Below are 106,633 nucleotides of genomic sequence, written 5' to 3'. Positions count from 1 at the left end.
CCAGCAGCAGGTAGACCCGCTTGTGGCGAGGGATGGGCACATTACGCACCTGCAGGGTCTGACCATCGGCCATCAGGGCATTGAGTGCCAGCTGTTGGAAGAAGGCATCGTTATGGCGGTCGTTGACCGGGAAATTGATGCGCAGGGGGGCGGCCAGCAGTGATGAGGGCAGCAGCAAGAGCATTATCCAGCGCAGCATGTTGGCCCCTCCGCTCGATGAGATGGTTATCCGAGTATAGATCATAGGGCAGGAGCGTGGGTCTGCCAGGTGATGGTTGGTCGAACCACCACTGGCCCTGCCGCGTGATTTATGGCATGGTTTAAGGCTTTCCACCCCCTGGAGTTGCTGATCATGCTGGACCGAATTGCTGAAGCGTATGCCCGACTTGTGCTGTCTACCGGCCTGCACGATGACAGCTATGTGGACGCCTGGGTCGGCCCGGCTGAATGGCGAACCCAGCCGGAAGCGCTAGACTTGACTGAATTGCAGCAACGCTCGGCCACCTTGCTGGCGGAGCTCGAAGTACGCCCCTTGAGTGGGCTACCGGAAGCGGAGCAGCAGCGGCAAGCCTACCTGCACAAGCACTTGATCGCCCTGCATGCCCACATTCGCCGCCTGCAAGGGGAGCGCTTCCGTTTCGATGAAGAGTCCCGCCTGCTGTACGACGCGGTATGCCCGCCCCTGAGCGCGGCCGATTTTGATCCGGTGCTGACTGAGCTGGCGCAATTGCTGCCGGGTGATGGCCCCCTGCATGTCCGTGCCCGCGAATGGCTGAGTGGCTTTGATATCCCGCGTGAGAAGCTGGACGCGGTATTCACAGCCGCCATGGATGCCGCACGTGAACGTACCCGACCCTATATCGCCCTGCCGGAAGGGGAATCCTGCAAGCTCGGCTACGTGCAGGACAAGGTATGGGGGGGCTATAACTGGTATCTGGGGCAGGGGCACAGCCTGGTAGAGGTCAATACCGATTTCCCGATGCCGCTGGCACGTGCCATTGACCTTGCCTGTCATGAAGCCTACCCGGGGCATCATGTGCAGAGCAGTTTGATCGAGCTGGAGCTGGTGCAGCAGCGTGGCTGGATGGAATATGCCGCCTTCCCGCTGTATAGCCCGCTCTCCTGCCTGGCGGAGGGGGCGGCCAATTACGGCATTCTGCTGGCTTTTCCCGGCGACAGCCGCATCCAGTTCGAGCGTGAGGTGTTGTGCCCGCTAGCGGGGCTCCCGGCGGATGACTTGCCGCGCTATCACCGGGTGCTGACCTTGCTGGACCGCCTCAGCTATGTGGACAACTGGGTGGCGCGCGACTGGCAGGATGGTCTGCTGGATGTTGATGGTGCCCGCGCCCGCTTGCAGCAATACCGGGTGAGTGACGAAGCCCGAGCGGCACAGCGTTTCCGCTTTATCGAGAAGAATGGCTCTTACGTCATCAACTACAACCTTGGTCTGGATCTGGTAGCTGCCTGGGTGGAGCGGCAGGCCGGAGCCGACCTCTCTCTGCGCTGGCAAGCCCTCTCCCGCATGCTGCACCGCCCGCTGACCGCGTCGATGATGGTTTGACGCTAGGGGGTGGCAGCGGGTGTATTGTCTAGCAGCAGGCGTTGGTAAATGGCCAGGTCCTGCGCGGAAAAACAGCAGAAGGTGATGTCCATCGCTTGAGTGGCGGTGGACAAAAAGGCCTGTGACACCGCAATGGCAATCTCAGCCGCTGCCGATACCGGATAGCCGTAGATACCGGTGCTGATGCCTGGGAACGCCAGCGTGCGAACGCCGTGTGCGGCGGCCAGCTGCAGGCTGTTGCGGTAACAACTGGCCAGTAATGCGGGCTCCCCCTGCTCGCCGCCACGCCAGACCGGACCCACGGTATGGATAATGTAGCGGGCGGGTAAACGGTAGCCTTGGGTCAGCTTGGCCTGCCCGGTTTTGCAGCCGCCCAGCAGGCGGCACTCATGCAGCAGGTCCGGCCCTGCGGCCCGGTGGATGGCACCATCCACACCACCGCCACCCAGCAAGGACGAGTTGGCCGCGTTCACAATCGCCTCCACCGGCAAGGTGGTGATGTCTGCACGCAGGGCAAACAGGGTCATTGTTGGGCCCATCCTGGTGGGCAGGTGGCGGGGGCTTGCGTGCGCTCACCCAACAGCGGGCATTGCTGCACGATTTCATGCGCCAATTGCTGACGTAAGGTTTGCAGGGCAAGGATGCGCTGGTCCAGCTCTTGCAGCTTGAGTTGCAAGACCTCCATCACCTTCTGAGCCGGGTCGGGTGCATCCCAGATGTCCGGCAGGCGTGCACTGATCTCGGTCAGGGTGAAGCCGAGTCGTTGCGCATTACGAATGTACTGTACCAGCAACACGCTGGCCTGCGGGTAGTCCCGGTAACCGTTACCCAGCCGGCTGGCGCGCAGCAGGCCACGCTGTTCATAAAAACGCAGGGTTTCGCGGCTGACGCCGGTGGCTTGCGCCAACATGCCGATTTTCATTGGGGCCGATCATGCTATTAAAAGCTTGACCTTGAAGTTTACTTCAAGGTTTACGCTGCGCACACTTTTTCGTGAGGAGTGTCGCCATGGTCAGTCAATCCCGTTATCTCACCTTGATGCGTGCCAGTGCCTGGTATGACCTGGGCGTGATCCTGCTATTTGTAACGCCCTGGAGTTTCCGCTGGGTGCATGGCCTGCTGGGGCAGCTCCATGTCCAGCTCGGGCTGAGTGGCGTCTGGCTGCCACTGGACATCCAGCACGTCTTGTTCGCCACCTTGCTGGGGTCCGTCGTGCTGGTGTGGTCTCTGGCGCGTTTGCTGGCCTCATCCGTACTGCTGGGGCGGCTGGATGGTGTCTCACGCGTGCTGTTCAGCTGCTGGCAGCTGTATGCGGTGTATCAGGGTGCCAGCACCCTGCTGCTGGGCTTTACAGTGTTTGAGGTCGTGTTTGGCATCGTGCAGTTCCTGCCGGTACGTACGGAACGGACTCAACCCGCTTCCGTAGCACTGGCCTGAGAGGGCAGGCGGGTGCGGCGCTGTCGCCAGCATACCCACCCGCTCAAGCCATGAAGCAGCAGCAAAGCCGTCAGCACCAAGCAGGTGAGCTGGCTTGTCGGCAGTGCACGAAGCTGCATGCCCAAGGCGACGGCATGCAGCAAGACCAGTACAGCCGCAGACGGCCAATGGCGCCCGGAGACCGCATAACCCAGCAGAATCAAGGCTAGCCCGCCCAAGGCCACCAGTGCCCAGTGCAGGCCCAGGCTGGCAGGAAATAGCATCAATGTCAGCAAACCACCGCCACCGGCGCAGGCTACGACGGCACTGAGCAAGGGAAGGTACGTGTACCAAGAGGCCTGCTCTAGGCGAGCCAGCGCGCTTTGCGGGGCCTGCCAGGGATCGCGCTCGGTCATGCTGTTGTCTCTGGTTAATGGGCGTTACTGCTGCTGTCTGGCATTTATGCTGCTAGCCGTTGTTTGAGCGTGTAGCACGCCCAAGCGCTGCGGCTATAGGCAATCAAGATCAGGACGCCAATGAAAGCCGAGCCAGGTACGGTACCATTGTTGATCACAGCATAACCAAGACTAGCCGCCTGGAGAATGGCGAGCAGTGCGGCACAGATGACATTGCGGTGAAATACGCCATAGGCCAGCCCTAATAGAGCGCCTATCATGCCGATGAGATAGACAGTAACCTCAGTATCCAACCCGCCTGCCAAGGACGGTATTAAGACCCCAAAAATACCCACCAGGGCCGCATGCGCAATTGCAACCTGCCAGCCCTCACGCATGTGCTTGAGGAGCTTGTCTTCGCTGCTTGCTTGGGTTTCTAGCGCGGTCTTGGGAGCTTGGTAGGGATTGTTATCGCTCATGACGACCCGGTCAGAAAAGGCAAAGGCCCCAATCCTGCCGTTCGAATGGAGGGCCGTCAAGCCGGTTGTGATGAGCGTTGACGGCTTACCGGGCAGGGGGCGGCGCGCCATGGCCATGCTGTGCCAGATAACGCTGGTAATGATGGCAACCCCACCAGCTGCGTCCAGCAATGGCGATGAAAGCCAGGGAGAATAGCCAAAGCAGCCCGCCACCTGGCTCCAGAACGCGCCAGCTGATGCCGCACATCAAAAAGGTTAATAGTGCGGCACAGATTCGGCTGTAATGCTCCAGGCCATATGCCAGACCCAACATGACACCCATAGCCAACAGTGAGGGATATGCCAGCTGTGAGGAATAGACCCATGCCATGATGAGTGGCAGCACACCAAGCACAGTCAGCCCATAGCAAAGCATGCGTCCACCGGTGACCGAGCTTCGCCATACGGCAATTTCTGGTGCAATGGGTGCGTCATGGGACAGGGGGCTATTAGGGGGTGCGTAGGGGTTATGCATTGCATCTGGACGGCAGGGAAGGGTACTCATCCTGCCGTCCAGATGGGGCGTCGTCAAGCTCACAGCAGCCGTTGTGCGGTTTGCAGGTAGAGCGGGATGCCGAGCAGGATGTTGAACGGGAAGGTGAGCCCGAGCGAGAGGCCAAAGTAGAGCGCGGGCCGGGCTTCGGGGATGGCTTCGCGCAGCACGGCGGGGACGGCGATGTAGGAGGCGCTGGCCGCCAGCACCATCAGCAGGCCGCCGTCACCGGCAGACAGTCCCAGCAGCTTGGCGAGTAACAGTGCGAGCGTGGCATGGCACAGCGGGGCGCCGATGGCGTAAGCCATCAGCCACGGTGAAATGCCACGCAACTGAGGCAGGTTGCGGGCGGCCAGCAGGCCCATGTCGAGCAGGAAGAAGGACAGCATGCCTTTGAACAGGTCACCGGAGAAGGGCTGCATGGCGGCTTGTCCAGCCGCACCCGTCAGCAGGCCCACCAGCATGGCGCCGATCAGCAGCATCTGGGCGCCATCAGTGAACGATTCATGCAGCAAGGCGCGCAGGCTGTGACCTGCCTGGGCACCTCCCTGCTCTCGCCGCAAGCGGTTGGCCAATAGCACAGCGAGCAGGATGGCCGGAGATTCCATCAGCGCCATGGCGGCGGCCATGTGACCCCCATAACTGAGCTGGTGCTGGTCCAGGTATTGGGTCGCGGTGATGAAAGTCACCGCGCTGACGGAGCCATAGGTCGCCGCCAGTGCTGCTGCATCCCAGCCAGGTACCAGCCGCCGCAGCAAGGGGTAGGCCAGTAGCGGGATGAGGAGGGCGAGCAGTACCGCAGCCCCCAGACTGCTGGCAATTTCCAGTGTCAGGCCACTTTTAGCCAGCGCGAAGCCCCCTTTCAGGCCGAGCGCCATCAGCAGATACAGCGACAAGAAGCGGCTGATCGGCTGCGGAATGTCGAGGTTGGATTTCAGCAGGCCGGCACTGATGCCGAATACAAAAAACAGGATGGCGGGGTCGAGCAGGCTGGTCATCGCGCGGCTTTCACATGAGGTGTCGCGGATGGTAGGCATGTGGTTGCATGCTGTAAAATCAATTATTCATTGAATATGCATAGATAAATGCTGATGAATGTGACATTCCGGCAATTGCAGGTTTTCCTGGCCGTGGTGGACACGGGCAGCGTGAGTGCCGCGGCGCGACGTTGTCATGTCACCCAGCCCACCGTTTCCATGCAGCTGAAAGAGCTGACGGAGGCGGTCGGCATGCCGCTGTATGAGGTGGTCAGCAAGCGCTTGTCTTTGACCGCCGCGGGTGAGGAGCTGGCACGTACGGCACGCGCGATGAGTGAAGAGTGGGCTGCGCTGGGGCAGCGCATCGACGGTCTGCGCGGACTGACCCGTGGGCGACTGCGGGTGGCGGTGGTCAGTACGGCCAAGTATTTCATGCCGCGCTTGCTGGGGGGCTTCTGCGCCCGCTACCCGGAGGTGGATATCGCGCTGGAAGTGCTGAATCGGGACGGGGTGGTGCAGCGCCTGCGCGAAAACCGTGACGACCTGTGCATCATGTCTTTACCCCCGCAAGACTTGGCCATTGAACAGCAGTCCTTTCTGCCCAACCCCTTGTTGCTGGTGGCAGCCCGCAATCACCCGCTGGCCTCGGCCTCAAGCTTGCCGTTGAGCGCACTGGTCGAGGAGCGCTTCATCTTGCGTGAGCCGGGGTCGGGTACTCGTCTGGCGGGGGATGCCCACTTTGCCGCACATGGTTTCCGTCCCCGGGTGCGGATGGAGCTGGGCAGCAATGAGGCCATCAAGCAGGCGGTCGCAGGCGGTTTGGGGCTGGCCGTGCTTTCCCGCCATGCCTTGGGCGAGCATGTCGCCGATGATGGCCTGGTGGTCTTGCCGGTAGAGCACTTTCCCATTCATGCCAACTGGTTCATTGTCAGCTTGCAGGGGAAACGACGTTCGCCGCTGGCCGAGGCGTTTTTGCAGTATCTGGCCGATCAGCGGGAGGCGGGTTTGCGGGCAGGTTTGGTAGAGGGTGACGTGGCACGCGGAAAGTAGCTGAGGTGCTTGCCAAACCACTTGTGGGTGATGCGCTCGTAAGTGCCATCTTCCACCATGCCTTTGAAAATGGCGTTAACCCGGGCTTCTTCCGGATTGTTTGGGGCACGTTGTGACCAGGAAACGGAAAGGGTGGTCACACGGAAAAGGAAACGCCCACCAAAGGATTTGCGAACATTCAGCTTGTCGATAATGGCATCAATGGTGCCGACGGAGCCCGCAACGCCTACACTGCCGTGGCCAGCCACGACCTTTTTCACACAGGTGGTGTAGTCGACGCTGAGGTCCTTCTGCATGGTGGCATCGACATCGTAGCGGGGGTCCACTTTCAGGCCCCGTGGCGTACACAAGGGCAGGCGGTAAAGGTCCTCATAGCTCTGTGCAGTGGTGCCCCTGGCAAAGACGACCCCGAAATCCAGCGGGCCGAAGTCAGTACCCCGATTGGCGTAGCGGGCACGCGCTTGCCCCCAGGCCATGATGGAAAAGTCGATTAGCCCCCCTTCCAGTTCGGCTTCGACACGGGCATAAGGGGTGATGCGCCGGTTGACCTTGTAGCCACTGCGGCGCTCGAATTCATCCAACAGATCTGGCAGGGCGCCGATCAGTTTTTCCTGCCCTTGGGCATTGGTGGTGCTGATGGTCCAGGGTTCCAGTTGAATCAAGTCAGATTGCAGGGTCAGCGCATGCGAGGGGGCACCAACCAGCAGGCAGGGCAGGCTGGTCAGCGCAATCAGCAAAGGGAACGTCAAGCGCGGGAGCATGCCATCAGTATTGACGGAGATGCCGGGCAAGGCAAGGGCGCCACGACGTTTGCATGATTATCGTACCGGCTGAACCGCCGGAACTGGTGTACGCCGAGCAGAGAGCAGGCCGCACAGCACGCTCAGCACAGCTACCGCAATGAAAGCGTGGTGGTAATGCTGCAAGTGTGTGTACTCAGACAACTGGCCTGAACTGCGCAGCAAGGTTGCCGCCAGTGCAACGCCCAGCGCGCCACCCAATTGCCGGGCACTGTTGGCTACGCCAGACACCAGCCCGGCATCCTGCTGTGAAATACCCGCCGTCAGGTTCTGCATGGCGGTCAGTACCACCATGCCCAAGCCAAAGCCCAACAGCAAAGTGGGGGGCAGCAGGTGCAACCAGAAGTCTGGACGGGTCGGCAGGGTGGCCAGCCACAGCAAGGCGACACTGGCCAGCAGACTGCCATACAGCGGGAAGCGGTGGGCCTGGCCGCTAACGGCGCGCTGGTTGAACAGCAAACGAGCGACAGCCAGCATCACGCCGAAAGGCAGCAAGGCCAGCCCGGCCGCTTCTGCTGAGTAATGCCCCAGCTGTTGCAGCTGGGTGGAGAGCAAGAAGACGGTCGCCGCCAGTGTGCCACCCAGACTCATCATGACCAGATTGCCCCGGGCCTGATTGGGCATCTTGAACAGGGACAAGCGCAGCAGAGGGGCCGGGCTGCGGCGCTCGATCTGTACAAAGCCGATCAGCAAGGCGGCACCCGCGAGCAAGCTCCCCCATACTTCCAGGCTGGCCCAACCCAGCAGAGCGGCTTGTGACAGCCCATAAATCAGGCTGCTGCTGCCCAAGGTGGCGGTGAGTGCACCCGCCCAGTCCAGCGGACTGCGCTGCACGGGTGTGGCTTGCAGGCAGGTCAGGCTTGCCAGAATCAGCAGTGCGCCGATGGGCACGTTAACGAACATCACCGCTTGCCAACCATAGCGTGCAGTCAGAATACCGCCCAGTACGGCACTGAGGGCAAAGCCGGCTGAGTTGAATGCCGCCCACAATGAAAGCGCTTTGGCGCGGGCTTGCTTGTCGTGCTGGGTGGCAGCAACGATCAGGGTCATTGAGGAGGTGGCCAGTACCGATGCTCCGACTCCCTGCAAGGCACGGGCGATCAGCAATGTGACGCCGCTCTCTGCCAGCCCCCCGGCCAGACTGGCGAGGGTGAACAGTGCCAGCCCGGCCAGCAGGGTACGGCGGCTGCCATAGAGGTCGCCAACTCGGGCTGCCAGCAGCATGAAGCCACCCAGGGTCAGCAGATAGGCATCCACAATCCACTGCTGCGCCAGCGCGCTGAGGTGCAGGGCCTGCTGCATGGCTGGCAGGGCAACATTCACAATGGCGCCATCCATCACCACCATGCAGGAGGCAAGGCAGGCGATAGCAATCAGGAGCCAGGCGGGCAGGCCCGGCCGGATCAGAGATGGGGTTGCGGTAGTCATGAGAACGGTCTCCGGTGGTGGGATCAGGCCTCCAGTCTAGGTGTTCGCTTTGATTTCGTGATAACGTGATTGTGATCAGAAATACGGAATTATGGACATGATGCACATGGGTGATGGCCCCAGCCCCAACCGCTGGCTACAGGAGGCCAGTGAGCGCCGCGACGGCCCGGCCATTCTGGCCGTCTGGGGCGACGATACCGCCAGCAGCGATTTCCAGCTGGGCAGCCGGGAAACCGGCTGGCACCAGCATGCGCGCGGGCAGTTATTCTGTGTGGAAGACGGGCTGGTGCAGGTGGAAACACCACAGGGTGCTTGGGTGATGCCACCACACCGGGCGGGCTGGATACCGCCGGATGTACCCCACCGGGCCCGGCTCAGCGGGGCGCACCGGGGCTGGAATGTGCTGATTACACCGGAGCTGGCTACCGAGTTGCCACTGACCCCATGTGTGCTGGCAGTCAACCCGCTGCTGCGAGAGCTGGTCAACCGTGCCACCCGCTGGCTGTATCAAGCGGAGCTGGATGTGGTGCAACTGCGCCTGCAGGCGGTGCTGCTCGATGAACTGCAGCAGGCACCGCAGGAGGCGCTACACCTGCCGATGCCGCAGGATCGCCGCCTGTTGAAGATCGTCAACGCCTTGTTATTGAGGCTGGAGGATACCCGTACGCTGGAAGCATGGGCTCAGTGGGCCGGGCTGTCCGCGCGCACCATCACGCGCTTGTTTCAGCAGGAAACCGGGCTCAGTTTTGCCCAGTGGCGGCAGCAGGCCCGGCTGGTGCAGGCGCTGGAACGCTTGTCGAATGGAGAAAGGGTGGCGCAGGTGGCGGACGCACTGGGCTATGCCACTCCCAGTGCGTTCATCAGCATGTTTCAGCGCGCGTTCGGCGTGACCCCCGCGCGCTGGTTTGCTACTCGCTGAACACTCAGCTCGGCGTCAGCACTCTGGATTTGGCGGTGACACTCAGATAGTGAAGCTTGTCGGTCAGCATGCCCATGCCGGGAGGGTTGGCGCCAATGGGCTTCATGTTTTGAAAAAACATGCCAGGAATCGGTACGGCTGTCCCGACTTGCTGCACCAGATTGGCGGGATAACCCATTTGTGTCATCACCTGCTGCAACTCGGCATGTTGTGGCTGAGGGTTGAAATAGTAGGTAATGCTTTCCAGTGGGCTGACCCAGACATCTGGCCGGGGTGTTTCTGCCGGGCCATTGGTGTAGGCGACATCAAAGTCCCCGATCGTCAGCAATTGCCCGGGCTTGATGTAGAAACTGGCCAGATTGCCTTTGCCGCTCTTGTCGTAGGGGATGACGCCACGGAAGTCGATGAAAATGGCGTCGCCCTGCACTTCGCGTGTTGCATCCGCATAGTAGCCGGGGTCATACCAATGGGTGATCATATTGCCGTTGACCGTGGCACCGGCATAAGAAGGTGGTACCCACTCTTTATAGCGCTCCAGATGGGGCAGAGTGGTTCGGGAAAACTGCACAAACCCTAGCGTGGATTGCAAGGAAGTGCGTGCACGCAGCAGATTCCGGACGGTATCCTTGTTGCGAGTCTTGCGGGCAAAGCCGACCAGGTCATAAAAGCCGGGTTCCAGAATGTAGTAATCCGCGTTTCCAACGAAGCGCTTGCCATGACCTTCGCTGGAGGTCCAGGCGCCCAGTATCAGCGGTTTCTTGCTGTCCCGATGCAGCCAGTACGTCAGCGCCGGGCGCGCATCCCCCGGCAGGGTCAGCATTTCATGCGAAGCTGTATAGAAATCCAGCGTGGTCTTGCGGGCGACCAGTACGCCTTTGCCCTGCTTCAGTGCGGCCTGTACGGCATCGGTATTGCTGGATACGGGGACTTGATTGGCGCCACAACCTGCCAGGCTGATCGCCAGAATGCCCAGCATGGCTGCGCTTAGCAGCTGACGCCGGGTTTGCTGCAACAAGGACATGATGTCTCCTGCCCATGTGACTCGCCATGTGTGGCGAGCTCCCAGACTGATCACACCCGTACCCCGCCATCAGCCTTCTGCGAGGCTATGGACAGTCAGGGCCGGAAATTCAGACTGAAGGCAGGTTGCCCCGCCTTCAGGCGGATGTCACTGCCGTGGCAGTGCTTCGTCCATTCCGCGCCGGGAACTGTATCACGTCGGTGCCGTGAAGCAAGGGGCATTCATACAATTGTCATCACGTCTGTCTGACTGGCACAACGTTTGCCGTCAGTCATCCGTGCTGAGGACTTCCCAGCTGCCATAGCAGCGCATGCCGGCTGCACGCGCGACGGCCGCAGAGCTGACATGATCCAGCTGACAGCGGTATTGCGGCTCAAACCCTTGCAGGCAGGCATGGCGGCTGATGGCGCGGATCACGTCGCGGGCAAACCCTTGGCCACGGTGCGCCGGAAGGGTCAGTACGCCCGTATCGGCCAGTGGGCTATCCGGCCACACATACATGCTGGCCGCACACACCAGCTGTGGCCCGACAAAAGCGCCCCAGACTGACCAGTGATCCAGCTCTACCCAGGCCGCATCCAGATCGGCTTCAGAGGCCTGGGACTGGAATTGGCTGAAAGCTGCCTGATCGGCCTGGCTCAAGGGGCGGATATGTGCGGGCGTTGTTTCCTGCAGCAGTTGGGCCTGGTCGGCTTCGGTAAAGTAGTGCAGCCAGTCGGCCCCATGCAGATGGACACCGTGTGCGGCCAAGTGCTGACGAAATGTGGTTTCATCGTGAATCGGGTGCGGGGCAAGTGCCAGTCGGGCTGCCCATTCCGGCGTCACAACGGCCCGGGTGTGTGTATCACGCTTCAGCAGCATGATCTCCTGCCCCTCGGGCAGATGTGGGTTGATGGACAGAAAATCTTGCTGCGAGTGCGCTGCTGTCTGGGCCAGACAACGCTGCCAATAGTGGTCAACGGCGTGGGAGAACTGGGACATGAACAACCTAAGGGATAACGAGGACAATTGATCTGCCTGAGTATGGGGCAGTCCGGGAGTCGTATTTTCCCGAGGCAGGTCACACGACGCAAGCTGCCCGGGCGGGCAGCTTGCGTCCATTCGGTGTGCGGCGGCTCAGGCTGCGGCGCGTCGCGGCAAGCGTTGCCACAGCGCATCCAGCGCCAGGACCAGCAGGAAACTGGCGCCCACCAGCGGGAACGCTACACCGAGTAGCAGCATGAGGATCAGGGCTGTCTTCCACAGTGGCGTGTCTGCAGGGGAGGCCGGCACGCCCAGCTTGCCATCCGGCTTGCGCTTGATCCACATGATGATGCCGCTGATGCCGCTGAAGATGATCAGCAAGCAAATGGTGAGCATCAGCAGCTGGTTGGCCAGTCCAAAGAATTTACCCTCGTGCAGGGCAACACCGAATTCGACCGCTTTGGGTACTGCGGCATAGTCCTTGAAGCGGATGTCCGCCAGCACCTTGCCACTGTACTGGTCTACATGCAGGGTGGCTTCATGGCGTGGGTCATTCGGAAACACCGAGATGGTGTAAACCCCTTCCGGGCCATCGGGCAGGCTGATGGCGTAGCCGGGAACCACCTGGCGTGCTTTGGCCAGGTCCACGACCTGCTGCAGGCGGATGGACGCAGGGCTGGCCGCGGAGCCCGCATCCTGACTGTTGTGTTCTGCATGGTTACCCGTGGAGCGGGGCAAGGGGGTTTGCTCTACCGCCCACGGTACTACTTTGTCTTCCGTGCTGTTCAGCGTGAGCGCCTTGCGGTCCGATTTGGGCACATCGTCCCACATCTGCGCCGGGAACTGGCTCCATACGGCAGCAAACTTCTCACCCCAGAAGCCGGTCCAGGTCAGGCCGGAGAACAGCATGAACAGTACAAACAGGACACCCCAGAAGCCGGTGACTGCATGCAGGTCGCGCCACAGGGTGCGGCCTCCCGCCGAGAGGCGGGGCCAGAATACGGCCAGCTTGCCACGGCCACGCGGCCACCACAGGTACAGCCCCGACACCAGCAGGACCACACCCCAACTGGCAGCCAGTTCGACCAGCAAGTCCCCCGACTTGCCCATCAGCAGTTCGCCATGCAGTTTCAGTACCACGGCTTGCAGCGTGCTGTTTTCGTCCAGACTGCCGAGCAGGGTTGCCCGGTATGGATCGACATATACGCCCAGCTTTTGCCCCTGATGACGGATTACCAGCTTGCTGCTGCTGGTTGAGGTGGCAGGCGGCTGATACTTCAGCAATGCTGCCCCCGGATAGCGCTGCTGTACCACGCCTGCCAGATGATCTGCCGGATGCATGGGCTGGCTGCTGGCAGGAACGTTCAGCAGCTCGCCATACATCCACTGATCCAGCTGAGGCTTGAACAGATAAATGATGCCGGTACAGGCCAGCATCAGCATGAAGGGCACCACAAACAGCCCGGCAAAGAAATGCCAGCGCCAGGCAACGGTATAGAAGGTCGGGGTTTTACGGGGACTGCTCATCTGTCTCGCTCTCGTTGTCATATGGACAGGGGAAGGGAGCGGTCAGGGTAAGAGAGGGCTCACAAGGCGACAAGCCCTTGCGACACTATGCCGCAAGGGGTAGGGTGTGCCCGGAATGGCCAATGAAAAGTGTTTAACACATTGATTATTAAGTACTGTTTATACTTGATTGTGATGGGGCCAAGCGGGTGTGACAGATTGCCACAACCCTTACAGCACCAGATCGTCCCACTGGGTGCTGTCGTGCAGATGCCGCCCCAGCCGTTCGGAGAGCCCACGGGTGATCGTCACCATATTGGCTTCCTCGCGTTGCAGGCCATAGACCGTCAGTGGGAAGTTGAGCGGACCTTGCTGCGCCCAGATGGCCTCGTGTTCGTGCGGGGGCAGGATGCGCGCAGGCTGGCCGACTGCCACCCAGCCGATCGGCACCGTGCTGCCAGGGGGCAAAGTGCTTTTCAGGTGAACCACACCATGGATGCGCACTTCACTGCCGCGCCCGATGTGAGCGCCGTGGAAGATGGCAGAGCCGGTGGCAATGAAGACCTCATCCTCAAGGGTGCAGCCGACCACATGCGCTTGCGGCCCGATCAGGCAATGATTGCCGATGGTCAGCGGATGATGGTCATTGCTGCGCAACACCGCATTCTCCATGACAATGACTTGCTCTCCCAGACTGATGCGTCCCCCCTCGGCAATGATCTGCGCACCGAACAAAATGCGGCAGCCCGGCCCGACATGCACATCACCACACAGTACGGCATTGGGTGCCACCCAGGCATCCGGGTGGACAGTCGGGGTATGGCCGAGATGGGTAATCAGCATACGTCTGGCTCCATGCAGGAAGGCTTGCTGCTCTTGTGGAGCAGGCTGGATTGAACATGGCTGCCAGTGTACACAATCCGGGGGAGAAGTGTTTATTCAAAGGTTTGCGTGCGTCGGCTTTCGCAGTTTTGCAAACCAGGCTTCACTCAGGCATCCCTGCCATGCCCCATGCCATAATTGGTGAAACGGTCATTTAAGGTTTGCTTAACGTTGGGGTGATATGATCATGCTGGCTCAATTGTTGGGCGAATTTCTGAACCATATCATTGCCTTTGTCGCCAGGATTCCCATGCGCATTCTCAGTCAACGTCACGTCGCAACCCTGCTGGCGGGGCTGTCCCTCACCACGGCAGTGTGGGCCAGCAAGCCGGAAGTCCTTGCTCCGGTGACGGTTGGCCAGCCGCCACTGCAGACTGGCATTGCAAGCGCAACAGGGGAATGCCCTGTGCTGCAGACCGTATCCACCAATCCTCTCCATCTCCCGTTATCCATACTGCCACCCACGGCACCCACCACGCTGCAAGCCGGTGGGCATGAGCAGTACGCGATGGGCATGTTCTACAAGCGCGGCCTGGGCTTGCCGCGTCCCAAGGGCAAGTAAGCCGCGTCGAGACGCGTTCCAGACGCCCTCTTCGGGCCTTTATTGACCGGTTTCCTGAGCTGTCCGTGGTGTGGCAGGGATGCGCCAGGCCAGCAGCAAGGCCAGCAGGGTCAAGCCTGAAGCAGCTGCGAAGCTGGTCTGCATGCCCAGTGCAACCTGCACCGCACTGGCATGGTTGATATCCAGGCTACCGCTGCCTGCCGCAAATACCGTGCCCAGTAGTGCGGTGCCGGTCGTGAGCCCCAGATTGCGTGAAAGATTGAGCATGCCGGAGGTTACCCCGCGCTGGCTTGGCACAGAGGTTGCCATGACGCCCGTGTTATTGGCTGTCTGGAACAAGGCATAGCTGGCGGTCAGCAGGACTGTAGACAGCATATAGCCGGGTAACCAAGGGTGAGGCGCGATCAAGCCGAGCAGTATGCCGCCTGTTAGCATGCCGGTCAGCCCCAGCCGGGTCATGCGCAGATTACCGAAGCGGTCTACCAGTCTGCCAGCCAGATTACTGCTGAGTGCCGAAGCAATCGGGCCACAAGACATCACCAGCCCCGCCAGGCCATCCGGCAGGCTCAGCGCGTGTTTCAGATAGAACGGACCCACCACCAGGGTCGACATGATGACCGTAGAGACCAGTCCACTCATCATCAGCCCGCTGGACAGCTGGGTATTGCGCAGCATGCGCAAAGGCACCAGCGGGCTGCTGCTGCGCCGTTCAATCTGCAGGAACAAGTACAGTGCCAGGGTCGCTACCGCCAGCAAGACCAGATTCAGGCGGCCCATATGGCCGCGTCCCAGCGTCATGGCCAGTGCGTAGCTGCTGAGTGCGATCATCAGCACGGCGGTGCCAGCTAAATCCAGCTGCAATGGTGTCTTACGCTGTTCAACAGGCTTCGGCAGGTAATGACGGGCCAGCAACCAGGTCAGCACGCTGATCGGGACCAGTACCAGAAACAGCCCTCGCCAGCCGACGTAGCTGATCAAACTGCCGCCCAGCGTCGGGCCCAGCGCGGTGCCGACGGCGGAGAGCGTTCCCATCAGCCCCATGGCACGGCCACTGCGTTCTTTGGGCAGGGTTTCACTAACCAGCGCCAGCGTGTGGGCCAGCAGAATGGCGGCGCCCGCACCCTGCAAACCGCGTGCGGCAATCAGCCAGGGCAGGCTGGGGGCCAGTCCACACAGCAGTGATGCCAGCGCGAACCAGAGGAGCCCGATCAGCAGCAGGCGACGACGGCCCAGCAAGTCGCCCAGTCGGCCGGCCAGTATGACCAGGCTGGTCAGGCTGAGCAGGTAGGCCAGCACCACCCACTGCACTTGCGGGAAGGGGGCAGAGAACACTTTCCCCAGCGTGGGCAGGCCGATATTGGCAATGCTGGTACCCAGAGAGGAAAGCAGCATGGCCAGCGACAGGCTGAGCAGAATGCCCCGGATAGGCGGCGCGGTGGACGTTTCGTTCATGATGATTCCTGCTTAATGAAAAGGTTTGACTGCAGTGTAGAGGCTGGCAATAGGTGGCGGAAGACGCATGGTTTGCACATAATAAGTGCATTGAACGCCATATCATTGAGGTCGCATGAACGCACCGGATTACAACCTGCTGCATACGCTGGATGTCTTGCTGCGGGAGGGCAGTGTGGCAGGGGCGGCGCGCGCCTTGCAGCTCAGCCCGTCGGCCATGAGCAGGGCGTTGGCACGGTTGCGAGAAACAACCGGTGACCCGCTGCTGGTGCGAGCGGGGCGGGGTCTGGTGCCGACCCCGCGCGCCTTGGCATTACGGGAATCGGTGGCACTGCTGGTGCAGCAGGTGGAGATGGCGCTGCGTCCCGAACGTCCGCTGGTGCTGGCGCAATTGCAGCGCAGTTTTACCCTGCGGTGTCGCGAGGGCTTTGTGGAAGCGGTCGGGCCCGCTTTGCTGGCGTATTTGACCTCCCGAGCACCCGGTGTTCGCCTGAACTTCATGCTCAAGGTAGACAGGAACAGTGCGGCGTTGCGGGACGGTAGCGTGGACCTGGATACGGGTGTGGTGGGGGAGGACATGGCGCCCGAGCTTCGGGCGCAGTCCCTGTTCCGGGATCGGTTTGTGGTGGCCGTCCGCGCCGGACATCCGTTGCTGGCACAACCGCTGACAGCGGAGCGCTATGCCGCGGCTTCACACGTGGTGGTCACCCGGGGACAGCAATTGCATGGACAGGTGGATAGCGCATTGGCGCAGCATGGCCTGCAGCGCCAGCATCACACCGTGGTCAGCAGCTTTGCCACTGCGCTGGCGCTGGCTCGGCGCACCGATCTGGTGGCCACTGTGCCGGAGCGACACAGCCTGTCCTTGAGCGAAGGGATGCAGATGCTGCCTTTACCATTTGAGCTGCCGGCCTTTACCGTTTCCCTGCTCTGGCACCCACGTTTCGAGGCAGACCCCGCGCACCGCTGGTTGCGGCATGCCGTGCGGGAGGTCTGCCTGACCGCATTTCCTCAGGACAGCGCGCTGAGTGCCTCAGTGATAAAAGCGACCTAGCGTCAGGCGTACGAAACTGGCCACCAGACTGTCTCCTGCTGGCGGTACGGATGGATTCTGATCGCAGACATCATCGTACGGAAAGCCGTAGGCCAGGCCATTGGCGCTGTAGCTATGGAAGGCTTCTGCCCAGGGGTTGTAGCAGGTGCCGTCTGCATAGAACTGGTTGGCCTCACTGGCGCAGGTGCTGTCATCCAGGCTGGTGGTAACCGTACCTGCCGCATTGATGATCATGCCACGGTTAAATGCGGCCGCCAGCATTTTTCCCACATTCAGCTGGGCGGTGCCACCACTCGCCAGTGAATTGGCACATTGCCAGATGTCCGCGCTGCTGGTGGGCAGGCCATTACCCGCCGAGATGTAGAACGCCGGTGCCAGGGACGGGGTCGCTTGCAGCGCGGTGACCAGCTCGGCCATGGTGTAACTGCCCGCGTAGAAGGCCAGTGCGCCGGCTGGATAGCCGGTGGGGGCCGTGGGGGCATTGGGATATTGCAAGGGATATACCACGCCGGTATAGCTACCTGTGCTCAAGTCTGTCGTGACCAGCGGTGTGGTTTGCCAGGCGACAGCCGCTTGCTGGATGACCGTGTCAAAGTAAGCGTTCAGTGTTGCCGGTGGCTGGCTGCTGCCGCTCAGGGTATCGGGCGAGAGGCCGCGCAGGTAGGTGATGCTGGAGGGGTAGGCCTCGCTGGCTGCCGCAGGCGGGGCAAGCAGTGCCGCCGTGCCACCGCACGGTGAGGACATGTTGGCAATGTCTTGCAGGATATGGGATCGGCTGCTGTTGTACTGCCCCTGGGTGGGGTAGGGGGACTCGCCAACCGGTGTGGCTTGCAGCCAGATCGGGAAGCCAAACTGGTTGACCTGGGTCGGGTTGCCGTTGAAATTGCCTTCACTATCATAAGAGAACTCAATCCAGTCATACAGGCAAAGCGAGCCCCCCACGCCGGTGCCGTTGCCGAACACCGGTGCGGTATAGCCCGTCACGGTGTTGCCACTGCCCTGCACCGTAAAAGGCAGCCTGGGAACGCCAACCGAGAAATACACCCGGCCGCTGAATGCCTGGGTGCCTGTACCCAAGGTGGGAATGGTGGTGGTGTTGATATTGCCCAGTGGCAGGATCAGATTGCTGCCTACGCTCACGGCCATGCTCCAGTCTGCCCAGTCCAGCGGGTAGTTGATGGACAAGGCATCCTGGGCTGCCGGGCTCAATTCGCTCATGTCAGGAAACGTGCCTGCAGTCTGCGTGTTGTCTTTGAGCGACATCAGCTGTGGTGCACCATTGGCGTCCATGTAGTAGTAGAGACTGCCGACCAGCCCTACCACATAAACATAGACCGGGGTATCCACGGGCAAATCGGTCTGAGTCAGGTCAATGATCAGTTGAGACGGAATGGCGGTGTTCGGCATGGGGGGCTCCGGATGTCAAAAGGGCGACCAGTGTGCCTTGTCATGCTAGCAATTGCGGCATGGGATGCCATGGCCATTCGGTCAGGGGGCAGGCAACTTGAGCGGTTGCTTGGTCTGGCGGGCCGTCTATCCGTAGATGGACGGATGCATGCATTTGTAATTTTTTTAGGATAATGTACTAATATGCATGCAGGGCAAGACGTATGAATATTGCATTGCCATACCCAGTCAAGCGAGAACGGCCATGAGCATGATGCTGTCAGCGTTTACCGAGCCACCCCGCTCCGAGCGGCATCCCCATTCGCCTGGGGTGCGGCCCTGTGCGGAGTCGTCGGCACGGTCGCAGCTGGGCTTGCCGGAAGAAGCCCTGTTTTTGGGCTACGTGGTGCAATATGCTGAGAGCGGCGAGTTTGTCAGTCGCTGGGATGAGCGCCTGTACCGGTCACAGGCCATCGCGGTGGCCGGGATCGAGCAGGCATTGCGCTATGGCAGCCAGTTGCTGGCGGCGATTGATGCCGCCCAGATCGAACAGACCACCTGTATCGGCATGCTGTTTTCCCATGCCGGGCAGTACTACTTGTCCCGGACGGACAGGGCTCAGCACGGCTAGCCGTGTGTCAGGCCAGCGCCAGTTGGCTTTGTTGCTCCAGGTGGCGCTGACGTAGCCACAGGAACAGGGGCAGGGCCAGCGAGACACCGACTATCAGCCCCAATGCCGCCCGCCAAGGCTGCCGCATGCCAATGCGCCGACCTTCCACGACCATGAAACTGACACAGCTGACCGCTGAGCAGACCACATCGGCAGCGAAAAAACGGCTGATGTCATTGACCCACAGCTGCTGCAGGAAGTGCGGGATATCGAGACCGTGCGCTTGCACAAAAGGGAAGAAATGGGTCAAAGGCCACACGGTTCCGGCAATGCACAGCATAAGGTAGACATGGCGCATGAACATACTCTGGAGGACTGACGGAACGACAGTTTAACAGAGGGCGGGATGCACCTATAAGCTGTTCAATGTGTCAGCGCGTGCATCGGTATCTGAACGGTAAAGCAGGTACCACGCCCTTCCGGGCCATCTCCGAGCTGGATGCTTCCCCCCAGTCGCTGGCAGGCGGCTTTGACAATGGCCAGTCCAAGCCCTGTGCCAGGCTGGGTGTTGTCGGCCACCCGATAGAAGCGCTCAAAGATGCGTACCCGGTCAGCCAGCGGGATGCCGGGGCCATTATCGCTGACCTGCAATTGCCAATATGCGCCTTCCAGGTTGAGCGAGACGGCGATGGAGCCGCCTTCCTGCACATAGCGGATGGCATTGCCGATCAGGTTGTCGATGATGGATTGCAAGGCATCCCGGTCCACCGTCACCCACAGCTGGTCCGGGGCCTGCAGGGAGAGTTCCTGAGCCTTGCGCTCTGCCAGTGGGAAGAGCTGGGCGAGCGAGAGGCGCAAGAGCTGCGCCACATCCAGCTGCTGCGCAGGACGAGGGGCATGGTCGGTCTCCAGCTGGGCCAGCTGCAACAACTGACCAATCAGATGGGAGGCCCGATGGGCCGCATGCTCCAGATGCAGTTTTGCTTGCTGGCGAGTGTCATCATCCGTCGCACTCGCCAGCACGTGGGCCTGAGTGGAGATGACGGCCATTGGGGTACGCAGCTCATGCGCCGCGTTTTGCACAAAAGCCCGTTCCTGGTCCATTTTGCCGCGCAGCTGACAGAGCAGGGTGTTGAGCGCATTCGACATCGGCTCCAGCTCGCTATAGCGTGCGGCTTCTTCCAGAGGCCGCAGGTCGTCGGGCTTGCGCTCGGCGATACGCTGGCTCCATTGCCGCAGTGGCCGGATGCCGCCACTCACGGCGATGAACATCGGGATCAGCTGCACCAGAAAGGCGACCATCAGGTAAATCCAGATGTCCTTGCCCAGCATCCACAGCAGGCGCAGGTCCGTGACCGAGGTCAGCCCCAGGCGGATTCGCCATGGGCCTTTGGTGACCTGCAGAACATCAAAGCTGGCATCGCCAATCTGCAAGCGATGGTTGCCATCGATCAAGTCCGTATCCGGCAGGCGGTAGCTTCTGCCAAGGTTGAGCAGCATGCCGGCTGTTTCGTGTTTGACCTGCCAGAGCAGGACCGCATCATCTGCCGTATTGGGGGTCAGCGCTTCCAGCAGTTTCTGCTGGGCCAGAATGCGGCTACAGATCACCTCGATCGGCGCTTTATCGTCGATCTGGGCCACCACGCTTTGCATGGCCATACTGACCTGTTTCAAGGGGGGGGCTTCGTTTTGTATCTCCAGATAGCCCACTAGAATCAGGATGGGCCAGAGCAGGAAAACAGACAGCAGCAGCCCCACCAGCACCCGTCGGCGCAGGCTGGGCAGGCGCCATTGACGCACACTGGTCCTGAGACGGGACCAGAGGCTGGCACGGCGCTCCGGATGGTGGGCGACGGGGATCAGAGGACAGTCCTCGGGCGGGGAAAGTGTTATTTTACCAGCATGTAGCCAATGCCACGCAGGGTGCGGATCCGCTCTGCACCGATCTTGCGGCGCAGGTTGGAGAGGTGGACCTCCAGCGTGGCAAAGTCCACTGGATCACCCAGCGGCTCCAGCCGCTGTGAGAGCGCGCCCTTGGCCACCACACTGCCCGCATCCCGTGCCAGCTCTTGCAGCAGCTGGAATTCCCGACGCGACAATTCCACCGGTTCACCCGATAACTGGACCAGGTGACGGCGCGGATGAATTTCCAGCTCGCCAATGCGCCACACTTCGCTGCTTTGCTGGGCATAGCGCCGTTGCACGGCCCGGATGCGTGAAATCAGTTCAGCCACCGCAAAGGGTTTGACCACGAAGTCATCGGCACCGCCATCCAGCCCGTCCAGCCGATCCTGCAGGCCATCCCGTGCGGTCATCACAATGATGGGCACGGTCAATTCCTGTTTGCGCCAGCGGCGCAGCAAGTCAAAGCCGCTGCCATCCGGCAAGGTCAGGTCCAGCAGCACGCAGGCGTAGTCCGCCATGTTGATTGCATTGCTGACATCAGCAATGCGGCGTAGCCATTCGCTGGTAAAACCCTCGGACTTCAGCGCCTGTTGCAGCGCCATGCCAAGGTCAAAGTCGTCTTCAATAATGAGTAAATGCATGACGTGCAGTGTAGGCGGGTTTGCCTAATGGTAACCAAAGACCATCCGGTCAACGGTTGTCAGTGTAGGGCGCGCATTCGCCGGTGAACAGCGGGGCCGACGTACGGTTACTGCGCTTGATAACCACCCAGCATGCGATCATAACTGCCATCCTTGATCAATTGGCCATAGGCCTTGCGCAGCCGGTCAAGGACATCAGGGGCGGTACCCTGGCTGGCCGCCAGGTAGAGTTCGGCACGAAACGGCAGGTCCAGAATGGGCAGCAGCTGGTCACAGCGCTGGCCGGTTTGCTGGCAAAAGCCCACCAGACCCAGGGTGGAACTGGGGATCAAGTCGACCCGGCCGGCCTGCAGTTTGCGCAGATTATCAAAAGGGGTGGGGGCCTCCTCCAGACCAGGCCCTGTGCCACTGGCGTAAGCAAAACCCTGATCACGCAGCCAGTTGGCCCGTACATCGCCCTTGACCACGCCGATCCGCCAGACCTTGGCATCCTCCAGCCGCTCAAGCTGGATGTCTCCCCGGCTACCCAGGCGGAATAGTGAATACTGGATTGTGAGCAAACGCCCGATCCATTGATATTGGCTTTCCCGTATGGGGGTTCTGGCGATTGAAAAAATCAGGACATTCGGCTGGGTTGTGGCCATCAGCTCGGCCCGAGCCCACGGCACCATGCTCAGCCGGTATGAATAGCCTGCCCGGTGCAGCAGACGTTCTACAAACTCGGCACCCGCCCCCCGAATCTGGCCTTGCTCCAGATATTGCAAGGGCGGGCCTTCCTCGGTGACGACCTCCAGCAGGGTGGCGTGCGCGGGCAGCGTCCACCATAGCAGGCACATGCAGAACACCATGCGCAGCATCTGCCCTCCTGTTTGACCTGGGGTGGTCATGAAACGATTAATGGTGTGGTGGCTTTTGTTTCTTCAGTTGCAGGCCGCGTATCAGCAGCATCAACAGCAAAAGCAGGGTCATGCTGCCTTGCAAGATGTCCGCGACACCATTGCGCCATGCCTGGCTGCTCTGTATGGCCAGCCACAGTGGGCGACCAACCAATGCATTGAGCAGTGTCAGAATGAAGAGTAGCAGAAACGGCATATCTGTGAATGCGGAGCGTGATGGGGTAGACATGGCGTACCTCAGGCAGGGATGGCCCGATTATGCCAATGGGTTGTCGATTTGCCTATCCCTGCCGCGCAATGGGGCAGGGCAACGCTGTGCAGTTTTGCAAAATGATCAAGGTGCTTTGTAAAACTTGCATATAGCAATGAAAATTATTATCATTCGTGACATGGATCAAGTACGTCAGCCCCAAGTCAATACCCAGGCCCCCGCGACACGGCCCGCGCTACCCATACTGGATAGTAAGGTGCTGTTTGCTGCATCACGGGAGGTGCTGATTGAGCATCGGGGGGAACGCTACCTGCTGCGTTGGACGCGCAATGACAAATTGATCCTGACCAAGGTGCCCTGAGCACCCTTACACAACGCCTAGCCAGCCCGCTGTAGTACCAGCCAGCCCGCCACGCGATATGCAATATGACGGCACGACCGTCATCGGGGGGAATATGGCTGTAAAGGATAGCTGGCCGCTGGCCGGATTGGTGCTGGTTGCTGCGGTGCCAGCGGTTGCAGATGAGGCACCGGTAGTCGCATCGCCGGGCAGTGTGAGTGTGGTGGCTAACCGCGTGGCCACCGATGCAGAAGACACGGCGACCAACGTCAGTCTGGTGCCTCGCAGTGAGCTGGACCGCCGCCAGGTGGTCAACACCAAGGATGTCTTCAAGCTTGAACCTAATGTCAGCCTGCCGACGGAGCTGATCCGGCGCGGCAATGGCAGTGTCACCATCCGTGGTATTGAAGGCAACCGGGTATTGATGCTGGTGGATGGGGTCCGGCTGCCGGATGAGTATCGGGGTGGTGGCTCGGCCATTTCCGGACGTGACCTGCTGGACCCGGACAGTCTGGCCGGGGTGGAGCTGGTCAAGGGCCCGTTCTCGGGTGCTTATGGCAGTGATGCCATGGGCGGTGTGGTGGCTTTGCGCACCTTGCGGCCCGAAGATGTCGCCACCGAACCCGGCAAAGTGGCATTCCGTGCCAAGGCCAGCTTTGATGGCCAAGACCAGCGCAAGGGGCTGAGTGCGACGCTAGCTTGGCGCAACCAGGACTGGGCGACGCTGCTGCAACTGGTTCGCCGTGAAGGCGAAGCGCGGCAAAATCAGGGCAGCAACGATGCCAGCGACCTGACGGCCAAGAGCAAGCGCACGACACCCAACCCGCAAGACTGGAACAGTACGGGCATTCTGGCCACGCTGGAGCGCAATCTGGGGCAGGGGCATCGCCTCTCCCTGACGCTGGATCACTTCCGTCGTAACAGCCAAACCAATTTGCTGTCAGAACGTGGGGTGGCAGCAGGTGGCGGCCCGGTCATCAATATTCTGGACAGTCAGGGCGAGGACCACAGTGAACGCAGCCGCTTGGGCTTGGGCTATGAATACGATGGCAATACCGCATTGTTCGACCACCTCAAGCTCAATACCTATATCCAGCAGCTGCGCTTTCATGAAACTGCCAGCGAACGGCGCAGCAATAACCGTCTGCGACTGACCGACAGCCGCTTCGAACAGGACATGCTGGGCATGGATGTGCAGTTCCAGAAGGGCCTGCAGTGGGGCTCGGTCAGCCATGATCTGGTTTATGGTCTGGATGTCAGCCGCACTGAAACTCGCCGTCCGCGCGACCGCTCGGAAATCAACCTGGTTACTGGCACGGTCAACAAGACCGTGGCAGGCGAAACCTATCCGAGCAAGATTTTCCCGGATGCCCAGGTGGATCGCATCGGTGTCTTCATGCAGGACGCCATCGCCCTGAGCGATCGTTTCTCGCTGCAACCGGCACTACGCTACGACCGCTATCGCCTGAAACTGTCGCCCGATGCCGATTTTGCGCGCGCCAATACCTCGGGGCAGAAGGTACAGGACTACAGCGACAGTGCCTGGACCCCCAAACTGGCAATGCAGTGGAAGCTGGACCCACACCTGACCCTGTTTGGGCAACTGGCAGCAGGCTTCCGCAACCCGCCGTATGACGCCACCGCGACGGCTTTTGTCAATGCGGCCGGACAGTACGAGATTTTCCCCAATGCGGCGCTGAAGGCTGAGCGCAGCAAAGGCATGGAGCTGGGCTTGCGCGGACAGTGGGACAGTGTGTCCTTCTCCGCGACGGCTTTTCAGACCCGCTACCGCGATTTCATTGAAGCGGTGCCGCTGAACAAAGGGGATACCAACGGCAACGGTATTTCCACGGAATACCGCAACGAGAATATCGGCCGGGTGCGCACCCGAGGGCTGGAGCTGCGGGCGGACTGGGCCTTCATGCGCAACTGGACGTTACGCACGGCCTATGGTTACACCCGTGGCCAGTCGGAAGACAATGGCGCGCCGCTGAATTCGGTTGATCCCGCCAAGTTCACGCTGGGCTTGGCGTATGCCAATGCCGACTGGGGACTGGGTCTGGACTGGGTACATGTTGATGCCCAACGTCGGGTCGCCGATGCGACCGGCTCGCAGCCGGTGGTGTATTACCGCACACCATCCTTCAACACGCTGGACCTGGGTGGTCACGTCAATCTTGGCAAGCAGACCACCCTGCGTTTTGGCATCTACAACCTGACCAACCGCAAGTACTGGCTGTGGTCGGACGTGCGTGGTGTGGCGGCCAATAGCACGGTGCTGGATCGCTATACCCAGCCGGGCCGCACCTTTGCCGTATCGCTTGAAGCCCGCTTCTGATTGAACCTGAACTGGCTGCTTCGGTGGCCCGGCTACCCCGTCCGTCAACGGGGGATCGCTTTTGGAGGGGAACAACATGACACAGACCCTGAACGGTGCAGCCCTGCTGCAAGCCTGGCAAGACCTGCTGGCCAGCGGTGCCAAGCTGCGCCAGCGTGATGCCGCCGAGAAACTGGGCGTGAGTGAAGCCGAGCTGGTAGCGGTGATGCCGGGCAGCTGTCGGCTGAAGTCGGACTGGACTGGTTTGCTGGGGCGCTTTCACCAGCTGGGCGAAGTGATGGCACTCACCCGCAATGATGCGGCGGTGCATGAGAAAGTGGGCCAGTACGGCGAGCTGAAAGGCAGCGCAGAGGTCGGGCTGACCCTGGGGGTAATCGACCTGCGCATTTTCTTCAGCCACTGGTACTGCGCGTTTGCGCTGAGCGAGCCCAAGGGCGAAGGCGAGCAACATAGTCTGCAGTTCTTCGATCGCCACGGTGAAGCGGTGCACAAGGTGTTCCAGCGTGCGGGTAGCGATGCTAAGGCCTGGCAGGCGCTGGTGGATGAATTCACCGAATTTGATGGCGAAGCGCTGCAGTTCGAGCCCGTCGTCGCCAAAGCAGGCGAAACCCCGGACGAGTCGATCGACGTGGCCGGTTTCCAGCAAGGCTGGAAAGACCTGACCGATACCCACCAGTTCTTTGGACTGACCCGACGTTTCGAGGTGTCCCGCCGTCAGGCGCTGCGCTTTGCGCCAGAGGGTTTTACCTGGCGGGTGGGCGCGGATGCGCTGGATCGGGTGTTGCGTACCGCCGCTGAGCGCAGCCTCCCCATCATGGTGTTTGTCGGCAATCGCGGCATGATCCAGATTCACAGCGGACCGGTGCAGCGCATCGAACCAATGGGGCCGTGGATCAATGTGCTGGACCCCGGCTTTAACCTGCACCTGCGGCAGGACGCCATCGCCGAGGCCTGGGTGGTACGCAAGCCGACCGATGATGGCATCGTCAGCTCGCTGGAGTTGCTGGACGGCGAGGGCGGCATCATCGCTACCCTGTTTGGCGAGCGCAAGCCCGGCCAGCCGGAGCTGGAAGGCTGGCGCACCGTGCTGGATGAACTGCCACAGGAACTGAGCCATGCTGCGTAAACTGCTGCTGACCGGAGCCCTGCTGGGCAGCCTGCCCGCCATGGCGGCGGAGCGCATCGTTGCGCTGACGCCTGACATGGCTGAGCTGGTGTGTGCGCTGGGCCGTTGCAACGAGCTGGTCGGGCGTGATCGTAATGCCCTCAAACCCGCAACGCTGCGCAAGGTGCCGGTGATCGGGTTTTCCCGGGCGTTGACGGTGGAGCCGATTATCAAGGCCAAGCCTACACTGGTACTCGGCAGCGAGCTGGCGCAGCCCCCTGCCATCTGGCAGCAGCTGCGTGACATGGGCGTCAACGCGCATCTGCTGGGAACAAAGCCGGATGGCAGCGATTTCCCGGCGCTGATCCGGCAGACCGGGCTGTTGCTTGGGCGCGGTGAGGCTGCGGAGCAGCTGGCTCAGCGCTGGCAGCAGGGCATGACACCGGCACAAGCCAAAGGTCGGCGTTTCCTGATCAGCTACGACGGGACCATGATTGCCGGACGCGATACGGCGGCAGACCTGCTGATTCGTGCTGCGGGTGGCGTCAATGTGGCAGGCCAGTGGAGCGGCATGACTCGCCTCAACCGGGAGGTGTGGCAGGCATTGCAGCCCGATGTGGTGATTGTGGCGCGCCACAACCGGCCTGTGTACGGCTCGCTGGAGGCGCTGGCGGCACGGCCAGAGCTGGCAGACACGCCTGCCGTCAAACAGCACAAGCTGTTCGAGATGGATGTGCTGGATGTGTTTGCCGTTGGGCTGAATAGCCCAGCCGTGGTTCGTCGTCTGCAGGCACTGTGATGACGACCCTCGCTTGGGCTGTGGTGCAGAAGGTCCGATTGCCAGGCATGCCGCAGCTACTGGCCCTGCTCGGCAGCGTGCTGCTCCTGCTATGGGTTGCAGGGCAGGGCGGCGAGGGCTGGGTCTGGCCGGACTGGCAAGACCCACTGCTGCGGCACATTCGGCTTCCGCGCATGGCCTCAGCCTTGCTGGTCGGTGCTGCACTGGCTGCCAGCGCGGCTGCCTTGCAAGCCATTTTCCGCAATCCGATGGCGGACCCTGGCCTGCTGGGCACCAGTGGCGGGGCTGCGTTGGGCGTGGTGCTGTTGCTGGTGACGGCAGGCACCGGCAGCATGGTGGCGCTGTCGTTGCCGCTGGTGGCGTTTGGTGGCGGCGTGCTCACCACCTTGTTCATCCTGCTGCTGCATCGCTGGGTGGGTGGGGGTACCGGAGGTTTGCTGCTGATCGGCCTGATGGTGGGGGCGGCCTGTGGCGCGGGTATTAGCCTGCTGCTGTTTCTGTCCGATGATTTGGCACTGCGCGGCGCCATGGCCTGGCTCTCAGGTAATTTGTCCGCCGCTCGTTTCAGCGATTACCTGCCCGCGCTGGCATGCGTGGTGCTGGGTTTGCTGCTGCTGTGCTGGCAAGCGCGTAATCTGGATGTACTGCTGCTGGGGGATGATTCAGCCCAATTGCTGGGGGTGGAAGTCAGCCGGGTGCGCGCGTTGACCATTGTGGGGACGGCGCTGTGCATCGGCGCAGCGGTCGCCTTGGCCGGCATTATCGGCTTTATTGGCATTCTGGTGCCCAACGGGGTGGCGATGTTTAGCGGGGGCAGTCGGCGTCGGCTTATTCTCTTGTCCGCATGGGGTGGCGCGCTGTTGCTGCTGGTGCTGGATACCCTGGCGCGTACGGTGGCATACCCGCTGGACCTGCCGGTGGGTATTCTGGTGTGCTTTATCGGGCCACCGTGCTTTGTACTATTACTGTGGCGGCAGCAACGTCGCAAGGAGGCCGCATGATACCCGTCACCCTCGGCTGGCAACTGGACACGGTTACCGTGGCGCGTGGTGGCAAACCGGTGCTGCAAGGGGTCAGTTGCCAGATTCAACCGGGACGGCTGACGACGCTGCTGGGCTGCAACGGTGCAGGCAAAACCAGCCTGCTGCGGGTATTGGCAGGCTTGTTGCCAGTGGCGGCCGGTCGGGTGGACTATCAGGGGCAGCCCCTGTCCCGCCTTGATGCGGTGCAGCGGGCACGGGAGATGGCTTGGGTGGCACAGCATCCGGACTACTCGCTACCCTTTACGGTGCTGGAGTACGCAGCACTGGGGCGCCACCCGCACCGCGACAGCTGGACACCTTTGCCGCCTGCGGACCGGCAGCTGCTGGAGCACGCCTTGCAGCAGGTGGAGCTGCTGCCCTTGATGCACAAGCCTTTGTCGCGCCTGTCTGGTGGCGAGCGCCAGCGCGCGGCACTGGCAAGGGCGCTGGCGCAGCAGACGCCGTGTCTGTTGCTCGATGAGCCGACCAATCATTTGGACCTGAAACATCAACATGCCTTGCAGCGCTTGTTGCAAAAGCTGGCCCGGACAGGGCGCACGGTTGTACAGGTACTGCATGATCTTGAACTGGCCGCCCGTTATTCTGATGAGGTTGCTTTGCTGGCAAGCGGGCAGCTGCTGGGCTGGGGGCGACCCGAGGCTGTCTTGCTGCCCGAGCCGCTGCAGCGTGCCTATGGGGTGGCGCTGACGTCGGAGATCGGTAGCGGGCACAGCATGCGGTTCACTGTGGGCGCACTGGCCTGACTGGGCTGTCCACTCGTCCAGTTGATCTTGCTTTTTCTGCAGCAGCTTACCATACCAAAGCATGCAGGCCGGTTTAGCCTGTGGATCCGCAAGGAGCCATGCTTTGGAACACAATCAAGTCGGGACGGTATGTTCCCCTGCATTGCAGTGGGTTACCGATCAGCTGACCCAAGGGGTGTTGGTGCTGGATGAGGCACAAGTGTGCTATCTGAACGCCCCGTTGCGTGAATGGCTGGCATCCTTGGGCATCCCGATAGGCCCCGGCCATTCGCGGGCTGACTTCATCAGTGCGCTGAGTGAGCCGGATAGTCAGGGCAATGTGCAGCTCAGCCTGGCCGGGGCACCAAATTTGTGCCTCACCGCCCGGATGGGAGAGCAGGCGGGCCAGCAGGTTTTGCTGATGGCCTTGCCGCAAGCTGCGGCCCGGCAAGGCTGGGCCGACCCTATGCTGGCGGCTGCTCCGGTGGGCTTGCTGCTGGTGGATGACGGTGGTCATATCCTGCAAGCCAACCCGGCGATCGAGACCATGTTTGGTTACGAAGCCGGCAGCCTGACCGGGCAGTTGATTGAAGTGTTGCTGCCTGAACGCTATCGCAATGGACACGCAGGCATGCGCACCATGTACTCCGTCCAGCCTGAGGCACGCCGCATGGGGGTGGGGCGCGAGCTGTTTGGGCGCCGTGCCGATGGCAGCGAGTTTCCGCTGGAAATTGGTCTGGCCCCCGTGCAGACCCCTTCTGGACAAGGGGTGCTGGCCTCGGTGGTAGATATCAGTGAGCGGCGCAAGATTGAACACTCCTTCCGTGATCTGGTGCAGGCTGCACCCTATGGCGTGCTGGTGGTCAGTCAGGAGGGCCGCATCCGCTTCCTGAACCATCTGGTGGCACAGGCTTTCGGTTACCGTGCCGATGAACTGGTGGGTCAGCCTGTCGAAGTGCTGATCCCGGAGCGGCATGCTGCGGGCCACCCCCCTTTGCGCACTGCATACAGCCGTGCCCCACGCCACCACCGCATGGGCATGGGGCGGGACCTGATGGGGCGACACCGCGATGGCAGCGAGTTTCCGGTGGAGATTGGTCTGGCACCCTTGGTGTGGGATGGCCAGCAGATGGTGATGGCGGTGGTTACCGATATTTCAGCCCGCAAGCGGGTGGAAAATTCGCTGCGGCAGGCCAATGCCCACCTTGAGCAATTTACCTATGTGGCATCGCATGACCTGCGTTCCCCGCTGCACGGTATCGGGGATCTGGCGGAATGGATGCATGAGGATTTGCAGTCCGCCGCGTATGACAAGCTGGGCAATAATCTGGAGCGCATTCGCACTCGGGTGGCGCGCATGGAGCGGGTGATTGATGACCTGCTGGCCTATGCCCGGGCTGGCAAGGCCAGTACCGAGCTTGAGCTTGTCGATGTGCAAGCCCTGCTGGACAGCATTCTGGAGATGAGCCCCTTGCCGGAAGGGTTTGCACTGGAGCGGGATATCCGGGTGGGACCATTCCCTGCTGCGCGCACCCCCTTGGAAACGGTGCTGCGTAATCTGATCAGCAATGCGGTCAAGCATCACGATCGGGCGCAGGGGCAGTTGCGCTTGCGGGTAACCGAAGAAGATGCTTTTTGCCGTTTTAGCCTGTCAGATGATGGTCCCGGTATTCCTGAGGCCAGCCTGGAACGCATCTTCATGCTGTTCCAGACCGCTTCCGCGTCCTCTCGCCAAGGGGCCGGGATCGGGCTGGCCATTACCCGTCGGCTGGTAGAGAGCCATGGCGGAAGGATTGAGGTACATACCGGGGGAGCCGGGGAAGGGCGTGGCGCCGAGTTTCGCTTCTGGTGGCCCCGCTTTCAGCAACGGATGCAAACAGGGGGAGCGCTGTGAACCTCAATATCCTGTTGGTTGACGATGATGATGTAGCGGCTGAAGCCGTACTCCGGGGCTTGCGGAAATACAGTCTGGATTGTCCGGTGGTCATGGCGGAGGATGGTCAGGTGGCGCTGGATATCTTGCGCGGGCAGCATCCGGATCGCAAAATCAAGCGCCCCATGCTGGTCTTGCTGGACCTCAACATGCCGCGCATGAACGGTTTTGAGTTTCTGGAAGTGGTACGTAATGACCCTGATCTGGGCAGTCTGATCATTTTCATTCTGACTACGTCCGACGCCGATACTGACAAAAGCCGTGCCTATCATCACCATGTGGCGGGTTATATGGTGAAATCAGCCGTAGGCCCCCAGTTCAGCCGGCTGGCGCGTTTGCTGGAAGAGTATCACGGTAGTGTGAGCCTGCCATGAATCCGTCGAGCGAACTGCCGCGCCTGCGCATCCTCATCGTCGACGACGATGATGTGGATCGTGAGCGGCTGGCGCGCCTGCTGAACCGCTCGCAACGTGATGCCGATGTGACGGAAGCCAGCTCCGGTGAAGAAGCACTCACCCGGCTGGTGAGCGGGGTGTTTGATTGCGTGGTACTGGATTATCAGCTGGGTGATGTGAACGGCATGGATTTGCTGCCCAGCCTGCAGGGCAAGCTGGGACCGGATTTTCCGGTCATCATGGTCACCGGGCTGGGTGATGACAATATTGCGGCCGAGGCCATGCGGCGGGGCGTGTTTGACTACCTGACCAAGCACCAGATCAGTGCAGAAAAGTTGCTGACAGCCATCGACAATGGCCTGCATCATCAAAAGCTGATGCAGGAAGTGGCTGAAGCCGAGCAGAAACTGCGGCGGATGAGCTTGTACGACCCATTGACCAACCTGCCGAACCGCAACCTTTTCTTTGATCATCTCGAGAACCTGTTTTTTGCTGCATCACGCAGCACCTCGCGCAACAGCTTTGCCCTGTTCCTGCTGAACCTGAATATGTTCAAGGAGGTCAATGACCGCCTGGGGCATGAGGCTGGAGATCAGTTGCTGGTCGAGGTGGCGAGACGATTGCAGTCTGTCGCCCGCCCGAGCGACTTGTTTGCCCGTCTGGGCGGAGATGAGTTCGCCGCAACGCTGGTGGAAATGGAAACACCGGAAGATGCGGTGCTGCTGGCAGAGAAAATCTGCAGCGCCATCCGCCAGCCAATTGCGGTGGGTGGGGAGGTGGTCAGCATCGACATCTCCATCGGCATCGTGTTTTACCCGCTCAATGGGAATAACCGGCGCGACCTGCTGACCCATGCAGACGATGCCATGGCTGCCGCCAAGCAAGGTAGCCGGGGTTACATGCTGTACAGTGACCTGCAGCCCAGCAGCGGACCCCAGCCCAGCCCGGTGCTGCTGGCGCACCGCCTGTCCGAAGCGCTGGAGCGCCAAGAGCTTTCCCTGCACTACCAGCCGAAGATCAGCCTGCAAAATGGGCAGCTGGTGGGGGTGGAGGCCCTGGTACGGTGGCGAACCCGGGAGGGCGTGAACATCTCGCCCGCGGAGTTCATTCCGGTAGCAGAACGGGCATCCATCATTCATCCGCTCAATGACATGATTTTCGAGCTGGCCATGCAGCAAGCCGTGCAATGGCGGGCACAGGGCTGGCAGTTTCCAGTCTCGGTCAACCTCTCGGCCCGCCTGATCGACGACGCCCAGTTTCTGACCCGCCTGACCAGCCGGCTATATGAACTGGGCTTGCCACCCGAGGCCTTGATGATCGAGCTGACTGAAACGGCCCTGATCGCTAATCCGAACCAGGCCATGACGGTACTGGAAGCGTTCCGCAGCAATCAGCTGGCCATCTCGGTGGATGACTTCGGGGCGGGTTATACCTCCCTCGGCTACCTGCGCGAGATGGACATTGCCGAAATCAAGATCGACCAGATGTTTGTGCGGCAGCTGCAGGCGGGCAGCCGGGATGCTTCCATCGTCCGCTCGGTCGCCGCGCTCGGCAAGGGGTTCGGTGTACATGTGACTGCAGAAGGGGTGGAGGACCCGTCACAATGGGCTTTGCTGCGGGCCTTGGGTTGTGATCATGGTCAGGGTTACAGCATTGCCAGACCCATGCCTGCTGACGCCTTCCCTCAGTGGTGGAGCAAGTGGCAACAGGAGTATCAGCACCAGCCTCCCTTTATCGAGCCTTGAATGGGCTGTGCTGATACAGCTCTTCCTCACTCAGCGGTTCAAACCGCAGGGTAATCCGGCTGGGCAGCCGGACCTGCAGCCGGGTGATCTGGCTGAAGTGGTGAACGTAAAGCCACTCCCGGCTGTGCAAGGTCAGCGTATCTCCCCGGACGCTCCGGTCAAACAGCAGGTCTCGCGGCTGCATCTGCCCGGGAACGCTTTGCTCACCGTGGTAACCCTGGCTACCCTGCTGGCCTGACATGTCCAGTACCAGACCGCTGGCCTGATCGTCACGTATGATGTCTTGCTCCGCGCAATGACAGCGGATCACGATGCTGCGGATGCCACCCAGTGATTCGATCTGCCGGGCTTCTGCCGTCAGAAGGAAGTCATCGGTCACCCTATGTTGCGGGACCGGCAGCACAACATCAGCCGTACTGGCGGGTGGCGTGGGGTTTGTGCCCTGATCCTGGCAGGCCGCCAGCAGCAGGCACAGTAAGGGAATAATTCGGTTCATTCATGCATTTTGCATGAAAGTCTCTGCGGCAGCCAGCTGAGCTGCGCTCCACTGATAACCCACACAGGGGATGCGGTTGCCGTCTGGTGCTTCCCACACGGATTCGCCCTCACAGCGTGCGCCGATGGCTTGATAAAACTGCTGGGCGGCATGATTCTGTGTGGTGGTCCACAGGTACAAGCCCTGGCTGGGATCATCCTGCTGGCACATCGCAGCAATAGCCTGCATCAGCTGCCTGCCGATACCACGGCCTTGCCAGTGACGCAGCACATGCAGGTTATCCAGATAGTGCCCCCGCGCCGGGTCATGTTGCAGATAAAGGCAGGCAAAGCCAATGGCGAGCCCATCCGCTTCTACCAGGCATACCCGCTGACTTGGGTCGATCTGTGCCATGCGCTGCTGCCAGCATTGCAAGCGGTCAGCGTGAACGTGATGGGTCAGCCACGCTGCCGACAGTTGCCCGGCATAGGCATGCTGCCAGTTATCGGCATGCAGGCGGGCAATCACCGGATACTCGGCGGGCAGAGCCGGTCGTATCTGCAACGAAGATTCAGGCATGAAGGTTCCGGTACTGGCCCCCGCAGGGGCCGGTACTAAGCGAGAGGATTACAGGCGGAACTGCTTGACGGAGAGCTGCATGCGCTCCAGTACCCGGTTGAGTTTGGCAAATTCGTCACGGGTGGCTTCCACTGCATGCAGGGTGGAGTCGGTCAGTGATACCACTTGCGAGACATCTTGCGAGATGCTGCCCATGGCCTGGCTTTCTTCATGCGCCGCGTTGGCGATGCCATTGACCTCGGTCACGGTCAGCTGCATATGGGTGTTGATGGTCTGTAGCGACTGGCGGGCTTCCTCCACCTTCTGCACGCTGTCTTCCACCTGTTGCGCACCGCTCTGCATGCTGCTGACCGCTTGCTCGGCATCCTGCCGGATCTTGCCGATCAACTCATCAATCTGCCCGGTGGCTGAGGTGGTGCGTTCTGCCAGCTTGCGCACTTCATCGGCCACCACGGCAAAGCCTCGGCCTTGCTCCCCGGCGCGCGCGGCTTCAATGGCGGCATTCAGGGCCAGCAGATTGGTTTGCCCGGCGATTTCCTTGATCAGGCTGGCAATATTGCCGATCTCGGTGGAGCTGTGCCCCAGCGCTTCTACGGTGCGGGATGAGGCTTTGACCGTGTCGGCCAGCCGCAAGATACCCGCCGCTGCCTGATTGGCGGTGTCTGCACTGTGCTGGGCTTGTTGCCCGACTTCGCGGGTTGACGCACCGGCTTTACCGGCCATCTCGGCCACATGCAGCACCGAGGCGGACATTTCTTCCAGCGCGGCAGCGGTAGAGCCAGTGGCACGGTTCTGCTCGTGCGCGGATTGTTCTACCTGGGTGACCTGCTCCCCCATATCGCTACTGGCTCGGGCTACCTGGACGGTGGCATCTTGCACGCATAGCAAGGCGGCACGCAGTGAGGAGACCAGCCCATAAGCCTGCCGGGCCACCCGGCCCAGCTGGTCGCGCCGGTTAAGCTTCATTTCACCGGAGAGATCTCCAGTTTGTGAGGCCTTTTCAAAGTAATCGTCGATGGTGTGGACATCTCGGTTCAGCTTGGGGATGAAGAAGAGCACGATGTACAGAAAAATCGGGATCGACAGCATGTCCAGTCCGTCACCCATCCACGCCGGTGTATGGATTTGCAGGAGGTCGAACAGACCAAACAAGGCATGCAGGCCGAATACAAAAGCGAGGATGGCCATGTGCCCGGAGAGGCTCATCAGCCAGTCCAGCCACGCTGGCAGTTTGCGCACCACACGGCCTTGCTCGATGCTGAGGCTTTTGTCGCCCGCACGGATGCGGCGGTAAATGGCTTCGGCTTCGGCAATCTGCTCACGGCTGGGTTTGGTCCGCACCGACTGGTAGCCGATCACCTGACCGTTTTCACGCACCGGTGAGGCATTGGCTACCACCCAGTAGAAGCCACCATCACTGCGCCGGTTCTTGACCAGGCCACGCCAGGGACGGCCGGCTTTCAGCGTCTGCCACAGGTCGGTAAAGGCCTCTTTGGGCATGTCCGGGTGCCGTACCACATTGTGCGGCTTGCCAATCAGCTCCTCCGGGACATAGCCACTGATCTCGGCAAAGGCATGATTGGCCTCGACGATGATGCCGCGCAAGTCGGTGCGGGAATAGATGAAGGTATTGTCGGGAAGAATGGTTTCACAATCAGTAACCACAACAGCACTGGACATGGCAACTCCGTTCTGGGCGGGTTTGGGCAATCAGCAGGTAAACGGGCGACAGGATGGTGTCGAGTCGTGCATCCATGGCTCATCATAGACGCAGCAAGGGGGCATGCCAAGGCCGTATTGCCCGGCATCTTCAGGCCGGGACTGGCCAGCCGTTCAGTTGGCACAGTTGTCTGCATAGTTTAGCATGCAAAATATTTATGACAAAGTGATGACGCATGTTTCGCTGGCTGGGGTATTTTCTGCTGGTTCTACCGGGGCTGCTCTGTGCACACACCCTTGCCTTGACCTTTGATGATGGCTTTAGTCCTGAGGAGGCCGAAGAGGCAGCGGTCTGGAATCAGAAGCTGCTGGACGGGCTGGCCGCCATGCAGGTGCAGAGCTTGATCCTGCCTGCGGGCAAACGTGTGGAGAGTGAGGCGGGCATGGCCTTGCTGCGGCAGTGGTCAGTGGCAGGCCACCAGATCGGTAACCACACCCATTGCCACAAGAGTCTGTCTGGCAAGGACATGACCCTGACACGCTACACGACCGATATTCTGCGCGCTGAGCGGCTGCTGAGCGTATTGCCGGGCTGGACGCCCCGTTTCCGTTACCCCTATCTGAAAGAGGGTGATACCCTGGAGAAGAGGGATGGTGTGCGTCGCTGGCTGAGCGAGCATGGCTATCAAGCTGCTGCAGTCAGTATTGATACCAGTGACTGGTACTACAACGAGCGTTTCCTGCAGCTGCTGAAAGAAGGCAAGACCGACCGCCTGCCCACCTTGCAGGCCGCCTACCTGCAACACCTGTGGGACCGCGCGCAGTACTATGATCAACTGGCACAGAGCGTACTGCACCGCAGCCCCTCGCATGTGATGCTGCTGCACACCAACGCCATCAATGCGGCCTATATCCGCAGCATCATTACGTTGTTCCGCAGCCGGGGCTGGGAGGTGGTGAGCCCCCGCCAAGCCTATGCAGACCCCCTCTATGCGATGACGCCGGATACCTTGCCTGCGGGTGAAAGCCTGCTCTGGTCCCTGGCCAAGGCGCAGGGGATGAAGGGCCTGCGCTACCCGGCTGAAGATGGACAGTATGAGGCCGCAGGGCTGGACGCGGCCCTGCGTTGATTTCTGGCGCCATAGGGCTGCCGGTATGGCCTCAGGCCGGTGGCTTGCTGGTCATGCCCTGAAAAAACCAGGACCAGAAGCGGGCGTCGCCAAACAAGGCGCCCAGCAAGGCCGTGAGCAGCAGGGCGAGCAGCCCGAATGTCAGCAAGCGCAGGGCATAGCGGTGCTTTAACCGATCCTGCAGGCTGTAGAACAGGGCCAGTGGCGGCAACAGCAACATCAGCAGGCCAGCCAGCGGTTTGCGTTGTCCAAAGGCACTCAGCATCGCAATCAGGCTGCCCACATAGCTCAAGGTGAGCCCGATGCTGAGCAGCAGCGTCAGGATCACCAGCAAACTTGAACTCATGCCTGCGACCGCCCGAAGCCCAGTTGTACCGACCAGTCATACAGGGCGGCCAGTTGTTGCAAAATCAGTTGCTGCACCTTTTCGTCGACCAGTTGGCCGGTGGCATCAAAGCTGTTGCTGAACGCATTGCTGAACACTTCCGGCTTGTTCAGCGGATGCAGGTTGAGGAAGACGCACACTTGCCGCAGGTGGTACTGCGCGCGTGAGCTGCCCATGCCGCCCGCGGCCCCCATGATGGCAACCGGCTTGTTGTTGAGCAGGCGGTTTTCGGGGGCGCGGGAGGCCCAGTCGAGTGCGTTCTTCAAGGCGGGCGCCAGCGAGTAGTTGTATTCCGGGCACGCCAGCAGCAGTGCATCGGCGGCCTCAAACTGCTGTAGCAAGGTTGCCGCTGCGGCGGGCGGTGTACTCAGGTCTGCGTTGTAAAAAGGTACCTCGCTCAGGTCGGCTATGGTCAGGTCAATCTGGGTGGGGGCATGCGCCTGGGCATACTTGAGCAAGCCCATATTGGTGGAATGCTTGCGCAAGCTGCCGCAAAGCCCGAGTACCTTGAGTTGGGACATGGCCGTACTCCTGTCGTAGTGAGAGGCATCAGCTTACGCTGCAAGCGGCCCACTGTCATGTGGGCCAGTCTGGCAAGCCAGCGCAGAAGGCGCTACAGTTGGAATCAGACGTATGCATTGCGGGGGTGAGCATGCCATTGAGCAATACCGAGTTGCGCCACCATGCCTTTCTGGCCGAACTGTATCGCGACCCGTACTACCCGCCCCATGTGCTGGACCTGGGGCGGGGCATTCTGCAGCAACTGTGCGAGGCCATCGAGGAGAATCAGCCTCAGGATCTCGAGGAACTGTATGCGCTAACGCACGCCGCAACCGAAGCCTTCAACCGCTTGCAGCAAGCTTTCTGGGATGCCGGGAGTGACCTGGAGACGGTGGCACGGGATGATATTGCAGGCGAATTCATGTTGATTGCGCGCTGCTATGGCTTCCCACAGGCGGATGCAGAAGACCTGGTGGCCCCTCGTGACTGGTAAACCCCCACCGTGCCGGATTGATCATCTGACGGTGACGGCTGCCTCACTGGAGGCAGGCGTTGCCTGGGTCAGCGCGCAGCTGGGTGTCCCTTTACAGCCTGGCGGTGAGCATGTGCTGATGGGCACCCATAACCGCCTGCTGCGATTGGGCCCGCGCTGCTATCTGGAAGTGATTGCACCTGCGCCGCATCTGGCCGCGCCTGAGCGCCCGCGCTGGTTTGCGCTGGATGATCCCGCGATGGCGACACCCGCACTGCGTGGCTGGGTGGCCCGATGTGTGGACATAGAAGCCGCCGCTGCCCGTTTGCAGGGAGAGGTGGGTACGGTATGCGCCATGAGCCGAGGTGACATGCTATGGCAAATCAGCATTCCTGAGGATGGACGCTTGCCCTGGGGCGGGGTACTCCCCATGCTGATCGAATGGCCTGAGGGCATACACCCGGCGGAGCGCTTGCCTGATCAGGGTGTCAGACTGCTGGGTTTGTACTGGTCACACCCGCAGGCGTCAGCTGTGCAGGCCTTGCTGGACATCCTGCCTCTGCAGGATGCCTGTCTGCAGATGGCTGCTCCGGAGGCCATGCCGCGCTTGCGAGCCCGCGTGTTGACCCCCGCGGGGGAGCGCTGGCTATAGTGGGTCAGTGCGCCAGGACCAGCACAACCGCGATCAGTCCAAACAGCACGGCGCAAATCTGGTTGAAGCGGTGACCCAGTCGCTGCAACCAGGGACGAATGCGTTGCGCCAGCACAGCCAGCAGCAGCTCAATGCCAAATTCGATGACGGCGAAGGTGAGGGCCATCACCACAAACTGCGGCAGCAGTGGTGCGGATGGGGCGATGAATGGGGTCAGGAAGGCACCAAAAAACAGCAACACCTTGGGGTTGGACAAAGCAGACAGCAAGCCCTGCAGGAACAATGAACCGTGCGCGCGCGGATCGGCGCTCATATTCTCCAGCGACAAGGGCGGACTGCGCCACAGCTGAACCCCAAGCCATAGTAGCCAGGCTGCCCCCAGCCAGGTGAGCCAGGCCAGCGCGGCACTGGATGTTTTCAGGATGGCACTGATGCCGGACATTGCCAAACCCAGCAGCAGCACAAAGCCCAGCACCCCGCCACTGATGGTTAGCAGCGTACGCCGCACGCCGTAGAGGGCCCCATGTGACAGGGCCAGCATGCCATTCGGCCCTGGCGTCAGTGACAGCCCCAGGGTGGCAAAGGCAAACAGTATCCAGGTTTGTAACGTCATGCATTTCCCCTACAATGCGAGGCCAGCACATGCAGAGAGGGTAAGCCTCATCTGCTGGGTGCTGCAGGTAGCCGCATCAGTGAACGTGATTTGCAGAAAGGCTGTCAAGATGACAGAAAAGGACATTGCCTGATTTGACCATGCCGTTGATGACCTTGCCGCGGGGCATGCAGGGGCGGCTCGAAGTACAACCGCGTTGGCCTGCACGGCAAGTGGTGCTGGCGCCAGAGGCCTGGTTGCGCTTGCAGCAGGCAGCGGCCTGTCTGCCGGACTCGATAGGCCTGATCCTGACCCGCGGTTATGAAGCCCCAAGCGCCCGTCTGGGCCTGGCTCGGCGGATTTTTCGTTATGCCGGGATGGGTGTGTTCCGTGCAGTGTACCCCGCGCGGCGTGCCGAAGTGGCCGATATCTTCGGTGCCAATGGTCATGATGTGGATGGTCATCATGTCGATGTTTCCATCCGTTGGCAGGGCCGTCGCTTACGCCTGCTGCCGCTGGGTGTGTTTACTTCATCGAGCTGGCAGGCGCGGCGGGTGAGCCGGTTCCAGCCCGTGGTGCAACAGGTGCAACAGGCCTTGCAGCAGCAGGGGTTCCTGCTGCACCGTAATGCGACTGAGGCTCTGCAGATTCATTGTGATCTGCTGCTGACAGCAACATGACGACAGCGCACAACCCAGTTGCGGTGCCGATAAAGAGGACCACCATGCCACATGTATTGCTGATCGGTGGGATGACCGAAGTGCTTGCTGCGGCAGCGCGACTGGACATTCGTTTGACGGTGGTGGATAGGCCGGAGCGAGGCATGCCGGACGAAGGGCGTGCGGTGGCCCGCTGGCTGGGACTGGACTTTCTGACAGACCCCGGCCTGTTGCCTGTGCTCAAGGCCATTCATCAGGACGACCCGTTTGATCAGGTGCTCTCGTTTGGGGAAAACGCCTTGCAGCTGGCTGCTCAGCTGAATCTAGCGCTAGGACTGACACCGAAAGTGCCTGCTGAGGTGGTAGCTTGCACTCGTGACAAGGTGAAGATGCGGGCCGCCATGGCGGACAGCCCCTACTCGGTCCCGGCACTGCATGTCAGCACCGTGGCAGATTTTCAGGCCTTCGTGCAGGCGCAGGGTTACCCGGTGATCCTGAAGCCAGAGCGGGGCATGGGCAGCTATGGTGTGATCCGGCTGGATCTGTTTGACGAGGCGCTGCTTCGCACGGTGTTTCCTGCCGATGGTGTGGGTGAAGACTACATGGTCGAGCGCTTTGTAGAGGGGCCGGAGTTCTCTGTCGAAGCATTCAGCTTTCACGGGCGTCATGTCGTGCTGAACATCCACCAGAAAGCCAAGTTGGGTGAGGGCTGGGCTAACCCCTATATCGAGGTGGGCCATGTCGGCCCGGCCATGTTGTCTTCGACGGAGCAGGAGCAACTGCGACAAGCGGTGTTCGACTGTCTGGATCGGGTGGGGTTGCAGGAGGGCCCTTCACATACCGAGCTGATACTGGGTAGCTCGGGGCCGCGCATTGTCGAAACCCATACGCGGGTTGGCGGTGATCGTATTGCCCAGTTGCTGCAGCTGGCGACTGGGGTGGATGTCTTTGAGCTGACCCTGCGCTGGGTCGCTTTACAGCAAGGCGAGCTGCACCAGCCCGCCTGCCAGCAGGCGGTTGCCATCCAGTTTGTGGTCAGCCCTCCTGGCCGGTTGGTGGCGATCCACGGTGTCGATGAGGCGCGAAGCCTGCCCGGTGTGATTGAGCTGGTCCTGAACTGCACCGTAGGGGACGAAGTTGGAGAGATGATCGATTCTTATGATCGCCTGGGGCATGTGATCTGTACCGCAGCAACTTCTGAAGCGGCTGAGGCCATGTGTCGGAAAGTCGTCGACGAGATCATCCAGCTGGAGCGGGCTCCCGTTTGAGCGCCCGTTTTGTGACCCTGATCATGACCTGTTTTGATTTAACCCACCGATGAGCACACCTTCACATGAACAGATGATCGCTGACAGTCGGCGCCGTTTCACACGTTGGCCGGGCTGGCTGCGGCTACTGCGTTTTGCTTCAGCCCCGCAACCTGGCTGGATGGAGAGTCGTGATCCGCTGTTCAAGGTGTGGGAAGAGCAGCGCCTGTTGGTCCAGCGTGGGCGTGTGGTGTGGGGTGCACTGGTGCAGGCAAACTCCCAGTTGTTCCAATGGGGAGACATGGATTGCCCGGCGCAGCTGGTATACAGCCCGGAGCCCAGCTTCGACGCAGCACCACAGCGGCTGCGGGCGGTGGGGCAGGCCATTTTTGACTTGAAGCACACCCGGCCGGACAGCCCGGAGCTGCAAGTATTGGCCGACAGCGTGACTCAGGAGCTGGAACGTAGCTTCGGCCTGCTTCTGCCCGCGAGCCTGGGCGCGACCGAGGACATGGCAACCTCTTCGTTCATGGTCTACCGCCAGCACTTGCCGGATGGTTTTCTACGGGGTGGCGTTTTCCCCATTCTCACCGCACCGGGTACCCGCAGCGTGATGATCCTGCCCTATGCCTACTGGGGCCCGGACATGCTGCAGCTGTGGATGCAGCGTTCACTAGGCCGAGCGTGAAATAGCCCCGCGCCACCATGGCATGCGGGGCCGTATCCGGGCTTATTGTTGCGAATGCAGTCCGATCATATTGCCTTCGGTATCGGTAACCAGCGCAATAAAACCGTACTGACCGATGGACATTTTTTCGCGGAACACCTTGCCCCCAGCCTGTGCGGCACGAGCCGCTTCCACTGCACAGTCTTCACTGCTGAAGTACACCAGCGTACCCCCTCCGCCACTGGGGCAGCCTTCCATCTTCACCAGCGCCCCGCCCGAGCCATACTGCGCCATGTCCATCGGGAAAGACCACATCTCCATGTCACCCGCCTCCAGCGCGTCCAGCTTGACGGCAAACACAGCCTCATAAAAGGCTCTGGCGCGAGGCATGTCCTGTACATAGATCTCAAACCAGCCAACCGGGTTGTTGCCCATCGTTGTACCTCCTGTCTGAAACATTATGGTCACGCACCAGAGCGGGATGTACCCCAGCACGCAGTCATGAAACAGCTCCTGCCTGAACACAGGTCGCAGCATGGGCATGCTGACAGCTTGCTCTGGAGATGACAATGCCCGCTCTACCCGTACCGACCAATGGTTCAGGGTGTCTCTGCATGGCATGCCTCCTGGCGAGGTGGCGGGGCCAAGGCAGGTTTGTTGGCTGAGTCCGTGCGTTATAGCCGGTCGGCTGCCACCGCACGTGCCAGTAGCCAGCGGAAGCCGGGGCGGTGGAAGGGGAGGATGGCGCGGAGGTAGGCGCGGCCTGCGGTGTTGTGGGGGGCGCAGAGGGTGGCGAACAGGGCGTCGGTGCCGGTGGGGCGGGCTTGTTTGCGGATGATGACGCGAAAATCCAGGTGCGGATTGTCGCGGCCAATCACCAGCTCGTGTTCGCTGAGGTGGTAGAGGGTCCAGCCGAGCAGGGTATCGCCCACCTTGCAGTGGGCGGGGTCGGGCTGGGCGTCGAGTTGCTGGCGGCTGCTGGCGGCAAGGCCAAAGGGGCGGACCAGCAGGTTGCGCAGCTGGAACAGGCCTTTCAGCCAGCCGGGCCGGTGGCCGAACACGGCGAGGAACAGCGCTGGCGGGCTGAGCGCGGGCTGTTGCAGCGGGATACGCCAGGCATCGGTATAGCGGGCCTGCTGCAGCAGGCGTGCTGGCAGCGTGGCCTCGGTGGGGAAACGCTCCGGGTAGAGTCGGTCCATGCGGGCTGGGCAGCGTTAAGCGTGGTCCAGCAGCGGCTGAGCCTGATCGGCCTGCCAGCTGTAGAGCATCAGCATGCGGCTGCCATCGGGGTGGGGGATGTCTCGTTCATACTGCATGCCGATGTATTCCAGTACCTTTTGCGAGCCGTGGTTGTAGCTGCGGGTGGTGGCGAGCAGGCGTGGCAGGCGCAGGGTGTCGCGGGCGTAGTGGAACATGGTCTGTGCCGCTTCGCGGGCAATGCCCTGGCCGCGCCAGGCGGGCAGCAGGGCGTAGCCGAGGTCGATGTGGTCCAGCCAATCACGCTTGACCAGGCCACAGAGGCCCGCCAGCGCGCCGCTGGCGTTGATTTCAATGCCGTAGAAGCCAAAGCCGTGCTGCTGGTAGCTGCTGACAATGTTCTCTTCGATATAGCGCGCAGCATCGTCCAGGTTGCGGACTTGGCGGTCGCCAATCAGGCGCAGCCATTCCGGGTCGTTGAGCAGCTCGAGCATGAAGGCGGCGTCGCGCTGGTCGAGCGGGCGCAGGGTCAGGCGTTCAGTGTGCAGGACAATCATGGGCAGGTGTGGGGTGTGGCGCAAAGCTTGAGTATACCGGGCTGGCGGTTGCCTGGCAGCGGCCCCAAAGCACAGGGGCACCCGGTGACGGGTGCCCCTGTGGCGACAGGTCACGCGGTTGTGACGATCAGATCACGAACAGATCGACAAACTCGTTGACCGGGGTGGCTTCCAGCCGGGCCTGATCCTGGCACAGGTCCAGAATGGCGCGCGATTGCTTGAGCGGGAAGCAGCGGGCCAGATTGCGGCGGAACTTGGCTTCCAGCACCGGCACGCCTTCGCCACGGCGGCGACGGTGGCCGATCGGGTATTCCACGCTCACCGGTACGGTCTTGGTGCCATCGCGGAAGAACACCTGGATGGAGTTGGCAATGCTGCGCTTGTCCGGGTCGTGGTAGTCGGCGCTGTATTGCGGGTCTTCCACGCACACCATTTTGTCGCGCAGGTCGTCGATCAGCGGGTCGTTGGCCACCTCATCTTCATAGTCGGCTGCCGTCAGGTCGCCCTTGATCAGGCCGATGGCGGTCATGTACTGGATGCAGTGGTCGCGGTCGGCCGGGTTGTTCAGCGGGCCCTTCTTGTCGATGATGCGGATGGCGGATTCGTGGGTGGTGATCACGATCTTCTCAATGTCTTCCAGCCGGTCCTTCACCACCGGGTGCAGCTTCACCGCGCACTCCACGGCGGTCTGGGCGTGGAATTCTGCCGGGAAGCTGATCTTGAACAGCACGTGTTCCATCACATAATTGCCATACGGGCGCTGGAATTTGAATTCATTGCCCTTGAACAGCACATCGTAGAAGCCCCAGCCCTTGGCACTGAGTACGCTCGGGTAGCCCATTTCCCCCTTCATGGCGATCAGTGCCAGGCGCACGGCGCGGCTGGTGGCGTCGCCCGCCGCCCAGCTCTTGCGGCTGCCAGTGTTCGGGGCGTGGCGGTAGGTGCGCAGCGCTTGGCCATCCACCCAGGCGTGGGACAGGGCGTTGATGATCTCTTCGCGGCTGCCACCCAGCAGGTGGGTGACCACGGCGGTGGAGGCCACTTTCACCAGCACCACGTGGTCGAGGCCGACGCGGTTGAAGGAGTTTTCCAGTGCCAGGCAGCCCTGGATTTCGTGAGCCTTGACCATTGCCACCAGCACGTCCTTCATGGTCAGCGCGGCCTTGCCTTGCGCCACACGGCTGCGCGACAGCCAGTCGGCCACCGCCAGGATGCCGCCCAGGTTGTCCGACGGGTGGCCCCATTCGGCGGCCAGCCATGTGTCGTTAAAGTCCAGCCAGCGGATCATGGCGCCGATGTTGAAGGCGGCCTGGATCGGGTCGAGCTGGAACTGGGTGCCCGGCACCTTGGCGCCGTTCGGCACCACGGTGCCTGGTACCACCGGCCCCAGCAGCTTGGTGCAGGCCGGGTATTCCAGCGCTTCCAGACCGCAGCCCAGCGTGTCCATCAGGCACAGGCGGGCGGTGTTCATGGCTTCTTGCGAGGTGACGACGTGGTTGAGCACGTAGTCGGCAATATCGACCAGGACTTTGTCCGGATCCGGGCGGACGTTGGAGATGTGTGCAGACATGGTGGTTTCCTTCCAGTTCAAGAATCAGTGGGTATCTGTTTGGGCATCAGGCTGCAGCGGCAGGCGCAGCTTGAAGCCGGTATGGCTGGGGGTGAAGCCCAGCCGCTGGTAAAAACGGTGTGCGGCTTCGCGCTGCTGGTCGCTGGTGAGCTGTACCAGTCGGCAACCGCGCGCTTCGGCGCGGCGGATGGCCTCCTGCAGCAGGCGCTTGCCGATCTTCTGGCCGCGCCAGCCGCTGTCCACCCGCACGGCCTCAATATTGGCGCGGGTAGCACCCCGCTGTGACAGGCCGGGGATGAAGGTAAGCTGCAGCATGCCCAGCACCTCGGCCTGGTGCTCCACCACCAGCAGCAGCTGGTTCGGGTCGCGGTCCAGGCTGTCGAAGGCGGCCAGGTAATCCGGATGCAGCGGTTCCTCCGGCGTTTCGCGGCCCCGGCCCAGACCGTCGTCGGCCAGCAGGGCGACCAGCCGGGGCAGGTCGTCCCGGCGGGCAGCGCGGAAGTGCAGCGGCAGCATGCGCTTTACTTTCGCTCGTCGATCGGCACGAAGCGCAGGTCTTCCGGGCCGGTGTAGTTGGCAGAGGGGCGAATGATCTTGCCGTCCTGCCGTTGCTCGATCACGTGCGAGGCCCAGCCGCTGGTGCGGGAGATGACGAACAGCGGGGTGAACATGGCGGTCGGCACCTGCATCATGTGGTAGCTGACCGCACTGAACCAGTCCAGATTGGGGAACATCTTCTTGATGTCCCACATCACCGCTTCCAGCCTGTCGGCAATGTCGAACATCTTGCGGTTGCCTGCGGCATCGCTCAACGAGCGCGCCACTTCCTTGATCACCTTGTTGCGCGGGTCGGAGACGGTGTACACCGGGTGGCCGAAGCCGATCACTACTTCCTTGCGCTCCACGCGGGCGCGGATGTCGGCTTCGGCGTCATCCGGGCTGTCGTAGCGCTTCTGGATCTCGAACGCCACCTCATTGGCACCACCATGCTTGGGGCCGCGCAGCGCGCCAATCGCGCCGGTAATGGCGGAGTACATGTCGGAGCCGGTACCGGCCACCACGCGGGCAGCGAAGGTGGAGGCATTGAACTCGTGCTCGGCGTACAGGATCAGCGAGGTGTGCATCGCCTTCACCCACTGCTCGGACGGGCGCTCGCCGTGCAGCAGGTGCAGGAAGTGACCGCCGATGGAATCATCATCGGTTTCCAGCTCGATACGACGGCCATTGTGGCTGTAGTGGTACCAGTAGAGCAGGATGGAGCCGAAGGAGGCCATCAGCCGGTCGGCAATGTCGCGTGCGCCGGGGGCATTGTGGTCGTCTTTCTCCGGCAGCACGCAGCCGAGGGTGGAAGCACCGGTGCGCATCACGTCCATCGGGTGGGTGGCGGCGGGCAGCTGCTCCAGCACCGCCTTCACCGCTTGCGGCAGGCCGCGCAGCGCGCGCAGCTTCTGCTTGTAAGCGGTCAGCTCAGCGCGGGTTGGCAGCTTGCCGTGGACCAGCAGGTGGGCGATTTCTTCAAACTCGCACTGGTCGGCCACGTCCAGAATGTCGTAACCGCGATAGTGCAGGTCATTGCCGGTGCGGCCCACGGTACACAGCGCGGTATTGCCCGCAGCCACACCAGACAGCGCGACGGACTTTTTCGGCTTGGGCAGGACAGATTCGGTGCTCTGGGTCATGAGGGTTCCTCTTCGGGATGGAGAGACGGGCGCTTATTCCGCCACATTTTCGCGGGCAAACAGCGCATCGAGCTTCTGCTCGAAATCGTGATAGCCCAAGTGTTGGTACAGTTCGGCACGGGTCTGCATGCGGTCTACCACATTCTGCTGCGTGCCATCACGGCGGATCGCCTGATATACCTCCAGCGCCGCCTGATTCATGGCGCGGAAGGCCGACAGCGGATACAGCACCATCGCCACGCCGGCATCACCCAGCTCGCGGGTGGTGAACAGCGGCGTGCTGCCAAACTCGGTGATGTTGGCCAGCACCGGCACCTTCACCGCGTCGACAAACTGGCGGTACATGGCAAGCTCGGTCATCGCTTCCGGGAAAATCATGTTGGCACCGGCTTCCACGCAGGCGCAGGCACGGTCGATGGCAGCGTTCAGACCCTCGACCGCCAGCGCGTCGGTGCGGGCCATGATCACGAAGTCCGCATCGCGGCGGGCATCCACTGCCGCCTTGATGCGGTCCACCATCTCGGCCTGGCTGACGATGGCCTTGTTCGGGCGATGGCCGCAGCGCTTTTGCTGCACCTGATCCTCAATATGCACCGCCCCGGCCCCGGCCTTTTCCAGGCTGCGGATGGCTCGGGCGATGTTGAAGGCACCGCCCCAGCCGGTATCAATGTCCACCAGCAAGGGCAGTTCGGTTACGTCGGTGATGCGGCGCACGTCGATCAGCACATCTTCCAGCGTGGTGATGCCCAGATCGGGGATGCCGCAGGAGCCTGCCGCCACGCCGCCACCCGAGAGGTAGAGTGCACGGTAGCCGCTATGCTCGGCCAGGCGGGCGGCGTAAGCATTGATGGCACCCATCACCTGCAAGGGGTGCTCGCTGGCAACGGCATCGCGGAAGCGCCGTCCGGCGCTGATGAGGTGAGACATATAACCTCCGGTCAGGTAAGTGGCCCATTCCCCTGCAAGGCGCGTGCCAGCACGCTGGGGCGGCGGGCGGGCGAGGCTTTTCTGCATGGAATCAAATGATTATCAGGCAAGCAGTTTTGCGCCGCTGGTGCAGGGTATTGTTTCGTGTTTCAATATGAAACATGACTGTTTCAAAGTGAAACCATGCCCAGCCGTAAACCGCAGATTGCTGTGGTCGCCACCCGAGGGCTGGCCGACCTGTGCCGTAGCCAGCTCACCGAATACGCTCACCTCGCCGACTGGCGATTGCTCGACCGCCCGCTGGAGGACGCCGAGCAGGACGCCCGCAGCCTGTGGCGGGCTGGGCTGCTGGACGCACTGGTGGCCGCCGGGGCCAATGCCCAGCAGCTGCGCGAGGCGCTGCCGGTGCCAGTGGCGACCATCCAGGTCAATGGCTTTGACGTACTGCTGGCGCTGCAGCAGGCGCAGGCGATGGATGCCGGGCGGGTGGTGATCCTGACCCGCCAGCAGCTTGCCAGCGAGTTTGCCGACCTGCAGCCCATGCTCAGCCTGCCGCTGGACATCCGCACCTATCAGCAGGACGAAGCGGCCCGCCAGCTGCTGCGCACGCTGGCCCATTCCGGTGAACGGGTGGTGGTGGTCGGCTCCAGCCTGATCGTGTCGTGGGCGATGCAGGAAGGGCTGCCGGGGGTGATCCTCTACTCCGCGCCCTCGGTGCGGCGCGCGTTTGACGATGCGCTGGAGGTGGCCCGCATCGCCCATCTGGAAGAGATCAAGCGCGAGCGGCTCGACTGTATTGTGCAAACGCTGGCCGAAGGCGTGGTGGCGGTGGACATGGAGGAGCGCATCGAAACCCTCAACCCGGCGATGGCGCACCTGCTGGGGGTGGCGGAAGAATGGGCTACCGGCCGCCGCCTTTCCGAACTGTGCCCGCCGCTCAGCCTGCAGGATGTGCTGCGCAGTGGCGAAGCCAGCCGCGAACGGGTGGAATCGGTCGGCCAGCGCACCCTGGTGACCCACCGCCTGCCGCTGATCGAGCAAGGCCAGCAGACCGGCGCAGTGCTCACCTTTCAGGACGCCAGCAGCATCCAGAGCGCCGACCGCAAGCTGCGTACCCTCAGCCAGCGGCGGCAATTCCGCGCCCGCTACCGGCTGGACGATCTGGTGGGCGAATCGCCCGCAATCCAGCGGGTGCGCGAGCTGGCCCGGCTCTACGGTGCCAGCGATGCAGTGGTGCTGCTGCAAGGCGAATCCGGCACCGGCAAGGAACTGCTGGCACAAGGCATGCACCTGCACTCCGCCCGCCGCCACGCGCCGTTTGTGGCCATCAACTGCGCCGCCTTTCCCGACAGCCTGCTGGAATCCGAACTGTTCGGCTTTGAAGAAGGCGCATTTACCGGCAGTCGCAAGGGCGGCAAGGCAGGCCTGATTGAGCTGGCGCACACCGGCACCCTGTTCCTCGACGAAATCGGCGACATGCCGCTACCGCTGCAAACCCGCCTGCTGCGCGTGCTGCAGGAGCGGGAAGTGCTGCGGCTGGGCGGCGTGGAGCCCACCCCGGTTGACCTCCGCGTGATGGCTGCCACCCATGCCGACCTGCGCCAGCGCGTAGCGGAAGGCCGCTTCCGCGCCGACCTCTACTACCGCCTCAATATCCTCGCCCTCAACGTGCCGCCGCTGCGCGAACGCCTGCAAGACCTGCCCCTGCTCGCCCAGCACCTGCTGGCCGGGCTGCAAGCCAAGCTGGGGCAGGGCGGCGACAGCCACCCGGTCTGGCAGGCCGTGCTGCAGCACGCCCAAGGCTACGTCTGGCCTGGCAATGTGCGCGAGCTGGAAAACCTGCTGGAACGCGCGCTCGTATTCCACCTCGGCCACGCCCACACCGCCACCGGGGCCGACTGGTCCAGCATCCTGCCCGAACTGCACCCCACCCCCACCTCCGCCGACCCCATCGAAGCCACCCTCGCTCACCACCAAGGCGACCTGCAGGCCGCCGCCCGCGCGCTCGGCATCAGCCGCACGACGCTGTGGAGGAGAAGGAAGGGGGGAGGTGTGTGATGGCTACGGTAGTGAAAAATGCTCGCCAGGTATGCAGTAAATTAGCTCAGGGGTTGGGTTTATAAGGGTCGTGGCCTTGTGTGATCAGCTCATGCTGTAGCGCTTGCAGCACCAGGTTGGCCTCATCATGATTGCGCATGATGCGATCTGCGTCTGTGGCAGAAATGGCATCCGTGCGAATGATGACCTGATGAGCACCTGCATCATAGGTGACGTAATATTGTTCACCCTCTTGTAACAGAGTGAGCCCAGCTGCGTTGAAAATAGTCTTTTTCATTGCGAATCAGCCGGTTTCAGTCAAACCACTCACGCTTACAATGCCGTGCCCCTGAGCCGCCCGGCTGGCATGATCAGGTGATGATCAAACTGACGGGCTCTGCACAAGCGAGCAATTTCCAGCAGCGCTTCCAGATTGTTTGCACAGTCCTCTACGAGCGCTTGATCAATCTCATAGTACTCCTCATATTCCACCAAAGAATTTGCGACTGGAATGGCTAAATAAGACCGCCCCGTTGTCACCTCTATTCCAATTGAGAAGCGTTCTTCCTTGAAAATGCATTGATCTGCAAACTTCATCCGCCTGCTCCTGGAGAATAGCTAGTCCACATACTGCATCTGCTCTACCCAAATCCGCATACCTGGATGGTGCTCCACTATAGTCGCCATGGCATCACGCACGGCATCCGGGTCGCCTGCTAGCGGATAGTCGAGACGGGAGACATTCACATACTCTAGCTCAGCATAGTCTGCTCCAGAGATGGTATCGGAACCGCACCAGATGGCCATTTTGTCAGGTCTGCCCCAAGTCAGGGCTTCTTGCAGACCGGTGGGCGTGAGCGCAAGGAAAATCATGCTGTTTCTCGAAGCGAGTTTTCTTGAGGATGCCTGACTCGCCCTGTGTGTGGCAAGTGCTCGGGTGCAAGAGGGGCATGATGCGGAGCTGGCAGGGAGTGGCCGCAGCATGCTGCAGGCCTGAGTCCGAGTTGTCCTGACTGAAGGGATGGAATTTTGCTGGACTTTACCCTGTCATGACATCATGCTGCCAAGAGCAATGTAGACGGGTAAGGAGGGTATGGTGCTGTACACCATCGGTTATGAAGGTTTGACGGCCCCTGCCTTTGCCGCATGCCTGCAGCAGCAAGGCGTGCAAACGCTGGTGGATGTCCGCGAATCACCCTTTTCCCGAAAGCCAGGTTTCTCAGGTGCGAGTATGGCCACGTGGCTGGGAGAGGCTGGCGTACATTATCAGCCGATGTCCGAGTTGGGCTGCCCACGCCCTATCCGCATGCGCTACCGTGAAGACGGTGACTGGGGGCGGTATACGCGGGATTTCTGTAGCTGGCTGGCGTCTCAGCATGAGCCGCTTGCGGCTCTGGCGCGTATTGCGCAGGCTTCGCCCAGTGTATTGCTGTGCTATGAGGCGGACCCGCAAATGTGTCACCGGTCAATGGTGGCGGACGCCATCCAGCAGCGCTATGGCCTGGCCGTCACGCATTTGACGCCACAGCAGAAACGCTCTGCCGCAGAGGCGCCACGGCAAGCCTCCTTGTTTTGAGGCGCCATCCTGATGCTATTGCCAGCCCCATAATGTCTTGGCACGGGGCCAGTGGCATTGGCGGACAAAGACGGTATAGAAGCTGACCCGATCTTCGCAGTCCTCCTTGTTCCGGTTCCAGAAGGCGAAACCTACCAGATAACTGAAAAAGAACTCATCCAGCGAGGCAAAGCGCTGGAAAATCTGTTCGGCCACGGCTTCAATATGTGCCCAGGCTTCCGCTTCGCTGATGTACTGGGCTTGCCAGGCCATGCGGGCCATATTGCTGGCGCGCCACAGGTCGAAACCCCAGATCAGATGTGCGGGTTTGCCGTCTTGTTCTTGCCAAAGGCGGGCTACCCGCTTGGGGTCACTTTGTGTCAGCCAGGCGAGTTCGTCGGTCAAATTCACGTAGGCTGCACTGGCATCCGGGCTTAGCAGGTACTGCGTATGCAGACCTTGCTGCAACCGGTCAAACATGTGCAAATAGTCTTCGCGGCTTTCAATATCCCAGTCGCTTTTCAGGGAGCTGCGTGAGCAAGCGGGTTCGGCTTCAATGTCCAGCAGCCAGTAGCCGCGCGTGTGAGGCAGGCGGTGGCTGCAGGGCCACATTTCCAGCGTCTCTATCCACCAGCCCCGGTTGTAGCAGTGCACGAGATTGGGTTGCAGCGCACGCCTTTGGCGTTCACTCAGCGGTGTTAGCCCGCCTTCCTGCAGATAGCGCAACATCTCGCGGCGTGGGGCGGTCGCCAACCAGAGCCAGCTCAGCAGCAACAGCAGCACCATCAGGCTGCACCCGAGCCAGACCACAGGCTGGGGCCAGAGATAAGCCAGAAGGCCCGCCCCCGGCAACAGCAGGATCGAGACCGCTCGCCAAAGTTTGACCCAACCGGGCTGGGTACCATAGCGGCTCAATTCGCCCAGACTGTGCCAGCTGGCGGGGAAGCTCCAGGTGCCAGGAAAGTTTTGCAGCATGCGCGTGATCCGATGTATGAAAGCCTGTTTCAGTCGCTTGTCATGTTAGCACGAGGGGTGTCTGTGCTCTTGGGGCACGGCGGAGTCTTTCTTCCGTTGGCTGATTTGGCGCTTGTCAGGCTGGCGGCTTTATTGGATGATTAGCGCTCAACCTGAATGTGACCTTGTCATGACCATGCTGCGTGCTTTCTTGCCTTGTTCTACCGCCCCGCTGGCGGTGTCGGACCTGTGCGGCCTTGGGTTGAAACCTAAAAAACGACTTCTCCGCTGACGGGGAGTCGCGTCCCGTCGGGCGGAATGCCGGACGGGAACGCATATCAACTTTTCTCCTGATTGATCCCAACGGTACGCCACTCACGGAACGGACTATCCCATTACCGTTCTACCATGAGGAAAACATGCACACTGTATTTGAAGGTATCTGGTTGCCCATCATCACGCCGATGCAGGCCGATGGCCTGATTGACCACGTCGCCCTGGCGCGCCTGACCTGCCATCTGGCGGGGCAGGGTATTCACGGCTTGGTGGCGGGGGCCACCACTGGTGAAGGGGTATTGCTGCAGCCCGGCGAACAGGAGGCGGTATTCGCCACGTTGCGCGAAGCCGCACCTGAATTACCGATCATTCTGGGCGTGACCCAGTTCGCGACTGATGCGGCGGTGGCACAGGCCCGGCAACTGGCCCGGCTCAAGCCCGATGGCCTGCTGGTGACGCCGCCTTCTTATGTCCGCCCCACCCAGGCCGGGATCCAACGCCACTACGAGGCGGTGGTCGAAGCCAGCGATCTGCCGCTGGTGGTGTACAACATCCCGTTCCGTACCGGGGTGAATGTGGAAGTGGATACCCTGCAAGCATTGGCTCGCGACCCCAGAGTGGTGGCGATCAAGGAATGCGGTGGCAATAATGAGCGCACCGTCAGGCTGGTGCAGGAGACGCCGCTCAAAGTATTGTCGGGCGACGATGCACAGAATTTCCCGGTGATGTGCCTGGGCGGGCACGGCGCCATTGCAGGCTCTGCGCATATTCATACGCGCTGGCATGTGCGGCTGTACCAGCTGGTCAAGCAAGGCAAGCTGGACGAGGCGCGCCGTCTTCATACCGCCCTGTTGCCGCTGATGCAGGCCCTGTTTGCCGAGCCCAACCCTATTCCTGTGAAAGCCCTGCTCGCCGAGCAGGGCTGGTGCCAGGACATCTTGCGCCTGCCGTTCCTGCCCGCCAGCCAGGGCTTGCGTGAGCGCCTGCGTGCGCTGTCCGCTACGCTGGAGGCCTTTACCAGCTAGACCTGGCCGTTGGCTGGCTTTATCCTGCGGGACAGCGTGAGGCTGTCCCGCACGTTTTTCGGAGTTCATCATGTTGACCCTGCACTGTACCCAGGCGGCGGCACGCGCACTCAGCCAGACCCGGCAAGGCCGGACGCACAGCCCGGTGCGGGACGAGGCGCCAGTGGGGGCGCTGCAGGGCTGGCGTTGGCAGCTGCATGCAGCAACGGCCAGCCGCCGCACGGTATTCATCCTGATGGAACAGCACAGTCGCTTTGCAGTGGCACTATGGGGAATTCGTAAAGGCGACTACGCGGCCTTGCTGCAGCAATTCTGGCAGCGGATTGCCAATCACCTGCTGTGGCTGAATGATGATGTCGGGGGGCTGACCGAGTCTGAAGCCGATGCGGCGCTGGCGGAGTGTGCCAGCCAACACCGGCAGACGGTTTTCCTGCACGGCGGCGACCGTAGCGTACAGCAGCACCTCAATCAGGCGCTGGCAGAAGTGCGGCTGGCTTTATCTGGCGAAACACCACCGCTGGAAGACCTGCTCGCCGCCGCACAGCTGGATGACTACCTGAACCGGGGTTTCCGGCAGGTAGGGCGGCAGGCCGCAGCGTTTGTGCCCGCAGATGCCTTTTACCTGCACTGGTTACGTCATGCAGCCAGGCTGGACGATGCTGCACTGGAGGCGGTACAGCATCGTCAGCAAGCTTTACGGCAGGCCCATTATGCGGCCTTGTGGGGTGAGCTGGAGGCATAAGCGCCTATCAGCTGCACCGCCTCTTCGCTGTGCATGCTGCGGGCGATCAGCCGCATGTCTTCCAGCGTAACCGGGAACAGGCCATAGCGAAAGGCGTAGCCCCAGCTGCGTTGACCGGCGGTGAAGCTAAGCTGGTCGAGCAGCGGGCGGATGGCGGCATCTTGCTGAGCGGGGCTCCACACCACGTCCCGGCGGAAGGGGTGGAAACCTTCGCCCATGTCCACTTGATACGGATCAGGCTCCAGCGCCCGGCCGATGGCGGTGAACGCCTGCAGGGTGTCCTTGCCGCCAAAGGTGACGGTGGGGGAGTAGTAGCTCACCCAGTCACCCGGCTGGATGCGGCGCAACGGGGCCGCCTTGCCATGGCAGACCTGCATGAAACCCCCGGCCAGTCCACGGCGAACGTGCTCGGCGGATGCCACCGCAATCCAGTATTTCATGGCTTAGTCCTCCACCACGAAGACGCGCAGGCGTTGACCATCCGGGTCTTGCGCCGTAAAGGTATAGCCAAAGTCCATGCGGGTTGGCTGCTGCAGAATGGTCAGCCCCATGCTGGTCCAGCGCTGGTAGTAGGCATCCACCGCCTCGCGGCTGTCCAGTGCAAAGCAGACTTCCGCGCCACCGCCGGTGTTGAGTGCTGCCGGTTCCACGGTATGACGAGACCACAGGCCCAGCATCCAGCCATTATCCAGTGGCAGCAGGGCAAAGGTCTCGGAAGCGTCGATCACCGGCTTGTCCAGCAGCTGGCTGTAGAAGCTGGCGCTGCGCTGCGGTTGGTCAACATAGAGAATCAGAAAATTCGGGCTCATGCGTTTGCTCCTGGGTGTGGACCGCCCGGGCTGGGTGGTCGATGGCGCAAGCATAGCCGCCCATGCTGTCAGTTTTTGTCAGCATGGTTTGTGACATCCTGCTCATTGAGCAGCAACCATTGTCGCAGCAGCATGGCCAGCTGTTCTTGCTGTGCCGGGCTGAAGGGGGCCAGCATCTGTTGCTGGTTGGCCAGGTGCTCATTCATGGCCTGATCGATCAAGGCATGGCCCGCCGGGGTCAGACGCACCAGCAGGCTGCGGCGGTCTTCCTGCGAGGCGATGCGTTCCACCAGCCCGCGTGCTTCCAGCCGGTCTACCAGACCGGTGACGGCGCCTGAGGTCAGCATCATGGTGCGATACAGCGCAGTTGGTGTGAGCGGGCAGTTGTGGCGGCGCAACGTGGCGAGTACATCAAACTCACTGCTCTTGAGGCCATGCCGCAGCATCACGCTTTCGATCTGGCGCATGGCGATCTGCGACATGCGGTTGAGGCGACCAAAAATGCCGGTGCTGCTGGGGTCGAGGTCTGGCCGCTGCTGTTGCCACTGCGCCAGTACCTGGTCCACATGATCCTGCTGAGACATGGTTCTTCCTTGTGTGCTGGCATGCCATGCCAGTGTCTGCCGATTTTATCTTATTGCTGAAATATTTTTTGTTTGAATTATCTCATGTTAAAATATCTAATAAATAAGATACTTATTGAGTGAGCAAAATATGCCGATCTTGCTGGCCATCATGGCCCCCATGCTGTGGGGGAGCACCTACGCGGCGGCGGCCCTGTTTTTTAAAGGCTATCCACCGATCTGGCTGGCCGTTTGGCGTGCCTTGCCTGCCGGGTTGATCCTGTTGCTGTTGCGACCGAGCAGCCTGCGTCGTCTGCCACTGCCCTGGCCGCGCATGCTGGCCTTGACCCTGAGCGGGGTCACCGTGTTTTTTGCGCTGCTGTTTCTGGCGGCTTATCGCCTGCCGGGGGCGGTGGCTGGCACGCTGGGGGCCACGCTGCCGCTGCAAATGTTGCTGCTGCGCTGGCTCCAGACCGGGCAACGCCCCGCGCCCGTCTGGCTGGGGCTGGCCGTACTGGGTTTGCTGGGGGTCATGCTGCTGTTGAATCCGTCCAGCCATCTGGACCTGCTGGGGGTGGTGGCTGCGCTGGCGGCAACCTTGCTGTTTGCGCAGTCCACACTGTGGATGGAGCGCTGGCCGGTGCAGGATGTACTGCCGCTGGTGGGCTGGCAGTTGCTGCTGGGGGGCGTGCTGTTGCTGCCGGTGGCCTGGCAATGGGCCGGGCCGATGCCGCTGCCAACCCTGCAGCAAGCACCGGGCTTGCTGTGGCTGGTGATCGGCAATACGGTATTGGCCAATGCGATATGGTTTTGGGGGGTACGCAGGCTGTCGGGACAGATGATGGGCATGCTGTCGCTCAGCAACCCGGTGGTGGCGGTGTCCTTGGGCATCCTGCTGGTGGGCGAGCACCTCAATGGCTGGCAGATGATGGGTATCAGCCTGATCTTGCTGTCTTTTATCCTGATGAAGCTGGTGCCTGCCGGTGCTGCGCGTCAGCAGTCCAAACCACTGGACACGCTGACGCTGAAAAGCTGCTGAGGTTTAACTGGCGGCTGCCGCGATCCGAGCCCTCAGCTGCCGCTGCTCCCACAGCCGCAATACCAGCCCAATGAGCAAGGCTGCCAGCATGGCACTGTACAGCGGGCCCTGTGCCAGGCGTTTACCTACCGTCAGCACAAACAGCAACCATAACCAGTAAACGCCAAAAGTATGCAGTCGTTTCCACAAGGCACCGCCCAGCATGCGGATGGCAGCCTCATTGGAGGTGGCCGCCATTAAGGCGATCATCAAGTAACCACTACCGCCCAGAATCAGCATCGGCGCAGCGAATACCTCTTTGCCGAGCGCTGGATTCAGCATGCCCAACTGGATGAACAGGCCGGCATGAATCAGGTGCGAGGTCGCAAAGCTCAGGCCCAACTGCCGCCGGTAGCGGAGCAGGGTTTGGGTCAATGCACTTGGCCACAGGGTATGCAGGGCGCTGCAACAGAAGGTGAGTAGAAACAGCGCCAGCGAGGTGCGCGCTGTTTGCCGCACGCAGCTACGCAAAGCGGGTTCAAGAGCTTGGGCGTCCCATAGCGTGATGCTGATGCAGCCCATCATCCCCAAGGTACAGATTAGCCAGAGGCTGTGCCCACGGTGCCAGTATTGCATGTGTTACTCCTTATGTAAGCAATGATTACATTTGGCGAGTGTAAGTCATGTAAACATTGATTACAATAGCGGGAATCCAATTCTTATCTGGATCGGCAGATGACAGCAGAAACAAGCCCGCGAACCCGTTACCACCACGGGCAACTTCGACAAGCCTTGCTGGATGCCACGCTGGCACTGGTCATCGAGCAAGGCATGAGTGCCTGGTCGCTGCGCGATGTGGCTCGACGGGTGGGGGTGTCCCCTGCGGCGCCGTTTCGCCACTTTGATAGCAAGCACGCGCTGCTGGCGGCTATCGCCGAGCAAGGCATGCAGCGTTTTGTGGCAGACATCGCACGGGAAGTGGAATCGGCCCCAGCGGAAGGGCGTTTGCAGGCCATGGGGGGGGGCTACTTGCGCTGGGCGATCGCCAACCCGGCCCAGTTCATGGTGATTTCAGACCGCAGCCTGTTCAATCTGGCGCAGTCTCCCACGCTGCTGGCACAGAGCGAGGCGGTGATGGGGCAGATGGATGCCCTGCTGCAGGCACGCTACGGGCAACACCCTGGCTTTGCGCTGGAGCAGGCGCGGTTGATGTTCCGAGCCCAAGCTTATGGATTGGCCCGCATGGCGGTGGACCGCCACCTGGAGGAATGGGCCATCCCGCCAGAGCAGGCGCTAGAACACTGCCTGCGGGTGCTGGACCAGTTTTTTACTTTGCTGCCGGGGGACGGGCTGGGTGGCGTACACAGCCGCGCGCTTCCTGCATGAACGACTGCAGGGTTTGCCGCAGCGTACCGCTGGCCAGCCAGCCATTGTTGGGCAGGGCAGGGGATTGCTGATAAGCCACATTGAACTGGATGTCGTCGATCCGCCACTGCGAGCCCTGGCGGCGCAGGCTGAGCTGATCATGCCAGCGGACCTCCGGACTGCTGCTGTCCCGATAGGCAAAGGCCATGATCGCCTGCAGGTGCTGGCCATCCTGTGGCTGGAGGGCGACCAGCGTGGCCTCGCTATAGCCTTCGTAGAGGGTGCTGAACACGCTGTTTTCAAAACCCAGTGGTTTTTCGTCCTGGGCAGCGGTTTCACCGCAGCGCTTTTGTGCCGCGACCATCTGCTGCAGCGCGCGGAACAAGGAGGGGGTGACCGCGTCCTGTATTTGCCGCAAGTCCTGCCGTGTCGTCAAGGGAACTGAGTTGACCACTCCCAGCTGATAAAACTGTTCCAACTGCGTTTTCAGACGGACGTCCAGGCTATCAGCATGCAAAGTTGGCGCCGCCAGCAACAACCCCGCCAGGCACAGGCGACGCATCACAGGCTACCGGTTACGGGCAGGGAAGCACCGGTGATCTTGTGGGCCGCGTCTGACAGCAGGAAAAGGATGGCCGTAGCAATGTCTGCCGGGGCGACCCAGCGGCTGGTATCCGCATCCGGCATGTCGGCGCGGTTGGCCGGGGTGTCGATGATGCCCGGCAGCACGGCATTGACGGTAATGCCACGGGTTTTCAGTTCATCCGCCAGACTCTCGGTCAGCCGTGCCACCCCCGCCTTGCTGGCGGTGTAGGCCCCCATGCCCGCGCTGCCACGTGCTGCCGCATTGGCACCGATATTGACAATACGGCCCTGACCCTGCGCCAGCAAGGTGGGCAATACCGCCTTGCTCATGGTCAGCGCGGTGCGCAGGTTCATCTGGTACATCAGATCCCAGCTCAGCACGTCGCCTTCGCTCAGGGTTTCATAGCGAAAGCCCCCCGCCACATTGATGAGCCCATCCAGGCGGCCAAACTGCTGCAGCACCTGTTGCACGGCATGCTGGCAGGCGGGCAGGTCGGTCAGGTCCACACCGGGCAGTGGCAGCATGCTGTCGGTGCGCGCAGGCGCCGCATCGCGGGTTTGACCCAGCAGCGCCACTCGCGCGCCCTGCGCTTGGGCTGCTGCCGCCACCGCCATACCCAGAAAGCCGAAGCCCCCTGCAATGATCACTACCTTGCCTGCCAACATGCTCATGCTGCACTCCTGATTGGGCTTAACCGCAAATCTCTTCAAGATACCGGGCCATCTGCGCGTCACGCGAGGTGAGGCCACCCGCATCGTGGGTATTCAGCCGGATGTGTACCCGATTGTAGACGTTGAACCACTCCGGGTGGTGGTCGTGCTTCTCGGCAAACAGCGCCACCCGGCTCATGAAGGCAAACGCCTCGCTGAAGTCCTGAAAGGTAAAGTCCTTCTCGATGGCAGTGGCTTCATCATTGGTCTGCCAGCCATGCAGGGTGTCCAGCATGGCCGCGACCTGCTCGCGGTTCATCTTTTCCAGCATAAAGTGTCCTTTCTCAGAACCTGTTCAGAGTCTCGCGAGTGACGGCGAGACAAGGCGAAGGCGGCTGAGGAAGCGGAGTTTACTCCGTGTAAATGAGCATTCCGAAGCTGTTTTCAACGCCGTATCGCCGGCACGCAGCAGACACTGGACAGGTTTTCAAGCGTCTGCCGTATCCGACCAACCTTCACCCGTGCCCCGGTTAAGGACCACATCGTCGCTTGCCAGTTCCCCGGCTCCCAGGATCGGGCTGCCTTGCAGGCTATGGTACAGCTCGGTGAAGTCCGGTGCCGTTGCATCGAACAGCTGTTGGAAGCTGTTGATCACAAAGTACGTTTTCTGGAAGGTGTCGATACGATATCGGGTGTGCATGATGCGCGCCAGGTCAAACTTCACCCGGTTCGGGCTGGCGCTGTCCAGGCAATAGATGGATTCACTCTTGCTGGACAGGATGCCCGCACCGTAGATGCGCAGGCCAGACGGGGTCTGGATCAGGCCAAATTCGACGGTATACCAGTACAGGCGGGCCAGCATCGGCAGGGCGCCGAGCGACGCCGCTTTCAGGCCGCCCTGACCGTAGGCTTGCAGGTAGTCAGCAAATACCGGGTTGATCAGCAGGGGGACATGGCCGAACAGATCATGAAAGACATCCGGCTCTTGCAGATAATCCAGACGGGCGGCATCGCGCAGCCACCAGGTGACCGGAAAACGGCGGTTGGCCAGATGATCAAAGAAAACATGGTCCGGGATCAAGCCATGCACCGCCACCACACGCCAGCCGGTGGCTTGTGCCAGCTTGCGGTTGAGGTGATCGAAGTCGGGTACCCGGTCGGGCGCCACATCCAGCTGCTGCATGCCCTGCAGGAATTCCTCACAGGCTCGGCCTGGCAGCAGGGCGCTTTGCCGCAGATAGAGCTGATGCCAGATGGCATGGTCTTCCGCCGTATAGCGCTCGAACGGCTGCGCCATGGTGAAGTCATCGGCGTGTTGCAGACCCTGGTTCTTTTCGACAGTGATGTCCGGAACCTTGTAGACGTTGGCGCTTTCCATGGGGTGACCTCTGGCAAGTAAGAGCTCACTAGCTTAAACGCTCTGCGATGCGGAGATGCCGCAATGTTTGCATGTAATTGCAGGTTCATGCTTTACTGATGCATATCAAGGCTAAAATGTGCGTGATATGAGCGTTATTGAACTGGACCGCTTCGACTACCTTATTTTAGACGCGCTGCAGAAGGACGCGCGTGCCACTCATCAGAAACTGGCACAGCAGATTCCACTGTCGGCTTCCCAGATCGGGCGCCGCATCCAGCGGCTGGAAGAAACTGGCGTGGTGGAGGGGTACCGGGTCAGCCTGCGGCCGGAACGGGTGGGGCTGTCGGTGCTGGCGTTTACCTACGTCTGGCTGGAGCGCCACGGCGAAGTGGCGGTACGCGAATTTGCCGATGCCATCATTACCCTGCCTGAGGTACTGGAGGCGTATGCGGTGACCGGTGAGGCGGATTACTGGTTGCGGGTGGTGGTGGCGGACCTGCCGTCCTTGTCCCGCTTTGTGATGTACAAGCTGATGAATCTTCCCTGTGTGCGTTCCGTCAAGACCACGGTGGCGCTGGAGCCGATCAAGCGGATTGCCCCGCTGCCGGTGGGCTGAGCGGGCTGGCCTGCGGCGGGGCAAACGCTGCCAGCAGCCAGTCGATCAGGACCCGCAGGCGCTGGGGCATGTGAGGTTGGCGCGGGTAGAGCAGGGAGAACGGGCGGCTGCGTCCGCCATAGTCGGGCAGCAACTCCAGCAAACGTCCGTTCTGCAAGTCATGCTCGACGATGAAGCGATAGGTTTGCAGGATGCCGCCACCTGCCCGTGCCAGCGTCACACACCCCAGCAGGTCGTCACTGCAACGCAGGCCTCCTTGTGTTGGCAGGCTGAAGGCGCGCCCCTGATGCTGGAATAGCCAGCTGATCAATTGGCCACTGCTGGGCAGATGAAACTGGATGCACTGATGCTGCAGCAGTGCATCCGGAGTGTTCGGCGCTCCGTGTCGCAGTACATAGTCGGGTGAGGCGACCACCACCAGCTCGGCATCCAGCAGGGGCCGTGACACCAGCCCGGAGTCCTTGGGCGGGCGGCCGCGTACGGCCAGATCAAAACCATCGACTACGAAGTCCACATTGTGGTTGCTGAGCTGGATCTCCAGCTCTACCTGCGGATAGCGGGCGTGAAAGGCCGGTAGCAAGGGCAGGATGCGGTAATGGCCCAGGGGTGTTGGCAGGCTCAGGCGCACGGTGCCGCTGGGGGTGCGCTGTGCATCGGCCAGCGCACGCTCGGCGGCATTGATCTGCGAGAGGGCAGCGCGACATTGCTGGTAATAGTGCTGCCCGGCGTCAGTCAGGTTGATGCGGCGGGTGGTGCGTTCAAACAGCTTGACCCCCAGCCGCTGTTCCAGGCGGCTGATGCTGCGGCTGACTGCAGGTTGCCCCAGCCCTGATTTGACGGCAGCCGCCGTAAAACTGCCACATTCTGCCACCGTGCAAAACAGTTCGATGCTGCCCAGCATCACTTCATCAAAGCGCCGTGCCATATTGATTACATGGTGTAATGAATGTTGTGCATGATTACTGATTTTTCTGTGCCAGCGCAAGGCATAGCATGTGCCCTGTCCGGTCCGTGCTGACCGGTTAACCTCACCGACAGGAGTCATGCCATGAAGCTGTTTTACGCCCCCAATGCCTGCTCACTGGCCCCGCATATCGTTGCGCGGGAGCTGGGAATGTCGCTGGACCTGGTACGGGTCGACCTCAACCAGCACCGTACGGCCCAGGGTCAAGACCTGTACCAGCTGAATCCGAAGGGGCAGGTGCCTTTGCTGCAGCTGGCCAATGGCGAGTATCTGAGCGAAGGCCCGGTCATCGCCCAGTGTCTGGCCGACTGTCAGCCCGGCCAGGCATTGCTGCCTGTGGCCGGTAGCCTGGATCGGGTACGGGTGGTCGAATGGCAGAATTACATCAGCACCGAGCTGCACAAATCGTATACGCCGCTGTTTAATCCACAGGTCAATGCGGAGGCCAAAAAGGTATTGTCAGCCTTATTGCGCAAGAAGTATGTCTGGCTGGACAGTGTGCTGGCGGGACGTGAATTCCTGCATGGCGAGCGTTTCTCGGTGGCTGATGCTTATCTGTTTGTGGTGACCCGCTGGGCCGCCTATGTGCAGCTGGACTTGACGGACTTGCCGCATCTGCAGCACTACATGCAGGCGATTGCGGCCCGTCCGGCGGTGCAGGCTGCGCTGCAGGCGGAGGGTTAAGCCATGGCAGGCTGGAAACACAGTACGGTCAGCCAGCGGCTGGGTCTGCGGGTGCCGATTGTGCAAGGCCCGTTCGGCGGTGGCCTGTCCAGTGTTGCGCTGGTGGCTGCCGTATCGGAAGCGGGCGGTCTGGGTTCGTTTGGCGCGCATCACCTCGATGGGGACGGGATTCTGCGGGTAAGTGCAGACATCCGGGCGCAGACGGCCAAACCGTTTGCCCTCAACCTGTGGGTGCCCTTCGAGGACAGCGATGACCCGCAACTGAGCGCTGCAGAATTCACCACGCACCGTGACCGACTGGCCCCTTACTTCAAGGAGCTGGGCGCGGATTTGCCGGCACAGCCCGCGCGCTTCATGCCGCGCTACGCCGAACAAGTGGAGGCCATCTGGCAAGCCAGGCCCGCCGTGCTGAGCTTTGTGTTTGGCGCACCGGCTCCCGCGGTAGTGGACCGCTGCCGTGAGCTGGGCATTGTCACCATCGGCGCGGCGACGACCGTGGATGAGGCGATTGCGCTGGAAGCGGCCGGGTTGGACATGCTGGTGGCGACAGGCTTTGAGGCAGGTGGGCACCGGGTGGCGTTCCTGCAGCAGCCGGAGCGAGGGCTGACAGGGCTGTTTGCCTTGCTGCCGCAGGTGCGGGACGCGGTGCGCATCCCGGTGATTGCCGCTGGCGGCATTGCCGATGGCCGGGGCATTGCTGCTGCCCGCCTGCTGGGGGCGGACGCGGTGCAGATTGGCACGGCATTTCTGGCGTGCGAGGAATCCGGAACACACGCCTTGCACCGAGAGGCATTGTTCAGCCCGGCGGCGCGCCATACTGAGCTGACTCGCGCCTTCAGCGGGCGACTGGCCCGAGGCATCCGCAATCGCTTTGTGGAAGAAAGCCGGGGGCAGGCGGTGGCACCGTATCCGGTGCAGAACTGGCTGACCGGGCAACTGAAGAAAGCCGCGCAGGCCGCCGGGCGGACCGACCTGGGCTCGCTCTGGTGCGGGCAAGCAGCGCCGCTGCTGAAAGAGCGGCATGCCACCGCCCTGATGCAGCAGCTGGAGCAGGAGACGGATGCCCTGCTGGGGTAAGCCCCCGCTCACCAGCCGGTTGAGGGCGCGCCGCCGCGTGCCCTCACGTGGTGGGGGTGTCAGGCAAAGACGCTTGCCACTGGTCGGCCCAAGTCCGCAGCGGGGCGATGAGCTGCATCAGCGTCTGGCCTGATGGGCTCAGGCTGTACCCCAATTCATGCTGCGCCAGCAGGCCACTGTCACGCAGTTCCCCCAGCCGGGTGTTCAGCACACTGGACGACATCTGCTCACACTGCTGCTGCAGTTCGCGGAAAGTACAGGGGCGCTGGCTCAGTTCCCACAGGATGCGCATGGTCCAGCGTCGGCCCAGCAGGTCAAACAGGGCCATGATGGGGCGACCGGTGGTGGAGCCACGAACCGGGATTCCGGGTTTGGGTGTCGGCATAGTGTTGCGCTTCTAAAAAAGAAGCAATATGATAACCCACTTCCAAACCCATCGGCAACGCCGGGAGTGACTCATGTTTCTGATTGATATGACCTTCGTCAAACCCTTGGACGAGGTGGACCGCCACGTTCAGGCACACCGTGACTATCTGGCCGGGCTGTATGCGCAAGGCCTCTTCTTGCTGGGAGGGCGCAAACAGCCACGCAGCGGCGGCATCATCCTCTCCCGGCAGCAGCACCTGGATGAGGTGAAGGCGGTGTTTGATGCGGACCCGCTGGTGCAGGCTGGCGTGGCGACCTATACGGTGACCGCGTTTGAGCCGGTGATGCGGGCCCGCGTGCTGGAGGGTATCCTGTAAGTCCGGGCTGGATGGCGCGCTATTGCTGCGCTATGCTGTACGCATGAAAGCATCCCGCATCTTGCCAGTGAGTGTGCTGTTGACCCTGTGGCTGAGCACAGGCCCACTCCGGGCCGCGACGGACCCACAGGGGGAAGGGCTGCGTACGCGCCTGATCCACGACCAGGCTTATCCGCAGGTTCCGGCGCGTTGCCTGTTTGTCGTGAAAGAAGCGCAACGGCCGGAAGGGGGGATCTACGCCGCGCGCTTCAATCCCGCCTGCATGGGGGTGAGCAGCGCCTCGTCCCTGCTGGACCGTTTTCTGGTCAAGGGACGCCGCATTCGCTGGGTGGATGCGGCAGAGCCCGGACACTATCTGCCGTACGCGCAATTCCTGCAGCGCTGAGGGCTACACCTTCTCCAGCGGGCGGTGCGGCTCGGCGGGCAGGGTGATCTGAATCGCATCCCCGCTCTGGATCACGCCGCCGGACAGGACAACGGCCATCACGCCGCCTTTGCGGATCAGCGAGCCATCTTCCGCCCGCCCCAGCACGGCAGCCAGCAGGCCCTTCTGGAAGTTCTCAATTTGCGCGCAGGGGTTGCGCAGCCCGGTGAGCTCGATTTCGGCGTGCTCACCCAGGCGCAGGCAGGTGCCGGTGGGCAGGTCCAGTAAGGGAATACCGCGGGTCAGGATATTCTCGCCCAGATCGCCCGGCGCCACGGTGAAGCCCTGACCGTTCAACTCGTCCAACAGTTCAGCGTGGATCAGGTGAACTTGCCGCAGATTCGGCTGATCCGGATTGGCCGCCACCCGTGAGCGATGCTTGACCTTCTCACCGCAGTGCGCATCACCCTCCACGCCGAGCCCGGCGAGCAGGGTGAGCTGCGTTTCGGTCTGTTTGCTGAACTGATGGGTAGGGCAACGGCTGAGCGAGCTAATGCGGGCATGCGACATGGGGACTCCGGTTCAATCGGCAGTGCGATAAGGCGGGGATGCATGCGGGTCCGTCGTCAGTTGATTGAGCACCGCTTGCACGTCATCAATGCTTCCGATCAATTGTACCAGAGCAGCAGCCTCAGCCTCGCTGTTGACACAGCCTTTCAACCAGATCCAGCGGCGTTGGCCCAGTGCCCACACCGTGGTTTTGCCGAAGCGCCCATCGGCGGCAACCGCCTTTTGTACCCGCTCCATGATTTCCTTGTCGTAGGCAAAGCTGCTGGAGAAGCGGCAGCGGCCTGCGGCCCAGCAACTGTTGCCGCGCTCGGCCCGCTGGTGGGCTTCGGCATTGGCCTCCTTCAGCGTCAGCAGGGGGCCTTCAGCGGGCGGGCAGCCGTCTAGCCCCTGGGTGAGCTGTACAAAGGGATCGTCAAAGCGGTTCAGGCGCAGCGCATCGGTGGCGGATTCGGCGGCGACTGTGCAGGCCATCAATATGGTGAGCAGGGGCAAGTGGCGGAGGGCGGGCATGGTGTAGCTCCTGTCTGGGGTGAAAGGGTAGTGTCATATTGATTTAGTTTAACGTATAAAATTTATTTTGAGCGTTAATTTTGTGTGGACAGACCGCTGCCCAGCCGCAGCCAAACGCGGTAGGATGATGCAATGAGCCAGTATCTTGAACTGACCGAAGTATCCCCCCTGTGCCTGACCGTGCTGAACAGCGAGGTCTGGCGAGGCACGACGCGCCATATCGACCGTCTGGAGCAGCCGGAACAGTGGCTGGCACTGGTGGGTGACTGGCTGGGATGGCCCGATGATGTGCGTGCCAGTTTGTGGGCATCCCGGCACAGCGAGGCCGCCCAGCAAGCCCTGGCTGCTGCCCGGCAGGCCCGTGCGGGGGTGCGTGCCGTGCTGGAGTCTGTACTGGATGAGGGCAGGCCTTGGCATGGCCCGGCTACGTTCCCGACGCTGGTCTGGACCGCACAGGGGTTGCAAGCGGCCCCCCCTCCCTCCGATTGGTTTGATCTCGGGCCTTACCTGTGGCTGTCACTGGCGGGGCTGTTGTCTGGAGAGCACGCCAAACGCCTGAAGCGTTGCGCCGATCAGCGGGGCTGTGGCTGGTATTTTCTGGATCACTCACGCAACCTGTCCCGCCAATACTGCTCAAGTGCGGCCTGTGCCAACTATGCCCGACAGCAGCGTTTTCGGCAGAAGAAGGGGCCGACGTGAACGCCGAAGATTTGCTGGAGGGCGCTTGCCATTGTGGTGCGGTGCGATTACGGCTGATGGTGATGCCCACCTGTGCTGTCCGCTGCAATTGCTCGATTTGCCGGCGACTGGCGGCAGTCTGGGCCGATTGCCGGGCCGACCGTGTGCAGCTGCAAGGGCATCCGGAATCGACCGAGTCGTATGTCTGGGGTGACCGCAGCCTGCGCTATGTCCGCTGCCGGCATTGTGGCTGTACCACCCATTGGGAGTCGCTGCTGCCGGATGTGGATCCGCACCACATGTGCGTCAATGTGCGGATGTTTCCGGCCACGCTGCTGGCGCAGGTGGCGTTGCGCTATTTTGACGGGGCAGACAGCTGGAGCGACCAGGACTCGCCCGATGCGAGATACTGGCGCTAGCCACTGACAGAGAGCGCTGCGGGCAGCGTGGTGATCAGATAGTCAGCCAGCGCACGTACCCGCGGTGCCCGGCGAACATCCGGGTGCATCAGCAGGTAGAGTGGCTTGTCTGCAGGTGCGGAAGCGCTCAGATGCACCAGCTCTGGCGCACGCTTTGCCAGAAAGTGCGGCAGCAGGGCGACGCCCAGACCCTGCCGGGCGGCCTGGAACAGCGTTTCCAGATCATTGCTGCGCAAGGCAAAGGGGCGGTCGGCAGCATGTGTGTCCAGCCACACCTTCAAGGACATGCCGGCCAGGCTGTCGTCAAAGCCGAGAAAGACCCGTTCACTGTCGGCTGCGTGCTGCCATTGTGTCAGACCATACAGACCATAGCCGAGCTGGCATAGTGATCGGGCAATCAGGTCCGGGGTATTGGGCTCGTCCAGCCGGAGTGCCAGATCGGCCTCACCTTGCTCCAGCCGGGCGCGGCGTTGCTCACCCAGCAAAATCAGCTGGATTTCCGGATAGCGCAGGCGGAACGGCTGCAGCAGCGGCAACAAGATGTGGTTCAGCATCTGTGGCGGGGCGGACAGCCGGACCGGTCCACTCAAGGCATGCTGGACATGCGCGGTACGTTGCAGGCTCAGCATGGCAGCTTCCATTGCCAGTGCCTGTGGCAGCAGGTTTTCACCCTCCTGTGTCAGCTGCCAGCCCCGTGGCAAGCGATCAAACAGGCGTAAGCCCAGCGTCGTTTCCAGTTGCCCTACCCGGCGTGACACCGTGCTGTGCTCCACATTCAGCCAGCGCGCGCCTGCCGACAGACTGCCCTGGCGGGCCAAGGCCAGGAAATAGCGAATGTCATCCCACTGCATGGTGATCCGGTTATTTATGCACAGATGGTGCCAATTTTCACCAGTTATCCTGAATCAATCAACGCCCTACACTGCGTCCAGGTTTTGAGTAAGGACGACAACATGAACCCGTTACCCGAAAGCATGCCTGCGGTAGCCGTCAAACAGGTACACCCGATGGCACATGAAGAGGCCTTGCTGAAGGGCCGCTGCTCGTCTCGGCCCGGAGGCGCCAGTTGAACAGACATGCTGACCTGTGTCTCGTATCGCCGAGCTCGGCAGGATGACGCCCACACTCGTCTGGAGCGGGGTGATGCTATCGGCAAGCTGACGCTGGCCGGTTTTTCCAACCTTTGAGGAGTAATCAGCATGAACAGCATTCAAACTGTGCAGACCTTTCTGGACCACGTTTTCAGCGGTCGCATGCCGGAAGCCCTGGCACTGGTGGCCGATGATGCGACCTTTATCCCCAGCCGCCCGCAGCCGAGCAGCAAGGTACCGCTGTATGGTACCTATCGTGGCCCAGAAGGAGCAACCCAAGTGTTCAAGACTTTTGCTGCAGTGTTGAAGCCAGAGCAGTTTGAGGTGGAAGCGGCCTTTGGTGAGGGCGAGCATGCCGCCCTGCATGGCAAGCTGAAGCACTACAGTGTGGCCACCGGCAAACCGTTTGTCAGCGACTGGGCGCTGATCTGCCGGGTGAGCCAGGGCAAGATTGCGCTGTATCACTTCTTTGAGGACACCGCCGCACTGGAAGCTGCGTTGAGCGCTTAAGACGAACCGCTCAGAACAGGCTGCCGGGGGCGCTGGTCGGGGCCGCCGGGGTTGGCACTGCCGCGGCCAGGGTATGCTTCAGCTCATGCAGCGCAGCGAGGAAGCGCTCTGCGGCCACTCCGGGCGGCCAGGGTTCCCATGCCGTACCGCCGTAGACGGTATGTAGTACGTCACGATCCAACGGGGCAAAGCGGATCTGCAAGGTGCGGCGTACTTCCTCGGGTTGCCAGCCCACCACATGCACGGCTTCGCTGGCCGCGGCGACGCGGTCAGCGCGCTTGTGTTCCAGCCGGTCCTTGTCCTGCCAGGCGGGCAGGCCGTAGCGCAGGAACACCGTTTGTTCCAGTCGTTGCGCCAGCGCGCGGAAGCCCTCACCCAGAAACGGCTTTAACACCGAGATACAGTCAAACCCGAGCAGACCTTCGTCGGCATCGTGCAGCAGTTCGCGCAGGCTCTGGATCGGTGACAGCCGACCCTTGTGCCAGCTTTGTCGCAAGTGCATCACGGTCAGCGAGTGCTGCGCCACCGACAGGGGCAGCGGCCAGGCAGAATGTCCACCCCAGCGATAGGTGCGCGCGAGGCCCAGCGCGAGGTCTTCATCGTCCCAGTCGAACGGGGTGGGATTGAGCAGGTCCAGCCTTTTGCCGGACGGCAAGCGTACCCAGGCGCGGGCATCCGTCATGGCAACTCCGTGGGTGAGGGTCGGACACACAGTAACAGCACAGCACATTCCAGCATTCAGGCAAACCGTATTGTCGCCGGTCTGTGCCGTGCTGACTACTCTGTTGGCGTCTGCAAGGCCAGTTGGGCCAGCGTTTCCTGATGGGTGTCGAGGAAGGCGGTGAAGCTATGCTCCACCTGTTCGCGGCTGAGGTTACGGGTGATGAACACCATCTTGCTGCGCCGGTCCGCATGCGGCCAGTGCGTCAGCTCTGCCGGACGATGGAAGACATGCTGCACGCCATGCAGCACAATGGGCAACGGTCGGTCGCTCAGGTGAATGATGGCTTTCATCCGCAGCAGGTCCGGCCCTTTGAGGGTGACCAGCAGGCCCAGCCAGGCATCGAACATCACCGGGTCGATCGGCTGGTCGTATTCGATGCAGAAGCTGTGGATGTCTGCCAGATGGGGTGATGTTTCAGCGCCATGCTTGCGATAAGGCGAGCTCGGCGGCATGTCGCTGAGCCAGTGCGCCAGGTCTGCCGCCTGTCCAATGACCTGAGGCAGCCCAAGGTCAAATAGAAAGCGAGCCTCGGCCTGACCATGCTGCACCAGCATCTGGCGGGCATGCGGGTTGAGCTGCGCCAGGTCGTCACACAACGCGGCCAGCTGTGCGGGTGGACACAAGTCTGCCTTGGTCAGCAACAGCCTGTCGGCCACCGCGGCTTGCTTGACCGATTCGGGGTGGGCCTGCAAGGTGGCCGCCCCGTTTACGCCATCTATCGTGGTGACTACCCCGTCGAGCTTGTAGTTTTGCTGCAGCAAGGGGTCGTTCATCAAGGTATGCAGGATGGGGGCGGGGTCGGCCAGGCCGGTGGTTTCAATCACCACCCGGTCAAATTGTCGCTTGCCTTCGCGGGCATAACGCCAGACCGCCTCTCGCAAGGTCCTTTTCAGGTCACCGCGTACCGCGCAGCAGACACAGCCCCCGGCCAGCTCCAGCACCATGTCTTCCTGCACATGGGAGACCAGCAGATGATCTAGGCTGATGCTGCCGAATTCGTTGATGATGACCAAGGTACGGGCCAGCTGCTGCTGTTGCAGCAGATGATTGAGCAGGGTGGTTTTGCCACTGCCCAGAAAACCGGTCAGCAGAGTGACAGGCAGGCGGCGATCGGATGCAGACATGGGGCGGGAAGGGTTGTGCCGATGACCATGAGACTAGCACGGCCCACATCACTAATGCAACTTGGTTGCATTAGTGATGTGGGCCGGTATCCGGCCTGCTCTTGCATCAAACCTTATTTTGCCGGGTAAACGCGGCGTTGACGCGGTTGATCAACTCGCGGTTGTACTGGCGGGTGCTGCGGGTCCAGTGCCTCATGATTTGCTCCAGCGCTGCGCGCTGCTGCTCGGCAGTGACCATGTCGTTCACCGACATGGCCCAGATGGCAAACTCGGCATGCACCTGTGCCGTACCAAAGCGGGCCACCGCATCGATATAGCAGCGATGCGCAGCTTCCTGCTGCCCACTCTTGGCCAGCACCTCAGCCAACGCCAGCAACACGGTTTCGGGGCGGAAGTCCTTGTGGCTGTCCTGTAGACCCCGTAGCATCAGCTCTGCTGCGCCGGTTTCACCATTGAGCAGGCGGGCCCGGGCGGCACCCAGCCGGATTTCCGGATCATTGGCGAGCGGGCCTTGCAGGCAAGCGTCGAACTGGCTGACGGCTTCAGCAGGTTCCCCGGCCTCCAGCAGGGCTTCCGCCAGTCGCATGCGGTTCTGCGCGGTGGGAGTCAGGTCAAAGGCCTGACGGGCTTCACGCAACTCCCGCCCCGGGTCCAGGCTGCGTACCGCAGCACGTGACACTTTGCGCAAACCCCGCTCCAGCTTGGACTGTGGCAGGTAAATGGCAATGAAGTACACCACGCTGCCCACCCCCGGCGCGATGAACAGGAGATATACCCAGTAGCGCTCCTGCCCAGTTCGGATGGCATGGATGGCAAAAAAGATGGCCGCAATGATATGTAAACCCAGGCCGGCAATAGGCATGCGAAGACTCCTGATGGGACAGCGCGCATTATGAAACTGCCATGCTGCAACAGCAAGCATGCGCCCTGCTATTGCATTTTATTTAAAATTTCAATAATATTTGAAATATGCAAACAAAGGTGGCGCAACCTGATGCTGCAGTACTGCAGACAGCGGCATCACCTCCAGTTTGCAAGCCCGCCCCAGACAGGGGGAGCATGAATGAAACACTCAATTGAAGGAGCCTGACCATGAAACGCTTTCACGCCCATGTTGCCGTGGATGATTTGCAGCAAAGCATCGCTTTTTACAGCAAGCTGTTTGCGCAGCAGCCCACCATTCAGCGCGAGGACTACGCCAAGTGGATGCTGGACGATCCGCGTCTGAACTTTGCCATTTCTTCGCGCGGCCATACCTCCGGGCTGAACCATTTCGGCTTCCAGGTGGAATCGGAGCTTGAGCTGCAGCAGCTGCGCCTGCAGGCGGGTGAGGCCGCCGGTTCCGCGGTGCTAGAGCAGCCGCAAGCCACCTGCTGCTATGCGCGCAGTGAGAAACACTGGACAATGGATCCCCAGGGCATTGCTTGGGAGCATTTTCTGACGCTGGAAGATGTGCCGGTATATGGCAAGGATACCGTCACACCGGAAGGCGCATGCTGCGTGCCGCTGAAAACAACGCCAGAACGCGATGAAGCTGGCGCGGGCTGCTGTGTTCCCTCTGACAGCAGCAAGGAGGCTTGCTGCGGTTGAGGGACGGTTGCAGCAGCATGCGCTACAGCATTAAGACCGGTGCACGATGTGGCATGCGCCGGTCTTAATGCCGGAGCTGAGGGAGTAGCTCACCCTGATACTCGAACGGAACAGGCTCACTGCGCTGGGGGATGAATGCCTGCCCCCGCAGCAGGTAGGGCAACTGTTGGCCCTGCCCTGAGCGCAGCAGACGCAGCTGCTTGATCAGGCCACTAAGGTTGCTGGTGACGTTCATGCGTAGCATGGCCTCACCCAGCCGGGGCAGGGTGACGCGCTCGCGGCTGCTGCCTTGTGCCAGTGTTTGTCCATTGACCTCCAGCTGGGTGGTCAGTCCATCCAGTGGAATGTCAATATTGTTCGGGTTCTGTAGTCGTAGCGTCAGCACCATCGTTTGCTCCAGTAAGCCGAAGTCACCGAATTCAATGTCTGCCAGACTGACTTTGGGCGGATTCAGGTTCTTGGGAACGCTGGCGCACCCCGCCAGCCACAGCAACGCAACACAGAGAAACAATCGGCGCATGGGGATCTCCTTGATGATGGGCTGACTCAGGGAGCGGCTGGGTCAGGCAGGGCCACGGTGATGCTGCGGCTGTCTATCTGTAGGCGGGGCTGGTTCGGCCAGGGCTCATAGCGGAACACCATGTCGCCTTTGATCCACTGCCCTGGCGGCAGGGTCAGCGGGGTGGCGCTGAGCACGGACACGCTGTTCTTCCAGCTGCTGAGCCTGACATTGCCCAAGGTCAGCGGGCCCGCGTTGACCAGTCGATACTGCATGCGATAGCGGCGTTGCAGCTCCGGCCCGGGCGCTTTACTCGGCGTTTTGCTGACGGGTTGTGGTGGCGGGGGCGGGTCAAGCGCTTCCAGCTTGTCACAGACCAGCAACACGGTCGCAATATCCGCAAACAGCGGTTGCCAGCCCGGCTGCTTGCAATCCAGCTCGGCACTGCGCTGCGGCTCGCTCTGATCCAGCGTGGCCAAGCGGGTCTGCACGTAATCGCGGTAGGCTTTTTCCGGCAGCGTGTCCAGATGTTGCTCGATTGGCAGCGTGCTGGTCGGTGCAAGTTCAGCGGGTGGCTTGCGTGGCAGGGAGACCGGCTGACCAGCCTGTACGGTTGCGATGTACAAAGGGAACAGGATGATAGGCAGGCGCCATCCAGGTTGCCGCATGTGCAGGGTTCTTTCGGGTGATGGATTGGTGCCCAGCTTAGCACAGCGGTGTGATGTGTCGTGACAGGCGGCGGTTGGGTTCAGCTGTGGTTCAGCTTACGCCCCATCCCCGCGCAGGCGGTGGCGGAAGTGGTAAAGCGACCAGCATAGCCCGGCCATCAGCAGGTCCAGCAGCGTGACCAGCTTCAGGGCAAAAGCTTCTCCCCAATGCTGGGTAGCCCACCAGTACGGCTGGCAGGTCCAGACATTGCTGGTGCTATCGCTACCGGCACTGATTGTGTATGCCACCGCGCAGTGCTGTTGCGGGTGCAAAAAATGGCTGGGCCATAGCAGGTTGATCAAGGCCGAGCACAGGAAGGCCGCCGCCCATAGGCGCGGAAGGCAGTAGCTGAGCAGGGCAAGCAGGGTTCGAATCATGCCTTTAGCATAGCATTGCCGCTGCATTTAATGGTTGCTATTGACAACCATGCCAAATGCAGGCCATATTGTTGCCAATAGCAACGATATGGAGGGATCAATGGGAGCCGTCATTTTGCGTGAGCTGGCGCGGCGCTATGTGCAATCCCAGAAACAGGCGCTGGCCGAGTACGGCGTGGTGGGGCAGGGGCAATGCACGTTGCTGACGCTGCTGGGACGACAGGGGCCACTGAGTCAACAACAGCTGGGGCTACTGAGCGGACTGGAGAAAAGCTGGGTCAGTCGTGGAGTAGACCGGCTGGTTGATGAAGGCTGGGCGGAGCGCAGCATCCCTGAGACCGACAAGCGGCGCTGCATGGTGACACTGACCCCGTTGGGGCAGGCTCAGTTTGCGGCGCTGGAGGCTTATCTGAATGCGCATGCCTTGCATGTGCTCGAACGCGTGCCACAAGCACAACGCGCCGCTGTAGAAGCGGCCTTGCAGGTGCTTTACCGCAGCCTGCAGGAAGAGCTGGAGGGACAGCCATGACAGAAGCGTTGGTGTTGCAATCGGCGCGCCCTGAACACAGGGCGGGGGTGGACGTGCTGTTACAGCAGGCCGGGCTGTCTAGCATGGGGCTGGATAGCGCGTATGCCCAGGGCTGGGTGGCGCTGTCCGGCGCGCGGGTGGTGGGCTTTCTGACGGCAGACCAGGTGGGTGAAGCGGCCTTGGTACGCAGCCTGGCGGTGGATCCGGGTTGGCGGCGCCAAGGCGTGGCGGCGCGCTTGCTGGCGCGCTGCAAACGTGACTGGCGTGCGCAGGGTGTGCGCCAGCTTTGGCTGCTGACCGAGACGGCGGTGGACTGGTTTACCCAACAGGGTTTCCAGCGGGTGACACGGGAGGAGCTGCCGGTTTGCTGGCAGTCCCATCCACTGGTCAATAGCGTGTGTGCAAGCAGTGCCGATGTGATGCATTGCCGCCTTCTGCAATGGCAAGTACGCCCGGCGACCGAGGCGGACCAGCCCGCCATCGCGGATATTTTCAACCATGCTGTGCTGCACACTGCACATACCTTTGAAGAAGTCGCCAGAGATGCAGAGGCGCAAGCGGCGTGGTGGGCGGCACGCCAGGCCAGTGGTGAGGCGGTGTTTGTGGCGGAAGATGAAGACGGACGCATTCTGGGCTGGAGTGCACTGGGTCGTTTTCGGGCCAGACCTTCCTACCGCTATACCGGGGAACATTCGGTCTATCTGGCTCCCGCAGCCAAGGGGCAGGGTATCGGTACGCCCTTGCTGCGCGCGGTCATGCAAGCCGCCCAAGGCTTGGGCTGGCACACCCTGATTGCGGTGATCGCCTTGCCCAATGACCCGAGCGTGGCCTTGCATGCGGCAGCCGGGTTCGAACAGTGTGGCTGGCTGCGTGAGGTGGGGAACAAGTTTGGCGAGTGGCGTGATCTGATGCTGATGCAGGTGATACTGCCTGCAGAACCCAGTGTGGCCTGATGCACCATCCGTGTGCATGGACGGTGTGATACCGCTCATTTTCGGGCATGAATGCTGCTGCTTGTACCATCCATGGCCGCTGCAAGCGTGGTACTGTTCTTGCTGTAGCATGATCGGGGTCTGAGGAAGGGCCCGATTCTGTCAGAGTGAGGAAGGTATGCGTGCTGTTGCAGAACAAACCGTGCGGGTCAGGTTGGCGTCGCCGCTGGATGCGCCCCATCGTGCGCTGATTGCTGAGCTGGATGAGTACCTTTCCAGCCTGTATCCGCCGGAAGACAATTTCGGTCTGCCAGCAGAAGCCTTGCTGGCACCGAACATCCGCTTTCTGGTGGTGGAGCGTGAGGGCGAGCCGGTCGGCTGCGGTGCGGTGGTGCTCAATACTGATTATGCGGAAGTCAAACGCATGTATGTGCGCCCCGGCCACCGCGGCAAGCGGCTGGCTGAGCGTCTGCTGGAGGCGTTGGCAGAGCAGGCGCGTGAAGCGGGGTGTCGTCAACTGATGCTGGAAGCCGGCCCGGCCCAGCCCGAGGCATTGCGTTTGTATGCCCGCTGTGGCTTTGCCCTGCGTGGCCCGTTTGGGGATTACCTGGACATTCCCAACAGCATCTTCATGGAAAAAGTATTGTAAGCAGCATGCCCGCTCAGCAGCAAAAGCTGCCGGGCGGGGCGCTCCAGATGGTGTGACGGATTACTTGCCAGCTTTGGCGGAGTCTGCGGCGACCTGCATGCGTACAATCTTGTCCGGGCCATTCACCAGGCCATTATTGGCCTGGTCGCCCTTCTTGATCTTGTCGACGAATTCCATGCCTTTCACCACTTTGCCCCAGACGGTGTATTGACCATCCAGGTGCGGGGCGGTACCCAGCATGATGAAGAACTGGCTGTCAGCCGAATCCGGGTCTTGTGTGCGGGCCATGGACAAAATGCCACGCACATGCTTTTCCTTGGAGAACTCTGCTTTCAGGGGATGACCCGAGCCACCCGCGCCTGAACCGGTGGGGTCACCACCTTGCACCATGAAGCCATCAATCACCCGGTGAAACACCAGGCCATCGTAGAAACGTTTACGCACCAGGGCTTTGATCTGGGCAACATGCTTCGGCGCGAGATCCGGGCGCAACTGAATGACCACGCGGCCATCTTTCAGATCCAGATACAGGGTATTTTCCAGATCCGGTGCAGCGTGAGCAACGCGGGACAAGGTCAACAGGCTGAACAGCAGAGTCAGCATACGGACAAACGGCATCATGATGAATTCCAATCGGTGAGTTGACATCGCCAACGCGTAGGGTTGGCGGCGCTCATCAAAGCAGATTGTCCGCAGCGAAGCAAGGGGCTTACACCATCAAGCTGCTGCCCAGCAGCATGAAGCCAATCAGCAGGGTGGCGACAAACACGGCACGGTCGCCGGTGTGAGTGCTACGGTCAACATGGGGGCGGGCAGTCAACATGATGATGCTCCTGTCGGGTTAGTGATACCATAATAGAACAATCGTTCTATAACGTCAAGCATCCCATCAAACTGTGCTCTGAACAAAGGGCTAGGGGTACTCGCCTTTCCCCATGAAACGTGCATAATCCCTTCCCACGGTGGGTAACACACCGGATTGACAATTCGACCATAATCAGAGGACGCAAACATGAAGACAAAACACATTCTCCTGGGCTCATTGGTGGCCATGGCCTTGCAAGGGCTGCACGCTGCCGACATGAGCAAGGTATACCGCACCGTCGTCAACTATACCGAGAGCGGGTTTGACCCGGCCAAGGTGTCGGACGAGGCTTCAAGCCGGGTGCTGGAGAATGTGTTTGATACGCTGGTGACCTATGACTATCTGGCCCGTCCGTCCAAGCTGGTGCCGAATGTCACCGACGGCATGCCCACCATTTCTGCGGATGGCACGGTGTACACCTTCAAGATCAAGCCGGGTATTTTCTTCTCGGATGATCCGGCGTTTGGGGGCAAGAAGCGTGAGCTGACTGCGGCGGACTTTGCCTACTCGATCAAGCGCCACGTTGACCCGACCATCAATTCGCCCTGGGGCTTCCTGGTGCAGGATCATGTCAAAGGCCTGGCTGAGCTGGCCAAAGCCGCAGGCAAGGGCAAGCTGAACTACGATACGGCGGTTGAAGGCCTCAAGGTGGTCGACAAGTACACCCTGGAAATCACGCTGGACGAAACCAACCGCAACTTCCTCTACATCCTGGCCATGCCAAGCTTTGGTGCCGTGGCACGTGAGGCGATCGAGACTTATAAGGACAACACCAATGCCCACCCGGTCGGTACCGGCCCCTTTGTGCTGAAGGAGTGGAAGCCGGGCAACAAGATGGTGCTGGAAGCCAGTCCCAGCTTCCGCAAGGTGGTGTTTGACAGCGTGGCCGGCAAGGATCCGATGGACGCCGCCATCGTCAAGGCGCTGAAAGGCAAGACCCTGCCGCTCGTCGGCCGGATTGAATACTATGTGATGGAAGAAGAGCAGCCGCTGTGGCTGTCCTTTGCCAGCAAGCAGCTGGACCAGGCCATGGTCTCGCAAGCCGTGATGAGCAAGGTGCTGGTGATGGACCCGAAAAAACCGACCGAGGCCCATCTGGCCGATGAATGGGTCAAGCAGGGGATTCAGCTGCAGCGTAGCCCTTTGCTGGAAACCATTTTTGATTACTTCAACATGGATGACCCGGTAGTCGGCGGCGATAGTAAGGAGAACGTGGCCTTGCGCCGTGCCATTGCCATGTCTTTCCCGGTCAATGAAACCATAGCCACCATTCGCCGGGGCCAAGCGGTGCCGGCTAATTACATCATTCCGCCGGGCGTAGCGGGGCATAACCCGAATTTCCGTGCTGGGGCTAAGTATGACATTGCTGCTGCCAATGCCCTGCTGGATCGTTTTGGTTTCAAGGTGGGTGCTGATGGCTACCGTACCCGGCCGAATGGCCAGCCGCTGGTGATTACGCAGGGGACAGGTACTTCGGCTGTGGACAAACAATGGAATGAATACTGGCAAAAGGGCTTTGACAGTCTGAAGATCAAGTTGAATTTCCAGTATGGCAAGTGGAACGAGCTGAACAAAGCCTCGCATGAAGGCAAGCTGCAGATGTGGGGCATGTCTTGGACGGCAGACTACCCGGATGGTGATAACTTCATGCAGCTGCTGTATGGCAAGAACAGCGGCGATGCCAATTCCGCCAACTTCAAGAACGCCGAGTATGACCGCCTGTATGAAGCCAGCCGCAAGCTGGCGGACGGACCACAACGTAATGCCTTGTTCGATCAGATGAACAAGATCGTGATGGCTCAGCAACCGTGGGTGCTTCGCGATGTTCGCATCCGTAATCATGTTATCCAGGGCTACGTCAAGGGATACAAGCATCATCCCATTCTGGCGGCTGCCGCCTGGCGCTACGTCGATATCCAGAAGTGAATGTGACCGGGGTGCGCCCAGGTTGTCGCACATGCCGTCTATGACGGCTTGATTGTTTGCCGATTGTATGCGGTATACAATCGGCATGCCGCGCTGGAGGAGGGGGAGCTCTTCCGGCAGAAGGCATGACGAGCGCAGGTCGTTCGGTTGCATGGCCTGTTGCTTGTAAAACAATCAAACACTCGAGGACAGACATGCGTAAATCAACCCTCTTCTTGGCCAGCATGGCCGCGATGGTCATGATGCAGACCGCCCAGGCTGCAGACATGAGCAAAGTGCTGCGGACTGCCGTTCGTTATCCGGAAACCGGGTTTGACCCGGCTAAGGTGGACGACCTGTATTCGCAGATGATTCTGGAAAATGTGCTGGATCCACTGGTCAGTTATGACTACCTGGCCAAACCCGCCAAGCTGATTCCGAATACGGTAGATGCGCTGCCGACCATCTCGGCCGATGGCAAGGTGTACACCTTCAAGATCAAGCCCGGTACCTATTTCTCGGATGATCCGGCCTTCGGTGGCAAGAAGCGTGAACTGGTGGCCGAAGACTATGTGTATTCGTTCAAGCGTTTCCTTGATCCGACCATCAATTCGCCTTACAGCTTCTTGCTGGATGGTCGCCTGGTTGGCATGGATGAGGTGGTGAAGGCTGCAGGCAAGGGGCCGCTCAACTACGATACGCCGGTAGAAGGAATCAAGGCGATCGACAAGTACACCCTGCGGCTGACTTTGAAAAACACCAACCACAACATGATGCAGATTCTGGCCATGCCGGTGTTTGGTGCGGTGGCGCGCGAGGTGATTGAGGCCTACAAGAGCAATACCAATGCGCATCCGGTCGGCACCGGGCCGTATGTGCTGAAGGAGTGGAAGCCAGGCAGCAAGATTGTGCTGGAGGCCAGCCCGAGCTACCGCAAGGTGGTGTTCAACAGCCAGCCTGGCAAGGACGCGGTGGATGCCGAGATCGTCAAGGCGCTCAAGGGCAAGACACTGCCTATCGTAGGCCGAATCGAGATGTCGGTGATCGAAGAAGAGCAGCCGCTGTGGCTTTCCTTCGCCAACAAGCAGCTGGACTATGTGGGCGTGCAGCAGGCGGTGATGAGCGAAGTGCTGAACATCAATCCGCAGAACCCGACCGAAGCGACACTGAGCGACAAGTATGCCAAGCAGGGCATCCGCCTGCATCGCCTGAAGAAGATGGAAACCAACTACTACTTCTTCAATATGGATGATCCGCAAGTGGGGGGCAGCAGCAAGGAAAAGATAGCCTTGCGCCGCGCCATTGCCATGGGCTTCCCCAATCTGGAAACCATCGCCACCATCCGCCGAGGCCAGGCTGTTCCGGCCAACTATATCGTGCCAGAAGGCGTGGCAGGTCATAACCCGGATTTCCGTGCGGGCGTGAAATATGATCTGGCGGCTGCCAATGCCTTGCTGGACCGGTTTGGCTACAAGGTAGGTGCAGATGGTTTCCGCACGCAGCCCAATGGCCAGCCACTGGTCATCACCATGGGCAGTGGCACGGGTGCCATCGACAAGCAGTGGAATGAATACTGGCAGAAAGAGTTTGACGCACTGAAGATCAAGCTGGGTTATCAGCACGGCAAGTGGAATGAACTGCTGAAGGCATCGCGTGAAGGCAAGCTGCAGATGTGGGGCAGTTCCTGGTTTGCCGATTACCCGGATGGCGAAAACTTCATGCAGCTGCTCTACGGCAAGAACAGCGGGGACAGCAATGGGGCGCGCTTCAAGGATCCGGAGTATGACCGCCTGTTTGAGGCCAGCCTCAAGCTGCCGGATGGTCCGGAGCGCAACAAGCTGTACGACGAGATGAACAAGATCGTGGTCGCACAGCAGCCGTGGATCTTTACCGACACCCGCATCACCAACACCGTAACCCAGCCTAACGTCAAGGGCTTCAAGCCGCATGCGCTGCTGAATGCGCCCTGGCGTTACCTCGACGTACAGTAAACCTGCTGAACGTCAATGGGTTTAACCCCCGTCCACCCCAAGAGGGTGGACGGTTTTTACGACGGGAAACGTTTCATGCTTGCATATGTATTGCGCCGTCTCTGGCAGATGGTGCCCACCCTGTTCGGGGTGATGCTGCTGGTGTTTATTCTGTTCAATGTGGTGGGTGGCGACCCCTCCTACATCCTGGCGGGCAAGGGGCTGAGTGATGAGCTGCTGGCCAGCATCCGTAGCCAGCTCGGGCTGGATAAATCCTTGCTGGAGCAGTTCTGGTTATTCGTCAAGCAGGTGTTGACGCTGGATTTTGGCCATTCCTGGACCACACAGATGCCGATCAATGAGGTGCTGGCCAACCGGATTGGCCCGTCGGTCATGCTCAGTGGCAGCATGCTGGTACTGGATACCCTCATCTCCATCGCCTTGGCGGCATTAACAGCCTACTGGCGGGGCGGGCTGACCGATCGGCTGGTCACCATCATTTGTACCAGTGCCATGTCGATCAGTGTGCTGGTCTACATCATCGTCGGCCAGTACTGGCTAGGCTACAAATTTCACTGGTTTCCCATTCAGGGCTGGGGCAACGGCTGGTGGGAGAACATGCTGGTCTACATCCCCCTGCCGATGCTGCTGGGGCTGATGGTCAGCCTCGCACCCAATGTCCGTTTCTATCGCAGTGGTTTTCTGGAAGAAATGGGCCAAGACTATGTGCGCACCGCACGCGCCAAGGGCTTGTCCGAGCGGGTGGTGGTGATGAAGCACGTGATGCGCAATGCCCTGATCCCGATTGTGACCTCGATCATGATGTCCTTGCCCTATCTGATCATCGGCGCTTTGTTGCTGGAGACCTTCTTCAGCATCCCCGGCATGGGGCGCGAGGTGGTGGTGGCTGTCGACAAGAGTGATTTCCCCATGATCAAGGCAGTGACCATCTATGTGGCCATCGCCACCATGGTGTTCAACCTGCTGGCCGATATCGTCTACAAATGGATCGACCCCCGGGTCGAGTTGCGGTAAGGAGCCCGGAGATGACAAGTACAAGCACAATGGCAAGCACCGAGCAGCCTGCACTGCAAACCTCGCCCAGCCCCTGGCGCCTGAGCTGGCGGCGTTTCAAGCGCGACCGCGTGGGCATGGTATGTCTGTTTATCATCGGTGCCTATCTGCTGGTTGCTGCGCTCAGTGGCCTGCGACTGATGGGCGGGGACTGGCGGGAGGAGGTGGGCAAGCCCTATGCGCCGCCCACCTTGTTCAAGGATGCTGGGCCTCAGGCCAAGCTGTTGACTGCGGCAGACATTGCCGCCGCGCAAAAAGAAGCCAGCGGTACGGTAGGCCTGAGCGCAGCAGAGGACCCGCTGGCAGCGGACATGGCCTCACTGGAGAAGGACGCTGCCAAATACCGTAACACGGAGCCTGTGATCGTTCAGCAGGATACCTTGCCCTTCGGCGGCGATCTGCGCGGGCGTGATGTCGGTCGCAAGGTGCTGAGTGGTTCGACCGTATCACTGCTGGTGGGGGTGAGCGGTGCACTGCTGGCGGTGCTGATTGGCGCGGTGATGGGCGGCGTGTCGGGCTATTTTGGGGGCTGGCTCGACGACGTGCTCAACTGGTTCTACAACGTGTTTACCTCCATTCCGGACATGCTGCTGTTGCTGGCGTTTGCAGCGGTCAGTGGCCGTGGCATCAGTACCGTGATCATGGTGATGGCGCTCACCAGCTGGACGTCCCCGTTCCGTCTGGCCCGTGCCGAATTCATGAAGCACAAGGGCCGCGAGTACGTACGGGCGGCAGATGCTCTGGGGGCCGGGCACCTGCGGCGCATGGTGCGGCACATCCTGCCGAACATGAGCCATGTGTTGCTGGTGCAGTTCTCCATCCTGACCGTGGGCCTGATCAAGTATGAAGCGGTACTGTCCTTCCTAGGCTTTGGGGTAGGGGTCAATCAGGTCAGCTGGGGTTCCATGCTGGCAGAAGCGCCTGCTGAGCTGATTCAGGGCTACTGGTGGCAGATTCTGACGGTGACGGTGGTGATGTCACTGTTTGTGACCGCCTTCAGCTTGCTGACCGACAGCATGCGCGATGCGCTGGACCCGAAGCAGAAATGAGGCCAATCATGAATTCTCCCCTGATTTCCATTCGCAATCTGAAGGTTCAGTTTCGTGGTGAGGCCGGACAACTGACTACCGCGCTGAAAGGCATCAACCTCGATATCCACCCCGGCAAGGTACTGGCGTTGGTCGGCGAATCGGGCTCCGGCAAGTCGGTCACTTCGATGGCCATCATGCGCTTGCTGCCACCCGATCAGACCCTGATCGCGGAAGACAGCCAGATCCTGTTTGAAGACCAGGACTTGCTGAAAGCCTCCCGCCCCACCCTGCAGCAGCTGCGTGGCAGTGACATTGCCATGATCTTTCAGGAGCCGATGAGCTCGCTCAACCCGGTGTTTACCGTCGGTGAGCAAATCATGGAAGCGGTGATGCTGCATGCGAAGCTCGGCCGGAGGGCGGCTCGTGCCCGGGCGCTGGCGCTGCTGCAGGAAGTCGGCATCCCCGAGCCAGAGTTGAAACTGCGTTGTTACCCGCATGAGCTGTCGGGTGGCCAACAGCAACGGGTGATGATCGCCATGGCGATTGGCTGCGAGCCCCGGTTGCTGATTGCCGATGAGCCGACTACCGCGCTGGACGTGACGGTACAGAAGCAGATTCTGCAACTGTTGGCCGAGCTGCAGCGCAAGCACAATATGGCGGTGCTATTCATTACCCACGATCTGGGCTTGGTCGGTGAATTTGCCGACGAAGTGGCCGTGATGCGGCACGGCGAGATTCGAGAGCGCGGCAGCGTGCAGCAGATTTTTGAGCAGCCGGCCGACCCGTATACCAAAGCCCTGCTGCAGTGTCGTCCCTCACTCACCTCGCGGCCACAGCGGCTGGCGGTGGTGGAGGACTTCCTCGGGGATCGTCCGTATGTGGAACCACCGCAGGTGAGCCGAGGCTATCAGGCGGATGACACCATCCTGCTGGAAGCCCAAGGCCTGAGCAAAACCTTCTACCTGCGTGAAGGCTTGTTTGGTAAACGGGCATGCCACGCGGTCAGCAATGTCTCCTTCAAGCTGGCCAAGGGTCGCACGCTGGGCATCGTAGGTGAATCCGGCTCTGGCAAGACCACGGTGGGGTTGATGCTGATGCGTCTGCACCAGGCTACGGCGGGCAAGGTGCTGCTGGGCGGTGAGGACATTCTGGCACTGTCGCCCAAGGCTTTCCATGCGTACAAGCGCCGCATCCAGATCATCTTCCAGAATCCGTACGCTTCGCTCAACCCGCGCTTCAACGTGGCGCAGATTCTGGTGGAACCGATGCAGTTGCATGGTATTGGCCGCAACGACAATGAGCGCATGCAGCTGGCGGGTGATTTGCTGGTGAGGGTAGGGCTGCCGCGTGCAGCACTGGGCCGCTACCCGCATGAGTTCTCGGGTGGGCAGCGGCAGCGTATCGCCATTGCCCGTTGCCTGACCATGAAGCCGGAGATCCTGATTTGCGATGAGTCGGTCTCGGCACTGGATGTATCCGTACAGGCCCAGGTGCTGAATCTGCTGCAGGAATTGCAGGAGGAGTACGGGCTGTCTTACCTGTTTATCTCGCATGACCTCTCGGTGGTCAAGCACATCTCGGATCAGGTGATGGTGATGCAGAAAGGCGTGCTGGTGGAGCAAGCGGATTCGGACGTGATTTACGCCCGCCCCGAGCACCCCTACACCCGCCAGCTGCTGTCAGCCATTCCGCAAGGGTGGACGGCGTCACGCCAGTCGGTAGAAGCCGGGCTGGGGCAAGCCATCCCGGCCTGATCGTTCAGGGCTGCTGCAAGGCAGCCAGCTCGGCCTCATCGAAGCCCGCCGCCCGGCGGGCTTCGAGGTTGAAGGGCGCGCGCTGTCGGGGGGCCTGATAACGCTGGGCCAGCTCGGCATAGGCCGCCACCGGGTCCAGCCCCCGCTCGCGGCACAGGGCCTTGTACCAATGGTTGCCAATCGCCACGTGGCCAATTTCATCGCGCAGGATAATGTCCAGAATGGACGCTGCAGCCTGATCGCCAGCTTGCAGCAATTTATCGCGGATGGCCGGGGAGACATCCAGCCCGCGCGCCTCCAGTGTGCGGGGCACCAGCGCCAGCCGCGCCAGCAGGTCATCCTGTGTCTTCTCTGCCATTTCCCACAAGCCATTGTGGGCCGGGTAATCGCCATAATACGCACCCAGCGTATGCAGATGGCCTTCCAGTAGCTGGAAGTGCTGTGCCTCTTCCTGGGCGACCCGTAACCAGTCCCGGTAGAACGCTTCCGGCATGCCGGCAAAGCGCCACACCATGTCCAGCGCCAGATTGATGGCGTTGAACTCGATATGAGCCAGCGCATGAATCAACGCTGCCCGCCCTTCGATCGTCGTCATGGAGCGGGTCTTGACTTGTGCAGGCGGCACCAGCAATGGATGCTTAGGCCGCCCCGGCAAGGGGAGGGTGGGGCTCAGGATTTCCGCCGGGTCGACCGGCATGGACAGCGACCAGCCCAGCACCCGCCGGGCTTTCTCGTCCGGTGCACGCAGTTGTAAGGCATGCAGTGCCTGCTGGCGTAGTGAAGACGAAACAGTCATGCTGCCATGGCCTGGCTGGTATGAACAGGCCTACAGGCCGGTGTGCTGCTACAGGTAAATACCATCATAGGCGTGCATTGTATCACCCGTTTGAGCCAGGGCATGACCCGGCGCTGCAGGGCCATGCCCTGACGGCTATACCATTTCGGTACGCAAGGCTTGCAGGATGTCTTCTGCCTGGGTGTAGCCCGGCGCCAGCGAGCGGAGGTCGTCGCCTTGCTGCAGCAACAACTGGGGGAAGCTGTTGATGCCCCATTGTCGAGCCTGGATGAAGTCCTGCTGGGTTAGTGTCAGCGCCTGCTGCGACCGCATGCAGTCGGCGATGGTGTCCGGGGGCAGGGCTTTTCCTGCATCGCTGAACACACTTGCCAGCACCTGAACCAATACCTCCACTTGCGTGGTGTCCCGGCCGTCCGCGTAGAAGGCGCTCTGCAGGGCCCGGAAGACGGTCAGTTGAGAGACCTCTGGCGCCAACAAGCGGGCTACCACCACAGCACGGCATACCGGTTCGGTGTCATACACCAGATCTTGATGTGCTGTGAAGGCTTCGCGGTTGAACGGGAGGCCAGACAGGGCTTCCACCCGCGCCCAGTGGGCAAGTCGAAAGCGCTTTCCAACGTCGTCCAGTACTTCTGTGGAGCCTGCCCGCACGCCCCCGACCACGATCCGCAGCGGCAAATCCGGCAACGCAGCTTGCACCTTGGACAACTCCTTGCCAAAGCCATAGCACCAGGAGCACATGGGGTCACCCACATAAATCAGTTGTGTCATGCTCATTATCGAGTTTCCTTTCTGCAGCCCCGCACCGGTGGGGTACGGGGCCGGTTGGGTTGAATCAATCCAGGCGCAAACTCTGCTCCATGGTGTAGCACTGATCCCAGATGTACACATCAAAGGCTGCCAGACGCTTGCCCCACTTCGGCGTGAGGGTGTTGACACATTGCAGCGCGACCCGGTCGATGTAATTGTCAAACACGGCCCAGGGGTTGCTGCCATCGGCCGGATTCAGGCCTACGCCCAGAGCAGTGCTGCCCAGGGCTTGGCCAGCGGCGGCCTTGAGGTCCTCAATGAATTCCCGTTGCAGGGTGACATCCGCCTTGGTGCCTGTGCGAGCGACATGGCCGGAGACCAGCACGTCAAAGTCCATGGATTCAATCAGCTTGACCTGCGCGAAGTAGCCCGGTACGTCTTGCGCCAGGGCCAGCCGCCGCCAGGGCATCCAGCCGGGGAACACGACATCCACCACCATCAGGGTGCGCTGTTCAGGGGCATGGATGAAAATATTGCCGGGCTCGTGGGCATTGCCGTGATACGACAATTCCAGCCGCTGTCCCCCCACTTTCAGCGTGTAGCGATCCTTGAAGGTGATGCCCGGCAAGGGGCGCTTGGGGTCCGCGGCTTGCTGCAGCAAGCGGAGCGTCTCCTCATGTGCAACGATCGTGGCCTTGCCTGCCAAAGCCTGGGCCGCCCCGATATGGTCAATGTGGGCATGGCTGTAGACCAGATGGGTGATGGGTTTCCGGGTGACTTCGGCAATGGCTTTGGGGATATGGGTGGCCAGTGACGGCGGGGCATCCACCAGGATGACGCCTTGTTCATGCACCATGAACATGGCCTGGTAGATGTTGTCCGTCACCATGTACAGGCCTTTGCCCAAGTCCTGTATGCGGTAGCCCTTGGCCGGGTCCACGGCTGGACCCTTGGCCGACTCCGGAATGTCCATGTATTTGCCAATGCGCGAGCCAATGGGCGCAATGTCCGGCATATGAGGGTAAGGTTCGCCAGCGCAGCCGGGGGCAGTACAGTGTTCATCGGCCTGGGCCACCGTGCCAGACAGCAACAAGGCTGCCACCATGAGCCCGCGGCGGACGCAAGTCGCGATAGAAAGGGTTGTCATGTTGTCTCTCACTTTTGCGGTGGGGTGTTCAGCTGTTGCGCCAGACGCAGCTGCGTCACGCTCTGGCCTGCCACACCCCAGTTATCGGTATCCACCTCGTCGATGACCACGAAGGTGGTTTGCGGATCTTTGTTCAGGACCTGTACCACCAGATCGGTGGCACCCTGAATCAGTTGTTGCTTTTGCTCGGGACTGACACCCTCGCGGGTGACCTGGATCAGGATGTAGGGCATTTCAGGACTCCGTGTCGGTTGGAAGGGCAACATGGGTGAAGGTCTTGCTGGCAATTTGCCAGTGGCCGTTCTGTTGCGTCAGGCTCAGGAAATCGATATAGCGGAAACCCAGCATCGGGCAGCTCACGCGAGCCATGGCGACCGGGCCTTGTACATCAATGGCCAGCACGGCCATGGCAAAGGGCTCGCCCAGGCTTTGTGGTGACTGACGCTTGCCAACGGCGTCCAGGTATTCGTCCAGCTTGCGCAGGTATGGCGTACCTTTGACCTCGCCGAACAGCATGGCCTGGGGGTGGAATACCTCGCGCAGTCGTGAGACGTCGCCGGTAAACAAGCCCTCAAAGTAGGTCTGCAGCAGATGCAGGATGGCGTGATGGGATGTCATGTCTCGCTCCCCCTTACCACTTGCCGGCACTCATGCCACCGTCCACCGGCAGCACGACACCCGTTACGAAGCGGGCATCCGCCAGATACAGCACGGCTGCCACAATGTCGTCCACATGCCCAATATGGCCCGCCGGTTGCATGGTCTTGAGAAACTCATGTGTCTCGGGGGTATGCAACGGGGTGTCAATGATGCCGGGGGCGACCGCATTGACCTGCACATTGTGTGCGGCCAGCTCAATCGCCAGCGCCTTGGTGGCATGGTTCAAACCACCTTTGATCAGCAACGGCACACTGGCCGGGACATTGACATTGGGTTGCATGGCCAGACTGGCGGTGATGTTGATGATGCTGCCGCGTTTGCGCTCGCTCATGTGTCTGGCGGCCTGCTGCGCAGGGTAGACAAAACCACGCAGATTGGTGTTGATTAGGGCATCAATTTCATCACTGCTGTACTGCGTGATCGGCTTGGGATTAAAAATCCCGGCGTTGTTGACCAGCACATCCACCGCACCAAACCGGGCTGTGGCTTGTGCGAACAGTTGCTGCGCGGTTTCTGGCAGCGCAATGTCACCGGCCACCCCTAGGAAGTTGTCCGGGGACCCCAGTGCGTGCCAGGCCTGCTGCAGCCGTTCCGTGGTCCGGGCATTACCCACGACATTGCTGCCGCGTGCCAGAAACGCACGGGCCAGAGCCAGCCCCATGCCGCTGGAAGCCCCAGTGATGATGACGGTGTGTTGTGATGCAGTACTCATGATGTCTCTCCTGTTGAGATTGCACGGATTTGCAAAGCGCAGGGGCATAGTATTTGTGCTGAATAAACTCATAAACTAGCTATAATTCAATTTATTTGTTCCCGATGGGATTAAATTGAGCCGCGCTTTTGATGAGGTATCCCTAGCCAGCCTTGAGCTGTTCTGCCTCGCCGCTGAACAGGAGAGCTTTACTGCTGCAGCACATGCGGCAGGCCTGAACCCTGCTGCTGTCAGCAAAGCCATTGCCAAACTGGAAGTGCGCCTTGGCGTACCGCTGTTTGCGCGTACGACACGCAAGATCCGCTTGACGGAGGCGGGCCGTAGCTACTGGACGCAATGTCGCCAGGCATTGAATCAACTGGGAGAAGCTGAGCGTGAGATCACCGGGCGTCAACAAAGCCCGAGTGGCACGGTGCGTATCAGTATGGCGACGCCCTACGCACATTACCGGGTACTGCCGCGTATCGCTGCCTTCCATGCCCGGTACCCTGACGTGCATGTGGACATGCACCTGAGCAATCGCAATATCGACTTTGTCGCCGAAGGCTATGACCTTGGGATTCGCGCACGCATGCAACCCGATTCCGGGCTGGTGGTACGCAAACTTGAAGATGCACCGCTGGTCATTGTCGGCTCACCAGCCTATCTGCAGCGCAAAGGTACGCCGCGGACGCTGGAGCAGCTTGGCGAGCATGACTGCATCCAGTTTGTCCTGCCAAGCACGGGGCAACCAGTCGCCTGGATGTTGCGCCAGTATGGGAAAGACCTGGATGTCCTCACCCAGGGAAGCAGCTGGTGTAGTGAGGACCCTTTGGGAGGCATTACCCTGGCCCGGCATGGTGCCGGACTCGTACAGACTTATCGCTTCATCGTTGAGGAGGATTTGGCGCAGGGTCGGCTGGTCGAAGTGCTGGATGCGTACGCCGGGCGCTCACGACCTTTCTCATTGCTGTACCCCATGCGCCGCCATATGCCACAGCGCGTCAGGGTGCTGGTGGATTTTCTGCTGGAAACGGCACCTGGCTATCTCGCACCGGATTAGGGCGTCGTGATGCCGGAAGAAAGATTCCGCGACAGAATTTAGGTAGCGTTAAGCAAAGGGGTGTGGATTACCGTAAGCTGCGCCAGATATTTCCATGTCATGGCAGGGCCACTTGCCATTTTCTTCTGGAGCATTCCCGTGACCGCAAGCCCCGCAGGCATCCCCACCGCAGATCAGTATGACGTCCTGTCGCTGCAGGAGGCGCTGGAGCGCTTCCCCCAGTTTGAGTTTGATACGGAAGACTGGGACGACGATGACCTTGATTCGGTGGAGGTGGTGTACCTGCGGGGAGATTACACCCTGGATGGCAGCTGGGACGAGGCATTGGAATTTTCCTGGTGGGGGCGGCGCTTCCTGCTGGTGGAGGGCAATCTGCGGATCAGCAAGGGCTCAAATTTCTCGCCCTGGGTGACGGGGGACATCCATGCTGATGTGCTCAGCATGGATGGAGAACTCCAGTGCATGGGTACGGTGCATGTCAAACATTACGCCTACCTGTATGCCGAAGACCATGAAGTCAATCGCCCTGGCCCCAGCCTGACGTTGAATACGCCCTACCTGTTTAGTTGGTTCTACAGCATTAGCGATTTGACCCTGTCACGAGATACGCTGGTGTTTCTGCTGTCTGACTGGGATTACAGTCATGACAGCGACTTGCCGGGAACGGTGATTCCCTGGCATGAGGCCCGCTTTGTGTTGCGCGACGACCTGCAGTATCTGGTGGAGGAATCGTGGCATGACAGCGCTTTATGGCCGCTCGACCGCATCCGCGAGGCCATGGCGAGAGGCGAGTCCATCCTCCGCGAGGGGGTCACGGTGGCGGGCATCCAGACCTGCAAGCAGGCGGCAGATGCGGAGCGGATGGATGATTCCCGGCTCGCCTGGCTGTACTACCGGGAGGCCGCCCGCCTGGCGCCCGGCTATTACCCGGCGGTCTACAACATGGGGCGCCGCATGGAGGACGTGGGGGCGGACGAGCAAGCCTTGCCTTATCTGGAGCGTGCCGCTGCCTTGTATCCCGTCGTGCAGTCCTGCCTGCTGAATGAGGCTGCCTTTGAGGCCATCATTACCGCCTGCTGGCTGGGACAAGTGGAGCGGGCGGGGGATACGCTGGACCTGCATATTCCGCATAACCAGCACTACAAAATGCGTCGGGCCCGGGCCGAAGTCTTCCTGATGACCGGCTATCTGGAGGAGGCCCGGCGGGATCTGGATGCTGTGCTGCAAAAAGAAGAAGACTATGGCACGGCCTTGTGGCTGCGTGGACTGGTGGCCTGGAAACTGGGCAAGCGGGATGAGGCGCTTGAATGGCAGCAGCGCGCGATGGCACGGCATGACGTGTACGCCGCCAGCTATGAAACCCACCAATGTGCGGCGTTCCTGCGCGAAAACAAGATTACGGTGGATTGGGAAACGCTGGCGCTGGACGATGTCAAGCCGGTGCAGGATGAGGCCTGGTGGTTGGCTCTGCTGAAAGGGGCGCGCCATGAAGCATTCCGTGTGCCGGAAGCCATGCGGACCACCGCTTTCCTGCAGGCGCTGCTGGAACAGCAAGCGGATGACATGGCCTATCTGGTATCCATCTTCCCGGCGGAAGCCTTTACAGCGGATCTGGCCCTGCAGCTGGTGCAGCAGAATGGCGATTGCCTGGTGCACATTCCCGCTGCCTTGCACAGCCTGACCTTGTACCAGCAAGCCAGGATGCCTGAGAACAGCAGCTTTCCCTTGAAGAGCGTACCCGAGCCCTTACTGGATGAGGCGGTCTGCTTGCTTGCCGTGGAGCGAGGCGCCACGCTGGAAGATGTACCAGAGGTGTTCCGTACGGAAACCATCTGTCGCCTGGCGATTGAGAGGCGGGGTAGCTGGCAGATCGAGCATGTCCCTCCGGCGTTGCAAACCGAAGCGATGTGGGTGTTGGCGGTTGCACACAGCGACACCTGGCGTATCGAAAACAAGATTCCCTCGCGCTATACCACGCCCGCGACGTTGCAGGCGGCGCTCAAGCTCAACAAGGGGTTCCTGCATGGATTGCCGGGTAATCGCTTTGACGCGGCGACCTATGCCGTTGCGGAATCACTGTACGGGCAGGATGCGGACTGGGCCGACATCGTAGCCCAGCATCGGCCCGAAGCCTGCCTGGATGACTACGACGATTTTGACGAAAAGTGCTGGCTGGTATTCTGGGACGAAGCCAGCATGCTGAAAAAAATCCGCAATGGCCAAGGGTATCGACTGTCGGCCTACGAGATTCCGGAAAGCCATTTCAGCGTGGCGATTGCGGAAGCCTGCTTCCGTGCCGAACCCATCCATATGGGCTCGATCCCGGCGCGGTTCATTACCGAGAAAATGTGTCAGTCTTTCATTGGGCGCTATGCGGATGAGCTCAAGGATGTGCCGTTTTCCATGCGCACTGCGGACATCTGCGAAGTTGCGTTGCGCGATGAGTTTGAACAGCTTGATCTGGTGCCGGTACCGGTATTTGCTGAAGTCATGGCACGGCTGTATAAACGTGTCCCGCGCAATGTCGAGCGCGACACAGTTGCGCTGCAGTATGGCCGCGGCTTGCTGATGGCGCCTGCCGACCCCAAGGCGGCCGTCAAAGTGCTGTCCGATCTGTGCTCAGGCAAATGGCTTAAGCAGCCCCCGCTAGACCCAGAGCAGGAGCTGGACGAGGACGAAGCGCAAGCAGAAGCCCTGCGTAGCCATGCTTGCTACTTGCTGGGCTATGCCTGGCATCTGCGTGGCGACACGGCTCAGGCAGAAACCTTGCGGCAGCGCTCGGGGCTATCCGGCCCGTATTCATCCTTTGACCCGCGACAGGGACAGGCACAAGGCGATTTTGACAAGCGCGCCTTTGACCGCTGCATGCACGAATACGACCAGCTGGCGGAGCACGAGTCCCAACGACCACTCGCCTGGCAAGCCATTCTGCAGGCCCGCCGCCTGCTGGAAGAGAGCGGCTACCCGAATCCCACCCTGTGGGCCTATGTGCTGGACCGCCAGCGCTGGATCAGTTATGAGCTGGAGGACTGGGAGACCAACACGGCAGTGTGTGAGGAGGCCGTGGCGCGTTTGGGCGCAGTATCCCTGTGGGCCTACCTGCCCGAGCATAATGTGATCAGGGCGGCACTGCGGGCGGCCTTGCACCGGCTGGGGAGTGCCACGCTGGAAGACGTGGAGAACCCTACCGAGGCACAGGTTATCGAAGCGGTCGAGCGTATCTGGCAAGCACTCAAGCTGGTCGGCCCGACCGAAGGCAAAGCAGACACTTACCACTTCTACGACGCCCAGCTGTGGAATCTCGATTGGCTGGCAGAGCGGGATCCGAAGTGGCAAGCCACGTTGCGGCAGACGATGAAGCGGGTCGCCGAGTTCGACTGGGAGGACTACCTGTACACGGATGAAGCGCTGGCCATGATGCGGGCTTATACCGCTGCTGAATGAAGAGCTGGAAGGGAGGGCGGAAGAAACTTTCCGGGCTATCCGCTGATTTGCTCAAGTATGGCAAGCCGATTTTGCGCTATGCTACGGCGCTTTACGTTTTTGTCATAAAGTGGGTGCGGCCAGGCTGCACCCGTGTGGAGCCAAGTGTTGAGCGAGATGATCAGCGGTGTGCCGTCAGAGTATGAGGTGTGGTCGGTAGCCGAAGCCTTACAGCGGTTCCCGCAGTTTGAATTTGATACGGACGATTGGGATGCAGAAGACCTCGAGTCGGTGGAGGTGATCTATCTCAAGGGGAACTATTGCCTGGATGAGCGCTGGGACCGGGCGCTGGATCATGCCTACTGGGGACGCCGCTTCCTGCTGGTAGATGGCGACCTGCATCTGGAGGATGACACCCACTTTCATTATTGGGTAACCGGGGACGTGCATGGCGACGTCCTGCATCTGTACGATGGCATTCAGTGCCTGGGGACGATGCATGCGCGGCAGTTCGCCTACCTGTATGCGGAAGACGATACCCGAATGTGCAATGAGCCTGTTGTCAGGCTGGCGACCCCATATCTCTTCAGCTGGTTTTACGGTGTGGATGAGCTGACGCTGACCGAGGATACACTGGTATTCCTGCTGGCAGACTGGGATTACAGCCACAGCAGTGATTTGCCGGGCACTGTTATTCCCTGGCATGAGGCGCGCTTTGTCTTGCGCGACGAGTTGCAGAGTCAGGTAGCCAAAGACTGGGATGACCGCGCGCTGTGGGACCTGGGCAAGATTGGTGCTGCACTGGCCCGGGGGGAAAGCATCCTGCGCGATGGCGTCACCCTGGCAAGCCTGCGCCCCGATGAGCAAGCCGGTCAGGCTGTACAGATGCAAGACTGGCGGCTGGCCTGGTGCTATTACCGGGCGACCAGCGAGGCCGCCCCCGGTAGCTTCCTGGCCCTCTACCACATGGGCAATTGCTATGCCAACGTGGGGGCATACGCCCAAGGCTTGTCTTGTATGGAGCGGGCGGCAGCACGCTACCCCAAAGTGCAGCCCAATTTGCTGAATGAAGCGGCTTTTTCAGCAGCAGTATGGGCGTGCTGGCTGGATCAGCCGGAGCATGCGCTGGAGATTCTTGCTCAACATATGCCGTATAACCGGCATTACAAGTTGCTGCGGGCGCGAGCAGAGGCCTTGCTGATGGTGGGGCGGCTGGATGAGGCGCTGCAGGACCTGGACGGGGTGTTGCAGCAGGACAAACACTATGGTCCTGCGCTCTGGTTGCGCGGGAAGGTGGCCTGGCTGCAAGGGCTGCAGGATGAGGCGACGCTATGGCAGGACCAGGCCGCTGCACGCGATGCCCGGCTCAAGGCTGATTTTGCCACGCATGGGAATACCGCATTTTGGGGCTTGCCTCCGGTACGCGTGGACTGGGACGACCTTGATCTGGACAGTTTGAAGCCCAGGCAGGACCAAGCATGGTGGCTGGCCTTGTTGAAGACTGCGCCGACCGAGATGTCCAATGTCCCGGCTGAACTGCGCACCCAGTCTTTTTTACAGGCGCTGCTTCAGCAGCAGCCGGAGCAGATTGCCGGATTGTTGTCGGCCTTCCCGGCTGATGCGTTTACCCCTGAGCTGGCGCGGGCACTGGTCCGTGTGGATGGACAATGCCTGCAGGGTATTCCCTCTGCACTGCATGGCCTGGACCTGTACCGGCAAACGCACATTCTGCCGCAGTCTCGTTTTCCGCTGAGCAGCGTACCCGAGGCCCTGCTGGATGCCGAAGTGTGCCAGCTGGCGATCGACAAAGGGGCTCGGCTGGATCAGGTGCCCTTGGCATGGCGCAACGCTGCGCTATGCCAGTATGCCGTCGAACGGGGTGGCAGTCTGGAGGCGGTGCCTGAGGCACTACGCAGTCAAGCGCTGTGCGAGCTGGCTGTGCGCCGCAGTGGCGGGCAGATCCAGTTCGTACCCCCTGCTTTGCAAACTGAAGCCATGTGGATTTTGGCGCTGGCACACAGCACCTGCTGGCAGATCCGGAACACCATCCCGGCATCCTGCCTCACCCTCGTGCATCGACAGCAGGCACTGCGCTTGAATAAAGGGCTGTTACAGCAGTTGCCCGGCTATCTGGTCGATGCGGAGACCTATGCCTATGCGGTGTCCCTGTACGGCCAAGATGAAGACTGGGACGCGTTGGTTGCGCCACATCGGCTGGAAGCCTGTCAGGCCGATCAGTGCCACTTTGTCGAGCAATGCTGGCTGGTATTTTGGGATGAGGCCACGGTGCTGCGCCGCATCCGGCTGGATGGCCATGCCGCAAAGCAACTGCACCCTTATGACATCCCGGCAAGTCACTTCACCCCGGCGATTGCTGAAGCCTGCTTTGCCAGCGAACCCGTGCATTTAAAGGCTATTCCGACCGCCCTGATTACGCTGGCGATGTGTGAAAGCTTCATTCAGCGCTATCCCCGCTTGTTGCAAGACGTTCCCTTTGCGCATCGCACCGTGGGTGTGTGCTTGCTGGCCTTGCAGCGTGACCTGACACAGCAACACCTGGTGCCAGCGCCCGTATTGGCAGAGGTCGCTGCGCAGTTGCTGGCACATCCCCCAAAGGCTGCGGAGAAAGACGCGCTGCTGTTGTTGCAGGGGCTGGGGCTGTTGATGCAACAGCCCCCCAAAACAGTAGCAGCCATTGAGTCTTTGACCCGCCTGTGCCCGGAGGCATGGCTTGCACAGGCAGCTGTACGGACGGTAGACGATACCGAAAGTGAATCTTTGACGGCGGAAGAAACCCTGCGTCGCCATGCCTGCTATCTGTTGGGCTATGCCTGGCATCAGCAGGGCGATCCGGTTCGCGCGGAGGTGCTGCGGGCCCGCTCTGGCATGGTGGTGGAGTATGGCAGTTTCAACCCGGCGCAAGGGCAGGCGCAAGGCGATTTCAACCAAGGTACGTTTGACCAGTACATGCAACAGTTTGATCAGTGCATACAGGATACGTCGCGATTGCCGCACGCCTGGCAGCTGCTGCAGCAGGCGCGGGCATTGCTGGAGGAGAGTGCAAACAACAGTCCCTATCTTTGGGCGCACCTGTTGGGCCGGCAGCGCTGGGTCACACATGAGCAAAAGGATTGGGCCCGCAATACCGCCGTGTGTGAAGAAACGGTGGAACGGCTGCAGTCGTGCAGCCTGTGGGCCTACCATCCGCAGCATGATGTGATCCGGGCCGCCCTGCGTGAAGCCCTGCACCGCCTGGGTTGCATACCGCTGGATGATCTGGAAGCACCGACCGTGGCAGAGGTGCACGCGGCCGTTGAGCAGGTCTGGCGTGCCCTTCGCCTGCTGGGGCCTGCGGAGGCGCCGCATGCTGTCTGGCATTTCTATGATATCCAGCTGTGTAATCTCGCTTGGCTGTCGGCGCAGGATGGTCAATGGGAACGGCCGTTGCAGCGCCTTCGCCAGCGGGTGGCCGCACTGGATTGGCGATCGTTTCTGTATAGCCAGGACGCAGTGAACATCATTCAGTCCGCTACTGCGGACTGAATGGCTATGGCTGTGAGGATGGCAGCGCAGGCCGCAGGCGTGGTAGCCACAGCATGGGGATGAGTGCGAACGCCAGCAGCACCCATGAGTAGCTGCCTGCTCCCACATGCTGCATGACGCTACCCAGTAAGGCCGGTCCCAGTACCGAGCCGAAGGTGAAGGCGAGTGAGACATCGCGCATGGCCAGCCGGGCGTCGCCCGGCTGTTCGGTAGCGACGACGATGGACAGGGTCAGCATGCCATTGCCCATGATGCCCAGGCAGGCAGCGGCCAGCCAGAGCGGCCCCTGTTGCTGTGGGCTGGCGAGGCCAGTCAGCACGGCGGCCAGTATGGCGGTGATCAGGCACGCCAGCACGGCAGTGCGGCTGCCCAGGCGATCTGACAGCCAGCCGAGCGGTAGCTGCGACAGCAGGCCCGCTCCGCCCAGTACGGCAATCAGCAGGGCTTGCTGGGTGGGAGAGGCTGCTTGCTGCGCCGCAAAGCTGGGAAACAGGCTCATCGCCCCGGTATCCAGCAAGCCCGCCAGCACCCCCAGCGCGCAGGCCGGATTGTTCCAGAATACAACCGTGGCCGAGGTGGCTACCGCGTCGGCAGACCAGTCCGGCTCGCGCTGGCGAGCGAGCCACAAGGGCAGGATGGCGAGCAGGCCAAACCCTGCGGCCAGGTACCAGATGGCGAGGCTGCGGCTGCCCAGCCAGCCAATCAGCAGCGGCCCGGCCAGCAAGGCAATGGCAATCACCGTCTCATGCAAGCCGACGACCACCCCGCGCCGCTGTGGTGGCACCAAGCGATACAGCCAGCTTTCATTGCCGATCCAGCGTAGCCCGAGCGCCAGTCCAAGCAGGGGCGTCAATAACCACCATCCGTACAGTGGTGCATCGCCAAGGCTGGCGATGGTTACGGCACCGAGCAGGAGCCCGATCAGCACCGTGCGCCAGGCCTGGATGCGCTGCATCAGCCAGGGGGCCAGCAGCACCCCGGCGGCCATACCCACCCAGGGTAGGGCACAGAGCAGGCCAATCTGGGCCGGTGCTACGCCCCGTTGCTGTAAGGCCAGTGGCAGCAGCGGGAAGGCAATGCCGTATTGGCCAAGCTGCGCCAGACCGGATACCAGATTGAGCAAGACTGCAGCATAGAGCCAGCTGATGGGGCGGGACATGGGCCGTTCCTGATGTGAGCCATGCGGTTTCATGCCGTCATGGCCTTAGGTTAACGTATGATTGATTCATATGTGCATAAATCATACGTTAAACGGCTAGCTGATACAATAGGGCCATCTAGCAGGAGGTTGAAACATGGAGATCAGTATCGAAGCGGCCAGTAATCAGCTGGCCGCATTGGGTGATCTGCTGCGCGATGTGCAGGAGGCCGCCTTGGCCAAGGCGACGGAACGCCCGATGACCGAGATTGCTACCCTGTTCTCGGTACGACATTGCGACCAGTTCACGGTAGGCTGGCTGGCGTCCATTCTGGGGGTCACCCATTCGGCTGCGGTTCGGATTGCTGACCGCCTGTCTGGCGAAGGGCTGCTGCAGCGTACGCCACAGGCCAACCGGCGCTTCGTCGGGCTGGTGCTGACCGAGGCGGGCGTGGCCGAAGCGGACCGTCTACTGGCCATCCGGCGGCAGGTGTTGACGGACTTGTTTTCGGGTCTGGAACCCTTGCTGCTGGCGGCCCAGCCGCTGGCAGCGGCCTTGCTGCAACGCCACACCACCAGCGAGCTGGTGTCTTACCAGCGCTGTCGCTTTTGTGACGAAGCTTTGTGTGGTGAGACCTGTCCGGTGGACAGGGCCTGCCAGCGTTTACCCTCGAATGGGGCAAGCTGATTGGGTACAATCAACCCGCCAGCCCGACTGGCCACGACAAAAAACGCGATTGGAGCCTGCAACATGCCGTTAACCTTGACCCCCGAATTATCCCGCCAGCGTGTCGCGGACCTGCGCAGCGCCATGCAGCAGCAGGGTGTGACCGCCGTCATGATCCCGACGTCTGACCCGCACCTTTCTGAATACCTGCCCGAACGTTGGCAAGGCCGTGTCTGGGTGTCCGGCTTTACCGGTTCGGCAGCGACCTTGATCGTGACCCAGGACTTTGCAGGCTTGTGGACCGATAACCGCTATTGGGCCATGGCGGAGCGGGAGCTGGCTGGCAGCGGGATTGAGCTGATGAAGGTGCAATCCTCGGCACAGCCGACCCACGAACAGTGGTTGTGCGAAACCTTGAAGCCAGGCGCTGTGCTGGCGGTGGATGGGGAGGTGATGGGCGTGGACAGCGTCCTGCGGCTGCAGGCCGCTTTGCAGCGGGTGGGGGTCAGCCTGCGCACGGACCTGGATCTGCTGCAGTCTGTCTGGTCAGACCGTCCGGCCTTGCCGGATGCGCCGGTCTACGAACATGAAATGCCGTTTGCCGGGCGCAGCCGTGCAGAAAAGCTGGCAGGCTTGCGCGAGCGCATGCAGCAAGCTGGTACGCAATGGCACTGGATTTCGACCCTGGATGACATCGCCTGGCTGTTCAACCTGCGCGGTGCGGACGTGGCGCACAATCCGGTGTTTGTTGCGCATGCGCTGGTCAGCCATGAAGGGGCGACCTTGTTTGTGCAGCCGGGCAAGCTGGATGACGCGCTGCTGCAGCGCTTGCAGCAGGATGCCGTATCGGTTGCCCCTTACCATACCGCGCCTGGTACGCTGGCGGCCTTGCCTGCAGGTAGCACCCTGCTACTGGACCCGCGCCGCATCAGCCATGGTATGCGTCAGCGGGTGCCGGCTACCGTGAAGGTGGTCGAGCAGATCAACCCCACGGTGTTTACCAAATCGCAAAAGAGCGAGGCTGAGGCGGCCAATATCCGACAGGCCATGGAGCAGGATGGGGCAGCTCTGTGTGAGTTCTTTGCCTGGTTTGAACAGGCACAAGGCCAGCAGCGCATCACCGAGCTGACCATTGATGAGCATCTGACGGCTGCCCGAGCACGGCGACCGCATTACAAGGGCACCAGCTTCTCCACCATTGCCGGTTTCAATGCCAATGGCGCATCACCGCATTATCGGGCCACCGCCAATGCGCACGCGGTGATTGAAGGCAATGGTTTGCTGCTGATTGACTCGGGCGGACAGTACCTGAACGGGACCACGGACATTACCCGCGTGGTGCCGATCGGGCAGGTGAGCGACGCGCAAAAAGAGGATTACACCCTGGTGCTGAAAGCCACCATGGCCCTCTCCATGGCACAATTCCCCAAAGGCATCCGTGGCCCGATGCTCGATGCCATTGCCCGTGCACCGTTATGGGCAACGGGCCGCAATTTTGCGCACGGTACCGGCCATGGTGTCGGCTATTTCCTCAACGTGCATGAAGGCCCGCAAGGCATTTCCTGCAATATGGCTGCCGAAGCGCATACGGCAATGGAAATCGGCATGGTCACCTCGATTGAGCCTGCCTTCTACCGGCCGGGACAGTGGGGCATCCGTATCGAGAACCTGGCGATGGCGGTTCCCGCGGAAACCAACGCGTTTGGCTCCTTCCTCAAGTTTGAAACCTTGACCTTGTGCCCGATTGATACCCGCTGCATCGTACTGGACCTGCTGCGTGCCGATGAACGGGCCTGGCTCAATGCTTACCATGCGGAAGTGCGCCGTCGGCTCAGCCCCTTGCTGCATGGGGAGGCCTTGGCCTGGCTGGAGCGGAATACGCAGCCCATCTGATCAGGTCATCACGCTGACAAAGCCACACAGCCCACTGCACTTGCAGTGGGCTGTGTGGCTTTGTTCCCTGCGGAAGTGCTGCCCCATTCCTGCGGCAAGCCTCCTACTGTCCAGTTGGACTGGTCAGCTTGGGGTTTTGCCCGGGCTTTCTATACTGTTTTTGCCTTCTGCTTGAGGGGCTAACGTCATGGACAGGGAGATCGGGATGAAATCGAAGCAACTCTTATGGCTGCTGGTGCCGCTGTGTACGGTACAGAACGCACTGGCCTCTGGGGGCACGGAAGCGGTCAGCGATGAGGTGATCAAGGCGCAGAATGCGGCCTTGATCCGTGCCACCGAAGGCAAGGGGTTTGGTCCGCAATCCCCCCGAGACATCGCCTCACGTGCGGGCAGCAATGCGCGGCAGTTTTCAAGCGCACCCGCCTATCAGGCCATGAATCTGTGCAATATCCATTTTCATGCCAACGCGGAGCATAAAGGCGGCGAGTATACAACCTATGCGGGCAACGGCGATGGCAAGGGCTTCCACACCGGCTATGTATACAGCGGCACCCTGTCCCCCGCGGAGGCACACCACCTTGATAAGGATGTGTGCAGCAGTGAGCACGGTGGACTCAATGCAGGGAGTACCATTGAGGTGCACTATGTGCATTCGACGGCGCAGGTCATGGCTGGCCCGACCTTGGGCGCCTGCCTGAGCGAGAGCATTTCCAACCCGCAGCTGCGGGTGGAGGCCCAGGTGCTGGTACTGGTCAACGATGATAAGGCTGCAGACTTCGGCAAGCTGGTCGAGGTGGGCATGCGCAACGGTTATCAGCAGGCGCTGAATATTCCGGGGGATACCGGTCGGCCTGTGCAGTATGCTGGCTCGACCACCGGACCTGCTTACAATGAGAAAGGTTCGCCTTTGCAGGTATCGTGGAGTGTGCGCCCGAACATCATCAAGGTGAATGCATCGAGTGTGGGCAAGTGGTGTCAGGGCAATGTCTTCAAGGAGGACCATGCCCATGGTGTGCGCAATCTGGTGACCGACCCCAGTCTGCTCTCTGAAATCAAGTAAGCCACACGGCTGCTTGCGCCCAGCTGAAACGGGTCTGAGCGCAAGTTGAGGATACCGCCAGCCTGCTGCTAGCAGCTGGCTGGCTTTTTTTAGCAGTTTTCCTGATGCCGACGGTCTTGCTCCGGCGTGTGAAGCTTATGCGCGGCGCCGTGACTCAGTCGCGAAAATGCAGGATGTGATTACGGAAGACGGCAAGCCGCCCAAGCAGGCTACGGTTGCGCAGGGTGCGCACCACTGCTTGTAGCGTCGGCAGGTGCCAGCTGGGGTGCTGCAGGATGAGTTGCAGCGGGCGAAACAGCGGGCGAGGCAGCGGGTGTTGCCGTACCCCTTCCGGCAACGGGTACAGCGCCAGTTGCGGCAGGATGCTGAAGCCCAGCCCTTGCGACACCAGGGCGAGAATACTGCCATCACTGTTGAGCGTGCGGGCCGGCTGCAGGGGCCACCCCTGCTGCTGCATGTGGGTCAGCACCACCTGGCGGGCGGCGTTGCCTGCTTCGATATAGGGCAACTGGCCGGTTTGCATCAGCGGCTGGGCTTGGGTGGCGTTCAGGCTGGCGGGGTAGACCAGCATGAATTCGTCGTGCAGAAAAGGGGCCTGAAACAGGGTGTCAGGCAACTGGAAGCTGCTGATGCCCAGGGTGGCCTTACCACTGCAAACCGCATCATTCACCTCATGCGAATCCTTGCAGCCATCCAGCAGCTCCACCTCCAGCGCCGGATGGGTACGGGCCAGATAAGTCAGCACCGTGGGCAGCACATGGGTTGCAATGCTGCGAAAGCTGGCAATGCTGATACGGCCTGTTACCCCATCGGGTTGCTGCAGCGACGGAACGATGTTGTCGACCAGCTGAAGGATATGCCGGGCCTGCTGGCAGACTTGCTGACCCGCTATGGTGAGGCTGCTGCCACGACGGCTGCGCTGCAGCAGGCGGCAGCCAACCGCTCGCTCCAGCTCGGCCAGGGCGTGGCTGATTCGCGACTGGGTGCAGCCCAGTTCTACTGCCGCTTGACTGAAGCTGCCCTGTTCGGCCACCGCCACCAGTACCGCGAGCTGATTGAGTTTGATGTCAGACATGCAGCCTTGGCCATCGAAAAAAGTAATGTGTAAGTCTGAAATATAACCCATTTCGGTAGGGAAGACAGCCGGAACATCTCGACAATGCCATCACCGACATGATGGAGCGCAGCATGAGCAGTAGTGTGTTTCTGGGAACGGTCGCAGCCATGTACACCCCACTGGTATTGAGCCCGGGGCCCTGCGCGCTGTTGGTCAGCCGTGCCTCGATGGTGGAGGGGCGTCATACGGGCATGCAGGCTGCATTAGGCATCACCACTGGTGCCTTCCTGTGGTCTGCGCTGGCTGCGGCAGGCGTCGGCGTCATGCTGGGGCAATGGCCAGGGGTGATCGCGGCCTTGCAGTGTGCCGGGGGGGCGTATCTGGGCTGGATGGGTGTTGTGCTGGTGCGCAGTGTGCAACGTCCTGCGCAGGAGGTGAGTGGTGGTGGACATGAAGCGGTACCTGCGAAGCGAGCCTACTGGCGTGGGTTGGCGACCTGCATGACCAATCCGCAGGCGCTGGTGTTTTTCAGCAGCCTGTTTGGCGCCTTGTTCACGGCAGAGGTATCGCCATTGCTACGTCTGGCCAGTGTACTGACCGTTGTGGGCATCGCACTGGTGGGCTACCTGGGGCAGGCCGCGCTGTTTGCCTTCCCGCCATTGCAACGCCGGTACCAGGCCTCACAGCGCTATCTGGATGGGGTCTGTGGTGTCGTGTTCCTGCTGTTAGGTGGGCGCTTGCTGCTGCAAGGGCTGGCTGCTTGATTGTGACGTATGGAGGCTGTATGAGTGTGGCAGGTTTTTTGCTGACGGTTGCTGGGCTCTACTTCCCGCTTGCGATCAGTCCGGGACCGAATGCGTTGCTAGTAAGCCGGGCGGCGGTGGTAGAGGGGCGGCGGTATGGCATGCTGACCGCACTGGGGATTACGACAGGTTCGATGACCTGGGCCGCACTGGCTGCTGCGGGGGTGGGTGTGCTGATTGCGCGCTGGCCCTGGCTGATGTGGGGGCTACAGGCAGTCGGGGGGCTGTGGCTGGCGAGGGTAGGCTGGCGTATCCTGCGGGCACCGAGCGTCGCCCAAACGCCGCGTTCACCGGGTGCTATGCCGGAGGCTACTGATCTATGGCGTGCCTACTGGCGGGGTCTCAGTACCTGCCTGACTAATCCGCAGGCACTGGTTTTCTTTGCCGGTATGTTCGGTGCCTTGTTCACGCCCGAGATTCCCCTCTGGTTGCGTTGGTCAAGTGTGGCCACGGTGGCCTGCATTTCGCTGACCATTTACCAGCTGCAGGCGACGGTGTTTTCTCACCCGGAGCTACAGCGCCGTTACCTCAGCGTGCAGCGGGGGCTGGACCGGGTGTGCAGTGCCTTGTTCATCCTGCTGGGGCTCAAATTGATCTGGGCAGTGGCTCAGACAGTAGCCGGGGCATGAAAACGCCAGCCTTGCTGGCTGGACAGCGCAACAATTTGTGCGGCATCCGCACGATGTACGACCGTGGTGCACCAATCCGTGGTCCAGGGTCGGTGAATCTGCAGCAGGACCTGACCGCCCCTGCCGGGGGTGTGCCGGATCTCATCCTGCAACCAGCGGAAGTAGCGTGGGGCGACATCTGCATTTTTGGGCGGGAAGGGGGGCAGTAGCTCTATCCAGTCGCACAGTTGCTCATGGAGCTCGTCCAGTTGCGTGGCGATGGCCAGGTAGTCCGTCAGCTGCTCCAGTAGTGCGGCGAGTCTGGCATCTTTGACCTCAGTCGCCCATGCATAGCGATGCTGGGATGGGGCCGCGTCCACCACGGCGACAATGTGTTGCACGTCTTCTGCTTGCAGCTCATGGCCGGTCAGGTGGTGGATTAGCTCATGCAGCATGTCAGACCTCAGTGTGCAGAGAAAACGAGCTGGATAATACGTAATCGGCCTGACGAAAGAACCCGGTCAAAATGTCTAGTGTATGGCGCACCTTGGCAGGCTGTGCATCGCGGCGCAAGGTGACGGCGTGGGCTGGCATTCCGGACAGGTGCCAGTCTGGCAGGATGGCGAGCAGGCGACCTTCGGCCAGCGCTTGCCGGTCGCTGAAGCCGACGCCAATATGGATCCCCCAGCCTGCAATGCACAGTGCATGCAGTGTACTGACTTGATTGGCGCGGGCACGGCCCTCCACCCGCAGGCGCTCCAGCTGACCTGATGGGCCGCTTAACTCCAGCCACTCGCCGCCAGGTCGGCACAGCCAATCGTGGACCAGCAGGTCTTGCGGATGCTGGGGCATGCCATGCGAGGCCAGGTAGGCTGGTGCGGCACACAGTTGACGGGGAATCACCCCCAAGGGGCGTGCCACCTGATTGGAGTCGGGCTGTGAGCCGACCCGGATGGCAATATCAACGCGCTCCTCGATCAGATCTACCCGCCGGTCGTCCAGCAAGAGCTGCACGGAAAGACGCGGGAAGCGGCGTAAAGGGGCGAGCGCCTCAGCCAGCAAACCGCCGAAGTCAATCGGGGCCGCCAGCCTCAGCTCCCCTTCTGGCTCATCACGCAGCAGATGCAGCGCCTGCTCTGCCCGGCGGGCCGCGGCCACCATCTCGGCACAGCCTTCGTAAAAGCGGCTTCCCGCTTCGGTGGCTGCCAGTCGGCGAGTAGAGCGGTGCAGTAACACCAGCCCAAGCGACTGCTCCAGCTGGCGAATGTGCTGGCTGACTGCTGAAGCCGTCATCTCCAGCCTGCGGGCCGCAGCCGAGAATGAACCCGCCTGCATGACTTCAGCAAACACGGCCATCTGCTTCAGCCTATCCATGATTTGCACCTTATTATTAAGTTTTACTTATTAATAATAGCGAATGTTTGGGGATTATCACAACATCAATCAAAGTTCATACTGGCTCCACTTTCTACCCACACAGGAGTTACCCAAATGAAGATCGCACTGATTGGCGCAACCGGTTATGTAGGCACCCCGCTGCTGCAGGAGCTGCTGCAACGCGGCCATCAAGTGACCGTGCTGGCCCGCCAGCCGGAAAAGCTGCAAGCCCAGGCCGGGCTGACGGTGGTCAAGGCCGATGTCTATGATGCGGCGCAAGTGGCGCAAGCCGTCACCGGGCACGATGCGGTGATCAGTGCATTCAATCCCGGCTGGGCTGAGGCAGCCTTGTATGACCTGTTCCTGCAAGGCAGCCGCGCCATCCTCGCCGGTATCAAGCAGGCCGGTATCAAGCGCGTGTTGATTGTAGGTGGCGCAGGCAGCCTGTATGTCGCACCGGGCGTGCAGTTTATTGACACTGATGCCTTTCCGGCAGAATACAAGGCGGGTGCATCCGCTGCGCGTGAAGTGCTGCGCTGGTTGCCGGCTGAAACCGGGCTGGATTGGAGCTTTGTGTCACCGCCGCCGCTGCTGGTGCCGGGTGAGCGCAGCGGGAACTACCGCCTGGGTGGCGATGACATGTGGCCCATGGTCAACGGCCAACCGGCCACCATCACCACGGCTGATCTGGCTGTCGCCATGGTCGACGAGATCGAGCAAGGTCGTCACCTGCAGCGCCGCTTCACGGTTGCAGCGTAAGCCCTGCATCGCTGAGCGCCGCGAAACCGGCTCTCAGCGCGGACTACGCAGAAAATCGACCAAGGCCTGCAGCAATGCGGGCCGCAGCCGCCTGCCGGGGTGATACAGATAGAAATGCTCGGCTGGCGGCCACCAGTCCTGCAGCAAATAGACCAGTTCACCTCGCTCCACATAGGGTGCCACCATCGCCTGATAGTGGTAACACAGCCCCATGCCGGACAAGGTGCCTTGCAACAAGACCTCCAGATCATCGCTGGCCAGCGGGCCCTGACAGGCCAGCTGCATCT

The 106,633-nt window shown here is 61.1% G+C and carries 120 protein-coding genes (2 of these 120 cut by a window edge); 54 read left to right on the top strand and 66 right to left on the bottom strand.

Going from position 1 to position 106,633, the window contains the following annotated elements:
- On the bottom strand, positions 1 to 199 hold the beginning of the coding sequence (locus ACE3O2_RS12795; protein ID WP_374338078.1) for a substrate-binding periplasmic protein. Its footprint begins 587 nt before the window's first position; only the first 199 of its 786 coding nucleotides appear in the window; the start codon lies at positions 197 to 199; its stop codon lies beyond the left edge, outside the window.
- A 153-nt stretch (positions 200 to 352) separates the two neighbouring features.
- On the opposite strand from ACE3O2_RS12795, the gene ACE3O2_RS12790 reads away from it, so the two are divergent.
- The gene (locus ACE3O2_RS12790) at positions 353 to 1,561 is read left to right on the top strand and encodes a hypothetical protein (RefSeq protein WP_374338076.1); all 1,209 of its coding nucleotides are present in this window, start codon (positions 353 to 355) and stop codon (positions 1,559 to 1,561) included.
- Between the two features lie 2 nt (positions 1,562 to 1,563).
- Here the strand turns inward: ACE3O2_RS12790 and ACE3O2_RS12785 are convergent, their stop codons facing one another.
- Entirely contained in the window at positions 1,564 to 2,088 is a 525-nt protein-coding gene (locus tag ACE3O2_RS12785; protein WP_374338074.1) for an O-acetyl-ADP-ribose deacetylase, read from the bottom strand.
- Positions 2,085 to 2,471, bottom strand: coding sequence for a MerR family transcriptional regulator (locus ACE3O2_RS12780; RefSeq protein WP_374338072.1), 387 nt, complete (start codon positions 2,469 to 2,471; stop codon positions 2,085 to 2,087). Before ACE3O2_RS12780 ends, ACE3O2_RS12785 begins: the two co-directional genes overlap by 4 nt.
- 98 nt (positions 2,472 to 2,569) lie before the next feature.
- Here ACE3O2_RS12780 and ACE3O2_RS12775 point away from each other — a divergent pair, with 98 nt between their 5' ends.
- Positions 2,570 to 2,998, top strand: a complete 429-nt coding sequence (locus tag ACE3O2_RS12775; protein ID WP_374338070.1) for a hypothetical protein — start codon at positions 2,570 to 2,572, stop codon at positions 2,996 to 2,998.
- Here ACE3O2_RS12775 and ACE3O2_RS12770 read toward each other — a convergent pair.
- From ACE3O2_RS12770 to ACE3O2_RS12760, 3 genes are all read right to left on the bottom strand, one after another.
- On the bottom strand, positions 2,971 to 3,393 hold the full coding sequence (locus tag ACE3O2_RS12770; protein WP_374338068.1) for a hypothetical protein: 423 nt from the start codon (positions 3,391 to 3,393) through the stop codon (positions 2,971 to 2,973). The two genes, ACE3O2_RS12775 and ACE3O2_RS12770, sit on opposite strands and share 28 nt — an antisense overlap.
- A gap of 44 nt (positions 3,394 to 3,437) precedes the next feature.
- Positions 3,438 to 4,064: a hypothetical protein gene (locus ACE3O2_RS12765; protein WP_374338067.1), complete on the bottom strand. Its 627-nt coding sequence runs from the start codon at positions 4,062 to 4,064 to the stop codon at positions 3,438 to 3,440.
- 360 nt (positions 4,065 to 4,424) lie between these two features.
- Positions 4,425 to 5,420 carry a sodium-dependent bicarbonate transport family permease gene (locus ACE3O2_RS12760; protein WP_374338065.1) on the bottom strand — a complete coding sequence of 332 codons (996 nt, stop codon included), beginning with the start codon at positions 5,418 to 5,420 and terminating at the stop codon, positions 4,425 to 4,427.
- Positions 5,421 to 5,474: 54 nt separating this feature from the next.
- Between ACE3O2_RS12760 and ACE3O2_RS12755 the strand changes: the two genes are divergently transcribed.
- Complete coding sequence (locus ACE3O2_RS12755; RefSeq protein ID WP_374338063.1) at positions 5,475 to 6,410, top strand: LysR family transcriptional regulator; 936 nt, start codon at positions 5,475 to 5,477, stop codon at positions 6,408 to 6,410.
- Here ACE3O2_RS12755 and ACE3O2_RS12750 read toward each other — a convergent pair.
- Both ACE3O2_RS12750 and ACE3O2_RS12745 read right to left on the bottom strand, forming a co-directional pair.
- The gene (locus ACE3O2_RS12750; protein WP_374338061.1) at positions 6,350 to 7,159 is read right to left on the bottom strand and encodes a substrate-binding periplasmic protein; all 810 of its coding nucleotides are present in this window, start codon (positions 7,157 to 7,159) and stop codon (positions 6,350 to 6,352) included. The genes ACE3O2_RS12755 and ACE3O2_RS12750 overlap by 61 nt on opposite strands.
- 69 nt (positions 7,160 to 7,228) lie before the next feature.
- Complete coding sequence (locus ACE3O2_RS12745; protein ID WP_374338059.1) at positions 7,229 to 8,638, bottom strand: MFS transporter; 1,410 nt, start codon at positions 8,636 to 8,638, stop codon at positions 7,229 to 7,231.
- A gap of 97 nt (positions 8,639 to 8,735) precedes the next feature.
- On the opposite strand from ACE3O2_RS12745, the gene ACE3O2_RS12740 reads away from it, so the two are divergent.
- Positions 8,736 to 9,557: a helix-turn-helix domain-containing protein gene (locus ACE3O2_RS12740; RefSeq protein ID WP_374338057.1), complete on the top strand. Its 822-nt coding sequence runs from the start codon at positions 8,736 to 8,738 to the stop codon at positions 9,555 to 9,557.
- A gap of 4 nt (positions 9,558 to 9,561) precedes the next feature.
- Here the strand turns inward: ACE3O2_RS12740 and ACE3O2_RS12735 are convergent, their stop codons facing one another.
- The 4 genes from ACE3O2_RS12735 to ACE3O2_RS12720 all read right to left on the bottom strand — a co-directional run bounded on the left by ACE3O2_RS12735 (position 9,562) and on the right by ACE3O2_RS12720 (position 13,890).
- Complete coding sequence (locus tag ACE3O2_RS12735) at positions 9,562 to 10,578, bottom strand: hypothetical protein (RefSeq protein ID WP_374338055.1); 1,017 nt, start codon at positions 10,576 to 10,578, stop codon at positions 9,562 to 9,564.
- 267 nt (positions 10,579 to 10,845) lie between these two features.
- On the bottom strand, positions 10,846 to 11,559 hold the full coding sequence (locus ACE3O2_RS12730; RefSeq protein WP_374338053.1) for a hypothetical protein: 714 nt from the start codon (positions 11,557 to 11,559) through the stop codon (positions 10,846 to 10,848).
- Positions 11,560 to 11,694: 135 nt separating this feature from the next.
- Positions 11,695 to 13,068, bottom strand: a complete 1,374-nt coding sequence (locus ACE3O2_RS12725) for a PepSY-associated TM helix domain-containing protein (protein ID WP_374338051.1) — start codon at positions 13,066 to 13,068, stop codon at positions 11,695 to 11,697.
- Positions 13,069 to 13,278: 210 nt separating this feature from the next.
- Positions 13,279 to 13,890, bottom strand: a complete 612-nt coding sequence (locus ACE3O2_RS12720; RefSeq protein ID WP_168877364.1) for a gamma carbonic anhydrase family protein — start codon at positions 13,888 to 13,890, stop codon at positions 13,279 to 13,281.
- A 226-nt stretch (positions 13,891 to 14,116) separates the two neighbouring features.
- Here ACE3O2_RS12720 and ACE3O2_RS12715 point away from each other — a divergent pair, with 226 nt between their 5' ends.
- Complete coding sequence (locus tag ACE3O2_RS12715; RefSeq protein WP_374338049.1) at positions 14,117 to 14,491, top strand: hypothetical protein; 375 nt, start codon at positions 14,117 to 14,119, stop codon at positions 14,489 to 14,491.
- Positions 14,492 to 14,530: 39 nt separating this feature from the next.
- Here ACE3O2_RS12715 and ACE3O2_RS12710 read toward each other — a convergent pair whose 3' ends face one another.
- On the bottom strand, positions 14,531 to 15,943 hold the full coding sequence (locus ACE3O2_RS12710; RefSeq protein WP_374338047.1) for an MFS transporter: 1,413 nt from the start codon (positions 15,941 to 15,943) through the stop codon (positions 14,531 to 14,533).
- 115 nt (positions 15,944 to 16,058) lie between these two features.
- Between ACE3O2_RS12710 and ACE3O2_RS12705 the strand changes: the two genes are divergently transcribed.
- Positions 16,059 to 16,997, top strand: a complete 939-nt coding sequence (locus tag ACE3O2_RS12705) for a LysR family transcriptional regulator (RefSeq protein ID WP_374338045.1) — start codon at positions 16,059 to 16,061, stop codon at positions 16,995 to 16,997.
- On the opposite strand, the gene ACE3O2_RS12700 is transcribed toward ACE3O2_RS12705, so the two are convergent.
- Positions 16,977 to 18,404, bottom strand: a complete 1,428-nt coding sequence (locus ACE3O2_RS12700; RefSeq protein WP_374338043.1) for a beta-1,3-glucanase family protein — start codon at positions 18,402 to 18,404, stop codon at positions 16,977 to 16,979. The genes ACE3O2_RS12705 and ACE3O2_RS12700 overlap by 21 nt on opposite strands.
- A gap of 244 nt (positions 18,405 to 18,648) precedes the next feature.
- Between ACE3O2_RS12700 and ACE3O2_RS12695 the strand changes: the two genes are divergently transcribed.
- Entirely contained in the window at positions 18,649 to 19,014 is a 366-nt protein-coding gene (locus tag ACE3O2_RS12695) for a hypothetical protein (protein WP_374338041.1), read from the top strand.
- 7 nt (positions 19,015 to 19,021) lie between these two features.
- Here the strand turns inward: ACE3O2_RS12695 and ACE3O2_RS12690 are convergent, their stop codons facing one another.
- The 5 genes from ACE3O2_RS12690 to ACE3O2_RS12670 all read right to left on the bottom strand — a co-directional run bounded on the left by ACE3O2_RS12690 (position 19,022) and on the right by ACE3O2_RS12670 (position 22,664).
- Complete coding sequence (locus ACE3O2_RS12690; RefSeq protein ID WP_374338039.1) at positions 19,022 to 19,351, bottom strand: DUF2834 domain-containing protein; 330 nt, start codon at positions 19,349 to 19,351, stop codon at positions 19,022 to 19,024.
- A gap of 65 nt (positions 19,352 to 19,416) precedes the next feature.
- On the bottom strand, positions 19,417 to 20,793 hold the full coding sequence (locus ACE3O2_RS12685) for a sensor histidine kinase (protein WP_374338037.1): 1,377 nt from the start codon (positions 20,791 to 20,793) through the stop codon (positions 19,417 to 19,419).
- Between the two features lie 89 nt (positions 20,794 to 20,882).
- On the bottom strand, positions 20,883 to 21,539 hold the full coding sequence (locus ACE3O2_RS12680) for a response regulator (protein ID WP_168877356.1): 657 nt from the start codon (positions 21,537 to 21,539) through the stop codon (positions 20,883 to 20,885).
- A 107-nt stretch (positions 21,540 to 21,646) separates the two neighbouring features.
- Positions 21,647 to 22,396 carry a substrate-binding periplasmic protein gene (locus ACE3O2_RS12675; RefSeq protein WP_374338035.1) on the bottom strand — a complete coding sequence of 250 codons (750 nt, stop codon included), beginning with the start codon at positions 22,394 to 22,396 and terminating at the stop codon, positions 21,647 to 21,649.
- Positions 22,397 to 22,433: 37 nt separating this feature from the next.
- Complete coding sequence (locus tag ACE3O2_RS12670; protein ID WP_374338033.1) at positions 22,434 to 22,664, bottom strand: hypothetical protein; 231 nt, start codon at positions 22,662 to 22,664, stop codon at positions 22,434 to 22,436.
- Positions 22,665 to 22,800: 136 nt separating this feature from the next.
- On the opposite strand from ACE3O2_RS12670, the gene hemP reads away from it, so the two are divergent.
- The 9 genes from hemP to ACE3O2_RS12625 all read left to right on the top strand — a co-directional run bounded on the left by hemP (position 22,801) and on the right by ACE3O2_RS12625 (position 33,066).
- Complete coding sequence (gene hemP / locus ACE3O2_RS12665; protein WP_374338031.1) at positions 22,801 to 23,007, top strand: hemin uptake protein HemP; 207 nt, start codon at positions 22,801 to 22,803, stop codon at positions 23,005 to 23,007.
- 94 nt (positions 23,008 to 23,101) lie between these two features.
- Positions 23,102 to 25,324: a TonB-dependent hemoglobin/transferrin/lactoferrin family receptor gene (locus ACE3O2_RS12660; protein ID WP_374338029.1), complete on the top strand. Its 2,223-nt coding sequence runs from the start codon at positions 23,102 to 23,104 to the stop codon at positions 25,322 to 25,324.
- Positions 25,325 to 25,400: 76 nt separating this feature from the next.
- Positions 25,401 to 26,450: a hemin-degrading factor gene (locus tag ACE3O2_RS12655; protein ID WP_374338027.1), complete on the top strand. Its 1,050-nt coding sequence runs from the start codon at positions 25,401 to 25,403 to the stop codon at positions 26,448 to 26,450.
- Positions 26,440 to 27,228, top strand: a complete 789-nt coding sequence (locus tag ACE3O2_RS12650; protein ID WP_374338025.1) for a hemin ABC transporter substrate-binding protein — start codon at positions 26,440 to 26,442, stop codon at positions 27,226 to 27,228. The genes ACE3O2_RS12655 and ACE3O2_RS12650 overlap by 11 nt, the downstream gene beginning before the upstream one ends.
- Positions 27,228 to 28,229: a FecCD family ABC transporter permease gene (locus ACE3O2_RS12645; RefSeq protein WP_374338023.1), complete on the top strand. Its 1,002-nt coding sequence runs from the start codon at positions 27,228 to 27,230 to the stop codon at positions 28,227 to 28,229. The genes ACE3O2_RS12650 and ACE3O2_RS12645 overlap by 1 nt, the downstream gene beginning before the upstream one ends.
- Positions 28,226 to 29,014, top strand: a complete 789-nt coding sequence (locus ACE3O2_RS12640) for an ABC transporter ATP-binding protein (protein ID WP_374338021.1) — start codon at positions 28,226 to 28,228, stop codon at positions 29,012 to 29,014. Before ACE3O2_RS12645 ends, ACE3O2_RS12640 begins: the two co-directional genes overlap by 4 nt.
- Positions 29,015 to 29,117: 103 nt before the next feature.
- Positions 29,118 to 30,887 (top strand): PAS domain S-box protein, encoded by a 1,770-nt coding sequence (locus tag ACE3O2_RS12635; protein WP_374338019.1) that lies wholly within the window; start codon positions 29,118 to 29,120, stop codon positions 30,885 to 30,887.
- Positions 30,884 to 31,300, top strand: a complete 417-nt coding sequence (locus ACE3O2_RS12630) for a response regulator (RefSeq protein ID WP_374338017.1) — start codon at positions 30,884 to 30,886, stop codon at positions 31,298 to 31,300. The genes ACE3O2_RS12635 and ACE3O2_RS12630 overlap by 4 nt, the downstream gene beginning before the upstream one ends.
- The gene (locus tag ACE3O2_RS12625) at positions 31,297 to 33,066 is read left to right on the top strand and encodes a putative bifunctional diguanylate cyclase/phosphodiesterase (RefSeq protein ID WP_374338015.1); all 1,770 of its coding nucleotides are present in this window, start codon (positions 31,297 to 31,299) and stop codon (positions 33,064 to 33,066) included. Before ACE3O2_RS12630 ends, ACE3O2_RS12625 begins: the two co-directional genes overlap by 4 nt.
- Here the strand turns inward: ACE3O2_RS12625 and ACE3O2_RS12620 are convergent.
- The 3 genes from ACE3O2_RS12620 to ACE3O2_RS12610 are packed head-to-tail and all read right to left on the bottom strand — an operon-like array spanning position 33,053 to position 35,800.
- Positions 33,053 to 33,562, bottom strand: a complete 510-nt coding sequence (locus ACE3O2_RS12620; RefSeq protein WP_374338013.1) for a hypothetical protein — start codon at positions 33,560 to 33,562, stop codon at positions 33,053 to 33,055. The two genes, ACE3O2_RS12625 and ACE3O2_RS12620, sit on opposite strands and share 14 nt — an antisense overlap.
- Complete coding sequence (locus ACE3O2_RS12615) at positions 33,563 to 34,120, bottom strand: GNAT family N-acetyltransferase (RefSeq protein WP_168877345.1); 558 nt, start codon at positions 34,118 to 34,120, stop codon at positions 33,563 to 33,565.
- A 48-nt stretch (positions 34,121 to 34,168) separates the two neighbouring features.
- Positions 34,169 to 35,800, bottom strand: coding sequence for a methyl-accepting chemotaxis protein (locus ACE3O2_RS12610; protein WP_374338011.1), 1,632 nt, complete (start codon positions 35,798 to 35,800; stop codon positions 34,169 to 34,171).
- 215 nt (positions 35,801 to 36,015) lie between these two features.
- Here ACE3O2_RS12610 and ACE3O2_RS12605 point away from each other — a divergent pair, with 215 nt between their 5' ends.
- A complete protein-coding gene (locus tag ACE3O2_RS12605) occupies positions 36,016 to 36,909 on the top strand; it encodes a polysaccharide deacetylase family protein (protein WP_374338009.1) in 894 nt (297 codons plus the stop codon).
- A 31-nt stretch (positions 36,910 to 36,940) separates the two neighbouring features.
- On the opposite strand, the gene ACE3O2_RS12600 is transcribed toward ACE3O2_RS12605, so the two are convergent.
- Together ACE3O2_RS12600 and ACE3O2_RS12595 are read right to left on the bottom strand one after the other, a co-directional pair.
- Positions 36,941 to 37,255 (bottom strand): hypothetical protein, encoded by a 315-nt coding sequence (locus ACE3O2_RS12600; protein ID WP_374338007.1) that lies wholly within the window; start codon positions 37,253 to 37,255, stop codon positions 36,941 to 36,943.
- The gene (locus ACE3O2_RS12595) at positions 37,252 to 37,815 is read right to left on the bottom strand and encodes an NADPH-dependent FMN reductase (RefSeq protein WP_374338005.1); all 564 of its coding nucleotides are present in this window, start codon (positions 37,813 to 37,815) and stop codon (positions 37,252 to 37,254) included. Before ACE3O2_RS12595 ends, ACE3O2_RS12600 begins: the two co-directional genes overlap by 4 nt.
- Positions 37,816 to 37,946: 131 nt before the next feature.
- On the opposite strand from ACE3O2_RS12595, the gene ACE3O2_RS12590 reads away from it, so the two are divergent.
- Together ACE3O2_RS12590 and ACE3O2_RS12585 are read left to right on the top strand one after the other, a co-directional pair.
- Entirely contained in the window at positions 37,947 to 38,288 is a 342-nt protein-coding gene (locus ACE3O2_RS12590; protein ID WP_168877340.1) for a DUF5713 family protein, read from the top strand.
- A complete protein-coding gene (locus ACE3O2_RS12585; protein ID WP_374338003.1) occupies positions 38,278 to 38,919 on the top strand; it encodes a VOC family protein in 642 nt (213 codons plus the stop codon). Before ACE3O2_RS12590 ends, ACE3O2_RS12585 begins: the two co-directional genes overlap by 11 nt.
- A 4-nt stretch (positions 38,920 to 38,923) precedes the next feature.
- On the opposite strand, the gene ACE3O2_RS12580 is transcribed toward ACE3O2_RS12585, so the two are convergent.
- The gene (locus tag ACE3O2_RS12580; RefSeq protein ID WP_374338001.1) at positions 38,924 to 39,532 is read right to left on the bottom strand and encodes a LysE family translocator; all 609 of its coding nucleotides are present in this window, start codon (positions 39,530 to 39,532) and stop codon (positions 38,924 to 38,926) included.
- A gap of 140 nt (positions 39,533 to 39,672) precedes the next feature.
- On the opposite strand from ACE3O2_RS12580, the gene ACE3O2_RS12575 reads away from it, so the two are divergent.
- The 3 genes from ACE3O2_RS12575 to ACE3O2_RS12565 are packed head-to-tail and all read left to right on the top strand — an operon-like array spanning position 39,673 to position 42,105.
- On the top strand, positions 39,673 to 40,191 hold the full coding sequence (locus ACE3O2_RS12575) for a hypothetical protein (RefSeq protein ID WP_374337999.1): 519 nt from the start codon (positions 39,673 to 39,675) through the stop codon (positions 40,189 to 40,191).
- A gap of 44 nt (positions 40,192 to 40,235) precedes the next feature.
- A complete protein-coding gene (locus ACE3O2_RS12570) occupies positions 40,236 to 41,438 on the top strand; it encodes an ATP-grasp domain-containing protein (RefSeq protein WP_374337997.1) in 1,203 nt (400 codons plus the stop codon).
- A 49-nt stretch (positions 41,439 to 41,487) separates the two neighbouring features.
- Positions 41,488 to 42,105, top strand: coding sequence for a hypothetical protein (locus ACE3O2_RS12565; protein WP_374337995.1), 618 nt, complete (start codon positions 41,488 to 41,490; stop codon positions 42,103 to 42,105).
- A 42-nt stretch (positions 42,106 to 42,147) separates the two neighbouring features.
- Here ACE3O2_RS12565 and ACE3O2_RS12560 read toward each other — a convergent pair whose 3' ends face one another.
- The 7 genes from ACE3O2_RS12560 to prpB form a co-directional block, all read right to left on the bottom strand.
- Complete coding sequence (locus ACE3O2_RS12560; protein ID WP_168877335.1) at positions 42,148 to 42,519, bottom strand: VOC family protein; 372 nt, start codon at positions 42,517 to 42,519, stop codon at positions 42,148 to 42,150.
- Positions 42,520 to 42,758: 239 nt separating this feature from the next.
- Positions 42,759 to 43,283 (bottom strand): DUF2867 domain-containing protein, encoded by a 525-nt coding sequence (locus ACE3O2_RS12555; protein ID WP_374337993.1) that lies wholly within the window; start codon positions 43,281 to 43,283, stop codon positions 42,759 to 42,761.
- 15 nt (positions 43,284 to 43,298) lie between these two features.
- Positions 43,299 to 43,838: a GNAT family N-acetyltransferase gene (locus ACE3O2_RS12550; protein ID WP_374337991.1), complete on the bottom strand. Its 540-nt coding sequence runs from the start codon at positions 43,836 to 43,838 to the stop codon at positions 43,299 to 43,301.
- A 127-nt stretch (positions 43,839 to 43,965) separates the two neighbouring features.
- Positions 43,966 to 45,408, bottom strand: coding sequence for a bifunctional 2-methylcitrate dehydratase/aconitate hydratase (locus ACE3O2_RS12545; RefSeq protein ID WP_374337989.1), 1,443 nt, complete (start codon positions 45,406 to 45,408; stop codon positions 43,966 to 43,968).
- 24 nt (positions 45,409 to 45,432) lie between these two features.
- Positions 45,433 to 45,924, bottom strand: coding sequence for an N-acetyltransferase family protein (locus ACE3O2_RS12540; protein WP_374337987.1), 492 nt, complete (start codon positions 45,922 to 45,924; stop codon positions 45,433 to 45,435).
- Positions 45,925 to 45,929: 5 nt separating this feature from the next.
- The gene (prpC, locus tag ACE3O2_RS12535; RefSeq protein WP_374337985.1) at positions 45,930 to 47,087 is read right to left on the bottom strand and encodes a 2-methylcitrate synthase; all 1,158 of its coding nucleotides are present in this window, start codon (positions 47,085 to 47,087) and stop codon (positions 45,930 to 45,932) included.
- A gap of 33 nt (positions 47,088 to 47,120) precedes the next feature.
- The gene (gene prpB, locus ACE3O2_RS12530) at positions 47,121 to 48,014 is read right to left on the bottom strand and encodes a methylisocitrate lyase (protein ID WP_374337983.1); all 894 of its coding nucleotides are present in this window, start codon (positions 48,012 to 48,014) and stop codon (positions 47,121 to 47,123) included.
- Between the two features lie 183 nt (positions 48,015 to 48,197).
- Between prpB and prpR the strand changes: the two genes are divergently transcribed.
- The gene (prpR, locus tag ACE3O2_RS12525; RefSeq protein WP_374337981.1) at positions 48,198 to 50,072 is read left to right on the top strand and encodes a propionate catabolism operon regulatory protein PrpR; all 1,875 of its coding nucleotides are present in this window, start codon (positions 48,198 to 48,200) and stop codon (positions 50,070 to 50,072) included.
- Between the two features lie 312 nt (positions 50,073 to 50,384).
- Here the strand turns inward: prpR and ACE3O2_RS12520 are convergent, their stop codons facing one another.
- Both ACE3O2_RS12520 and ACE3O2_RS12515 read right to left on the bottom strand, forming a co-directional pair.
- A complete protein-coding gene (locus tag ACE3O2_RS12520; protein WP_374337979.1) occupies positions 50,385 to 50,648 on the bottom strand; it encodes a hypothetical protein in 264 nt (87 codons plus the stop codon).
- Between the two features lie 21 nt (positions 50,649 to 50,669).
- The gene (locus tag ACE3O2_RS12515; RefSeq protein WP_374337977.1) at positions 50,670 to 50,924 is read right to left on the bottom strand and encodes a hypothetical protein; all 255 of its coding nucleotides are present in this window, start codon (positions 50,922 to 50,924) and stop codon (positions 50,670 to 50,672) included.
- Between the two features lie 220 nt (positions 50,925 to 51,144).
- Between ACE3O2_RS12515 and ACE3O2_RS12510 the strand changes: the two genes are divergently transcribed.
- Positions 51,145 to 51,627, top strand: coding sequence for a DUF488 family protein (locus tag ACE3O2_RS12510; protein WP_374337975.1), 483 nt, complete (start codon positions 51,145 to 51,147; stop codon positions 51,625 to 51,627).
- Positions 51,628 to 51,642: 15 nt separating this feature from the next.
- On the opposite strand, the gene ACE3O2_RS12505 is transcribed toward ACE3O2_RS12510, so the two are convergent.
- Entirely contained in the window at positions 51,643 to 52,581 is a 939-nt protein-coding gene (locus ACE3O2_RS12505; RefSeq protein ID WP_374337973.1) for a DUF1266 domain-containing protein, read from the bottom strand.
- 398 nt (positions 52,582 to 52,979) lie between these two features.
- On the opposite strand from ACE3O2_RS12505, the gene dapA reads away from it, so the two are divergent.
- Entirely contained in the window at positions 52,980 to 53,861 is an 882-nt protein-coding gene (gene dapA / locus ACE3O2_RS12500) for a 4-hydroxy-tetrahydrodipicolinate synthase (protein WP_374337971.1), read from the top strand.
- A gap of 70 nt (positions 53,862 to 53,931) precedes the next feature.
- Positions 53,932 to 54,603 carry a hypothetical protein gene (locus ACE3O2_RS12495; RefSeq protein WP_374337969.1) on the top strand — a complete coding sequence of 224 codons (672 nt, stop codon included), beginning with the start codon at positions 53,932 to 53,934 and terminating at the stop codon, positions 54,601 to 54,603.
- Here ACE3O2_RS12495 and ACE3O2_RS12490 read toward each other — a convergent pair.
- The 3 genes from ACE3O2_RS12490 to ACE3O2_RS12480 all read right to left on the bottom strand — a co-directional run bounded on the left by ACE3O2_RS12490 (position 54,570) and on the right by ACE3O2_RS12480 (position 55,996).
- Entirely contained in the window at positions 54,570 to 55,043 is a 474-nt protein-coding gene (locus ACE3O2_RS12490) for an EVE domain-containing protein (RefSeq protein ID WP_374337967.1), read from the bottom strand. The two genes, ACE3O2_RS12495 and ACE3O2_RS12490, sit on opposite strands and share 34 nt — an antisense overlap.
- A 3-nt stretch (positions 55,044 to 55,046) precedes the next feature.
- Positions 55,047 to 55,412: a VOC family protein gene (locus tag ACE3O2_RS12485; protein WP_374337965.1), complete on the bottom strand. Its 366-nt coding sequence runs from the start codon at positions 55,410 to 55,412 to the stop codon at positions 55,047 to 55,049.
- A 68-nt stretch (positions 55,413 to 55,480) separates the two neighbouring features.
- Entirely contained in the window at positions 55,481 to 55,996 is a 516-nt protein-coding gene (locus tag ACE3O2_RS12480) for a MarR family winged helix-turn-helix transcriptional regulator (protein ID WP_374337963.1), read from the bottom strand.
- A gap of 130 nt (positions 55,997 to 56,126) precedes the next feature.
- On the opposite strand from ACE3O2_RS12480, the gene ACE3O2_RS12475 reads away from it, so the two are divergent.
- A complete protein-coding gene (locus tag ACE3O2_RS12475) occupies positions 56,127 to 57,014 on the top strand; it encodes a DMT family transporter (protein ID WP_374337960.1) in 888 nt (295 codons plus the stop codon).
- A gap of 3 nt (positions 57,015 to 57,017) precedes the next feature.
- Here the strand turns inward: ACE3O2_RS12475 and ACE3O2_RS12470 are convergent, their stop codons facing one another.
- Positions 57,018 to 57,629, bottom strand: coding sequence for a hypothetical protein (locus ACE3O2_RS12470; RefSeq protein ID WP_374337958.1), 612 nt, complete (start codon positions 57,627 to 57,629; stop codon positions 57,018 to 57,020).
- A gap of 99 nt (positions 57,630 to 57,728) precedes the next feature.
- On the opposite strand from ACE3O2_RS12470, the gene ACE3O2_RS12465 reads away from it, so the two are divergent.
- Positions 57,729 to 58,379 (top strand): TetR/AcrR family transcriptional regulator, encoded by a 651-nt coding sequence (locus ACE3O2_RS12465; protein ID WP_374337955.1) that lies wholly within the window; start codon positions 57,729 to 57,731, stop codon positions 58,377 to 58,379.
- Here the strand turns inward: ACE3O2_RS12465 and ACE3O2_RS12460 are convergent.
- The 4 genes from ACE3O2_RS12460 to phhA form a co-directional block, all read right to left on the bottom strand.
- Positions 58,321 to 58,920 carry a hypothetical protein gene (locus ACE3O2_RS12460; RefSeq protein WP_374337953.1) on the bottom strand — a complete coding sequence of 200 codons (600 nt, stop codon included), beginning with the start codon at positions 58,918 to 58,920 and terminating at the stop codon, positions 58,321 to 58,323. The two genes, ACE3O2_RS12465 and ACE3O2_RS12460, sit on opposite strands and share 59 nt — an antisense overlap.
- Positions 58,920 to 59,615: an SDR family NAD(P)-dependent oxidoreductase gene (locus ACE3O2_RS12455; RefSeq protein WP_374337951.1), complete on the bottom strand. Its 696-nt coding sequence runs from the start codon at positions 59,613 to 59,615 to the stop codon at positions 58,920 to 58,922. Before ACE3O2_RS12455 ends, ACE3O2_RS12460 begins: the two co-directional genes overlap by 1 nt.
- A gap of 19 nt (positions 59,616 to 59,634) precedes the next feature.
- A complete protein-coding gene (locus ACE3O2_RS12450) occupies positions 59,635 to 59,925 on the bottom strand; it encodes a 4a-hydroxytetrahydrobiopterin dehydratase (RefSeq protein WP_374337949.1) in 291 nt (96 codons plus the stop codon).
- Between the two features lie 156 nt (positions 59,926 to 60,081).
- Positions 60,082 to 60,972: a phenylalanine 4-monooxygenase gene (phhA, locus tag ACE3O2_RS12445; RefSeq protein ID WP_374337947.1), complete on the bottom strand. Its 891-nt coding sequence runs from the start codon at positions 60,970 to 60,972 to the stop codon at positions 60,082 to 60,084.
- A gap of 127 nt (positions 60,973 to 61,099) precedes the next feature.
- Between phhA and ACE3O2_RS12440 the strand changes: the two genes are divergently transcribed.
- The gene (locus ACE3O2_RS12440) at positions 61,100 to 61,570 is read left to right on the top strand and encodes an Lrp/AsnC family transcriptional regulator (RefSeq protein ID WP_205882026.1); all 471 of its coding nucleotides are present in this window, start codon (positions 61,100 to 61,102) and stop codon (positions 61,568 to 61,570) included.
- Here the strand turns inward: ACE3O2_RS12440 and ACE3O2_RS12435 are convergent.
- The gene (locus tag ACE3O2_RS12435; protein WP_374337945.1) at positions 61,539 to 62,495 is read right to left on the bottom strand and encodes a LysR substrate-binding domain-containing protein; all 957 of its coding nucleotides are present in this window, start codon (positions 62,493 to 62,495) and stop codon (positions 61,539 to 61,541) included. The genes ACE3O2_RS12440 and ACE3O2_RS12435 overlap by 32 nt on opposite strands.
- A 123-nt stretch (positions 62,496 to 62,618) precedes the next feature.
- On the opposite strand from ACE3O2_RS12435, the gene gstA reads away from it, so the two are divergent.
- Both gstA and ACE3O2_RS12425 read left to right on the top strand, forming a co-directional pair.
- Positions 62,619 to 63,218 carry a glutathione transferase GstA gene (gstA, locus tag ACE3O2_RS12430; protein WP_374337943.1) on the top strand — a complete coding sequence of 200 codons (600 nt, stop codon included), beginning with the start codon at positions 62,619 to 62,621 and terminating at the stop codon, positions 63,216 to 63,218.
- A 3-nt stretch (positions 63,219 to 63,221) separates the two neighbouring features.
- Entirely contained in the window at positions 63,222 to 64,295 is a 1,074-nt protein-coding gene (locus tag ACE3O2_RS12425) for an NAD(P)H-dependent flavin oxidoreductase (RefSeq protein WP_374337941.1), read from the top strand.
- 43 nt (positions 64,296 to 64,338) lie between these two features.
- Here ACE3O2_RS12425 and ACE3O2_RS12420 read toward each other — a convergent pair whose 3' ends face one another.
- Complete coding sequence (locus ACE3O2_RS12420) at positions 64,339 to 64,680, bottom strand: winged helix-turn-helix transcriptional regulator (RefSeq protein ID WP_374337939.1); 342 nt, start codon at positions 64,678 to 64,680, stop codon at positions 64,339 to 64,341.
- 73 nt (positions 64,681 to 64,753) lie between these two features.
- On the opposite strand from ACE3O2_RS12420, the gene ACE3O2_RS12415 reads away from it, so the two are divergent.
- Together ACE3O2_RS12415 and ACE3O2_RS12410 are read left to right on the top strand one after the other, a co-directional pair.
- On the top strand, positions 64,754 to 65,038 hold the full coding sequence (locus ACE3O2_RS12415) for a YciI family protein (protein WP_374337937.1): 285 nt from the start codon (positions 64,754 to 64,756) through the stop codon (positions 65,036 to 65,038).
- Between the two features lie 43 nt (positions 65,039 to 65,081).
- Positions 65,082 to 65,423 (top strand): hypothetical protein, encoded by a 342-nt coding sequence (locus ACE3O2_RS12410; protein ID WP_374337935.1) that lies wholly within the window; start codon positions 65,082 to 65,084, stop codon positions 65,421 to 65,423.
- Between the two features lie 3 nt (positions 65,424 to 65,426).
- On the opposite strand, the gene ACE3O2_RS12405 is transcribed toward ACE3O2_RS12410, so the two are convergent.
- A complete protein-coding gene (locus ACE3O2_RS12405) occupies positions 65,427 to 65,972 on the bottom strand; it encodes an MOSC domain-containing protein (protein WP_374337934.1) in 546 nt (181 codons plus the stop codon).
- A 12-nt stretch (positions 65,973 to 65,984) separates the two neighbouring features.
- Positions 65,985 to 66,482, bottom strand: coding sequence for a BON domain-containing protein (locus ACE3O2_RS12400; RefSeq protein ID WP_374337933.1), 498 nt, complete (start codon positions 66,480 to 66,482; stop codon positions 65,985 to 65,987).
- A gap of 132 nt (positions 66,483 to 66,614) precedes the next feature.
- On the opposite strand from ACE3O2_RS12400, the gene ACE3O2_RS12395 reads away from it, so the two are divergent.
- Both ACE3O2_RS12395 and ACE3O2_RS12390 read left to right on the top strand, forming a co-directional pair.
- Entirely contained in the window at positions 66,615 to 67,181 is a 567-nt protein-coding gene (locus ACE3O2_RS12395; protein ID WP_374337931.1) for a CGNR zinc finger domain-containing protein, read from the top strand.
- On the top strand, positions 67,178 to 67,579 hold the full coding sequence (locus tag ACE3O2_RS12390) for a GFA family protein (protein ID WP_374337929.1): 402 nt from the start codon (positions 67,178 to 67,180) through the stop codon (positions 67,577 to 67,579). Before ACE3O2_RS12395 ends, ACE3O2_RS12390 begins: the two co-directional genes overlap by 4 nt.
- Here the strand turns inward: ACE3O2_RS12390 and ACE3O2_RS12385 are convergent.
- A complete protein-coding gene (locus ACE3O2_RS12385) occupies positions 67,576 to 68,430 on the bottom strand; it encodes a LysR family transcriptional regulator (protein WP_374337927.1) in 855 nt (284 codons plus the stop codon). The genes ACE3O2_RS12390 and ACE3O2_RS12385 overlap by 4 nt on opposite strands.
- A 348-nt stretch (positions 68,431 to 68,778) precedes the next feature.
- Between ACE3O2_RS12385 and ACE3O2_RS12380 the strand changes: the two genes are divergently transcribed.
- Positions 68,779 to 69,180, top strand: a complete 402-nt coding sequence (locus tag ACE3O2_RS12380; protein ID WP_374337925.1) for a nuclear transport factor 2 family protein — start codon at positions 68,779 to 68,781, stop codon at positions 69,178 to 69,180.
- A 10-nt stretch (positions 69,181 to 69,190) separates the two neighbouring features.
- On the opposite strand, the gene ACE3O2_RS12375 is transcribed toward ACE3O2_RS12380, so the two are convergent.
- The 3 genes from ACE3O2_RS12375 to ACE3O2_RS12365 form a co-directional block, all read right to left on the bottom strand.
- The gene (locus ACE3O2_RS12375) at positions 69,191 to 69,862 is read right to left on the bottom strand and encodes a phosphohydrolase (protein ID WP_374337923.1); all 672 of its coding nucleotides are present in this window, start codon (positions 69,860 to 69,862) and stop codon (positions 69,191 to 69,193) included.
- Positions 69,863 to 69,957: 95 nt separating this feature from the next.
- Positions 69,958 to 71,028 (bottom strand): GTP-binding protein, encoded by a 1,071-nt coding sequence (locus ACE3O2_RS12370; protein WP_374337921.1) that lies wholly within the window; start codon positions 71,026 to 71,028, stop codon positions 69,958 to 69,960.
- Positions 71,029 to 71,134: 106 nt separating this feature from the next.
- Positions 71,135 to 71,890, bottom strand: a complete 756-nt coding sequence (locus ACE3O2_RS12365) for a hypothetical protein (RefSeq protein WP_374337919.1) — start codon at positions 71,888 to 71,890, stop codon at positions 71,135 to 71,137.
- Positions 71,891 to 72,120: 230 nt separating this feature from the next.
- On the opposite strand from ACE3O2_RS12365, the gene ACE3O2_RS12360 reads away from it, so the two are divergent.
- Positions 72,121 to 72,618 carry an ArsI/CadI family heavy metal resistance metalloenzyme gene (locus tag ACE3O2_RS12360; protein WP_168877280.1) on the top strand — a complete coding sequence of 166 codons (498 nt, stop codon included), beginning with the start codon at positions 72,121 to 72,123 and terminating at the stop codon, positions 72,616 to 72,618.
- A 64-nt stretch (positions 72,619 to 72,682) separates the two neighbouring features.
- Here the strand turns inward: ACE3O2_RS12360 and ACE3O2_RS12355 are convergent, their stop codons facing one another.
- From ACE3O2_RS12355 to ACE3O2_RS12345, 3 genes are all read right to left on the bottom strand, one after another.
- Positions 72,683 to 73,138, bottom strand: coding sequence for an LEA type 2 family protein (locus tag ACE3O2_RS12355; protein WP_374337916.1), 456 nt, complete (start codon positions 73,136 to 73,138; stop codon positions 72,683 to 72,685).
- A gap of 26 nt (positions 73,139 to 73,164) precedes the next feature.
- A complete protein-coding gene (locus ACE3O2_RS12350; RefSeq protein ID WP_374337914.1) occupies positions 73,165 to 73,785 on the bottom strand; it encodes a hypothetical protein in 621 nt (206 codons plus the stop codon).
- A gap of 96 nt (positions 73,786 to 73,881) precedes the next feature.
- The gene (locus ACE3O2_RS12345; protein ID WP_374337912.1) at positions 73,882 to 74,202 is read right to left on the bottom strand and encodes a hypothetical protein; all 321 of its coding nucleotides are present in this window, start codon (positions 74,200 to 74,202) and stop codon (positions 73,882 to 73,884) included.
- A gap of 100 nt (positions 74,203 to 74,302) precedes the next feature.
- On the opposite strand from ACE3O2_RS12345, the gene ACE3O2_RS12340 reads away from it, so the two are divergent.
- From ACE3O2_RS12340 to ACE3O2_RS12330, 3 genes are all read left to right on the top strand, one after another.
- Entirely contained in the window at positions 74,303 to 74,731 is a 429-nt protein-coding gene (locus ACE3O2_RS12340; protein ID WP_374337910.1) for a MarR family winged helix-turn-helix transcriptional regulator, read from the top strand.
- Positions 74,728 to 75,684, top strand: coding sequence for a GNAT family N-acetyltransferase (locus ACE3O2_RS12335; protein WP_374337908.1), 957 nt, complete (start codon positions 74,728 to 74,730; stop codon positions 75,682 to 75,684). The genes ACE3O2_RS12340 and ACE3O2_RS12335 overlap by 4 nt, the downstream gene beginning before the upstream one ends.
- 157 nt (positions 75,685 to 75,841) lie before the next feature.
- Positions 75,842 to 76,312: a GNAT family N-acetyltransferase gene (locus tag ACE3O2_RS12330; RefSeq protein WP_374337906.1), complete on the top strand. Its 471-nt coding sequence runs from the start codon at positions 75,842 to 75,844 to the stop codon at positions 76,310 to 76,312.
- A gap of 60 nt (positions 76,313 to 76,372) precedes the next feature.
- On the opposite strand, the gene ACE3O2_RS12325 is transcribed toward ACE3O2_RS12330, so the two are convergent.
- The gene (locus tag ACE3O2_RS12325; protein WP_374337904.1) at positions 76,373 to 76,933 is read right to left on the bottom strand and encodes a peptidylprolyl isomerase; all 561 of its coding nucleotides are present in this window, start codon (positions 76,931 to 76,933) and stop codon (positions 76,373 to 76,375) included.
- Between the two features lie 391 nt (positions 76,934 to 77,324).
- Here ACE3O2_RS12325 and ACE3O2_RS12320 point away from each other — a divergent pair, with 391 nt between their 5' ends.
- From ACE3O2_RS12320 to ACE3O2_RS12300, 5 genes are all read left to right on the top strand, one after another.
- Entirely contained in the window at positions 77,325 to 79,103 is a 1,779-nt protein-coding gene (locus ACE3O2_RS12320) for an ABC transporter substrate-binding protein (protein WP_374337902.1), read from the top strand.
- A 194-nt stretch (positions 79,104 to 79,297) separates the two neighbouring features.
- Entirely contained in the window at positions 79,298 to 81,073 is a 1,776-nt protein-coding gene (locus ACE3O2_RS12315; RefSeq protein ID WP_374337900.1) for an ABC transporter substrate-binding protein, read from the top strand.
- Positions 81,074 to 81,148: 75 nt separating this feature from the next.
- Entirely contained in the window at positions 81,149 to 82,087 is a 939-nt protein-coding gene (locus ACE3O2_RS12310; protein ID WP_168877271.1) for an ABC transporter permease, read from the top strand.
- Between the two features lie 11 nt (positions 82,088 to 82,098).
- Complete coding sequence (locus ACE3O2_RS12305; protein WP_374337898.1) at positions 82,099 to 83,175, top strand: ABC transporter permease; 1,077 nt, start codon at positions 82,099 to 82,101, stop codon at positions 83,173 to 83,175.
- 8 nt (positions 83,176 to 83,183) lie between these two features.
- Positions 83,184 to 84,911, top strand: a complete 1,728-nt coding sequence (locus ACE3O2_RS12300) for an ABC transporter ATP-binding protein (RefSeq protein WP_374337896.1) — start codon at positions 83,184 to 83,186, stop codon at positions 84,909 to 84,911.
- Between the two features lie 4 nt (positions 84,912 to 84,915).
- Here ACE3O2_RS12300 and ACE3O2_RS12295 read toward each other — a convergent pair whose 3' ends face one another.
- The 6 genes from ACE3O2_RS12295 to ACE3O2_RS12270 form a co-directional block, all read right to left on the bottom strand.
- Complete coding sequence (locus tag ACE3O2_RS12295; protein ID WP_374337894.1) at positions 84,916 to 85,707, bottom strand: ferritin-like domain-containing protein; 792 nt, start codon at positions 85,705 to 85,707, stop codon at positions 84,916 to 84,918.
- Between the two features lie 135 nt (positions 85,708 to 85,842).
- Positions 85,843 to 86,484, bottom strand: coding sequence for a DsbA family protein (locus ACE3O2_RS12290; RefSeq protein WP_374337892.1), 642 nt, complete (start codon positions 86,482 to 86,484; stop codon positions 85,843 to 85,845).
- 58 nt (positions 86,485 to 86,542) lie between these two features.
- Entirely contained in the window at positions 86,543 to 87,604 is a 1,062-nt protein-coding gene (locus ACE3O2_RS12285) for an MBL fold metallo-hydrolase (RefSeq protein WP_374337889.1), read from the bottom strand.
- An 8-nt stretch (positions 87,605 to 87,612) separates the two neighbouring features.
- The gene (locus tag ACE3O2_RS12280) at positions 87,613 to 87,837 is read right to left on the bottom strand and encodes a 4-oxalocrotonate tautomerase family protein (protein WP_374337887.1); all 225 of its coding nucleotides are present in this window, start codon (positions 87,835 to 87,837) and stop codon (positions 87,613 to 87,615) included.
- A 1-nt stretch (position 87,838) separates the two neighbouring features.
- Complete coding sequence (locus ACE3O2_RS12275; protein WP_374337884.1) at positions 87,839 to 88,222, bottom strand: nuclear transport factor 2 family protein; 384 nt, start codon at positions 88,220 to 88,222, stop codon at positions 87,839 to 87,841.
- Positions 88,223 to 88,235: 13 nt separating this feature from the next.
- The gene (locus ACE3O2_RS12270) at positions 88,236 to 88,976 is read right to left on the bottom strand and encodes an SDR family NAD(P)-dependent oxidoreductase (RefSeq protein ID WP_374337882.1); all 741 of its coding nucleotides are present in this window, start codon (positions 88,974 to 88,976) and stop codon (positions 88,236 to 88,238) included.
- Between the two features lie 115 nt (positions 88,977 to 89,091).
- Between ACE3O2_RS12270 and ACE3O2_RS12265 the strand changes: the two genes are divergently transcribed.
- From ACE3O2_RS12265 to ACE3O2_RS12255, 3 genes are all read left to right on the top strand, one after another.
- On the top strand, positions 89,092 to 90,018 hold the full coding sequence (locus tag ACE3O2_RS12265; protein WP_374337880.1) for a LysR substrate-binding domain-containing protein: 927 nt from the start codon (positions 89,092 to 89,094) through the stop codon (positions 90,016 to 90,018).
- A 138-nt stretch (positions 90,019 to 90,156) separates the two neighbouring features.
- Positions 90,157 to 93,462: a tetratricopeptide repeat protein gene (locus ACE3O2_RS12260; protein ID WP_374337879.1), complete on the top strand. Its 3,306-nt coding sequence runs from the start codon at positions 90,157 to 90,159 to the stop codon at positions 93,460 to 93,462.
- 147 nt (positions 93,463 to 93,609) lie between these two features.
- Positions 93,610 to 96,984 (top strand): tetratricopeptide repeat protein, encoded by a 3,375-nt coding sequence (locus tag ACE3O2_RS12255; RefSeq protein ID WP_374337877.1) that lies wholly within the window; start codon positions 93,610 to 93,612, stop codon positions 96,982 to 96,984.
- A 4-nt stretch (positions 96,985 to 96,988) separates the two neighbouring features.
- Here the strand turns inward: ACE3O2_RS12255 and ACE3O2_RS12250 are convergent, their stop codons facing one another.
- On the bottom strand, positions 96,989 to 98,143 hold the full coding sequence (locus ACE3O2_RS12250; RefSeq protein ID WP_374337875.1) for an MFS transporter: 1,155 nt from the start codon (positions 98,141 to 98,143) through the stop codon (positions 96,989 to 96,991).
- Positions 98,144 to 98,279: 136 nt separating this feature from the next.
- Here ACE3O2_RS12250 and ACE3O2_RS12245 point away from each other — a divergent pair, with 136 nt between their 5' ends.
- From ACE3O2_RS12245 to ACE3O2_RS12235, 3 genes are all read left to right on the top strand, one after another.
- A complete protein-coding gene (locus tag ACE3O2_RS12245; RefSeq protein ID WP_374337873.1) occupies positions 98,280 to 98,810 on the top strand; it encodes a MarR family winged helix-turn-helix transcriptional regulator in 531 nt (176 codons plus the stop codon).
- A gap of 63 nt (positions 98,811 to 98,873) precedes the next feature.
- The gene (locus ACE3O2_RS12240; protein WP_374337871.1) at positions 98,874 to 100,682 is read left to right on the top strand and encodes an aminopeptidase P family N-terminal domain-containing protein; all 1,809 of its coding nucleotides are present in this window, start codon (positions 98,874 to 98,876) and stop codon (positions 100,680 to 100,682) included.
- Positions 100,683 to 100,887: 205 nt separating this feature from the next.
- Complete coding sequence (locus tag ACE3O2_RS12235; RefSeq protein ID WP_374337869.1) at positions 100,888 to 101,742, top strand: delta-class carbonic anhydrase; 855 nt, start codon at positions 100,888 to 100,890, stop codon at positions 101,740 to 101,742.
- Positions 101,743 to 101,896: 154 nt separating this feature from the next.
- On the opposite strand, the gene ACE3O2_RS12230 is transcribed toward ACE3O2_RS12235, so the two are convergent.
- Entirely contained in the window at positions 101,897 to 102,817 is a 921-nt protein-coding gene (locus ACE3O2_RS12230) for a LysR family transcriptional regulator (protein ID WP_374337867.1), read from the bottom strand.
- Positions 102,818 to 102,930: 113 nt separating this feature from the next.
- Between ACE3O2_RS12230 and ACE3O2_RS12225 the strand changes: the two genes are divergently transcribed.
- Positions 102,931 to 103,563, top strand: a complete 633-nt coding sequence (locus ACE3O2_RS12225) for a LysE family translocator (protein WP_374337865.1) — start codon at positions 102,931 to 102,933, stop codon at positions 103,561 to 103,563.
- A 20-nt stretch (positions 103,564 to 103,583) separates the two neighbouring features.
- Positions 103,584 to 104,231: a LysE family transporter gene (locus tag ACE3O2_RS12220; RefSeq protein WP_374337863.1), complete on the top strand. Its 648-nt coding sequence runs from the start codon at positions 103,584 to 103,586 to the stop codon at positions 104,229 to 104,231.
- Here the strand turns inward: ACE3O2_RS12220 and ACE3O2_RS12215 are convergent.
- Together ACE3O2_RS12215 and ACE3O2_RS12210 are read right to left on the bottom strand one after the other, a co-directional pair.
- Entirely contained in the window at positions 104,210 to 104,665 is a 456-nt protein-coding gene (locus ACE3O2_RS12215; RefSeq protein ID WP_374337861.1) for a hypothetical protein, read from the bottom strand. The genes ACE3O2_RS12220 and ACE3O2_RS12215 overlap by 22 nt on opposite strands.
- 1 nt (position 104,666) lies before the next feature.
- On the bottom strand, positions 104,667 to 105,584 hold the full coding sequence (locus ACE3O2_RS12210; protein ID WP_374337859.1) for a LysR substrate-binding domain-containing protein: 918 nt from the start codon (positions 105,582 to 105,584) through the stop codon (positions 104,667 to 104,669).
- 117 nt (positions 105,585 to 105,701) lie between these two features.
- Here ACE3O2_RS12210 and ACE3O2_RS12205 point away from each other — a divergent pair, with 117 nt between their 5' ends.
- The gene (locus tag ACE3O2_RS12205; protein WP_168877251.1) at positions 105,702 to 106,346 is read left to right on the top strand and encodes an NAD(P)-dependent oxidoreductase; all 645 of its coding nucleotides are present in this window, start codon (positions 105,702 to 105,704) and stop codon (positions 106,344 to 106,346) included.
- 33 nt (positions 106,347 to 106,379) lie between these two features.
- On the opposite strand, the gene ACE3O2_RS12200 is transcribed toward ACE3O2_RS12205, so the two are convergent.
- Positions 106,380 to 106,633, bottom strand: partial view of a LysR family transcriptional regulator gene (locus ACE3O2_RS12200; RefSeq protein ID WP_374337857.1) — the final stretch only. 640 nt of this gene lie beyond the right edge of the window; the window shows 254 of its 894 coding nt (coding positions 641-894); the start codon falls outside the window, past its right edge — the gene reads right to left on this strand; it ends in the stop codon at positions 106,380 to 106,382.

The sequence above is a fragment of the Leeia sp. genome, from assembly GCF_041909055.1.
GTDB lineage: Bacteria > Pseudomonadota > Gammaproteobacteria > Burkholderiales > Leeiaceae > Leeia > Leeia aquatica.
Note: the sequence above shows the minus strand (reverse complement) of the source record. Positions and strands in the feature narration are given on the sequence as shown.

What these genes read in the sequence shown, in the direction of transcription:
- ACE3O2_RS12470 (WP_374337958.1), bottom strand. Translation starts at nt 57,629, where the DNA reads ATGCAATACTGGCACCGTGGGCACAGCCTCTGGCTAATCTGTACCTTG.
- ACE3O2_RS12305 (WP_374337898.1), top strand. Translation starts at nt 82,099, where the DNA reads ATGACAAGTACAAGCACAATGGCAAGCACCGAGCAGCCTGCACTGCAA.
- ACE3O2_RS12425 (WP_374337941.1), top strand. Translation starts at nt 63,222, where the DNA reads ATGGCAGGCTGGAAACACAGTACGGTCAGCCAGCGGCTGGGTCTGCGG.
- ACE3O2_RS12475 (WP_374337960.1), top strand. Translation starts at nt 56,127, where the DNA reads ATGCCGATCTTGCTGGCCATCATGGCCCCCATGCTGTGGGGGAGCACC.
- ACE3O2_RS12660 (WP_374338029.1), top strand. Translation starts at nt 23,102, where the DNA reads ATGGCTGTAAAGGATAGCTGGCCGCTGGCCGGATTGGTGCTGGTTGCT.
- ACE3O2_RS12740 (WP_374338057.1), top strand. Translation starts at nt 8,736, where the DNA reads ATGATGCACATGGGTGATGGCCCCAGCCCCAACCGCTGGCTACAGGAG.
- ACE3O2_RS12540 (WP_374337987.1), bottom strand. Translation starts at nt 45,924, where the DNA reads ATGCTGCCGCTGCACTTCCGCGCTGCCCGCCGGGACGACCTGCCCCGG.
- phhA (WP_374337947.1), bottom strand. Translation starts at nt 60,972, where the DNA reads ATGGAAAGCGCCAACGTCTACAAGGTTCCGGACATCACTGTCGAAAAG.
- prpB (WP_374337983.1), bottom strand. Translation starts at nt 48,014, where the DNA reads ATGTCTCACCTCATCAGCGCCGGACGGCGCTTCCGCGATGCCGTTGCC.
- ACE3O2_RS12600 (WP_374338007.1), bottom strand. Translation starts at nt 37,255, where the DNA reads ATGAGTTCAAGTTTGCTGGTGATCCTGACGCTGCTGCTCAGCATCGGG.
- ACE3O2_RS12495 (WP_374337969.1), top strand. Translation starts at nt 53,932, where the DNA reads ATGTTGACCCTGCACTGTACCCAGGCGGCGGCACGCGCACTCAGCCAG.
- ACE3O2_RS12230 (WP_374337867.1), bottom strand. Translation starts at nt 102,817, where the DNA reads ATGTCTGACATCAAACTCAATCAGCTCGCGGTACTGGTGGCGGTGGCC.
- ACE3O2_RS12355 (WP_374337916.1), bottom strand. Translation starts at nt 73,138, where the DNA reads ATGCGCCGATTGTTTCTCTGTGTTGCGTTGCTGTGGCTGGCGGGGTGC.
- ACE3O2_RS12420 (WP_374337939.1), bottom strand. Translation starts at nt 64,680, where the DNA reads ATGCCGACACCCAAACCCGGAATCCCGGTTCGTGGCTCCACCACCGGT.
- ACE3O2_RS12785 (WP_374338074.1), bottom strand. Translation starts at nt 2,088, where the DNA reads ATGACCCTGTTTGCCCTGCGTGCAGACATCACCACCTTGCCGGTGGAG.
- ACE3O2_RS12715 (WP_374338049.1), top strand. Translation starts at nt 14,117, where the DNA reads ATGCTGGCTCAATTGTTGGGCGAATTTCTGAACCATATCATTGCCTTT.
- ACE3O2_RS12280 (WP_374337887.1), bottom strand. Translation starts at nt 87,837, where the DNA reads ATGCCCTACATCCTGATCCAGGTCACCCGCGAGGGTGTCAGTCCCGAG.
- ACE3O2_RS12710 (WP_374338047.1), bottom strand. Translation starts at nt 15,943, where the DNA reads ATGAACGAAACGTCCACCGCGCCGCCTATCCGGGGCATTCTGCTCAGC.
- ACE3O2_RS12405 (WP_374337934.1), bottom strand. Translation starts at nt 65,972, where the DNA reads ATGTCGCATGCCCGCATTAGCTCGCTCAGCCGTTGCCCTACCCATCAG.
- ACE3O2_RS12490 (WP_374337967.1), bottom strand. Translation starts at nt 55,043, where the DNA reads ATGAAATACTGGATTGCGGTGGCATCCGCCGAGCACGTTCGCCGTGGA.
- ACE3O2_RS12790 (WP_374338076.1), top strand. Translation starts at nt 353, where the DNA reads ATGCTGGACCGAATTGCTGAAGCGTATGCCCGACTTGTGCTGTCTACC.
- ACE3O2_RS12225 (WP_374337865.1), top strand. Translation starts at nt 102,931, where the DNA reads ATGAGCAGTAGTGTGTTTCTGGGAACGGTCGCAGCCATGTACACCCCA.
- ACE3O2_RS12210 (WP_374337859.1), bottom strand. Translation starts at nt 105,584, where the DNA reads ATGGATAGGCTGAAGCAGATGGCCGTGTTTGCTGAAGTCATGCAGGCG.
- ACE3O2_RS12370 (WP_374337921.1), bottom strand. Translation starts at nt 71,028, where the DNA reads ATGTCTGCATCCGATCGCCGCCTGCCTGTCACTCTGCTGACCGGTTTT.
- ACE3O2_RS12625 (WP_374338015.1), top strand. Translation starts at nt 31,297, where the DNA reads ATGAATCCGTCGAGCGAACTGCCGCGCCTGCGCATCCTCATCGTCGAC.
- ACE3O2_RS12655 (WP_374338027.1), top strand. Translation starts at nt 25,401, where the DNA reads ATGACACAGACCCTGAACGGTGCAGCCCTGCTGCAAGCCTGGCAAGAC.
- ACE3O2_RS12205 (WP_168877251.1), top strand. Translation starts at nt 105,702, where the DNA reads ATGAAGATCGCACTGATTGGCGCAACCGGTTATGTAGGCACCCCGCTG.
- ACE3O2_RS12245 (WP_374337873.1), top strand. Translation starts at nt 98,280, where the DNA reads ATGGAGATCAGTATCGAAGCGGCCAGTAATCAGCTGGCCGCATTGGGT.
- ACE3O2_RS12250 (WP_374337875.1), bottom strand. Translation starts at nt 98,143, where the DNA reads ATGTCCCGCCCCATCAGCTGGCTCTATGCTGCAGTCTTGCTCAATCTG.
- ACE3O2_RS12605 (WP_374338009.1), top strand. Translation starts at nt 36,016, where the DNA reads ATGTTTCGCTGGCTGGGGTATTTTCTGCTGGTTCTACCGGGGCTGCTC.
- ACE3O2_RS12220 (WP_374337863.1), top strand. Translation starts at nt 103,584, where the DNA reads ATGAGTGTGGCAGGTTTTTTGCTGACGGTTGCTGGGCTCTACTTCCCG.
- ACE3O2_RS12400 (WP_374337933.1), bottom strand. Translation starts at nt 66,482, where the DNA reads ATGCCCGCCCTCCGCCACTTGCCCCTGCTCACCATATTGATGGCCTGC.
- ACE3O2_RS12410 (WP_374337935.1), top strand. Translation starts at nt 65,082, where the DNA reads ATGAAAGCATCCCGCATCTTGCCAGTGAGTGTGCTGTTGACCCTGTGG.
- ACE3O2_RS12695 (WP_374338041.1), top strand. Translation starts at nt 18,649, where the DNA reads ATGAGCATGATGCTGTCAGCGTTTACCGAGCCACCCCGCTCCGAGCGG.
- ACE3O2_RS12610 (WP_374338011.1), bottom strand. Translation starts at nt 35,800, where the DNA reads ATGTCCAGTGCTGTTGTGGTTACTGATTGTGAAACCATTCTTCCCGAC.
- ACE3O2_RS12580 (WP_374338001.1), bottom strand. Translation starts at nt 39,532, where the DNA reads ATGACGTTACAAACCTGGATACTGTTTGCCTTTGCCACCCTGGGGCTG.
- ACE3O2_RS12780 (WP_374338072.1), bottom strand. Translation starts at nt 2,471, where the DNA reads ATGTTGGCGCAAGCCACCGGCGTCAGCCGCGAAACCCTGCGTTTTTAT.
- ACE3O2_RS12325 (WP_374337904.1), bottom strand. Translation starts at nt 76,933, where the DNA reads ATGATGCCGTTTGTCCGTATGCTGACTCTGCTGTTCAGCCTGTTGACC.
- hemP (WP_374338031.1), top strand. Translation starts at nt 22,801, where the DNA reads ATGAAAATTATTATCATTCGTGACATGGATCAAGTACGTCAGCCCCAA.
- ACE3O2_RS12670 (WP_374338033.1), bottom strand. Translation starts at nt 22,664, where the DNA reads ATGTCTACCCCATCACGCTCCGCATTCACAGATATGCCGTTTCTGCTA.
- ACE3O2_RS12345 (WP_374337912.1), bottom strand. Translation starts at nt 74,202, where the DNA reads ATGATTCGAACCCTGCTTGCCCTGCTCAGCTACTGCCTTCCGCGCCTA.
- ACE3O2_RS12745 (WP_374338059.1), bottom strand. Translation starts at nt 8,638, where the DNA reads ATGACTACCGCAACCCCATCTCTGATCCGGCCGGGCCTGCCCGCCTGG.
- ACE3O2_RS12650 (WP_374338025.1), top strand. Translation starts at nt 26,440, where the DNA reads ATGCTGCGTAAACTGCTGCTGACCGGAGCCCTGCTGGGCAGCCTGCCC.
- ACE3O2_RS12640 (WP_374338021.1), top strand. Translation starts at nt 28,226, where the DNA reads ATGATACCCGTCACCCTCGGCTGGCAACTGGACACGGTTACCGTGGCG.
- ACE3O2_RS12735 (WP_374338055.1), bottom strand. Translation starts at nt 10,578, where the DNA reads ATGTCCTTGTTGCAGCAAACCCGGCGTCAGCTGCTAAGCGCAGCCATG.
- ACE3O2_RS12680 (WP_168877356.1), bottom strand. Translation starts at nt 21,539, where the DNA reads ATGCATTTACTCATTATTGAAGACGACTTTGACCTTGGCATGGCGCTG.
- ACE3O2_RS12460 (WP_374337953.1), bottom strand. Translation starts at nt 58,920, where the DNA reads ATGCGTCGCCTGTGCCTGGCGGGGTTGTTGCTGGCGGCGCCAACTTTG.
- ACE3O2_RS12310 (WP_168877271.1), top strand. Translation starts at nt 81,149, where the DNA reads ATGCTTGCATATGTATTGCGCCGTCTCTGGCAGATGGTGCCCACCCTG.
- ACE3O2_RS12240 (WP_374337871.1), top strand. Translation starts at nt 98,874, where the DNA reads ATGCCGTTAACCTTGACCCCCGAATTATCCCGCCAGCGTGTCGCGGAC.
- ACE3O2_RS12215 (WP_374337861.1), bottom strand. Translation starts at nt 104,665, where the DNA reads ATGCTGCATGAGCTAATCCACCACCTGACCGGCCATGAGCTGCAAGCA.
- ACE3O2_RS12360 (WP_168877280.1), top strand. Translation starts at nt 72,121, where the DNA reads ATGAAACGCTTTCACGCCCATGTTGCCGTGGATGATTTGCAGCAAAGC.
- ACE3O2_RS12335 (WP_374337908.1), top strand. Translation starts at nt 74,728, where the DNA reads ATGACAGAAGCGTTGGTGTTGCAATCGGCGCGCCCTGAACACAGGGCG.
- ACE3O2_RS12520 (WP_374337979.1), bottom strand. Translation starts at nt 50,648, where the DNA reads ATGAAGTTTGCAGATCAATGCATTTTCAAGGAAGAACGCTTCTCAATT.
- ACE3O2_RS12620 (WP_374338013.1), bottom strand. Translation starts at nt 33,562, where the DNA reads ATGAACCGAATTATTCCCTTACTGTGCCTGCTGCTGGCGGCCTGCCAG.
- ACE3O2_RS12275 (WP_374337884.1), bottom strand. Translation starts at nt 88,222, where the DNA reads ATGACATCCCATCACGCCATCCTGCATCTGCTGCAGACCTACTTTGAG.
- ACE3O2_RS12590 (WP_168877340.1), top strand. Translation starts at nt 37,947, where the DNA reads ATGCCATTGAGCAATACCGAGTTGCGCCACCATGCCTTTCTGGCCGAA.
- ACE3O2_RS12435 (WP_374337945.1), bottom strand. Translation starts at nt 62,495, where the DNA reads ATGGCACGGCGCTTTGATGAAGTGATGCTGGGCAGCATCGAACTGTTT.
- ACE3O2_RS12235 (WP_374337869.1), top strand. Translation starts at nt 100,888, where the DNA reads ATGAAATCGAAGCAACTCTTATGGCTGCTGGTGCCGCTGTGTACGGTA.
- ACE3O2_RS12365 (WP_374337919.1), bottom strand. Translation starts at nt 71,890, where the DNA reads ATGCCTATTGCCGGCCTGGGTTTACATATCATTGCGGCCATCTTTTTT.
- ACE3O2_RS12515 (WP_374337977.1), bottom strand. Translation starts at nt 50,924, where the DNA reads ATGATTTTCCTTGCGCTCACGCCCACCGGTCTGCAAGAAGCCCTGACT.
- ACE3O2_RS12450 (WP_374337949.1), bottom strand. Translation starts at nt 59,925, where the DNA reads ATGCTGGAAAAGATGAACCGCGAGCAGGTCGCGGCCATGCTGGACACC.
- ACE3O2_RS12455 (WP_374337951.1), bottom strand. Translation starts at nt 59,615, where the DNA reads ATGAGCATGTTGGCAGGCAAGGTAGTGATCATTGCAGGGGGCTTCGGC.
- ACE3O2_RS12375 (WP_374337923.1), bottom strand. Translation starts at nt 69,862, where the DNA reads ATGACGGATGCCCGCGCCTGGGTACGCTTGCCGTCCGGCAAAAGGCTG.
- ACE3O2_RS12730 (WP_374338053.1), bottom strand. Translation starts at nt 11,559, where the DNA reads ATGTCCCAGTTCTCCCACGCCGTTGACCACTATTGGCAGCGTTGTCTG.
- ACE3O2_RS12760 (WP_374338065.1), bottom strand. Translation starts at nt 5,420, where the DNA reads ATGCCTACCATCCGCGACACCTCATGTGAAAGCCGCGCGATGACCAGC.
- ACE3O2_RS12385 (WP_374337927.1), bottom strand. Translation starts at nt 68,430, where the DNA reads ATGCAGTGGGATGACATTCGCTATTTCCTGGCCTTGGCCCGCCAGGGC.
- ACE3O2_RS12775 (WP_374338070.1), top strand. Translation starts at nt 2,570, where the DNA reads ATGGTCAGTCAATCCCGTTATCTCACCTTGATGCGTGCCAGTGCCTGG.
- ACE3O2_RS12485 (WP_374337965.1), bottom strand. Translation starts at nt 55,412, where the DNA reads ATGAGCCCGAATTTTCTGATTCTCTATGTTGACCAACCGCAGCGCAGC.
- ACE3O2_RS12350 (WP_374337914.1), bottom strand. Translation starts at nt 73,785, where the DNA reads ATGCGGCAACCTGGATGGCGCCTGCCTATCATCCTGTTCCCTTTGTAC.
- prpR (WP_374337981.1), top strand. Translation starts at nt 48,198, where the DNA reads ATGCCCAGCCGTAAACCGCAGATTGCTGTGGTCGCCACCCGAGGGCTG.
- ACE3O2_RS12320 (WP_374337902.1), top strand. Translation starts at nt 77,325, where the DNA reads ATGAAGACAAAACACATTCTCCTGGGCTCATTGGTGGCCATGGCCTTG.
- ACE3O2_RS12340 (WP_374337910.1), top strand. Translation starts at nt 74,303, where the DNA reads ATGGGAGCCGTCATTTTGCGTGAGCTGGCGCGGCGCTATGTGCAATCC.
- ACE3O2_RS12300 (WP_374337896.1), top strand. Translation starts at nt 83,184, where the DNA reads ATGAATTCTCCCCTGATTTCCATTCGCAATCTGAAGGTTCAGTTTCGT.
- ACE3O2_RS12770 (WP_374338068.1), bottom strand. Translation starts at nt 3,393, where the DNA reads ATGACCGAGCGCGATCCCTGGCAGGCCCCGCAAAGCGCGCTGGCTCGC.
- ACE3O2_RS12595 (WP_374338005.1), bottom strand. Translation starts at nt 37,815, where the DNA reads ATGTCCCAACTCAAGGTACTCGGGCTTTGCGGCAGCTTGCGCAAGCAT.
- ACE3O2_RS12550 (WP_374337991.1), bottom strand. Translation starts at nt 43,838, where the DNA reads ATGATTGTCCTGCACACTGAACGCCTGACCCTGCGCCCGCTCGACCAG.
- ACE3O2_RS12330 (WP_374337906.1), top strand. Translation starts at nt 75,842, where the DNA reads ATGCGTGCTGTTGCAGAACAAACCGTGCGGGTCAGGTTGGCGTCGCCG.
- ACE3O2_RS12720 (WP_168877364.1), bottom strand. Translation starts at nt 13,890, where the DNA reads ATGCTGATTACCCATCTCGGCCATACCCCGACTGTCCACCCGGATGCC.
- ACE3O2_RS12440 (WP_205882026.1), top strand. Translation starts at nt 61,100, where the DNA reads ATGAGCGTTATTGAACTGGACCGCTTCGACTACCTTATTTTAGACGCG.
- gstA (WP_374337943.1), top strand. Translation starts at nt 62,619, where the DNA reads ATGAAGCTGTTTTACGCCCCCAATGCCTGCTCACTGGCCCCGCATATC.
- ACE3O2_RS12615 (WP_168877345.1), bottom strand. Translation starts at nt 34,120, where the DNA reads ATGCCTGAATCTTCGTTGCAGATACGACCGGCTCTGCCCGCCGAGTAT.
- ACE3O2_RS12575 (WP_374337999.1), top strand. Translation starts at nt 39,673, where the DNA reads ATGCCGTTGATGACCTTGCCGCGGGGCATGCAGGGGCGGCTCGAAGTA.
- dapA (WP_374337971.1), top strand. Translation starts at nt 52,980, where the DNA reads ATGCACACTGTATTTGAAGGTATCTGGTTGCCCATCATCACGCCGATG.
- ACE3O2_RS12700 (WP_374338043.1), bottom strand. Translation starts at nt 18,404, where the DNA reads ATGCCGAACACCGCCATTCCGTCTCAACTGATCATTGACCTGACTCAG.
- ACE3O2_RS12290 (WP_374337892.1), bottom strand. Translation starts at nt 86,484, where the DNA reads ATGAGCATGACACAACTGATTTATGTGGGTGACCCCATGTGCTCCTGG.
- ACE3O2_RS12645 (WP_374338023.1), top strand. Translation starts at nt 27,228, where the DNA reads ATGACGACCCTCGCTTGGGCTGTGGTGCAGAAGGTCCGATTGCCAGGC.
- ACE3O2_RS12510 (WP_374337975.1), top strand. Translation starts at nt 51,145, where the DNA reads ATGGTGCTGTACACCATCGGTTATGAAGGTTTGACGGCCCCTGCCTTT.
- ACE3O2_RS12555 (WP_374337993.1), bottom strand. Translation starts at nt 43,283, where the DNA reads ATGGACCGACTCTACCCGGAGCGTTTCCCCACCGAGGCCACGCTGCCA.
- ACE3O2_RS12690 (WP_374338039.1), bottom strand. Translation starts at nt 19,351, where the DNA reads ATGCGCCATGTCTACCTTATGCTGTGCATTGCCGGAACCGTGTGGCCT.
- ACE3O2_RS12380 (WP_374337925.1), top strand. Translation starts at nt 68,779, where the DNA reads ATGAACAGCATTCAAACTGTGCAGACCTTTCTGGACCACGTTTTCAGC.
- ACE3O2_RS12570 (WP_374337997.1), top strand. Translation starts at nt 40,236, where the DNA reads ATGCCACATGTATTGCTGATCGGTGGGATGACCGAAGTGCTTGCTGCG.
- ACE3O2_RS12565 (WP_374337995.1), top strand. Translation starts at nt 41,488, where the DNA reads ATGAGCACACCTTCACATGAACAGATGATCGCTGACAGTCGGCGCCGT.
- ACE3O2_RS12545 (WP_374337989.1), bottom strand. Translation starts at nt 45,408, where the DNA reads ATGTCTGCACACATCTCCAACGTCCGCCCGGATCCGGACAAAGTCCTG.
- ACE3O2_RS12560 (WP_168877335.1), bottom strand. Translation starts at nt 42,519, where the DNA reads ATGGGCAACAACCCGGTTGGCTGGTTTGAGATCTATGTACAGGACATG.
- ACE3O2_RS12725 (WP_374338051.1), bottom strand. Translation starts at nt 13,068, where the DNA reads ATGAGCAGTCCCCGTAAAACCCCGACCTTCTATACCGTTGCCTGGCGC.
- ACE3O2_RS12415 (WP_374337937.1), top strand. Translation starts at nt 64,754, where the DNA reads ATGTTTCTGATTGATATGACCTTCGTCAAACCCTTGGACGAGGTGGAC.
- ACE3O2_RS12395 (WP_374337931.1), top strand. Translation starts at nt 66,615, where the DNA reads ATGAGCCAGTATCTTGAACTGACCGAAGTATCCCCCCTGTGCCTGACC.
- ACE3O2_RS12465 (WP_374337955.1), top strand. Translation starts at nt 57,729, where the DNA reads ATGACAGCAGAAACAAGCCCGCGAACCCGTTACCACCACGGGCAACTT.
- ACE3O2_RS12675 (WP_374338035.1), bottom strand. Translation starts at nt 22,396, where the DNA reads ATGCTGCGCATGGTGTTCTGCATGTGCCTGCTATGGTGGACGCTGCCC.
- ACE3O2_RS12295 (WP_374337894.1), bottom strand. Translation starts at nt 85,707, where the DNA reads ATGACTGTTTCGTCTTCACTACGCCAGCAGGCACTGCATGCCTTACAA.
- ACE3O2_RS12315 (WP_374337900.1), top strand. Translation starts at nt 79,298, where the DNA reads ATGCGTAAATCAACCCTCTTCTTGGCCAGCATGGCCGCGATGGTCATG.
- ACE3O2_RS12505 (WP_374337973.1), bottom strand. Translation starts at nt 52,581, where the DNA reads ATGCTGCAAAACTTTCCTGGCACCTGGAGCTTCCCCGCCAGCTGGCAC.
- prpC (WP_374337985.1), bottom strand. Translation starts at nt 47,087, where the DNA reads ATGACCCAGAGCACCGAATCTGTCCTGCCCAAGCCGAAAAAGTCCGTC.
- ACE3O2_RS12270 (WP_374337882.1), bottom strand. Translation starts at nt 88,976, where the DNA reads ATGAGTACTGCATCACAACACACCGTCATCATCACTGGGGCTTCCAGC.
- ACE3O2_RS12285 (WP_374337889.1), bottom strand. Translation starts at nt 87,604, where the DNA reads ATGACAACCCTTTCTATCGCGACTTGCGTCCGCCGCGGGCTCATGGTG.
- ACE3O2_RS12755 (WP_374338063.1), top strand. Translation starts at nt 5,475, where the DNA reads ATGAATGTGACATTCCGGCAATTGCAGGTTTTCCTGGCCGTGGTGGAC.
- ACE3O2_RS12480 (WP_374337963.1), bottom strand. Translation starts at nt 55,996, where the DNA reads ATGTCTCAGCAGGATCATGTGGACCAGGTACTGGCGCAGTGGCAACAG.
- ACE3O2_RS12705 (WP_374338045.1), top strand. Translation starts at nt 16,059, where the DNA reads ATGAACGCACCGGATTACAACCTGCTGCATACGCTGGATGTCTTGCTG.